General features: G+C 37.1%; 108 protein-coding genes and 8 pseudogenes (1 of these 116 running past the window's edge). 57 read left to right on the top strand and 59 right to left on the bottom strand.

Annotation, left to right across the window (positions count from 1 at the left end):
* From H4J52_RS01925 to H4J52_RS01915, 3 genes and pseudogenes are all read right to left on the bottom strand, one after another.
* Positions 1–231 carry the 5' portion of a Fic family protein gene (locus tag H4J52_RS01925; RefSeq protein ID WP_182178144.1) on the bottom strand. 1,257 nt of this gene lie to the left of the window's left edge, so the window shows 231 of its 1,488 coding nt (coding positions 1–231); it begins with the start codon at positions 229–231; the stop codon falls past the left edge of the window.
* Positions 232–1,081: 850 nt separating this feature from the next.
* Positions 1,082–1,300, bottom strand: coding sequence for a PEP-CTERM sorting domain-containing protein (locus tag H4J52_RS19810; RefSeq protein WP_259367803.1), 219 nt, complete (start codon positions 1,298–1,300; stop codon positions 1,082–1,084).
* Between the two features lie 2,525 nt (positions 1,301–3,825).
* A pseudogene (locus tag H4J52_RS01915) lies at positions 3,826–4,098 on the bottom strand (integrase core domain-containing protein); the annotation flags it as partial.
* A gap of 762 nt (positions 4,099–4,860) precedes the next feature.
* On the opposite strand from H4J52_RS01915, the gene H4J52_RS01910 reads away from it, so the two are divergent.
* From H4J52_RS01910 to H4J52_RS01900, 3 genes are all read left to right on the top strand, one after another.
* Positions 4,861–5,427 (top strand): hypothetical protein, encoded by a 567-nt coding sequence (locus tag H4J52_RS01910; RefSeq protein WP_182178146.1) that lies wholly within the window; start codon positions 4,861–4,863, stop codon positions 5,425–5,427.
* Positions 5,428–5,671: 244 nt separating this feature from the next.
* Positions 5,672–8,485, top strand: a complete 2,814-nt coding sequence (prsT, locus tag H4J52_RS01905; protein WP_182178148.1) for an XrtA/PEP-CTERM system TPR-repeat protein PrsT — start codon at positions 5,672–5,674, stop codon at positions 8,483–8,485.
* A 163-nt stretch (positions 8,486–8,648) separates the two neighbouring features.
* Complete coding sequence (locus H4J52_RS01900; RefSeq protein ID WP_259366576.1) at positions 8,649–9,830, top strand: ice-binding family protein; 1,182 nt, start codon at positions 8,649–8,651, stop codon at positions 9,828–9,830.
* 253 nt (positions 9,831–10,083) lie between these two features.
* Here the strand turns inward: H4J52_RS01900 and H4J52_RS01895 are convergent, their stop codons facing one another.
* The gene (locus H4J52_RS01895; protein WP_259367802.1) at positions 10,084–11,085 is read right to left on the bottom strand and encodes an endonuclease/exonuclease/phosphatase family protein; all 1,002 of its coding nucleotides are present in this window, start codon (positions 11,083–11,085) and stop codon (positions 10,084–10,086) included.
* A 166-nt stretch (positions 11,086–11,251) separates the two neighbouring features.
* Positions 11,252–11,866: a PolC-type DNA polymerase III gene (locus H4J52_RS01890; protein WP_182223220.1), complete on the bottom strand. Its 615-nt coding sequence runs from the start codon at positions 11,864–11,866 to the stop codon at positions 11,252–11,254.
* A gap of 150 nt (positions 11,867–12,016) precedes the next feature.
* Between H4J52_RS01890 and H4J52_RS01885 the strand changes: the two are divergent.
* Together H4J52_RS01885 and H4J52_RS01880 are read left to right on the top strand one after the other, a co-directional pair.
* Positions 12,017–12,430, top strand: a pseudogene (locus tag H4J52_RS01885) (LexA family protein).
* Positions 12,418–12,516, top strand: a pseudogene (locus H4J52_RS01880) (hypothetical protein); the annotation flags it as partial. The pseudogenes H4J52_RS01885 and H4J52_RS01880, both read left to right, overlap by 13 nt.
* 1,731 nt (positions 12,517–14,247) lie before the next feature.
* Here the strand turns inward: H4J52_RS01880 and H4J52_RS01875 are convergent.
* From H4J52_RS01875 to H4J52_RS20360, 5 genes are all read right to left on the bottom strand, one after another.
* A complete protein-coding gene (locus H4J52_RS01875) occupies positions 14,248–14,550 on the bottom strand; it encodes a hypothetical protein (RefSeq protein WP_182224141.1) in 303 nt (100 codons plus the stop codon).
* A 489-nt stretch (positions 14,551–15,039) separates the two neighbouring features.
* A complete protein-coding gene (locus tag H4J52_RS01870; protein WP_182224140.1) occupies positions 15,040–15,678 on the bottom strand; it encodes a TonB-dependent receptor domain-containing protein in 639 nt (212 codons plus the stop codon).
* Positions 15,675–24,692: an Ig-like domain-containing protein gene (locus H4J52_RS01865; RefSeq protein ID WP_182224139.1), complete on the bottom strand. Its 9,018-nt coding sequence runs from the start codon at positions 24,690–24,692 to the stop codon at positions 15,675–15,677. The genes H4J52_RS01870 and H4J52_RS01865 overlap by 4 nt, the downstream gene beginning before the upstream one ends.
* Positions 24,693–25,243: 551 nt before the next feature.
* Positions 25,244–25,441 carry a hypothetical protein gene (locus H4J52_RS01860; protein WP_182224138.1) on the bottom strand — a complete coding sequence of 66 codons (198 nt, stop codon included), beginning with the start codon at positions 25,439–25,441 and terminating at the stop codon, positions 25,244–25,246.
* Positions 25,442–25,443: 2 nt separating this feature from the next.
* Positions 25,444–25,674 (bottom strand): hypothetical protein, encoded by a 231-nt coding sequence (locus H4J52_RS20360; RefSeq protein ID WP_182178162.1) that lies wholly within the window; start codon positions 25,672–25,674, stop codon positions 25,444–25,446.
* Positions 25,675–25,707: 33 nt separating this feature from the next.
* On the opposite strand from H4J52_RS20360, the pseudogene tnpA reads away from it, so the two are divergent.
* Positions 25,708–25,989: pseudogene (gene tnpA, locus H4J52_RS01850) on the top strand (IS200/IS605 family transposase); the annotation flags it as partial.
* Between the two features lie 42 nt (positions 25,990–26,031).
* Here the strand turns inward: tnpA and H4J52_RS01845 are convergent.
* The gene (locus tag H4J52_RS01845) at positions 26,032–27,255 is read right to left on the bottom strand and encodes an EAL and HDOD domain-containing protein (protein ID WP_182224137.1); all 1,224 of its coding nucleotides are present in this window, start codon (positions 27,253–27,255) and stop codon (positions 26,032–26,034) included.
* Between the two features lie 262 nt (positions 27,256–27,517).
* Between H4J52_RS01845 and H4J52_RS01840 the strand changes: the two genes are divergently transcribed.
* A complete protein-coding gene (locus H4J52_RS01840) occupies positions 27,518–29,191 on the top strand; it encodes a DUF342 domain-containing protein (protein ID WP_182224136.1) in 1,674 nt (557 codons plus the stop codon).
* 107 nt (positions 29,192–29,298) lie between these two features.
* Here H4J52_RS01840 and hflX read toward each other — a convergent pair whose 3' ends face one another.
* Entirely contained in the window at positions 29,299–30,651 is a 1,353-nt protein-coding gene (gene hflX, locus H4J52_RS01835) for a GTPase HflX (RefSeq protein WP_182178167.1), read from the bottom strand.
* 368 nt (positions 30,652–31,019) lie between these two features.
* Between hflX and H4J52_RS01830 the strand changes: the two genes are divergently transcribed.
* Positions 31,020–31,748, top strand: coding sequence for an ABC transporter substrate-binding protein (locus H4J52_RS01830; protein ID WP_259367801.1), 729 nt, complete (start codon positions 31,020–31,022; stop codon positions 31,746–31,748).
* A gap of 124 nt (positions 31,749–31,872) precedes the next feature.
* Here H4J52_RS01830 and H4J52_RS01825 read toward each other — a convergent pair whose 3' ends face one another.
* A complete protein-coding gene (locus H4J52_RS01825) occupies positions 31,873–32,469 on the bottom strand; it encodes a DoxX family protein (protein ID WP_182178344.1) in 597 nt (198 codons plus the stop codon).
* Positions 32,470–32,614: 145 nt separating this feature from the next.
* Here H4J52_RS01825 and H4J52_RS01820 point away from each other — a divergent pair, with 145 nt between their 5' ends.
* From H4J52_RS01820 to H4J52_RS01805, 4 genes are read left to right on the top strand one after another with little or no spacing between them, the layout of a single operon-like run.
* Positions 32,615–33,283, top strand: a complete 669-nt coding sequence (locus H4J52_RS01820; protein ID WP_182178169.1) for a sigma-70 family RNA polymerase sigma factor — start codon at positions 32,615–32,617, stop codon at positions 33,281–33,283.
* A gap of 1 nt (position 33,284) precedes the next feature.
* On the top strand, positions 33,285–33,566 hold the full coding sequence (locus tag H4J52_RS01815; RefSeq protein ID WP_182224134.1) for a zf-HC2 domain-containing protein: 282 nt from the start codon (positions 33,285–33,287) through the stop codon (positions 33,564–33,566).
* A 27-nt stretch (positions 33,567–33,593) separates the two neighbouring features.
* On the top strand, positions 33,594–34,178 hold the full coding sequence (locus H4J52_RS01810) for a hypothetical protein (protein ID WP_182178173.1): 585 nt from the start codon (positions 33,594–33,596) through the stop codon (positions 34,176–34,178).
* Complete coding sequence (locus tag H4J52_RS01805; protein ID WP_182178175.1) at positions 34,179–34,934, top strand: NRDE family protein; 756 nt, start codon at positions 34,179–34,181, stop codon at positions 34,932–34,934.
* A gap of 63 nt (positions 34,935–34,997) precedes the next feature.
* Here the strand turns inward: H4J52_RS01805 and H4J52_RS01800 are convergent, their stop codons facing one another.
* The 7 genes and pseudogenes from H4J52_RS01800 to H4J52_RS01775 form a co-directional block, all read right to left on the bottom strand.
* Positions 34,998–36,773, bottom strand: a complete 1,776-nt coding sequence (locus tag H4J52_RS01800; RefSeq protein ID WP_220461057.1) for a lysophospholipid acyltransferase family protein — start codon at positions 36,771–36,773, stop codon at positions 34,998–35,000.
* A gap of 159 nt (positions 36,774–36,932) precedes the next feature.
* The gene (locus H4J52_RS01795; RefSeq protein ID WP_182224133.1) at positions 36,933–37,565 is read right to left on the bottom strand and encodes a fumarylacetoacetate hydrolase family protein; all 633 of its coding nucleotides are present in this window, start codon (positions 37,563–37,565) and stop codon (positions 36,933–36,935) included.
* 1,008 nt (positions 37,566–38,573) lie between these two features.
* Positions 38,574–39,161: a peroxiredoxin family protein gene (locus H4J52_RS01790; protein ID WP_259366579.1), complete on the bottom strand. Its 588-nt coding sequence runs from the start codon at positions 39,159–39,161 to the stop codon at positions 38,574–38,576.
* 105 nt (positions 39,162–39,266) lie between these two features.
* Entirely contained in the window at positions 39,267–40,802 is a 1,536-nt protein-coding gene (locus H4J52_RS01785) for an amidase (RefSeq protein ID WP_182178179.1), read from the bottom strand.
* 475 nt (positions 40,803–41,277) lie between these two features.
* Positions 41,278–41,514, bottom strand: a pseudogene (locus tag H4J52_RS19805) (endonuclease III); the annotation flags it as partial.
* A gap of 74 nt (positions 41,515–41,588) precedes the next feature.
* Positions 41,589–43,370, bottom strand: coding sequence for a hypothetical protein (locus H4J52_RS01780; RefSeq protein WP_182224132.1), 1,782 nt, complete (start codon positions 43,368–43,370; stop codon positions 41,589–41,591).
* A 129-nt stretch (positions 43,371–43,499) separates the two neighbouring features.
* Positions 43,500–43,774: pseudogene (locus tag H4J52_RS01775) on the bottom strand (hypothetical protein); the annotation flags it as partial.
* Between the two features lie 314 nt (positions 43,775–44,088).
* On the opposite strand from H4J52_RS01775, the gene H4J52_RS20220 reads away from it, so the two are divergent.
* Positions 44,089–44,757, top strand: coding sequence for an OmpA family protein (locus H4J52_RS20220; RefSeq protein ID WP_182178183.1), 669 nt, complete (start codon positions 44,089–44,091; stop codon positions 44,755–44,757).
* Between the two features lie 6 nt (positions 44,758–44,763).
* Entirely contained in the window at positions 44,764–45,063 is a 300-nt protein-coding gene (locus H4J52_RS01765; RefSeq protein ID WP_182178185.1) for a hypothetical protein, read from the top strand.
* Between the two features lie 179 nt (positions 45,064–45,242).
* Here H4J52_RS01765 and H4J52_RS01760 read toward each other — a convergent pair whose 3' ends face one another.
* Positions 45,243–46,718, bottom strand: a complete 1,476-nt coding sequence (locus H4J52_RS01760; protein WP_182178187.1) for a carbon starvation protein A — start codon at positions 46,716–46,718, stop codon at positions 45,243–45,245.
* Between the two features lie 382 nt (positions 46,719–47,100).
* Between H4J52_RS01760 and H4J52_RS01755 the strand changes: the two genes are divergently transcribed.
* The 5 genes and pseudogenes from H4J52_RS01755 to H4J52_RS01720 all read left to right on the top strand — a co-directional run bounded on the left by H4J52_RS01755 (position 47,101) and on the right by H4J52_RS01720 (position 49,755).
* On the top strand, positions 47,101–48,000 hold the full coding sequence (locus H4J52_RS01755; RefSeq protein WP_182224131.1) for a prenyltransferase: 900 nt from the start codon (positions 47,101–47,103) through the stop codon (positions 47,998–48,000).
* Positions 48,001–48,118: 118 nt separating this feature from the next.
* Complete coding sequence (locus H4J52_RS01750; protein WP_182224130.1) at positions 48,119–48,382, top strand: glycoside hydrolase family 97 N-terminal domain-containing protein; 264 nt, start codon at positions 48,119–48,121, stop codon at positions 48,380–48,382.
* On the top strand, positions 48,330–48,500 hold the full coding sequence (locus H4J52_RS20355; protein WP_182178193.1) for a hypothetical protein: 171 nt from the start codon (positions 48,330–48,332) through the stop codon (positions 48,498–48,500). The genes H4J52_RS01750 and H4J52_RS20355 overlap by 53 nt, the downstream gene beginning before the upstream one ends.
* A 140-nt stretch (positions 48,501–48,640) precedes the next feature.
* A pseudogene (locus H4J52_RS19795) lies at positions 48,641–49,537 on the top strand (DUF885 domain-containing protein).
* Positions 49,538–49,557: 20 nt separating this feature from the next.
* The gene (locus H4J52_RS01720) at positions 49,558–49,755 is read left to right on the top strand and encodes a DUF885 family protein (protein WP_182178199.1); all 198 of its coding nucleotides are present in this window, start codon (positions 49,558–49,560) and stop codon (positions 49,753–49,755) included.
* A 163-nt stretch (positions 49,756–49,918) separates the two neighbouring features.
* Here H4J52_RS01720 and H4J52_RS01715 read toward each other — a convergent pair whose 3' ends face one another.
* Positions 49,919–50,167: a hypothetical protein gene (locus H4J52_RS01715; RefSeq protein ID WP_182178201.1), complete on the bottom strand. Its 249-nt coding sequence runs from the start codon at positions 50,165–50,167 to the stop codon at positions 49,919–49,921.
* 172 nt (positions 50,168–50,339) lie between these two features.
* Between H4J52_RS01715 and H4J52_RS01710 the strand changes: the two genes are divergently transcribed.
* Positions 50,340–50,513, top strand: a complete 174-nt coding sequence (locus tag H4J52_RS01710) for a DUF3545 family protein (RefSeq protein ID WP_182178203.1) — start codon at positions 50,340–50,342, stop codon at positions 50,511–50,513.
* Positions 50,514–50,564: 51 nt separating this feature from the next.
* Here H4J52_RS01710 and H4J52_RS01705 read toward each other — a convergent pair whose 3' ends face one another.
* Positions 50,565–51,047 carry a GNAT family N-acetyltransferase gene (locus H4J52_RS01705; RefSeq protein WP_182178205.1) on the bottom strand — a complete coding sequence of 161 codons (483 nt, stop codon included), beginning with the start codon at positions 51,045–51,047 and terminating at the stop codon, positions 50,565–50,567.
* A 272-nt stretch (positions 51,048–51,319) separates the two neighbouring features.
* Here H4J52_RS01705 and H4J52_RS01700 point away from each other — a divergent pair, with 272 nt between their 5' ends.
* From H4J52_RS01700 to H4J52_RS01685, 4 genes are all read left to right on the top strand, one after another.
* Entirely contained in the window at positions 51,320–52,831 is a 1,512-nt protein-coding gene (locus tag H4J52_RS01700; protein ID WP_182224129.1) for a dipeptidase, read from the top strand.
* Between the two features lie 35 nt (positions 52,832–52,866).
* Complete coding sequence (locus tag H4J52_RS01695) at positions 52,867–53,604, top strand: SDR family NAD(P)-dependent oxidoreductase (protein ID WP_182178209.1); 738 nt, start codon at positions 52,867–52,869, stop codon at positions 53,602–53,604.
* A 55-nt stretch (positions 53,605–53,659) separates the two neighbouring features.
* A complete protein-coding gene (locus tag H4J52_RS01690) occupies positions 53,660–54,529 on the top strand; it encodes an amidohydrolase (protein WP_182178211.1) in 870 nt (289 codons plus the stop codon).
* Between the two features lie 83 nt (positions 54,530–54,612).
* A complete protein-coding gene (locus H4J52_RS01685) occupies positions 54,613–55,071 on the top strand; it encodes an Lrp/AsnC family transcriptional regulator (protein WP_182178213.1) in 459 nt (152 codons plus the stop codon).
* Between the two features lie 63 nt (positions 55,072–55,134).
* Here the strand turns inward: H4J52_RS01685 and fghA are convergent, their stop codons facing one another.
* The 3 genes from fghA to H4J52_RS01670 form a co-directional block, all read right to left on the bottom strand.
* The gene (fghA, locus tag H4J52_RS01680) at positions 55,135–55,974 is read right to left on the bottom strand and encodes an S-formylglutathione hydrolase (protein ID WP_182178215.1); all 840 of its coding nucleotides are present in this window, start codon (positions 55,972–55,974) and stop codon (positions 55,135–55,137) included.
* Positions 55,975–56,092: 118 nt separating this feature from the next.
* The gene (locus H4J52_RS01675) at positions 56,093–57,223 is read right to left on the bottom strand and encodes an S-(hydroxymethyl)glutathione dehydrogenase/class III alcohol dehydrogenase (protein ID WP_220460001.1); all 1,131 of its coding nucleotides are present in this window, start codon (positions 57,221–57,223) and stop codon (positions 56,093–56,095) included.
* A 186-nt stretch (positions 57,224–57,409) separates the two neighbouring features.
* Positions 57,410–57,736, bottom strand: coding sequence for a multidrug efflux SMR transporter (locus tag H4J52_RS01670; protein WP_182178217.1), 327 nt, complete (start codon positions 57,734–57,736; stop codon positions 57,410–57,412).
* 184 nt (positions 57,737–57,920) lie between these two features.
* Between H4J52_RS01670 and H4J52_RS01665 the strand changes: the two genes are divergently transcribed.
* Positions 57,921–58,787 carry a LysR family transcriptional regulator gene (locus tag H4J52_RS01665; RefSeq protein ID WP_182178219.1) on the top strand — a complete coding sequence of 289 codons (867 nt, stop codon included), beginning with the start codon at positions 57,921–57,923 and terminating at the stop codon, positions 58,785–58,787.
* A gap of 122 nt (positions 58,788–58,909) precedes the next feature.
* On the opposite strand, the gene H4J52_RS01660 is transcribed toward H4J52_RS01665, so the two are convergent.
* The 4 genes from H4J52_RS01660 to H4J52_RS01645 all read right to left on the bottom strand — a co-directional run bounded on the left by H4J52_RS01660 (position 58,910) and on the right by H4J52_RS01645 (position 62,164).
* The gene (locus H4J52_RS01660; protein ID WP_182223213.1) at positions 58,910–59,695 is read right to left on the bottom strand and encodes a S1/P1 nuclease; all 786 of its coding nucleotides are present in this window, start codon (positions 59,693–59,695) and stop codon (positions 58,910–58,912) included.
* Positions 59,696–59,818: 123 nt separating this feature from the next.
* Positions 59,819–61,003, bottom strand: a complete 1,185-nt coding sequence (locus H4J52_RS01655; RefSeq protein WP_182178223.1) for a mandelate racemase/muconate lactonizing enzyme family protein — start codon at positions 61,001–61,003, stop codon at positions 59,819–59,821.
* Positions 61,004–61,089: 86 nt separating this feature from the next.
* Positions 61,090–61,860 carry a class II aldolase/adducin family protein gene (locus tag H4J52_RS01650; protein ID WP_182178224.1) on the bottom strand — a complete coding sequence of 257 codons (771 nt, stop codon included), beginning with the start codon at positions 61,858–61,860 and terminating at the stop codon, positions 61,090–61,092.
* A 130-nt stretch (positions 61,861–61,990) separates the two neighbouring features.
* The gene (locus H4J52_RS01645) at positions 61,991–62,164 is read right to left on the bottom strand and encodes a hypothetical protein (protein ID WP_182178226.1); all 174 of its coding nucleotides are present in this window, start codon (positions 62,162–62,164) and stop codon (positions 61,991–61,993) included.
* Between the two features lie 99 nt (positions 62,165–62,263).
* Here H4J52_RS01645 and H4J52_RS01640 point away from each other — a divergent pair, with 99 nt between their 5' ends.
* The 4 genes from H4J52_RS01640 to H4J52_RS01625 all read left to right on the top strand — a co-directional run bounded on the left by H4J52_RS01640 (position 62,264) and on the right by H4J52_RS01625 (position 66,204).
* Entirely contained in the window at positions 62,264–63,490 is a 1,227-nt protein-coding gene (locus H4J52_RS01640) for a threonine/serine exporter ThrE family protein (RefSeq protein WP_182178228.1), read from the top strand.
* A 13-nt stretch (positions 63,491–63,503) separates the two neighbouring features.
* Positions 63,504–64,118: a TetR/AcrR family transcriptional regulator gene (locus tag H4J52_RS01635; protein ID WP_182178230.1), complete on the top strand. Its 615-nt coding sequence runs from the start codon at positions 63,504–63,506 to the stop codon at positions 64,116–64,118.
* Positions 64,119–64,130: 12 nt separating this feature from the next.
* Positions 64,131–64,739, top strand: a complete 609-nt coding sequence (locus H4J52_RS01630; protein ID WP_182178232.1) for a PilZ domain-containing protein — start codon at positions 64,131–64,133, stop codon at positions 64,737–64,739.
* 169 nt (positions 64,740–64,908) lie between these two features.
* The gene (locus tag H4J52_RS01625; RefSeq protein ID WP_182223212.1) at positions 64,909–66,204 is read left to right on the top strand and encodes a Xaa-Pro peptidase family protein; all 1,296 of its coding nucleotides are present in this window, start codon (positions 64,909–64,911) and stop codon (positions 66,202–66,204) included.
* A gap of 192 nt (positions 66,205–66,396) precedes the next feature.
* On the opposite strand, the gene H4J52_RS01620 is transcribed toward H4J52_RS01625, so the two are convergent.
* Positions 66,397–67,833: a PLP-dependent aminotransferase family protein gene (locus H4J52_RS01620; protein WP_259366580.1), complete on the bottom strand. Its 1,437-nt coding sequence runs from the start codon at positions 67,831–67,833 to the stop codon at positions 66,397–66,399.
* 113 nt (positions 67,834–67,946) lie between these two features.
* On the opposite strand from H4J52_RS01620, the gene ccoG reads away from it, so the two are divergent.
* On the top strand, positions 67,947–69,320 hold the full coding sequence (gene ccoG / locus H4J52_RS01615; RefSeq protein ID WP_182178236.1) for a cytochrome c oxidase accessory protein CcoG: 1,374 nt from the start codon (positions 67,947–67,949) through the stop codon (positions 69,318–69,320).
* 278 nt (positions 69,321–69,598) lie between these two features.
* On the top strand, positions 69,599–70,636 hold the full coding sequence (locus H4J52_RS01610) for a zinc-binding alcohol dehydrogenase family protein (RefSeq protein ID WP_182178238.1): 1,038 nt from the start codon (positions 69,599–69,601) through the stop codon (positions 70,634–70,636).
* Between the two features lie 156 nt (positions 70,637–70,792).
* On the opposite strand, the gene H4J52_RS01605 is transcribed toward H4J52_RS01610, so the two are convergent.
* The 6 genes from H4J52_RS01605 to H4J52_RS01580 all read right to left on the bottom strand — a co-directional run bounded on the left by H4J52_RS01605 (position 70,793) and on the right by H4J52_RS01580 (position 73,595).
* Positions 70,793–71,419 (bottom strand): PEP-CTERM sorting domain-containing protein, encoded by a 627-nt coding sequence (locus H4J52_RS01605; RefSeq protein WP_182178240.1) that lies wholly within the window; start codon positions 71,417–71,419, stop codon positions 70,793–70,795.
* Between the two features lie 6 nt (positions 71,420–71,425).
* A complete protein-coding gene (locus H4J52_RS01600; RefSeq protein ID WP_182178242.1) occupies positions 71,426–71,626 on the bottom strand; it encodes a hypothetical protein in 201 nt (66 codons plus the stop codon).
* 23 nt (positions 71,627–71,649) lie between these two features.
* On the bottom strand, positions 71,650–71,808 hold the full coding sequence (locus H4J52_RS01595; protein ID WP_182178244.1) for a hypothetical protein: 159 nt from the start codon (positions 71,806–71,808) through the stop codon (positions 71,650–71,652).
* A gap of 235 nt (positions 71,809–72,043) precedes the next feature.
* On the bottom strand, positions 72,044–72,634 hold the full coding sequence (locus H4J52_RS01590) for a LysE family translocator (RefSeq protein WP_182178246.1): 591 nt from the start codon (positions 72,632–72,634) through the stop codon (positions 72,044–72,046).
* Between the two features lie 315 nt (positions 72,635–72,949).
* Positions 72,950–73,156, bottom strand: a complete 207-nt coding sequence (locus tag H4J52_RS01585; protein ID WP_081150364.1) for a cold-shock protein — start codon at positions 73,154–73,156, stop codon at positions 72,950–72,952.
* Positions 73,157–73,271: 115 nt separating this feature from the next.
* On the bottom strand, positions 73,272–73,595 hold the full coding sequence (locus tag H4J52_RS01580; RefSeq protein WP_182224128.1) for a hypothetical protein: 324 nt from the start codon (positions 73,593–73,595) through the stop codon (positions 73,272–73,274).
* A gap of 461 nt (positions 73,596–74,056) precedes the next feature.
* Here H4J52_RS01580 and H4J52_RS01575 point away from each other — a divergent pair, with 461 nt between their 5' ends.
* From H4J52_RS01575 to H4J52_RS19785, 3 genes are read left to right on the top strand one after another with little or no spacing between them, the layout of a single operon-like run.
* A complete protein-coding gene (locus H4J52_RS01575) occupies positions 74,057–74,695 on the top strand; it encodes a phospholipid-binding protein MlaC (RefSeq protein ID WP_182178250.1) in 639 nt (212 codons plus the stop codon).
* 27 nt (positions 74,696–74,722) lie between these two features.
* The gene (locus tag H4J52_RS19790) at positions 74,723–75,217 is read left to right on the top strand and encodes a mechanosensitive ion channel family protein (RefSeq protein ID WP_259366581.1); all 495 of its coding nucleotides are present in this window, start codon (positions 74,723–74,725) and stop codon (positions 75,215–75,217) included.
* Positions 75,192–75,518 (top strand): hypothetical protein, encoded by a 327-nt coding sequence (locus tag H4J52_RS19785; RefSeq protein ID WP_259366582.1) that lies wholly within the window; start codon positions 75,192–75,194, stop codon positions 75,516–75,518. The genes H4J52_RS19790 and H4J52_RS19785 overlap by 26 nt, the downstream gene beginning before the upstream one ends.
* A gap of 85 nt (positions 75,519–75,603) precedes the next feature.
* Here the strand turns inward: H4J52_RS19785 and H4J52_RS01565 are convergent, their stop codons facing one another.
* From H4J52_RS01565 to H4J52_RS01535, 7 genes are all read right to left on the bottom strand, one after another.
* A complete protein-coding gene (locus H4J52_RS01565) occupies positions 75,604–76,485 on the bottom strand; it encodes a mechanosensitive ion channel family protein (RefSeq protein ID WP_182178252.1) in 882 nt (293 codons plus the stop codon).
* Between the two features lie 24 nt (positions 76,486–76,509).
* Positions 76,510–76,944, bottom strand: a complete 435-nt coding sequence (locus H4J52_RS01560; RefSeq protein WP_182177748.1) for a RimK/LysX family protein — start codon at positions 76,942–76,944, stop codon at positions 76,510–76,512.
* An 8-nt stretch (positions 76,945–76,952) separates the two neighbouring features.
* The gene (locus H4J52_RS01555; RefSeq protein WP_182177746.1) at positions 76,953–77,978 is read right to left on the bottom strand and encodes a succinylglutamate desuccinylase/aspartoacylase family protein; all 1,026 of its coding nucleotides are present in this window, start codon (positions 77,976–77,978) and stop codon (positions 76,953–76,955) included.
* 14 nt (positions 77,979–77,992) lie between these two features.
* Entirely contained in the window at positions 77,993–78,898 is a 906-nt protein-coding gene (rimK, locus tag H4J52_RS01550) for a 30S ribosomal protein S6--L-glutamate ligase (RefSeq protein ID WP_182178254.1), read from the bottom strand.
* Between the two features lie 567 nt (positions 78,899–79,465).
* Positions 79,466–79,720, bottom strand: coding sequence for a hypothetical protein (locus tag H4J52_RS01545; protein ID WP_182178256.1), 255 nt, complete (start codon positions 79,718–79,720; stop codon positions 79,466–79,468).
* A gap of 26 nt (positions 79,721–79,746) precedes the next feature.
* Entirely contained in the window at positions 79,747–79,965 is a 219-nt protein-coding gene (locus H4J52_RS01540) for a hypothetical protein (RefSeq protein ID WP_182178258.1), read from the bottom strand.
* Between the two features lie 388 nt (positions 79,966–80,353).
* On the bottom strand, positions 80,354–81,700 hold the full coding sequence (locus tag H4J52_RS01535) for a magnesium transporter (RefSeq protein WP_182224127.1): 1,347 nt from the start codon (positions 81,698–81,700) through the stop codon (positions 80,354–80,356).
* 124 nt (positions 81,701–81,824) lie between these two features.
* Here H4J52_RS01535 and H4J52_RS01530 point away from each other — a divergent pair, with 124 nt between their 5' ends.
* Complete coding sequence (locus tag H4J52_RS01530) at positions 81,825–82,313, top strand: DUF1353 domain-containing protein (protein WP_182224126.1); 489 nt, start codon at positions 81,825–81,827, stop codon at positions 82,311–82,313.
* A gap of 178 nt (positions 82,314–82,491) precedes the next feature.
* On the opposite strand, the gene maoP is transcribed toward H4J52_RS01530, so the two are convergent.
* A complete protein-coding gene (gene maoP / locus H4J52_RS01525; protein WP_182224125.1) occupies positions 82,492–82,812 on the bottom strand; it encodes a DUF413 domain-containing protein in 321 nt (106 codons plus the stop codon).
* Between the two features lie 101 nt (positions 82,813–82,913).
* Here maoP and H4J52_RS01520 point away from each other — a divergent pair, with 101 nt between their 5' ends.
* Both H4J52_RS01520 and H4J52_RS01515 read left to right on the top strand, forming a co-directional pair.
* Positions 82,914–83,795, top strand: a complete 882-nt coding sequence (locus tag H4J52_RS01520) for a LysR family transcriptional regulator (RefSeq protein WP_182178266.1) — start codon at positions 82,914–82,916, stop codon at positions 83,793–83,795.
* 150 nt (positions 83,796–83,945) lie between these two features.
* A complete protein-coding gene (locus H4J52_RS01515) occupies positions 83,946–84,188 on the top strand; it encodes a PA3496 family putative envelope integrity protein (protein ID WP_182178268.1) in 243 nt (80 codons plus the stop codon).
* Between the two features lie 105 nt (positions 84,189–84,293).
* Here H4J52_RS01515 and H4J52_RS19780 read toward each other — a convergent pair.
* Positions 84,294–84,513, bottom strand: a pseudogene (locus H4J52_RS19780) (IS30 family transposase); the annotation flags it as partial.
* 168 nt (positions 84,514–84,681) lie between these two features.
* Here H4J52_RS19780 and H4J52_RS01510 point away from each other — a divergent pair.
* A complete protein-coding gene (locus H4J52_RS01510) occupies positions 84,682–85,197 on the top strand; it encodes a thioesterase family protein (RefSeq protein WP_182178270.1) in 516 nt (171 codons plus the stop codon).
* 604 nt (positions 85,198–85,801) lie between these two features.
* On the opposite strand, the gene H4J52_RS01505 is transcribed toward H4J52_RS01510, so the two are convergent.
* Entirely contained in the window at positions 85,802–86,635 is an 834-nt protein-coding gene (locus tag H4J52_RS01505) for a transporter substrate-binding domain-containing protein (protein WP_182223164.1), read from the bottom strand.
* Between the two features lie 622 nt (positions 86,636–87,257).
* Between H4J52_RS01505 and H4J52_RS01500 the strand changes: the two genes are divergently transcribed.
* From H4J52_RS01500 to cobD, 7 genes are all read left to right on the top strand, one after another.
* Positions 87,258–87,686, top strand: coding sequence for a tetratricopeptide repeat protein (locus tag H4J52_RS01500; RefSeq protein ID WP_182178274.1), 429 nt, complete (start codon positions 87,258–87,260; stop codon positions 87,684–87,686).
* A gap of 336 nt (positions 87,687–88,022) precedes the next feature.
* Positions 88,023–88,274, top strand: a complete 252-nt coding sequence (locus H4J52_RS19775) for a PaaI family thioesterase (protein WP_259367800.1) — start codon at positions 88,023–88,025, stop codon at positions 88,272–88,274.
* 192 nt (positions 88,275–88,466) lie between these two features.
* Positions 88,467–89,054 carry a TetR/AcrR family transcriptional regulator gene (locus H4J52_RS01490; RefSeq protein WP_182178276.1) on the top strand — a complete coding sequence of 196 codons (588 nt, stop codon included), beginning with the start codon at positions 88,467–88,469 and terminating at the stop codon, positions 89,052–89,054.
* A gap of 164 nt (positions 89,055–89,218) precedes the next feature.
* Complete coding sequence (locus H4J52_RS01485) at positions 89,219–89,833, top strand: phospholipid-binding protein MlaC (RefSeq protein ID WP_182178278.1); 615 nt, start codon at positions 89,219–89,221, stop codon at positions 89,831–89,833.
* Between the two features lie 289 nt (positions 89,834–90,122).
* A complete protein-coding gene (locus H4J52_RS01480) occupies positions 90,123–90,818 on the top strand; it encodes a histidine phosphatase family protein (protein WP_182178279.1) in 696 nt (231 codons plus the stop codon).
* Positions 90,815–91,765 carry a CobD/CbiB family cobalamin biosynthesis protein gene (locus H4J52_RS01475; RefSeq protein WP_182178281.1) on the top strand — a complete coding sequence of 317 codons (951 nt, stop codon included), beginning with the start codon at positions 90,815–90,817 and terminating at the stop codon, positions 91,763–91,765. Before H4J52_RS01480 ends, H4J52_RS01475 begins: the two co-directional genes overlap by 4 nt.
* Before the next feature lie 11 nt (positions 91,766–91,776).
* The gene (gene cobD / locus H4J52_RS01470) at positions 91,777–92,850 is read left to right on the top strand and encodes a threonine-phosphate decarboxylase CobD (RefSeq protein WP_182224124.1); all 1,074 of its coding nucleotides are present in this window, start codon (positions 91,777–91,779) and stop codon (positions 92,848–92,850) included.
* Here cobD and H4J52_RS01465 read toward each other — a convergent pair.
* Positions 92,824–93,351, bottom strand: a complete 528-nt coding sequence (locus H4J52_RS01465) for an NADPH-dependent FMN reductase (RefSeq protein ID WP_182178285.1) — start codon at positions 93,349–93,351, stop codon at positions 92,824–92,826. The two genes, cobD and H4J52_RS01465, sit on opposite strands and share 27 nt — an antisense overlap.
* A gap of 116 nt (positions 93,352–93,467) precedes the next feature.
* Between H4J52_RS01465 and H4J52_RS01460 the strand changes: the two genes are divergently transcribed.
* A complete protein-coding gene (locus H4J52_RS01460) occupies positions 93,468–94,400 on the top strand; it encodes a LysR family transcriptional regulator (RefSeq protein ID WP_182178287.1) in 933 nt (310 codons plus the stop codon).
* 14 nt (positions 94,401–94,414) lie between these two features.
* Here H4J52_RS01460 and H4J52_RS01455 read toward each other — a convergent pair whose 3' ends face one another.
* Both H4J52_RS01455 and pcaF read right to left on the bottom strand, forming a co-directional pair.
* Positions 94,415–95,122 (bottom strand): lysoplasmalogenase, encoded by a 708-nt coding sequence (locus tag H4J52_RS01455; protein ID WP_182178289.1) that lies wholly within the window; start codon positions 95,120–95,122, stop codon positions 94,415–94,417.
* A gap of 123 nt (positions 95,123–95,245) precedes the next feature.
* Positions 95,246–96,502, bottom strand: a complete 1,257-nt coding sequence (pcaF, locus tag H4J52_RS01450; protein WP_182178291.1) for a 3-oxoadipyl-CoA thiolase — start codon at positions 96,500–96,502, stop codon at positions 95,246–95,248.
* 506 nt (positions 96,503–97,008) lie between these two features.
* Between pcaF and H4J52_RS19770 the strand changes: the two genes are divergently transcribed.
* On the top strand, positions 97,009–97,302 hold the full coding sequence (locus tag H4J52_RS19770) for a LysR family transcriptional regulator (RefSeq protein ID WP_259366628.1): 294 nt from the start codon (positions 97,009–97,011) through the stop codon (positions 97,300–97,302).
* 15 nt (positions 97,303–97,317) lie between these two features.
* Complete coding sequence (locus tag H4J52_RS19765; RefSeq protein ID WP_259367799.1) at positions 97,318–97,851, top strand: LysR family transcriptional regulator substrate-binding protein; 534 nt, start codon at positions 97,318–97,320, stop codon at positions 97,849–97,851.
* A gap of 14 nt (positions 97,852–97,865) precedes the next feature.
* Here H4J52_RS19765 and H4J52_RS01440 read toward each other — a convergent pair whose 3' ends face one another.
* Entirely contained in the window at positions 97,866–98,078 is a 213-nt protein-coding gene (locus H4J52_RS01440; RefSeq protein ID WP_182224123.1) for a hypothetical protein, read from the bottom strand.
* A 116-nt stretch (positions 98,079–98,194) separates the two neighbouring features.
* Positions 98,195–98,536 (bottom strand): ribonuclease E inhibitor RraB, encoded by a 342-nt coding sequence (locus H4J52_RS01435; RefSeq protein ID WP_182178295.1) that lies wholly within the window; start codon positions 98,534–98,536, stop codon positions 98,195–98,197.
* Between the two features lie 137 nt (positions 98,537–98,673).
* Between H4J52_RS01435 and H4J52_RS01430 the strand changes: the two genes are divergently transcribed.
* Positions 98,674–99,534, top strand: a complete 861-nt coding sequence (locus tag H4J52_RS01430; protein ID WP_259366626.1) for an RluA family pseudouridine synthase — start codon at positions 98,674–98,676, stop codon at positions 99,532–99,534.
* A gap of 6 nt (positions 99,535–99,540) precedes the next feature.
* Here H4J52_RS01430 and dapA read toward each other — a convergent pair whose 3' ends face one another.
* The 3 genes from dapA to H4J52_RS01415 all read right to left on the bottom strand — a co-directional run bounded on the left by dapA (position 99,541) and on the right by H4J52_RS01415 (position 101,797).
* The gene (dapA, locus tag H4J52_RS01425) at positions 99,541–100,449 is read right to left on the bottom strand and encodes a 4-hydroxy-tetrahydrodipicolinate synthase (RefSeq protein ID WP_182224122.1); all 909 of its coding nucleotides are present in this window, start codon (positions 100,447–100,449) and stop codon (positions 99,541–99,543) included.
* Positions 100,450–100,510: 61 nt separating this feature from the next.
* A complete protein-coding gene (locus tag H4J52_RS01420) occupies positions 100,511–100,897 on the bottom strand; it encodes a hypothetical protein (protein WP_182178301.1) in 387 nt (128 codons plus the stop codon).
* 129 nt (positions 100,898–101,026) lie between these two features.
* A complete protein-coding gene (locus H4J52_RS01415; protein ID WP_182224121.1) occupies positions 101,027–101,797 on the bottom strand; it encodes a DUF4097 family beta strand repeat-containing protein in 771 nt (256 codons plus the stop codon).
* A 183-nt stretch (positions 101,798–101,980) separates the two neighbouring features.
* Between H4J52_RS01415 and H4J52_RS01410 the strand changes: the two genes are divergently transcribed.
* From H4J52_RS01410 to H4J52_RS01395, 4 genes are all read left to right on the top strand, one after another.
* A complete protein-coding gene (locus H4J52_RS01410; protein WP_182178306.1) occupies positions 101,981–103,255 on the top strand; it encodes a CinA family nicotinamide mononucleotide deamidase-related protein in 1,275 nt (424 codons plus the stop codon).
* Positions 103,256–103,457: 202 nt separating this feature from the next.
* The gene (locus tag H4J52_RS01405; protein ID WP_182178308.1) at positions 103,458–103,784 is read left to right on the top strand and encodes a hypothetical protein; all 327 of its coding nucleotides are present in this window, start codon (positions 103,458–103,460) and stop codon (positions 103,782–103,784) included.
* Between the two features lie 38 nt (positions 103,785–103,822).
* A complete protein-coding gene (locus H4J52_RS01400; protein WP_182178315.1) occupies positions 103,823–105,508 on the top strand; it encodes a DUF342 domain-containing protein in 1,686 nt (561 codons plus the stop codon).
* 57 nt (positions 105,509–105,565) lie between these two features.
* Entirely contained in the window at positions 105,566–106,339 is a 774-nt protein-coding gene (locus tag H4J52_RS01395) for a DUF2884 family protein (protein WP_182178317.1), read from the top strand.
* A gap of 71 nt (positions 106,340–106,410) precedes the next feature.
* Here H4J52_RS01395 and H4J52_RS01390 read toward each other — a convergent pair whose 3' ends face one another.
* Positions 106,411–108,060 (bottom strand): electron transfer flavoprotein-ubiquinone oxidoreductase, encoded by a 1,650-nt coding sequence (locus tag H4J52_RS01390; protein WP_182224120.1) that lies wholly within the window; start codon positions 108,058–108,060, stop codon positions 106,411–106,413.
* Positions 108,061–108,366: 306 nt separating this feature from the next.
* Here H4J52_RS01390 and H4J52_RS01385 point away from each other — a divergent pair, with 306 nt between their 5' ends.
* The 3 genes from H4J52_RS01385 (at position 108,367) to H4J52_RS01375 (ending at position 110,570) form a co-directional block, all read left to right on the top strand.
* Positions 108,367–109,119: an electron transfer flavoprotein subunit beta/FixA family protein gene (locus H4J52_RS01385; RefSeq protein WP_182178320.1), complete on the top strand. Its 753-nt coding sequence runs from the start codon at positions 108,367–108,369 to the stop codon at positions 109,117–109,119.
* Positions 109,116–110,042: an electron transfer flavoprotein subunit alpha/FixB family protein gene (locus tag H4J52_RS01380; RefSeq protein ID WP_182178322.1), complete on the top strand. Its 927-nt coding sequence runs from the start codon at positions 109,116–109,118 to the stop codon at positions 110,040–110,042. The genes H4J52_RS01385 and H4J52_RS01380 overlap by 4 nt, the downstream gene beginning before the upstream one ends.
* A gap of 120 nt (positions 110,043–110,162) precedes the next feature.
* A complete protein-coding gene (locus H4J52_RS01375) occupies positions 110,163–110,570 on the top strand; it encodes a stress response translation initiation inhibitor YciH (RefSeq protein WP_182178324.1) in 408 nt (135 codons plus the stop codon).
* Between the two features lie 19 nt (positions 110,571–110,589).
* Here H4J52_RS01375 and H4J52_RS01370 read toward each other — a convergent pair whose 3' ends face one another.
* A complete protein-coding gene (locus H4J52_RS01370) occupies positions 110,590–112,152 on the bottom strand; it encodes a sigma 54-interacting transcriptional regulator (protein WP_182178326.1) in 1,563 nt (520 codons plus the stop codon).
* Between the two features lie 303 nt (positions 112,153–112,455).
* Here H4J52_RS01370 and megL point away from each other — a divergent pair, with 303 nt between their 5' ends.
* The gene (gene megL, locus H4J52_RS01365; protein WP_182223186.1) at positions 112,456–113,661 is read left to right on the top strand and encodes a methionine gamma-lyase; all 1,206 of its coding nucleotides are present in this window, start codon (positions 112,456–112,458) and stop codon (positions 113,659–113,661) included.
* A 42-nt stretch (positions 113,662–113,703) separates the two neighbouring features.
* Here the strand turns inward: megL and H4J52_RS01360 are convergent, their stop codons facing one another.
* Both H4J52_RS01360 and ylqF read right to left on the bottom strand, forming a co-directional pair.
* The gene (locus H4J52_RS01360) at positions 113,704–114,132 is read right to left on the bottom strand and encodes an HIT domain-containing protein (protein WP_182178330.1); all 429 of its coding nucleotides are present in this window, start codon (positions 114,130–114,132) and stop codon (positions 113,704–113,706) included.
* A 10-nt stretch (positions 114,133–114,142) separates the two neighbouring features.
* A complete protein-coding gene (gene ylqF, locus H4J52_RS01355; protein ID WP_182178332.1) occupies positions 114,143–115,075 on the bottom strand; it encodes a ribosome biogenesis GTPase YlqF in 933 nt (310 codons plus the stop codon).
* Positions 115,076–115,343: the final 268 nt, after the last annotated feature.

Below are 115,343 nucleotides of genomic sequence, written 5' to 3'. Positions count from 1 at the left end.
AATAACGCCATCAACAGGCCTTAATTCATGTGCTGTTCGGTAGGCGGCAATAGCGCTGGGGAATAAGTAATTTACAATCTCATGCCATTTGGAGTATACGATTTTTTCTACATCAGCATAAGAAGCATCAGTGTATATTCCACGATATATTCTGATTAACTCCCCTTTTTTTACTTTGGCGATAAGCGAGCGACTTGTATCATCAGACGTTGAAAAATAGAGTTTGGCCATGGTGCATCCTTATTCAGTGCGCTTTGCTATAATTCAGTAGAGCGACTATTTATTTATATCATTCAAACTTGCAGCCAGAATACACATAACACTCGAATAAGACAATTAATTACGTGTAACTATAAAATAAGACCACTGAATAAACATAACATTAAAACAAAGGGGGGAAAGTAGCAAAGAAAGCATGCAATAATTCATCCGTATAACATTTTGGGCAATTACATAAGTTGTGCCACCTAATTGCACCAGAACTGCCAGTCATTATCATCTAATACTGTCACCTATTAACATTTACTGCGACCACTGAATAGCATTAGCTTTGCCACTAATAAATATGTTCACTTTGTGCGCATTGCTGATGTTAGCAACTGGTTGATCTTTATATCAAAAGATAGCCAAAAGCGGAAGTTAGCTTTTTAGTTATTAACGCCAGTTCAGAGCCTATTGCGGTCATTCTAATTTAAATGCTTTTGTTTATTTGTACCCAAAATCTTACTAAATATTTAGCATCCGATTATGTACACAATCTCAAAAGCGGACATTAGAATCATCTAAGGTCCACATAAAGTAGAGTTGTTAAATCTAAGGCGCTAATGAGATAGTGCTAACCGTCACTATTGCCACTAACCAGTCGTAAGAATCAGCAGGGGTTTGAGATTGCCTGTGGTAGGTTTAGGGCTTATAGTTAACATTACAAAATCACATTCGTCGAATAACGCAGCTTTATGAGCAAAAAAAGCATCAACCTAATTGGCAGATGCTTCTTGATGATTATCGACAACATTGGGTTACATGGGTTTATTCAGGCATACCGTCGTCGATAATCGATTTTGATAGAGAAACTAATTTTTTAAGATTGTTTCTTAAATCGACGTGAAACTAAAGCCATTAAGCCTAATGCAAATATCGCTAGTGTTGAAGGTTCAGGGACCTCGGTTCCCAAAGGCGCGTAAGCCGATATTGTCAACGGACCGGAACCCTCATTAACATCACTATATCCTCTCATCCATATGTTAAAACGTATAGTACCTTGCGCGACTGGGTCCACACCGATATCGTAAGCCATCATGATTGTGCGCCGCTGTTCTATGCCGGTCCCCAATAATCCTAAATCCGTATTCCAGTAAATCATTTGGAATTTCGTTAGAACACCGTTTGCCATAGTATACTCATTCAATTGATACCCATTAAATAAATTTAAACGCTTGTGGCACCCGATAACCAGTCACTGTTATATGTCTCCATCGTAATATTGGAAGCCTGTCCCGTAGTATTGTCCTCAAGTCCGTAAATCTTTCCGGTAGTTGTGCCCAGAACATTATTATACGTGTGAGTAAATGTGTACTGGTATATCAACCCCGCGTGGGCCGACGCTGATGCTGTAAGTAACACGACAACTATAGTCATAAATTTAGACCAAGTGTTTAAAAATTTATACTTCATGTGATTTACCTTTTAATCCCTTCACAACACTGATATGCGAATTGAATTGTTAAAAAGTGACGCGTCATCACTTTATGATTTTTAATCAAAAGCAAAATACATACCAAAAAATTAATATTCTATACTTCAATTAGATACAAAAGATCAATGATATAAGTCAGTTAGAAGTGTAAAATAGCCTGACACTAAAAAAGTTTATGATTTTGTCATTGGCGATGCTCCATGGAGCCTCTGATAAACGGTTCGTTAGATAAGTTTCGGTGTAACAACCATGATGACAATCCTCATTTCATCCACCAAACCCAAAATCGTCTACGCTCACCGAGCAGCAAAACAAAGACCAAACACTATATTTGATTAACCAACTGGAACCGCTCTTGGAGGTTATATCTGAATGCAGTCACTGTTACACTCGCTTGATTAAAGGTTACAGCAGGGAATTAGGTAGGAAATGTTATCACTGTAACCATGATGAAAAAAATTTTCATTAATACACCTTTGATTGATACACCTAACTATATAAGGTCAGCAATACACCCTTTAGCTGACCGTAAAAAAACTGACGCTATCAAATAATTAGTTCCGCTAACGGAGGAGTCTTTACTCTTGAATTCATTAATGTCAGCTATCGTATCAGAGAAGACCTTTTTGGTGCTGATTTAGGGTGTTAGGAAAGGTCTCTATTGTGGCAAAAGTGAGCATTAGAAGTGTTCAATTTATCCAAAGAGACAGCTTTAATAAAGCCAAAAAATTGTGGCATAATTAAATGTAATTGGTTGGCTTAGGTAAATGAAATCAAGTGGCACTGCTGCTAGAGATTTTCCAACATTTGATAAGATGTCACTTATTCCGTTAAATAAGAGCATCAATTATATTTATTTACTTTTTCACAGTGTTCCATAGAATGTTAAAATCAATACCTTAGTTAAGTTCAGCCCCTAGCTTGATACAACTTTAACGTTCAGTGGTAGCGCACCATTTTTGGTTAGCGACAACAGCCCAATGAATAAGTTAATTTCGATTACTTTCAGCATTGATAAAATGACGATTAAATCAGTAATTACCGCTAACCAATCAGCGTCATTAACATTAAAACGTTCAAGTAATTTATTTATTTCGTTTAACTATTTTCAATTTGTCGTGAAGTGAGAACAATTCAACTAAATAGACAGGTTTTACATTCCCCATAATATCAGCCAAGATTACTTGGCAGTGATGGCTTATACAAGACAGATGATTGCTTAACTGCCCAGATAAAAACATCAAATTTACTGACTTTTATCCATAGTAAAAAAATGATGACTTAGTCACAACGTAACACCAGAAGTAACACCAAAGAAAACACAATAAAATAAAAACCATAAATATCAGTAAATTAAACAACAAACAAGGAAGTTCCCGCGTCCACCAAAAAAAGACCTTTTTAATCGATTAGTTATACCTAGTAACTTTTAGATTTGGCGATAAACAAACCACCGTTTATGATAAAAAACCGCTTAATTGCGGTTTTTTTATATCTAAAATTATCCGAACGCTACTTTAATATTTAGCGTCAAAGCCAATTAACGAACAACATCAGTAACTCTCACTCTGTTAATTATCTTTCTCTATAGCTAAAAGCCTAAAGTGTATATAGCTGTCTTTATTCATTATTTTACAAAAGTAACATCTGGGTAGACCATTAAGACCTCTAATGCTCATCTCACCTCCTGCAAATAAACATATTTAAGGTTTTTATTCTCAGCTAAAAATGAAAAATCTAATCATATACATTGCCAAATAAGCAGCTAAGCAAAACGAGAGCCAAATGCACCATATCCACAAAAATTAAGTTCATGGAATCTGAACCAAGAAGTGTTGCGGTGCAAGATAAGTGTGAAATAGATTGGTGATTAAAGCCTAAAGGTCCGATAGAGTTAATAAACCCCGTAACGAATGCGAGACAAACAAACCATATTCTACTCATCAAGTTGATTTTGAAATCACGATAATCCTTAAGCAGTTTCCCATGCTAATGCCAATAGGAAAAACAGTCTACTAAGATGATGAGGAGTGGAATGAAAATAACAAACTTCATTATGAGCTTCCCCCGATAAAAAAGACACCTTTGCTTACACTGCCAGGGCTTAATATTCTATTGACAAACAATCACTACCCCTGAGTACATCCCAAAACGTTGTAGTATTTGTTAATGTAACTGCCAAGTGTTCCGCGCAGTTCTTTATCACTTTGAAATACATTACCACGAATAACCTCAGTCTTCATTGAATGTAAAAATGACTCCATATGCGCATTATCAGTACATTTTCCCGCTCGGCTCAAGCTATGAATTATCCCATGTCGTTTCAATACTCTTTGATAAACGTGTCCACGATATTCTACGCCTCTATCAGTATGGAGCATTAAATCACCGGACGTTTTTCGATGAATCGATATCGGCTTGATGTTCCTCGGCAAGAAACCGTTGCCACTTTTTTAGGAAATACAGCTCCTCCTTGAAATGTTCGCTCATCGGCATTCTTTAATCACTAAAACGCGCACTAACTAAATGATTATTTTGATACTATCAAGTCATTACTTTACAAAAAAGGACTTGATAGTTCATTAAGAAATCACTAACTATTGACTTATTCTTCAACTAAATACTGAAAATCAATGTTTCTATTATACTGAGGTGGCTTCGTTAATAAGGGATGAGGTTCAATGACTCTCCAACTTCATGAACGACTGCGGCAATAGTAAAGTAAAAGCATTAATTAAAGGAAGAAATCTAATATTAAGTAGACAATATATTTTCCATATATCGAAAAATCAGATTATTACTTTGCAATTGCTGTGATTTTATTAATACACTATTTATGTACTAACACCACTCACTAGAGTCAATAGATACTTTAGCCTTTCTTCAATCACAATGAGTAATAAAGCTAGTATGAAAAATATATTTAAGAAAATTATTTTTTGCCTCTTTATTTGTTTATTTTTCATTAGTAAGCTATGTAAACCAACTCACTTTTGTTGCTCAAAAATTGCCACCCTTTCACTTTTTGGGTGTCGATAACAAGCCTACTGGAGTCTTAGTTGAGGTTATTGAAGCATTAAGGGTTCGAGCCAAACTTTCTGGCAGTATTGAATTAATGCCCTTTGCTCGCAGTTATAATCAAACATTAAAGGAAAAACACCTTCATGATTTCTTTAATGAAAAGTACTGACCGCAAAAATAGCTTTCAGTGGATTGGCCAAATGTTTAAAAGCAAAGCTTTCTTAGTTGGGCTCCGTAGCCGTTCAGATATTAATATTAGTGATATTGAAGAAGCAAAGTCGTTTATTGTTGGTACAATTCGTGGTTATCATTCAGAAAAACATCTGAAGAACGCCAGTTTCTTAGTTAAAGACAACCTCTATTTATCAATTAATTATAAATATATGTGTGGGATGTTATTTGAACAAAAAATTGATTTCATTTTAACTAACTTTGTTGTTATTGACAGTAAAATGAAAAGTATTGGATTCAATAAGAAAGATATTAAACCCTTCGTTGAGCTACATAATTTCCCAGGTGATCTATTTATTGCTACTGGACTCAAGACATCAAACACAACAGTTGCTAATTTATCCGACGCATTGCAACAGATTAAAGTCGATGGAACCTATAAAAAATCAGGGATAAATGGGGGATATAAGTTGAACCAATTTTATAAATGCAACCCACTTTTTATATCAAATTCAAACACCCACGCTCGCCTTTACTAAAAATATTGTACTATTTACCATTCAATTAAAAAAAATTGCCAATAATTTTAACGGCTCCATTAAAAATAAACACTATACTTTGGTTAATCATCGCTATTTAGGCTTTATAATTCGAAACCAAAAGCACACAAGATAATTGACCATACATTTGACGAAATACAGCGAACTAATTGCTGGTTATTTTTAAAGCCTAAAGCAAGAGTCTAAATAACGGAAAGACTTACATATATGGGTTATGAGCAATATGGAAAAATTTCGTAAATTAATTATTTCTTTTATTCCAATTATCATAGGGATAATGGTGAGTTTTGCTAATGCTGAAAAAAACCATTATGAAGCAGCACTCCAAGCTTATAATCAGCATGATATTGAAACAGCTTATATTCATTTAAAAAATGCTTTGCAGCAGGGTGAGAGAAATTTACCTGCAAAATTGTTGTTAGCAAAAGTTTTGATAGATAAACATTCATATTCGGCGGCAGAGCAAGAACTAAATGATCTCATTAAGTTAGGTGTCGATAGTAATTTAATTGTTTTTCCACTTGGGGAAAGTATTTTAAATCAAAGTAAATTTAAACAGGCATTAATTTTTGCTGACCAAATGACACTAAAAGAAGAAGGCGCTCTCGCTTATAGCCACATAAAAGCAAGAGCTTACATCAGTTTAAATAACTTGGACAACGCAAAAATAGAATACCAAAGTATGTTAACTCACGATTCCAATAATACAGATGCTCTATTAGGGTTAGCAACAGTTTATATTTATCAAAAAAATAATGTTAAAGCTAAAATGCTACTGACCAAAGCTGAAAAAAAAGATCCTGATAATGGAATATTATGGCAATTAAAAGGTCACCTTGCTCGTAGCAATAGTCAATTTAGTAAAGCTATAAAATACTTAGTCAAAGCGAACAAGCTTGATCCAAACAATATTGAAACATTACGAATTTTAATTAGCTGTTATGTCGATATTGAAAACTTTGATATGGCTGATCAATTTGCGGATCAAGTACTTAACATTGCAAGAAATGACCCGCAAACAACGTTTATGAAAGCCCTTATTTTAAAAGAACTTAACCAGCCAGAATTATCAGAAAAAATACTGGTGGAACTTAGTAATCAATTATCTAAGATTGATGAATCTTACCTATTATCTCAACCACAATTATTATTACTTGATGCGATGAGCAGTTATGCCCAAGAAAATTGGAAGCAAGCTGAAAGTAAATTTAAAAGATACCTAAGTCAAACCACCGCTCAAAGTGAAGTCAGTGAAATAATGCTATTAGCTGATGTTTACCAACAACAACAAGAACCTAAACATGCTTTATTATTATTAGAAAAAAATGAAAAAAAACTCATTTTTAACAAGCAATATGCATTGGTATTAGCAGGCTTATATCTTAAATTTGATCAAAACTATAAAGCTGATTTTCTTTTATCAAAATTACGAGTTGATTATCCTCAAGATGAAGCTGTATTAATTCTATCAGCTAATGTATTAGAAGCCTCTGGCCGAGTTGAACAAGCGTTAGCTTTATTAGAAGAGGCAAAAATAACAGGCAGCGAAAATTATCAATACGCGTTATCACTATTATCATTAAGAATAGGAGCTTTCCAAAAAAGCTTAAATTATATTAAGCCACTAACAAATACTGATCCAAAAAACATTAGCTATCAGCTAGTAACAGCTCAAATATTGATTGAATTACAACGATTTAATCAAGCCCAAGAAATTATAGAAAAGTTGTATATTGCGCAGCCAAAAAATAGTGAAGTTGGCACAAGTTATGCCTTGCTTCAGCTTAATTTAGGCAAGCTAGACATAGCAAAAGAAATATTAACTAACGTTTTAAAGAGCAACAAAAATAATAACCAAAGTGCACTACTTCTTGCAAAAGTAGAGTATCAGCTGGGTAATAAAGCAGCAGCAATTGCAGGGTTTGAGCAACAAGCTAAAGTATCATCAGTAAAAACAGTCGCACTTACTGAATTAGCTAATATCTATATTGCTGAGCAAAAATGGGAAGATGCTCTCTCTGTGATTAACCAAATACTTAGAGATAACCGACTAGATGTTCAGGCACTTTTTAAAAAAGCAGAGGTCTTATTAGCATCAAACCAGCCAAAAAAATCTAAACGTAAATTAAATATACTGGCTGGATTAGTGGGTAAAAACCCCCCTAGATTAATGAAGTTAAGCCAACTACAACTGCAAGTTGAAGACTTTTCTGGCGCAGAATATAGCCGAGAACAAGCATTAAAATGGGCGCCTAACTCATTACCGATCGTTATTGAACTTATTAAAATTAAGATTCAACTCAATAAAATTGATGAAGCTATAAAATTACTTGCTGAGACTCAAAGAAGAATGCCTAAAGAGAATGTTCGTCTTACTATTTTACAGGGAGATATATTTAACGCGAGTAACAAAACGCTTGAAGCTTTTACTGCATATTTAAAGGCAGTAAAACAAGAACATAATAACGTCATAGCACTAAGTAAGCTGTATCAAATCAGCAAAGGAGAATACTTATCAGTAAAGTTTATTACTGAATTAAGCACACTTATAGATAAATACCCTGAACTGTTATTACACCGTCATCTATTAGCTGATCATCTGTTGGAAAATAAACACTTTACACAAGCACAACATCAATATGAAACCCTCTTAAAAAATAACATACCGTCAATAAAAAGAGCCCTAGCGCTCAATAGTTTAGCAACTATTTATATCCGTGATGGTAACTATACCCTAGCAATAAAAACATCAAAGCACGCTTTGATGTTAGACCCTAGCGTGCCAGCTATTATAGACACCGTTGGTTGGGCATTAGTGCTATCAGAAGAGTTAGACCTGGGGTTGTCTTACCTAAGGCAAGCCTTTAGTTTATCGTCGACTAGCCCAGATATTCAGTACCATATTGCTTATACATTGCTAAAACTAAAGCGTGTAGATGAGGCGAAAAAAGTACTAACTAAATTAGTAGCTTTACCGGCTAATTTTGAAGAATATCAACTGGCGAAACAATTGCTGGATAAGTTATTAATTAAATAATTTGTTATTACAACACCTTGTCGATTAATCGTTCGAATTACGAACAATACTCCCTGTATTCTGCTATTATAAAAGAGTGTAACTTAGGGATGAGTTTTTTATCTTATAAGGATTAAGTTTTTTTATATTCTGAAAATATCAGATATACAAAATGGTGTCTAATTTGAAGCTCATATATCCATTCCTATTTATCTCGGTGTTATTTGCAGTGTCTAGCGCACAAGCGAGTTTTCAACCCTTGTTAGATTCGGACCTCAAGAACCAGTCGCTCTATGCCAGCGGTTACATGACAATGGGCGCGCGTACAACGGTTGGTGGTAATGTTCAAAGTGCTACTGCAATAACGCTCGCCGCAGATGCAATTGTGGGTGGCAATGTTGAAGCTGGAACCGCAGTAACCCTTGGTGCTGCTGCTGGTGTCGATGGCTATATTCAAGCGGGAACTACTGCAACACTTGGAGCTGCTTCTGGTGTCAATGGCTATATTCAAGCGGGAACTACTGCAACACTTGGAGCGGATGTAAATGTTGATGGTGACCTGATTGCGGGTACAACAGTAACAATCGACTCAACTGTAGATATTGGAGGTAGTGTTCTGGCTGGAACTACAGTAACCGTAGGTGCTAATTCAATTTTTAGAGAAAATATTGATGCAGGTACAACAGCGACTATTGGCGCTGGTGTTCAAATAGAGGGTGTCCTTACCACTAATTCGTTACAGGTTTTGCCCCCTTCCCCTGTAGTAACAAATCAAGAAAGTCTAATTACGTCAGTACAAGAAACACTAAAAGCATTGGGAACAGGTACTGAGTTAGTTTCTACTACTTTTGGCACAGATAATGAAACTCTCGAAGCCGGTATTTACAGCAGTATAAATTATCTGACGATTGCTATCGGAAAAACCCTCACATTAGATGGCAAAGGTATGGATGGCTCTTGGGTTTTCAACATAGCAAACTATCTTAGCTTTGCTGCCGACTCTAAAGTCGTATTAAAAGATGTAACAGATAACAGCAGTATTATTTGGAATGTTCTAGGCGACAAACTTGGCGCAACTGGCTACACACAACTTGGCGCAGGTGCAGAGGCCAGGGGATATATCCTTGCAAAGGGTTTTGTCCAAACAGGTGCCAACGCTCTTATCACTGGCATAGGGAATGATTGTGGTGGAGCTTATTCAGCAACTAATTTTATTGAATTTGGTGCAGATAGCGTAATAGGGCGAGAAGGTTGTACAAACGGTGAAGTTACGGCCACAACGAGAGTACCCGAGCCCACAACTTTTTGGTTATTAAGTTTAGGGATTATTGGCTTAGTGACTAAAGCTAGACAAAAGAAAGCATAACCTGTAGATATTAATAAAACGACTCTAGATACAGTCGTTTTTATTTTTGATGTCAATTTCTTATTATTACTGCACGAACTCGCTGAAATTAAAGAGTCTGTTTACTTACCAATTTTACCAGTAAGGACTCATGCATAGATCACTAACTACACTCCTCTATTAAAAAATTAGCCGTAGACTTGATCTCAAGCGGTTAAGTTAGTTCGTGAAAAAATGCTATTATTTCATGCACTTTTTAACTGACCTATACCGTTTAAGACCGTAACGTCAATGTTACTAACGCAATACCATGATCGGTACTTTCGCCATCACGCTCAAAAATAGGATTAATTAAATGTCGATCATAAGTATCATATCCGCTAACTTCATAAAGACTGTCGTGATAGCTGGCATCAAATTCACATGACAATAATATATAGTCGAGAACAGAGCTACTCGCACCAAAATAATGTGTTGGTGTACGTGGCATTTTTTCTTCTTTACTCGTTTCATTTGTTATCGAGGCTTGAAATAAATCCCAACCATCTTTTAAACAATATTGAGCAAGATAGGCGTCGCGGTCAATAGACGACACAAAACGTAAGGTGTTTGTCAGTAAGTGACTTAACACACCATCAGTTAAGGTATTATTAAAATCGCCCATTAATACCATAGGATTACTTGTAGTCTCACGACGCTCAATCATATCAATCATTAATAGTGTCGCTTCACTGCCACGTTGTATCGTTGACCCCCAACCACCAGCAACTTGTGCTTTTAGGCTTTCAATAATGGTTTGCTCTGGCGAGCGACTTTTATTTTGCTCATCAAGTTCGATCATTGAACGTTTAGATTTAAAATGCACAACATAACAATCACAGCTCCCCAGATGAGGAACCTTAACCGTTGCTCTTAATACTTTTCGGCTAAAAGAAAAGTGCTGAGTTAAACCTAGTGTTTGTGCCAGTTCAATATTTGGCTTTACTGCTGCAACCTCAATAATCGGATAGCGAGAAGCGATGGCGACAACCGGGCGTTTGTAAATAAAATCATCTATCACTTGGGGGTCATCAACCACGGCAAAATAACGATAGCCCTGCCCCGCAACTAATTGTTTTAACGACTCGGGACTAAAGACTTCTTGAAAGCCAATAATATCAGGTTGATACTCACGTAAATATTCAGCAATCCAATGTTGTTTTTTACGCCACTGCTCAGCACTATAAATACGCTCAAAATCATAGAAAGCATTGGGAGGCTCAAGATAATTGAACAAATTAAAGGTCGCAATTTTAAGCTGTAAATTTGATACGGCTATAGAAGGCAATATCAGATTTATTTCTGTTGGATCTTTTTTCTCTGGGTAATCGATGATGTTAACTCTACTAAACGTTGAACTGTGATTATACCTGAGATAAAAAATTAAAAACCAACAAGATAAATTACCATTTAGCTAACAGCTTATTTACGTCACTTTTTGCTGTCTTTGATAACTTTTGTATTAATGCAAAAGGCACAAACTCGCCGTTAATTTTTTCTTCGATATCATCAAGCATCGATAACCATAATTTTGCGGTCATCTCTGCATCAAATAAAGCCCGGTGAAAGGCTCCATCTGATGGAATGTTTTTATAACGAATAAGTGTCCCTAGTTTATGATTAGGCGCGTCTATATTAATTCTACGTGAAACCAGTAATGAACAAATAAATTGCCCCGAGTATCTTCTAGAAATATTATTAAGCTCGGCGTCCAAGAACTTTTGATCAAAAGAAGCATTGTGCGCAAGTAAATTATCATCGCCAAGAAAATTGGCAAACTCTGCCATCACTTCATCACAAGAACCGACCTCAGCGAGCATCTGATTAGATATTCCAGTGTATTGTTCAATAAAGCTACTAACCCGAAAACCAGGATTCATTAACGATTGAAATTTGCCGGTAACCTTACCGTCTACAATTCTAACCGCCCCTATTTCTATGGCCCTATCACCTTGGGTTGGTGATAGTCCTGTGGTTTCAAAATCAAGAACCACTAACGAATTCGCATTTTCATGCATGTAAATTAACCCTGTAAATTAATGCTAGGCTGATTTTAACGGCTCTGTTTCAAAAGGAAAGTAATCATTACTTGTAAGATATTTAAATTATTCTTTTCAAAAATCAATTTGAAAACTACACTGTATAAAAATACAGTTGAGATTTAAGTGATGAACGTTATTCCTATTTACATTGAAGCAGGTATTTCAGGGTTTTAATCACCCGCAGCCGAATATAAAGAACTGGGGTTATCACTAGATACACTCCTTATTAGACATCCTAACGCTACATTTATTGGTCAAGCATCTGGTGAATTTATGCAGGGAGTAGGCATTTTTGATGGCGACTTACTTATTGTAGACAGATCGCTCACCGCTAGAAATGGCGATGTTATTGTGGCAAATTACAATGGTTGTTTTGTCTGTAAGTTAATTGATAAAAAACAAGCACAGCTATTATCTGCATCTAAAGATTTTGCACCGGTTAGTATTCAGCCCGAAGATGATTTTCAGCTAGAAGGTATAGTCACACGTGCTATTCGTCTTCATCACCCAGCACCTGAATTAACCGCATGTATGCACTAGTTGATGCCGTGTCTTTTTATGCTAGTGCCGAAAAAGTATTCGACCCAAGCATAAGAAATAAGCCCGTCGTTGTTTTAACCAATAACCACCCTAGACTATTTTCACTAAACACCAACCATACACTTTTTACAATGTGAAAATTTAAAGTATTATTGAAAACTATTATATTAATTAATAGGGTTACATTTAAAAAATAAGCAGATTTGAAAAGACTCTTAACGGATGAAATAGCATGTAAAGATAAAACAAAAAATTCAGTTGTTAGAAAATAAATTTGGGTACATTATTTAGATGACCTTCAGTTAGACGATGTAGAAATTGAATTAGCAAAAATTAATGCAAAGAACACTTGGGAACAACTTAAAAGCTACTTACCATTATATGCATTTTTCAATCAGATCGAAAAGTAGTGACAGATATAGTGAAATTCAAAATCCTTTAAAACTTGCAGTTCAAGAAATTTTGTAAGACTAGCGACTGATGGATAGTTTGAATGAAGTGGCTATTGAAGTGGCTATTGAAGTGGCTATTGAAGTTGAAACTAAACTAAATGAGGTAGTAGTAAAGACTTTAGAAAAACTAGACGAAATAAATCCATAAATTTCAGATAGTCTTACCCCTTTAATTCCTAACGCAGACAGCCTCAAATCCGTTGATGTTTTTAAGTCGGTATCTATAACTGGAAATGAAGATATTCCTATTAATAAAAGAGGTCGCTGTGTTGAAAGGCTAGTTCTTTTGAATTTTTTAGATCATAAGCTGAAAGAAAAAAGATGAAAATAATGCCCCCAACATTATTTATGCTATTGAATAGCCTGAAACTTTACAGCAGCCAAGTTATCAAGAAAAATTAATCGAAGCATTTATCGAGCTTTCTAAGAGCCATAATGCACACGTATTACTTACCTCTCATGGTCCATCAATAGTGAAATCACTAGATTTTTACCATCTTAAGTTTATAAAGAAAGAACCAGCTAAAGGCGTTTTAAATGTCAAGAGAAGCGAGTCGCCTTATCCTCGTTCAATGAAGTGATTTTTTTGGCATTTGGCGAATCACATGATGAGTGCCACAATGAGTTATATGTATTTATTGAGAGTGAATAATTATTAACTGAATATAAAGGTGGCAGACCAACTATCAGCTATATAACAATAAAACGAAATGGTGCTCTTTTAGAAGAGAAAAAATTGTCAGTGAGTATATACGTCATGAAATACATCACCCCGAAAACATAAATAATGCACCGTGCTCAGATCAAAAACTTCAAGGTTCAATTAATGATATGAGAATATTTATTCAAGCTCAGATGAATTAATAGGAACCGGTAAGAAATTAAACAGTACAAAAGAGAGCTTTCAGGTCAACATTTGTCATTAACTTAAGTAAACCTAATGTCGGGTATGTGGCTTGAGTAACTTTAGAAAAATGAACACGGGTAGTTTTTCCCTCACCAAAAGCTAACGTCAAAAAAGTGCACAAAGAAGAAGTAAGCTTTTGCCGAGAACAACTGAACATCAGTTAGTTGACCTAAACATGTCGACAGCGGAATTAAGATTATTGGCATACCGGACGTTCCCACAATCGCTTTTGAGACTAACTCCATGCTCAAAAGCGCAAAATACAGTTATAGAACAAGAACAATATCTATGGCTGCTGTAAGCTCGTTGCTGCCTGAGGGGCAAAATCTCTGGATACGATTTTTTCCACAGTGACGAAATTAAACATGTTCATTATGTTTAATATAGAGATTAGATTAAATATTACCTCCTTCTTGTCTTTTAAAACCATCATACAGATTAACTTTTTATTTGATTTTTTATTCATGGTTAATTTTGAATTGAGCAACTAAGGTTTGCATATCTGTTAATAGTTTCGCTAATTCTTGTCTAGCTTTTGAAACGTCAACTATCGCTTGAGAACTCTCTTGGGTTTTGTCATTAATTTTAACAACATTCATATTAATTTCCTCGACAACAGTCTCTTGTTGCTCCAATGCTGTTGCTATTCGTGTACTCATATCATTTATTTGGGTAATAATGTCGGCAATGCTATTTAATGTATCCCCTGTCGATGATACGCTATTTATTACATTGATTACTTGCTCTTCGCTTTTCTTCATTAACGTTAGAGCGGAGGTTGAATTCTTTTTAAGCTGGCGTACCAGAGCGTTTGGTCAACTTTGTTTGGTGTAGCATGGTTCCCCCCCATACCAAGCTGAAAGTATTATCAATATTGACTTTAGACTGTTCGAGTAAGTCAGCGATTAACGTTAGCAGACGTCAAAGCAAACTTCTTTTTAAGTGCATAAAAGCTCGAGTTGATAACTGCGGTTATTGTTAATAGTCAATGATGGTTTTCTATTGCTCTTAGCTACGCGTAATTCTCATGGTTATCTCCTAAATTAAGTCTGGAGATAACATAACGAAGATCAAACGCTAACAACAGGTGCCATTAGCTATTCGCTTACGAAGCTTTTTTCAAAAATCCGTAATTTAGATACGGCTTTCTCATGTCAATGAATGCTCAACTTTATGAAAAATTTGTCTTATAAATCTAACAGTAATGACCGCTATCAATTCAACGGCGCAAGTTGAACTTAATTAAAGCACTAAAAACTATACGCCCCACCCAAATAGATGACATCAACATCATTAGGCTCTAAAGCATAACGCGTAAAACCTAGGCTTAACTGCCATTGCTTGGTTAGTTGATAATGTCCCTCTAGGCCATAGTAAATATCATGATCGTCACGCTTAGTGGTTATTTGCTGTGCTTGATAGGTACTGGTGATGTTTCCTTTCCATGCTATAAGGCCCAGTGATACCGACGTACTTATATCTTCTTGTTGCCATAATTGATAACGCGCTCCAAGCGTAAAACCATCACCTAATACCGGTGATATGTTAGCGACACTATTGTGATATTGTGTTGGTGATAAACTGTCGCCGGTAAGGGTGACATCACCCTCACCCAGCTCAAGATAACTCGCTTCAAGGGTTAAGCCATTGTCTAGCTGATAACCAATACCTAATGACCAACTGATGTCACTGTCGCTCAGATGGGTAACTTCTCCTGACGGTAGCTTTGCAGTGAGGCTTCCTGTGTTAGCTTCGCTTTTTCCGAGCTCTACGCTGACCAACCAGTTGTTGGCGTGGCTCGTTGCACTTAACAGTAACCCCATACCTAGAGTAATTAATTTAGCGATCAAGTTTTTTACCTGGTTATGTTCTATAGGGCTACTTTTCATGAGCGGGCTCCTTGGCTTGTTAGTCTCTGCTGTGACACAGCCCGGCTATTTACCCAAGCAACTCTGCGGCGATAAACAAGTAGGGATACTATCCCCATAAACCACCAAGCTATTACGCCTCCACTACCGCTTTTATTGGTCACTGTAATGGTTTCATAGGCTTTAACGCTAACCGTAATTTGCCCTATCGCTTTGCCACCATTACCATCATCAATCGTATAGGTGACGATGTCGTTGCCGTCAAAGCCTGTTTTAGGGGTGTAGATTAACGTATTGTCAGTGCCTATCGTGACACTACCTTGCTCTGCATCGGCGCTAATAAGCGTTAAGGTATCATCATTACCATCACTGTCGTTTAGCAATGGCGCTATGATAATGGCTGTTCTGTCATCAGTGCTCGCACTGTCATTTTGCGCAACAGGTGCTTGATTTTCAATAATATTAACGGTCACATCAGCATAACTTGTACCGCCGCGACCATCACTTACACCATAGTTAATAGTAGCAACACCAATAAAGCTTATCGGTGGTGTGTAGATAAGTTGCTGGATATTGATAGCAATATCGACAACACCAAAATCAACACTTGCACTGTTAATCGTTAAGACATCGTTATCTTCATCGCTGTCATTAAGTAATACATCAATCGTAATGGGTGTATTTAGTGCAGTGCTTGTTGTTTCAGCTTCTGCAACAGGGAAGTGATTAGTATCTATTAATACGGCCACGCCGCCTGGGTCAACAATACTGCCGTTAGCTGAACCATCGTCATCGTTAGGGCCACCATCTTCAATTGTTAACTGTACACACCAATGGCCTTCGTTTAGTCCTATTGTCCAGCTTGCATCGCCAGGAGGAGGACAAAAGCCAAAGCTTCCTTCGCTTGAAGCAAACTTGTTATTAACATCAACAACAAATTCAACCCAGCCATTTACTGGCGTAAACTTCCGATACAAGGCATCAGCAGGTATGGGTAATCGTTGAGGTAGCACTAGATTGTAGCTTTGTCCTGCTTGAGGTAAACCATAAGCGATAAAGTCGAATATACCTCCTACATTTAGCGTATTTTCATCGTTTTGCACTTCATCAGGCGTCAGTTCAAGGCCACCACTTTGGTTATTCGCTACCGTAGCGCCTTTACGTAAACATACACCTGACTCACCTTCAACAAGGAAGAGTTGTGATTCACTGACTTGCTGTGGCATGACGTTACATGCACTGGGTACATCAAGATAATTAGGAATACCATCAAAATCATCATCACCAAGACCCTCTTCATTGTCAGGAATTAAATCGCCATCACTATCGACATCGGTTAATACGGCTAAGGTATCGGTAATAACAAGATAAATATTGGTTGTTGTTGATAGTGGTGTATCACCATTATCTGTCACCACTAAGTTCAAAGTTTGAATACCGGCTGTTAACCCTGCGGTGTTAAAGGTATAAATGGTTTCATCACTGTCAACATCGACCAATTCACTCTCACTATCTAGCCATTGATACTGGTGTGTATCAAGCGTATTACTATCAAAAACCTCTGTTTGAATAACCACTTGACCCGCATTGCTTTCAATCAATAAACGCTGTTCATTGTCTTGCGTCACACGATAAGTCACTTGTGGTGCAATATTTTGTTCAGTAATCGTTAAGGTATAAGCAGATTTAGCGCCCAGGTTAAGGGTATCATCGAGGGTAATGATTAACGTTTCACTTTCTTCAGCCATATCGTCAGCTAAAACATCAAAACTAATCGTGCCAACCTCTCCAGAGTTAATGACAATCTCACCTGCAATAAGGGTATGGTCGTTAGCATCAGCTGAGCCGCTCACGCTATAACCTACAGTGACAGGGTAAACAGGTGAAGTACCGTTTAAGTAAATCTCCACATCGTGTGAAGTCCCTTCTACTGACGTTTTATTTTGACTCATCGTAATCAGTGGGTACACGACGACAGATTGACTTGCCACACTCTTGAGACCTTGGCTATCTTCTGCTTGCCAATACGCTACGTTGTTACCCGGTCTAAATAACGTGGTGCCATCTACTAAGGAAACAGGCAGTATTTGTCCTGCATTATCCACAGCGGTGGCTACCCCTAAATCAACTTTAGTAAATAACGCCGTTGCATTAGCTATTACGTCTTCAGGTAGTGTAATAATTGGTAATTGTGCGTTGATGCCGCCATCAATAAATAACGTCACGCGTGCCTTTGCAGAGCCATTGTCTTGAGTTTTGTGTCCGTCATTGATAACGTAATCTAGCGAGATAACACCTTGTACACCCTCTTGAGCTTGATAAACTAACTGATTACCATCAATACTGACACTACCAATACTGGCAGAGGCGTTAGTGATAGTTAATTCGTCATTTTCAATGTCACTATCATTACTTAGCACATCAAGGATATAGACCCCAGTTTCATTAAAGGCAAGTGTAATATCATCATCGGTTGCTATAGGGGCATCATTAACAGAAGTGATAGTGAGCGTAACTGTAGCAGGCGCTGAATCTACATCACCATCATTCACCATATAGGTAAAGCTGTCTTCACCCTGATAATCCGCTTCAGGTGTGTATTGCCATTGCGCAGTATTATCTAAAGAAGCCGTTAACTTACCCTGTGAGGGTTCGCTTGCAATAATAAAGGTTAATTCATCTCCTTCATCATTGTCAGTGGCCGTTAAGGTAACAAACGTATCGCTATCTTCTGCTAAGGTTTCACTCACATCAGCAGCAACGGGTGCTTGGTTAATGTCAACCACCTCGAGGTTAAATGCCATTAAACTTGCTGATGCATTGCCACTGTCTGTTACGCTAATAATAATACCTGAGGTAATGCCAATATCACTCTTACTTGGCGTGCCGTTTAATGCGCCTGTTGTGGCGCTAAAGGCTGCCCAACTGGGTTCATTGGTAATACTGAAGGTCTGCGTATCACCTGCATCTGCATCTGTCACACTCGGCGTAAAGCTATAAGCCACATCTTCAGCAATGGTCGTCGCTGGCGTACCCGTGATAACCGGTGCGTCATTGGTATTTGACACCGTGACACTAAAGGCGGTTAAGCTTGCGGTGGCACTGGCACTATCGGTGGCTGTTATCACAATCCCCACCGTCACGCCCACATCATCATTAGTCGGCGTGCCGGTTAATGCGCCTGTTGTGGCACTAAAGGCCGCCCAACTGGGTTTATTGGTGACACTAAAGGTACTAGTATCGCCTGCATCTGCATCACTGACGCTTGGCGTAAAGTTGTAAGCCTCATCTTGCGCCACGGTTATCGCGGGCGTACCGGTGATAACCGGTGCGTCGTTGATATTTAACACCATCACGCTAAAGGCGGTTAAGCTTGCCGTAGCACCGGCGCTATCGGTGGCCGTTATCACAATCCCCGCCGTCACGCCCACATCATCATTAGTCGGCGTGCCGGTTAATGCGCCTGTTGTGGCGCTAAAGCCAGCCCAACTGGGTTTATTGGTGATACTAAAGGTTTGGGTGTCGCCTGTATCGACATCACTGACGCTTGGCGTAAAGCGGTAAGCCTTATCTTGTGCCACTGTTGTGATGGGCGTACCGGTGATAACCGGTGCGTCATTAGTATTTGACACCGTCACGCTAAAGGCGGTTAAGCTGGCGGTAGCACCGGCGCTATCGGTAGCCGTTATCACAATCCCCGCCGTCACGCCCACATCATCATTAGTCGGCGTGCCGGTTATGGCGCCGGTTATGGCGCTAAAGCCAGCCCAACTGGGTTTATTGGTAATACTAAAGGTTTGGGTATCACCTGCATCGACATCCGCCACGCTTGGCGTGAAGCTGTAGCTGCTATCTTGCGCCACGGTTATGATGGGCGTACCGGTGATAACCGGTGCGTCATTGGTATTTGACACAACCACAGTGAAGCTTTGTATAGCCGCGGCGTTTTCATTATCAACCACGCTTAGTACCACGCTATTATTGCCCACATTAGCGTTAGTGGGTAAGCCCGATAACGTGGCGGTGCCATTGCCGTTATCTGCCACAGTCAACCACGTCGGTTGAGTGGTCGCGATAATGGTTAAATTTGTATCATCGCTATCGCTAGCAATTATGTTGTAGTTATAGTTACTGTTTTCAGTCGCGGCAGTTACCCCAGTAGAGGTAAAGTTAGGTAAATCATTGACTGAACTGACTGTCACATTAACTGTAATCGTGTCGTTGACTAGACCATCAGATACATTGACCACAAAACTGTCTGCACCAAAATAGTGGTTAGTGGGTGTATAACTTATCGCTTGACTATTACCTGTACCAGAAGCTGAAGCGCTGCCCTTCGTTGCTTGGCTGCTAATGCTCCACGTCAGTGGGTTACTATTAGCATCAGTGGCATCTAAGGTTAATGAAAACGCAGTAGGTGAGCCGTCTTCGCTCATCACAACCGTCGTATTAGTCCCTTGGGTTATCACAGGTGCAGCGTTAGACGTGGTTACCTCGACATTAAATGATGCTAAATCATTACCCGCGCCGTTTGAGTCTATAACCCGAATAACAATGCCTGACGTGGTTCCAACATGCGCTGGCGTTGGGTTACCACTGAGTTTACCTGTGGCGTCATCAAAAATTGCCCACGTCGGTTGGTTGGTAATAGTAAAGCTAAGCGTCTCGTTTTCAATATCGCTCGCCGTTGGCGTAAAACTATAAGCATTACCATCAACAACACTCGTTGCTGGCGCACCACTGATAGCTGGTGCATCATTAATCGCATTAATGGTGATGGTTTTACTCAATCCAGTGCCCGCTTCAAACCAATCGTTAGACGTGATCGTTAACGTACTTACATCGGTATTGTTTAGTGTCGTTTGAAATTTAATACGGTCACTATCATTAAGGAAGGTATTAATATCAGCACTTAGCCCGGTCAAGGTGATACTGGACGTACCGAATACTTGAGAGCCTGCAATGGTCGTTGATGACACGGTGCTATTGCCATCTTTGGCGAACAATAAACCGTTATCACTACTGAGCGTTACGGTAATCTCGTTACCGTTATCATCAGCAGTAAAAACATCGCTTAAATCTAACGACGTTTTGACATCTTCATCGATATCAAAAGGCCCAACGCTATTGGTAGCCTCGACAATCGTTGGTGACAGGTTGGTATTAACACTATGAACCTCGCCGGTTATATATCCCACAGGGATATTATTGCTTTCATCAACAATATCGGTGCCTGCATTTAAGTCTAAACGGATATCGCCTACTGTGACACCTGTTGTGATAGTTACGGTATAACTTGTTCCTGAGCCGCTTACAGTATTAATGACGGGGACGACATTAGTTGCGCCACTGACGAGAGTCAGTGTGAAGTCATTGATATCTAAGTTAATCACATCATCTGAAAAGACCATGTTATAAGTAATAGTGGATGCAGTTTGCGCTGGTGTACCCGATAAAGTGATGCTGGCGACATTGGGTAATGTATCGAGTGTTGTTAGGTTTAACGCCACCATAGAACCGTCTGCTTGCAGGTTAGTATTCGTGTCTTGAGCAACGATATAAACAGTGTAATTGACCGCATCACTTAAGCCAACAATGTTAGCCGTACCCGTGGTGCTGGTCGTCGCGATGGTACCACTGGCATGAACCGTGGCTCCAGCGTAATTTATCGCTGCTTTGGTTTGAGTAGCCGTTGGCGCGGTATCTGCCTGGTCAACAACAATGTAATAAACATCACCCTGCTCGTCTATATCGACAGCTAACGTTGCCCCCGCGTCAGTAATAGTTGATAAAGTCGGTGTGCTGCTCTCAAAAACTGGTGGCGTAGTATCGTCGTCGTCAGTGATAGTGATGGTTTGCTGCTGGGTTCCATTTTCAACAGCGCTACCGTCAGAGATGGTATCTACATCAATAATAATGGTTTCGTCGCCTTCTTCTACGCTGTCATTAACACTAGTGATCCCTGTTACTGCATCGCCGGACGTGGCGCCGCCCGTAATGGTAATATTAGTACTTGGCATATTGTAATCAGTACCCGCACTGGTGGCTGAACCCGTGTAAGACAAATTAACGGTCACATTTGCATAGGTTGCATTGTTTAATGTAGCCGTGATGCTAGCCATGCCACCGTCTTCATTAATCGTGTTATCACTAACTTGTAACGTCACTACTGGGGTGACCTCATCATCGGTAATGATAATGGTGGGGTCGCCACCATTATCATTACCGATACTTAACACTGATGTATCAATACTCACTACAAAGCTTTCATTGCTGGGCGCATCAAATATCGCATCATCTATACCTGTAGCGGTAATAAAGCCAGAGCTTAGGCCCGCCGTAATTGTGATACTACTACCTGACACACTATAATCATTATTAATACCGCTGTTATTTGTATTATCAAAACTCAGCGGTACGCTTAGATTGACTGGCCATTTGTTATTCAAGCTGCCCGTTATACTAGCTGTAATTATTTCGGTATCACCACTTTCACTTAGGGTGCCATCCGCAGCGCTTAAGGTAAAATCAGGTAAGTTGGCATAAATCGCATCGCTAACTTGACTAATCGCGGTGGTAAATGCGGCATTTGAATTACCCGATGCATCGCTAAGAATAAGACTAACGGGTATATCCGCCCCTGCATCTGCATCGGCCCCACCATCGGTGATGGTAAACGATGCGGTGTAGGTGGTGTCATTGGTCTTACTGAAACTTGCCAAAGTATATCCGCCTACCGTACTAGCCCCTAAGATATAGGTGTCAGTATCTGTGCTAACGGTAATGGTTGCATTAACGGTATCACCCACTTTATGGGGTGAATTTGGAATAACAATGGCGCTTATAACAGGCGCGATTAGATCGACATCGTGGCTTGCCCCTGAAGTATAAGTACTGATATAACCATTGTTATTATTACCATTGGCATCATCGTCAATGATGTTAGTCCCGGCATTTAGGTCTAAACGAATACTCCCCGCACCACTTATATTGCTCACGGTCACATCCACACTGGTACCGCTTGATGCAACAGCCGTAACATCCCCTGTTGCATCTCCTGAAACCGTGGTTACGGTAAAGTCATCCGTGCTGATGGCGTTCGCATTCTCATCAAACGCGACGGTGAATTGCATCGATGTATCGGTATTGTTTGGTGAGTCTTTAACCGTCACCCCTGTTACTATTGGTGGGCTGATGTCTGCTGTGGTAAAGCTCCAATCCGTAGTCGCTGAAATACCCGTATAACTGTTGCCTGAAATATCGTCAATAACAGTGGCATCCATGAGCACATAATACTCAGTGTTGTCCGCTAAATTCGCACTAGGGTTGATCGTTAAAGTATCGTTAGTAATACTTAACTGACCACCATGAGCGGCGACGTTAATGGTGGCCACGGTGCTATTGTTACTGCTCTTATTAATGGTGATATTACCCGTTCCCAGGGCAATATTTTCATTAAAGTCCATGCTGATATTAGCTGAGCTGCTCAAACCCGTGGCATTGTCTGCTGGGCTTAGGATTTGTAATGTTGGGGTGGTTAAATCAATTGCAATTGATAAACCACTCGATGCTGCTCCCACATTACCCAGTGTATCTGTCGCCGTTGCGGTAATACTATGCGTCACATTTGCTGTTAAGGCACTAGTGGTTAAATCCCAAGTTCCACCTGTGGCGGAACCAGAAGCAAGTAATGTTGAGCCTCCCCCTTCCTGATCACTGTATAATTTAATCGTAGTGCCCGATTCAGCAGTACCACTTAACGTCGGTGTAGTATCACTAGTGATATTATCTGAGTCTGAATCGCCCGAGTCTGTTCCTGTTGCTAAGTCTGGAGTGGATGGCGCCACAGGTGCCAATGTATCAACGCTGATAGTAAATGTTTGTATTGACGAAGTATCAACACCACCATTAGCCGACAAACCGTCATCTTGTACTTGTACATTTATTGTTGCTACCCCTTCAACATTACTCGCGGGGGTGTACGTTAAATTACCTGCGTTATTTATATCTACTGCAGAAACAACACTATTTACATCATTGGCTTCACTAATGATAAAGTTACTGATAGCTTGAGTCCCGTCATCACCATCATTAAAAGAACTAGCAAATGTATTAACGGTTTGTGTTACACCGCCTATACCAACGCCGCCTACTGTTTGATTTGCACCTATAGAAACGGTGGGTGCGTCGTTAACGGATGTAACACTGAGGGTACTTGTTCCTGAAGCACCTGAAAGTGCGCCATCATTAGGGGTTACCGTTAACGTGATATCAGTGAGTGAATTATTCGCAGTGGTCACCTCTATTTTATTCACCGTATCAAGATAAGTATGAATATTAGCTATTGACCCTGCAATGGTCATAGACGATGCACCAGAGTTAGCTACGGTGACACTATCAGTAACACCATCTCCATCTATTGAAGCAATAGTGCCGCTATTTACAGCCAAAATGACTGTTAGACTGTCACCTTCAGTATCAGAAAATGTCGCGGCTGATAAGTCAATTGCACTAGCAACATCTTCGGTTACTGTATAAGTGGTTGATAAACTTGTTAAGGTTGGGGCTGTGTTAGTATCAGACAGAGTAAATATTAAATCATCAAAACCAGGAGCAAAATGTCCACCACTATATATAACTTCCATAGTATCAACATTTGTAAGGTTCAAAGTCGCTAATTGACCATGTATACCATTAATATTAGTTGAATCATTGGCATTAATAGTTGTACTTTCACTACTTCCACTCGTAGTATTAGTGAACGTATAGGTACCTGTAGAAAAATCATTTACTTCAAGAAACTGAATAGATGTAATATCAATGATTGTATCAAAAGTAAAAATCACTTTGGTAAGACCATCACCTTGTGTATCAGCTATAATATTACCACTTGCTCCCCCAACAGATGCACTTGCTTGAGTAAATATATTGTTAGCATTTTCAGTAGTAACAGCAATAACGATACTTTGCTCACTGACATTAACCGCAAAATTGCCATTTTGAGTAAAAGTATCAAATGTTATTGTTGATGCCATACAAATATTGCTTATCATAACTGAAACTATAAAAGCAGTTAAAATTGATGGTTTTAGTTTTTTTAAAAATATCATGTTTGAATCCTAACATTTAACTTTATTTAACTTTATTTAACTTTATTTTTATACCAGTTTCACTAATTATCTGTGCATTTTTACTGGTTAAAACAACCAGCTACTGCGTTATTTGATAATTAGAACAACTGGTTATTAAAATAAACGCCTTGTGTTTGGTCATTTTTCCTGCGTATAAAGTAGATCACTTAATTAATGAAATTGGTATTACCTTTGTGTTTTAAATATAAATAAATTACTTTTAGTTATTTAATGCCCCCCAAAACTTGACCTCTTATCTCAAAAAACCACCTGATCACCCATTAAGCTCAGCCATACTTAGTAGCTTATTTGGCATGAGTGGTTTTCGCAAAGCAATATAATAAAAGAGGTCGGTAACATATGAGATTAATTCTCATATGGCCTCTCGGAACATTTTGAATCCAAAGAGCTAGTACACTTTTCGTTAAATCAAGTTGTTATACCAATTACACTAATTAACAACCCAAATTGAGCCAATCTCTAAAACATATATTTTTCACCTGTTCTATATTACTTATAAAGATATGCCATACATGACTACAAGATTCAACAATATCGTCATAATCCTTAGAACATTTATTCGCTAATTCATTCTGTCTTAACCACTGCCATACCTGCTCAACTGGATTCAATTCAGGTGAATAAACTGGCAACTTTATGATGCTAACATTATCAAATTCATCAACAACATTTTCTGTATGCCACCCCGAACATCCATTATGACCACGCTGTGTCTACCTGTTTGGGCTCTGTCAGCTCCGTCTTTGATGTGTGATAAAGCTAATAGACGAATTCGCATTCTACCATTGGTCTCTTGAGCAATAAGTACCTGTAAATTAATAGGCTCTAATTTCTCAGATAATTGTTTTTGAGTAATATATTTCATACCTACAATTAGATTACAAAATTAATGTAATTGGTATTAGTTCAGTCGGTTCCAATGTATAGCATTACGAAACTTGTAACGATGATAAAAAGCTTAACAGCAATAGAAGTTTTCAAAAAATTTACTTATGTTAAAAAACAATTATGGGGTGGAGAATTTTGGTCTGATGGTTATTTTACAAGTACAGTTGGTAAGCATGGCGATGAGTCTATGATCCGAAAGTATGTTAAAAACCAGGTAATAATTACGAACAGTTCCATCAATGTTTTATTAACTGGATACTGGCTGTCCAAAGACTCGTTCAAGGCGAGTTAACATGGCCGGCCTGTCACTCTTAATCATGAAAGGAGCGAAGTCTTAGGCAATGCTCACTCCCCACTTTAATGATTCATAATAACAATTTAAAAGAGTAGCTTGAGAGATCTTATCCGTTGGAACAAAACTTCGCCCATTTTGGCTGTTGGGCACTTCATAATACTTCGCCAACGCTAATAATTCAGATAACTCTCCTTGCTCATTAGTGAGGGCAAATTTAATGTCTTGTGAAAAAATAAAGTCTTTCACTACATCTTTCATTGGTAAGTTTAGTATGGCATCTAAGTTACTTAGTATACCGGTTAAGAAGGCTTTATCTTTGAGATGGTTAAATGGTTTTTCTTCAGCGATTAGCTCCATCATTTTAGCGCGAACTAATGACTCTATAAAAAGCTCTGGTGAACTATCAGATGATAATGTCGACATGGATATTATCGCGACATACTGCTTTATTTTATTTGTACCCAAATAGGTAATAGCTTGTTTAATTGAAGTGATTTCAATATTACCGCACTCTGCTGCACTATTAACCAATTTTAATATTCCGCTCACCAAAGTAACATCACGGCTAATAATTTGAGTTAATTGATCAAAATCTAAATTTGGTTTATAGGCTTCTAAAAATAGTTGAATTAAATTTATTTTCAAAGGTGATACGCAGGTACCTAACTTTATCTCTGGTTTGTGAAAAAAGTATCCTTGGTAGTAGTCAATATCGATTTTTTTCAGCTGCTGGAATTGCTCATTATTTTCAATACGTTCAGCAATTATTTTTATTTGACTTTCAGTAGAAAGTAATCGTTTTTTAAGTTCCTTAATTTGATCATAAGAAACCTCTTCAATATCAATTTTAATAATCGAAATATAAGGGAAAAGGCTATCCCATTTACTTGAAAAGTCATAATCATCCAACGCAACCCTATAGCCTTTTTTATGGAGCTGAGAAACATTAAAAATAAGCTCCTCTGATATATTAATAGTCTCTAAAATTTCAACAACGATATCTCTTGGGTTAAACAACAAGGGGGAGTTTTGAAGTAATGTGAACTCATCAAAATTAATAAAAGCTAACTTACCAAAACAAACATCGGTTAAATTACCCAGAATATGATTTTGAAGTATTACTTTTGAGGTTGCTTTTTCAGGAGATGATTCTTTAAATACATTGTCTAAACTATCTCTAAAAAGAAGTTCATAACCTATCGTTTTAAGATTTATATCTAAGATAGCTTGTCTTGCAATGAATGTGTTGAACGTTCTTTCCATTAATAAAACCTATGAATTATTATTATTAAAGGATAGTTACTATTACCAGAAAATCTACTCTAAATACTTATTAAATAAAATAATATAATATCAACCTATGGTAAGTTGGATGTGCAGTAATATTGAACGAATAAATAACATATTAAAGACTCAAAAAACTTAATAACACCTTTCTTTTACTGTATACATTTATTAAGTAACGATAAGAGAATAAACATAGCTCACCTCATTTATTAATGCGATAAAAGTTGATGAAAAATATATGTGCGATATAACGTTAACCCTTGAAAGTGAAGGTAAAGATTTATTAATGACCATCACTCCTGTTCACGGTCAGCCTAAAGCTAACATCAAAAAACTACAAAGAGCATTTACATTATCAGAGTACTCTGCTTTTTTACTTATCGACGGCGCAATGGCGTTACTGCTGGAAGAAGTGGTGAAGGCCAATGAAAATAATGAGAAAAAAGAGACCTCCAGCACCTCTTTAATTATTGCTCATGCTGTTGATGCGAGTTTAACTGTCACTATAGGCCCTGAAAACATGTCTGTGACCCTAGAACTCACTGCAGGGTACAGCGGCAAACAAATAAAAAACGCAAATGTTATAGAAATATTAAAAGAGAACAATATAACCAAAGGCATTATTAAAGAAAACCTCATTAATATTGTTAGAGATGGCATACAACTTCAACCTGGAAAAAGTATAACGACTGAAATAGCAAAGGGGAAAGCCAGCACGAGTGGAAAAGATGGATATATAAAATATTTAGTGGATGACCCCGCTGACCGTATTATGTGTCCAAAAAAGCTCGATAATGGCAATGTAGACATGCGTGAATTAGGTGATTTAATCCACGTAAAAACAGGTAAAAAGTTAGCTAAGTTAATACCGCCAACCGCCGGTGTTAAAGGCTTTAATGTCATTGGAACTATTACTGATGCTGTATCAGGTGAAACGGCTGTTTTGGAAGAGTCTGACGGCTCATCTTTTTCGGATGAAAACAATAACATTCTCATTGCGACGATTGATGGTATGCCAAAACATTTAGACAATAGTGTCACAGTTAACACATTACTCGAAGTTGAAAACATTGATGTTGGTACAGGTAATATCCGTTTTGATGGTTCAATTTATGTTAAAGGAAATGTTTGCGAAGGCATGGAGTTATCTGTAAGTGAAGACATAGTGATAGGTGGAATAGTTGAATCAGCATCGATCGCTGCTGGTGGTAATATATCGATTGCACTGGGAATTATTGGGCGCCAAGTCTCTGAAGATAACCATTTAGAGAACAACACAGTACTTCAGGCAGAGGGTGATGTTAGTGCGCAGTTTGTGCAATACGCTGATATTTTTGCAAAAAATGATATTAAAGTGACCCAATATATTTCTCATAGCCAAATTATTGTGGCGGGTGATTTATGGGTCGGCAATATTGCCAATGAAAAGGCAGATGGCAAAGTTTTTGGTACTTCCGTGCTTGCCGGTGGCTCAGTTCATGTGGGTACTTTAGGGTCTCGTTGTGGGGCAATGACAAACTTTAATTTAAATTATTGGGTCAATACCACCGAAGAATTAAAAATAAGTGCCCGTGAAAAAGCGGACAAAATAATGAGACGACTACCGAGAATATATCAGTTATTACGCAAGGCTAATAACCTTAACGACAACAATACTCAACAAATAGAACGCATTAATCAAGCACTAAAACAACATTTACACTTGTTAGGTAAACTCAATAAAAACTGGTTAGAAAAAGAGAGTACTATAAATAAACATTTGGAGACTTTTGAACTGTCGGTATACAAGTCAATACATTCCGGGGTAAATATTGAAATATCAAATAAAACGACTGTTTTTAAGCGAGACCATGAAGCAACGCAAGTAAGATGGCTTGAAAATAAAATCAGTGTAGAGCCGATAGTTAATTAACATTCAAACTCTACACGAATAAATCATCCAAACGCTTTATTTAAGTGTATATGAACACTTCTTTATAAATTTCCAATTCAAACCACCAAAATAACATCAGCATTATTTTATAAATTCAGCATGCGCTTTTTTAACCTTGCTAAATCAATCGCATTAGACCTTACTGTTAGCTTAATTTCACTGTAGTCGTAATCTTCTTTTGTAACGCTCATGCTGGATCGAATTTCACCTATAATACCTTTCGCTGTATAAGGAATAACAATTTCTTCTTCAATCATTTCGTTCTCAGCAACGCCAACAATATATTTATGTAGTTTGGCGATATCAAGCGGATTACGGGCTGAGGTCATCATGGCATCAGGAAATTCTTCAATCAGTACTTGTTGTTGCTCAGCACTAAGTTGGTCTGATTTGTTCAGTACCAATAACTTTTTACTGTCTTCAACACCCACCTCTTCCAGTACTTCGTGCACGACATCGAGTTGAGAACGAAAAGAAGGATCTGATGCATCTACTACATATAACAATAATGAAGCGTCATGGGCTTCTGCTAAGGTTGAATGGAATGAAGCAACTAAGTCATGTGGTAACTTTTTAATAAAGCCAACCGTATCTGACACTAATATTCGTGGTTGAGTGGCCGGATACAAGGCACGAACCGTGGTATCAAGTGTTGCAAAAAGCTTGTTCTCACCCGCAACATCACTACCCGTTATCGCTCGCATCATTGAGGACTTACCCGCATTGGTATACCCGACTAAAGCGACACAAAAAAGCTCTGAACGTTGGGTACGTCGTCCTTTCATTTCATGTTGAACACTAACCAATTCACGTTTAAGCTCGGCTAATTGATCGCGCACTGCACGGCGATTTAGTTCTAGCGTCGTTTCGCCAGCGCCTTTACCCATTTGACGTTCTTTATCACCACATGATGTTTCACGAAGTCGTGGCGCCACGTAATTTAAGCGAGCGATTTCAACTTGTAATTTCGCTGTTTTAGTACGGGCATGACGACTAAATATTTCAATGATAATGCCAGTACGATCAAATACTTCTACGCCTAATTGATTCTCAACATTACGTAGCTGAGATGGGCTTAAGTCACAATCAAATACCACGACGTCGGCACAGCCAAATGGGAGGTTTTCTGAGGGGATATCTGCCGGATTAAGGGTAAGTTCTGCTTCGCCTGCTAAATTTTCATCGTCTTCTACGCCTTCGACGGCCCCTTGATTACCAGTAAGATGAGCTATTTCGGCCAGTTTACCTAAACCTAATACATTAACTTTTTTAGTTGAACTCTGCTTTTGCGACTGAGTGCCAACTACTTTAAATCCTAAGGTAGTCACTAAACGTGCAAGTTCTGCAAGTGACTCTGTTGCTTCATCACCCTTAAAATCAGGTGTACAAATAGAAATAAGTAGAGCGTTGGTAAGTGATGCTTTTGCTGTTGGTTGCATAATTTTTTATGTTAGTGCACCTAAGTGCAAACCTAATTTTATATCTAAAGTTGTAATATCCTACGCTGTTATAGGTAAGCTTTATAGAGCAATAACAGACTAAATAGAGAGTTTATTTTTGTTAATGAAAAATAACTGAACTTTGGCGGTATTAAACAACAAATTAAAGACACATAACTCGGCTTAGTACCGTAAACATATCTTAATATTTACCATGGGCTGAAATACCTAAAACTTACTGAATTTTAATAAAAAAAAATCATTTTATCAAGAGTTTTTAGTTTTCTTATTTACAATTATTTGACTACACTTATATTTAATTATTTGTAAGTATTAGTATATAAATGCCAAAGACATTATGTCACCTCATGTTTATCTATTTCCTTGTGTTCTCTACAACGTCAATAGCGCAACAAGTTATAAAAGTCGGTGTGGGTAATTTCCCTCCATTTTTTATTGAAAAAGGTACAAAAGGTTTATTTATTGAGATCATCGATGAAATATTCAAACAACTCCCTCAATACAAAGTGAAATACATATCCATGAGTAATAACCGGATATTGCATGAAATAAACTACGGAAAGTCAATTGATGTTGCTTCGAACGTTTTTCCTAACTCAAAGGTAAATGCCTACTTATCTGAACCTCTATTTCGCTTTAGGGACGTTGCTATATCGAAAAAGTCAAAAAAATTTAAAGTTAATAAAATATCTGATTTACAAGGGAAGTCGATTGCCGCATACCAAGGAGCGACAGAGTTACTCGGTGAGGACTTTAAGCAAATGGCCGCTAAAAATTCAAAATATTCTGAACATGCACACCCTAAAAACACGACTCAGCTCATGCTTTCGGGAATAAAGGATATTAGAGTCGGCGATATCAATATATTTTGGTACGATTTAAGCAACAAGTATTACAATAACAATACAAACGTAGCCCATAAAAACTTCACTGTGCATTATTTATGGCCTTTTACCTACTCACATATGGCTTTTAAAGATCAATCGCTAAAAAATGCAGTGAATGACGTTATAAAAAAGTTGAAAGCCAATGGGACAATAGAAAAAATTTATTCAAAACATCAAATGCAAAAGTAAACTTTTGCATTAACTTATCTACCTAACCCCGATTTTATCAAGAAACCAAGCATAGCTAGGGTAGTCCAAGATAATATTTAAAAGGGGATTTAATCCTAAAATTTCATTCATTATTTGACAACAATTATTCTTTATTTGATGACGATAATGCCCTTTGCTCTTTGTATAAAGCGCGTTCAAGCCAATAATCGACACTTAGATAACGCCCTGCTCCTAAAAAAAGTAATGCGATCAACATAATAAAGTAGGTAACAGAGAACTCAATACCGTTATTTAGCATCACAACACTACCGCTTGACGTTATATAATCGTAGTTAGTGTGTTCTTGCAGTACCTCTTTTACGATGCCCAATTTATTGGATGCTTCAATAACTCTCTCATTAGCAAAAGGAGCGCTTGGATCGGTTATAGCTTGCCAACCATTGTCCCAATGAACGGTACCTGCCGCAACAACCATAGTGAACATTAAAGGTAGTGAAAACCATCTTACTGCAAGGCCAAAAAAAAGGGCTATTGCGCCAAAAAATTCAGTAGCTGTGGCTAAGAACGCCATTAAAAAGGGAAACGGTAGCCCTAAGCCCCATTCAGAGTTACCGAACCACTCGACAATTTCCTCAAAGCCTTCTATTTTTTTAGTACCTGCCATCCAAAATACGGGGACTAAATACATTCTTAATAACAGCGGTGCTAAAAAATCGACTTCTCGTGTTTTATTTAACATTGCGTGGATTTTTATCAATTGTATTTTCAATGTTTGTTCCTTATTAAAAATCACATTAAAGAGAGTGATAAATTAAAGAGTGATTTTCGATTAATTATTCGTTAAGTTACCACTATGATGCTGCCCACTTTAAAAGGTTACAACATTGTTGAAAAAAAAACCTTCTGCAATTTTAAACCAAGATAAAAACAAAGAAAATGAACTGATTGAACGGCTAATAGAAAATAAAGATTTAGCTTACGAAACACTCGTTCGTCAATATAGTGTTCGAATGTATACAACAGCACGTCGTTTTTTTTATACTGATGACGATGCTCAAGAATGTTTGCAAAAAGCATTTATTCAAGTTTTTAAGAATATTTCCTCATTTAAAAAAAATTCACAGCTCTCTACTTGGTTACACCGTATTACCGTTAATGAAGCATTAATGATGCTTAGACAAAAAAAAAGACAAAATACCACGTCATTAGAAGTGTTTTCTCAACGGTACAATGAATACGGTGAACGAACGGTGTTTGCTGATGAGCTAGGTAATAATCTAGAAGATACCTTAAGCAACAACATTGAAGTGCTCTTTGAGAAAAGTGAAGCAAAGTTGTCGCTTAGTGAGATTATTTACCAGCTTCCCGAAAAATATTGTAACGTGATACTGCTTAGAGACATCCAAGAAATGAATACCAAAGAAACTGCCGAAATATTAGCGGTGTCTGAAGCTTCGGTTAAAACACAATTACACCGGGCCAGATTACTTTTAAGAGCTATTTTAGAACAGGAAGACAGAGCAAGCATAGAAAGCAATTGGAAGGTGAACTGACATGCTAATGATTAAACGATTAATGACCCAACATATGCCTGGTATGTTGACCTGTGAAGAGGTTGATGGTTTTTTGTATGATTTTCATGAAGGAAACTTGTCTTACCTTGAAAAGTTTACATTTAAGCTGCACTTAAGCATGTGCCGCGAATGTAGGGGTTATGTAGAGGGCTATGTAAATGCCATTCGAATTTCTCAAGCAGGATTTATTAAAACGAATCAAGCCACCAAGATACCTGAAGATCTTATGCAAGCTATCTTAAAAAGTAGAACATCTAAGTAATTCATTCACAATTGGAAATATAACCGCATGGTCATGGGTCAATTAGGCATTATTGAACAAGCTCAGCAATACCTTAATAAAGTGTCTAAAAAACATTATGCAGAAATTACATCGCCTAACTTTATGAGTTCAGCAGGTGCCCATATGCGGCATATTATTGATCATTATTTAGCGATAATATCAGGTATAGAAAGCAAGTTAATTAATTATGATGTTAGAGTTCGAGGGAGTAAAATAGAGTCATCTCCTGAGCTTGCCGCAGGGAAGTTAACTGAAATAACGGTTTGGATCAAAAACCTTTCTCAGCATGACTTAAGTAAGATAGTTACGTTATCAACAGAAGTGTCAATAGACAATGAAAATATTCAAAAAGTACAAACCACTATTGCTAGAGAATTAGTTTTTGCCGGCAGCCATGCAGTTCACCATTTTGCCATGATTGCTCAAATATCTCTTACTCAAAAAAGTTCGGTACAAACAACAGAGCTACCACATAACTTTGGCTTAGCTCCCGCAACAGCAACTTTTTTAAGAGAAAACAGTGAACGGCCTGTTGATGCCAAAAATAAAGAGACGAACAATCACCAAACGACTATGCCCGTGATGAATTAAATGTGCACTTTAACCTATTTACTTAATCAAAATGGCTATGAATTGTTTTTTAATCGTGACGAACAGCGCACGCGTTTGTTGGCTATCCCCCCTCAACCACATCAAATTGATAATGCTATTTACCCTATAGACCCACAGGGCGGTGGAACTTGGATTGCAGTGACTAAACAAGGAATGTCACTCGCGCTGCTCAACAATTACCAAGCAGTTGTTAATATAAATAAAGATAAAGATAATATAATGAGCCGTGGACAGCTTATTTTTTCTTTATTGCAAAACCAAGAAAGTGTTATTAAGCAATTAAAAGTTATGGATTTAGAGGTGTTTCAACCTTTTCAGCTGTGTGTTTTTCCTGATACTTTATCAAAAGACAACCCAACGATTCATTGTGTAAAATGGGATGGAAGTGAACTTGTTGATGTAAGTGTTGATGTTAAGGCTGACTTACCTATCACCTCATCAAGTATTGACTTTATTGATGTCAGTAAAAAAAGAAAATCTCGTTTTATCGGTACAGTAGATATAAATAACCCCCATTCAAATCAACATAGAGACTTTCATTTTTCAACAGAAAAAAATGGTCAGTATTCTGTAAATATGCAAAGAGAAGATGCGAGAACCGTTAGTATTTCTCATATATCTGTTAACAGTGACTTATCTAAGAAAAATGAAATTTGTTTCGAATATTTTGACAATGTTGTGCAGAAATCTCATACCGTTGCCTGTCTCAAAGAACAGAGACCGGCATTAGCGTAACACTTATTATCACTTTAACCGCACTTGATGAATCATTTACTTTTAGCTTTTAGCTTTTAGCTTTTAGCTTTTAGCATAGTTTAAATACGCCGTTTTAGATGAACCTAGATAAAGTTTTAATAGCTTTTCTGGCGCCTCGGGTAAATTAACACTGAGCAATAAACCTGGCGTATGATTAAAGTTAACATCGATACCGGTGCAATGAAATATAGCCCCTAGTTTATGATACTGCTTCAATAATACAGGAATATCTTTGCTGTCTTCTTCTATTCCTATCACTAATGCCGACAACTGATTTAGCTCGACAGGTGTGGCGCTAATAAAATCTTTTACTTCTGGATGAAGTTGCCCTTTAAATGCTGCTTTAGCGTTAACTCCAGCTTTGTTAGTCACCATAACTTCATCGATTAAAGCAACTGAACGAGGGTCATATAATTTACTTAATGATACCGTACCGTACAATGTTCTATAGTGTGGGTTTTGACAAACAAACGCACCAATACCTTTCCATAATAATAATAAGCCATGAAAACTGTTTTGGTGGGCTGCAATAATAAATGATCGCCCCATTTCTAAACAAGGTTGCTGCTGATTAATAAAACCACCACTAAAGTTAAACATCTGCGAAAGATAAAGTTGTGATACGCCTCCCTCATTCTGTAAAAGGTCAGTCTGCCCAATTCGATACGCACCAATAATCTCTTCATTTTTATGATCGAAAATAAATAAGTGCATATACGTTGCATCAAATTTGTCGGTATCACATGTTTCACCGCTCCCTTCGTCTAACGTTCGAAAGGTTATTTCACGCAACCGAGTGATTTCTTGTACACATAGTGGTATTTGCTTTTGATAGCCATAATAAACAGAGAATGATTTAAAATCTAATAAATGCTGTTCATCAGGCAACTGAGCAAGTTCGCTTTTAATGTTGACTTTATCTGCGGTCGGGATAATATTTTTAAATGCCATAGGGTCGTCATCTTCAAGCCAAGGCGTAAAATAGTTTTCATCATTTAAGTAACATTGTAACCGCACAAAATCATTCATTCTTTTAATACCTTTAAATTCATTAAGTTGCTTAATTGACAGTAAGTTATTGGTTTTTAAATCAATATTATGTGCTTGTAATTTAAACATTTCATGGGCCAACATCAACAGTCGAAAGCGGTAGTAAATTCTGCCCATACGATGGAATAACTGACTATTAGTACCAGAAATAAAAACAGGTAAAATAGGTGCACCTGTTTTTTTGGCAAGTTTAATCACTAAGCGATTCCAGTCACCATCGGTTATTCTTTGTTTGTCTGACTGAAAAAACGAAACCCTTCCCGCTGGAAATAAAACCAATAAACCGTCATTTTCAAGGTGGCTAAAACATTGCTTTATTGCCAGAGTATTTATCTTGGCTTTTGGCTTTAAAGGGTTAGCAAAAATGAAATAATCTTTAATTTCTTTAAATATTTGTAAACCAACATTCGCCATTACCTGGGTGTCTGAACGAAATTCGGTAAGCAAATGAGCGATAATAACGCCCTCAATCATGCCATAAGGGTGATTACAGACAACAACACATCGACCACTTTGTGGTACTTTTTCTAAAACACCGTTAACACCTGACACCTGAACACCTAAGCCATCAAGTAATTTTTGTGAAAACTGTTGCTTGTCTAACCCCGACAATTCACAAGACTCATAAACATTACGCAGTTTATTTATGCCTAATAACTTATCTAAGAAAGGACCAAAAATTTTAATAATTTTACCCATAAACGTATTAGGCGCCATGGCAGCAAATCTCAAATCAGAATAAGGTTTATCTAATGGTTCAATGTTCATAATATCTTCAATTAATAAGGAAAAAGGATAAGCCTAAAGAGGTTATATAACTTCGCTAAATTATTACTGAGTTAATCAACTAGTTAAATACAGCTAAAAAACTCGACTCTACTTTTTGATGTTAGAAGTGATTAACAAGTTACAAATTTTACTCAAATGTCACTGTTTTTCTCTGTACAATGAATCAACACACCACGATTTTTCAATAATAACTTGTTCATTTTTATATATTTTAGCGGTAAATAATTCACCTGAATTTATTACTCCAACACCTTTTGGTGTGCCTGTCATAATGATATCGCCATCTTCAAGTGTTAAAAATGTTTGTATTTCAGCAACTAATATTTCAGGTTTGTTGATCATAAGCTCATAATTGGCTAATTGCTTAAGGTGGTTGTCTATAAATAGTTCCATTTTATAACTTTTATAATCATCACTACATCTTACAAAATCGCTAAACACCGCCGATTTATTAAAAGCTTTAGCTCGCTCCCAAGGTACCCCTTTAGACTTAAGTACTTTTTGTACCGCTCTTTTAGTTAGATCTAGGCCAAAACCAATACCAGAAATTTTATTGTTTTCAATAATAAAACTAATTTCACCCTCATAATGTATTTCTTCATCTTGATTACTTTCAATATGGTCAGAGATAGCGGAATTAGGCTTAATAAAGATCACAGGCTCAGAGGGTGTCTCGTTGTTTAGCTCTTCAATATGTTCTACATAATTTCTGCCGATGCAGACAATCTTAGTTGGCTGAAAGTTTATACCTTCATACTTAACATTGTTCATTTATACTTTTCCTGTATTCGGATGCTTTGGGTTGTTCTGCAAACCAAACAATAGATCTTATTTGATCACTATAATCTACCGTAAAACCCTAAATTTATATAGGAGAAGAAGAGCAATAATTTAACGTTTACTCAGAGTGGTTCAAGCGCTGGGCACGAGGCTATACGCACCAGTAATATTGAAATATTAACTGACTATAAAATCAGGTTATGAAATGTGAGTAAACAATTGATAGGGAAAAAAGTATTGTCACTATGGTGTTGCACTCGTTACAAAAAATTTTAAAGCACGGGGGAAGTTGTTTTAAATTAAACCAAACTCAATGGCATATATTTAGATAAAGCTTTAGGGGTAAACTTCATTGTTATTAAAATCATACCCTCAGCTAATAGTGATTAGTGAGGGTTTATCTTGCTTACTAAGCTTGGTATATCCATTCTAAAAAACATTTAGAATCGGTAATATTGCCAAACTTGATTAACTTTGTACCATTTTGATCGTTAACAACAACATTATGTTTGTTAACTGAAATGGAATTAATAGGTGACTTAATTGAATAAATCATTCCTTTATATGTATAAGACATAATAAAACTCTTTAATTTGCGCATCTGCGCATTAATAATAAAAGCCATATTACTGTGTGAAAACGTTTAGATATTTATAAATATCTGATCAAGAGAATAATGAATCTTGATAACCTCAGACAACAATTTAGGCTTGATAATTTGAGTTATGGCTGACTGTGAAAGGGAAAGACAAAACATTAATCATAACAAATAATAACTACGTGTCATAATTGGTTAAATAAACGAGAGGCGATTAGATAACGGTGTCACTATAAACAGGTTAAAAGATAAAGTAAACTACTATTTAACCTATTTATTTTTTATCAATAAAAAAGTGACAACCTCTATACCCGTCGTATTTTTTATCAAAATTGTCCAAAAGCAGTGATACTTTAGTGCTTTATAAAAACAGCTGTTTTTTAAAGTGGAAATCTAGCTGTTTAATTGCGTGTGCTTAACTGTTCAAATAAATCAGAGAACTTCACACGATTGCGATAACCTTTAAAAAAATATTTATGATCAATGTTTCCATCAGGATTTATAATCACAACACCAGGATAAGGGATACCATAATTATCATCATCTACTTGATAATCTTTATTAAGAATACCATAAGCTTTTACTGTTGCTGCGCCTTGATCTGATAATAAAGGAAAGTCAAGATTGTTTGCTTGAGAGAAGCTATTCAAAATATCAGTATTATCATAAGATATAGCTGCAACGCCATAACCTAAGGCTTTAAATTTATCCGCATATTCATTGAATTCTATTAAATGACGTTTACAAAATGGACACCAGTCAGCTGAACGAAAAAAAAGAATAACCCCCCCTTTTTCAGCCGTAATATCTTTAATGTTAACCGCTGATTTTGTCTCATCTATTACCGTTAACGTGGGGGCTTTATCACCAACAACTGGCCCTACATTTATCGAGACCTGCTGTGAAAATGCCGCTTTAATAAAAATAATCGGCAATAGCAATATGGCAACTACCGACATGAAAAATATAGATTTTGTCTTATGTATCATGGCTTTTATAAACTCTTTTATGAATAATTTTTTGTTATAAACCCTATAGACCGTGCTTTGCCAAGATTTAATTCATCAAGTCTCATCAATTTTATAATATATAAATTACTGCAGTTTTGGTGCAACACGATGTTTAGTTGCTTGTTCATAACCAAAAGCAGCCTCAATCAATGTCCCCTCTTTTAATTTGCCAGAAAACATTGATAAACCAACAGGTAAACCATGAACATACCCCATAGGTATTGTTATATGGGGATAACCTGAAATTGCTGCTGCAGAAGATGCAGCACCTAAGTAATGGTCTCCATTTATCCAATCAGTTTTCCATGCGGGTCCCGTAGTTGGAGCAATTATCATGTCGAGATTGTGCTTTTCAAGCAAAGCATCAATACCTTCCTCTTGTGTTAGTCGCTTCGCTTTTTCGAGTGCTTCCAAATAATTTTTGTCCGTAATACTTCCTTTAGCTTGTGCCATTAAAAATATTTCTTGTCCAAAATACTTCATTTCAACATTAGCATTTTTTGTGTTGAACTCAATCAGTTCACTCAGCGATTTGGGTATCCCGAGTGCAGTTTTGGCCAGATACTTATTAAGTTCATCTTTAAACTCGTAAAGAAGCACTTCAAATTCAGCATCACCCCATTGATCTTTATTTTCAAAGTTAACATTGTCAACGATCAACGCACCTTGCTTTTTAAGGTCTAGAACGGCCTGACTAAACACCTTGTCTAGCCCTTTGTGATAGCCCATTAAATTGCGCGCAATACCGATACGTTTACCTTTTACACCATCAAGCTTTAAGTGCGATAAATAATCTATATTTGAAGACACAACATCTTGATCATCTTTGTCTGCTTTTACCATTGCAGATAAAAGAATAACCGCATCAGTAACGTTTTTAGCCATAGGACCTGCGGTATCTTGACTATGAGCGATAGGGATAATACCGTCACGGCTTACTGTACCTAATGTGGGTTTGATCCCCACAATACCGTTAATGGCAGCAGGACAAGTAACCGAGCCATCAGTTTCAGTACCAATAGACACCGTTGCAAAGTTTGCAGCGGCAGCAATGCCAGAGCCAGAGCTAGATCCACAAGGGCTGGTTGTTATATCGTAAGGGTTTCTACTTTGTCCATATAAGCCGCTCCATCCACTTGACGAAGCTGTTGAACGAAAATTTGCCCATTCACTTAAATTGGTTTTTCCTAAAATAATAGCGCCAGCCTCTTTAAGTTGTTTTACCAAAAAAGCATCATTTTCTGGAAAATTTTTGGCTAAGGCAACTGAACCTGCGGTATTTGCCATACCGTCTGTAGTGTCAATATTGTCTTTAAGGAGAATGGGAATACCGTGCAAACTGCCTTTAAAACCATTTTCAAGAAAATAACGGTCAAGTGCTTTTGCTTGCTGCAGTGCATTTTCATTTAGTTGTACAACTGAATTCAATTTCATGCCTTTATCATCAAAGGCTTCAATACGTTTTAAATAAAATTGAACTAATTGTTCACTGGTTAACTGCTTGCTTTGCATTTGCTGGTGAATATCATTAATGGTAGTGCTTTCATTAATTTCTGCACTAACATCAAAAGTGATGGTGACTAATAAAATGAGTAAAGCTAAGTGTTGAAAAACCTTCATGCGTATTCCTAAAGTATAACGTTGTACGTTTTATAATTGAAACAGGGGGGACTTGTCTATAGGCGGTTAATATTTAAACAAAAATAAAGTGTAATGAGTGTTATCAAATCTATACAAATATGGATCGTCATAAAGAATGAGAAAGGCTTCACGCAATTATAAATTTTAGCATCTTATTTACATGCTAAATTGAACAAAAGGTGATACTCATCTGCAGCTCTAATACTAATAAGTGATTGAGTACTTATGATCATTAATGTCACACTGAAGACCTAAATTAGTATTCAAAATCAGGTGATTTTATGTTTAATTAAATACGAAACAGGATGTTAACCTTGGCTTATCTAATGACAAGTGATCCGAAAACCAGACGTTAAATATTTTCTATCGTTACGTTACTGTTTTTATATCCATAATTAAAACTTTTCTCATTTACTCAGGAAAATGAGCCAATCGCTCAAATAGCAGCCTCAGATTAATCTGTTCTATCTTTAAACTCACACAAACTTTCGATAATACAATAACCACAGCGTAATTTGAGGGTTAAACAAGTATAACGTCCGTGAAAAATCAGCCAGTGATGAACATCCACTTTCAATTCTTTGGGAATCACTTTTAAATGCTTTTATTCTACTTCTTCTACGCCTATACCCATGACAAATTTAGTGCGACTAGATACACGGTAAACTTGGGTATCTGCCGCAATTGTTGGCTAGCCGAAACATAATGAAAGTAGATATCAGCCGTATTTGAATACGGCTGAATTTGCAAAGATGTACGTTTTAGTTAATTGAAGTAGTAGGCATATTTATCTAATATTGACTTAGCGACTTCTTTTAAATTGGTGTTATGACCCGCACTATAGTCGTAGGTATCGAGATCAATATCATAAAGTTGACTTAACCATATAAATTCTGCCAGATCCAGCAATAAACCTTTTCCATGACCGTGACCCTTTTGATCCGAAAAAATAGATGTATTACGGTTGCTACCTATTAACTCTGTAATGCCAGGTAGTTGACCAGCCTCAAACATATGCCATAGCTCAATAGCAGCAAAAGCGTAAGGTAAATTGATTATTTCTGTATTAGGGTAAAGTAACCTAAGCGCATCAATGTCGACTTGTATCTTGCTGCTCAATCCATCAACGATTGTATTCTCATAGGTGGCCACGTCACTATAATCAGCAGGAAAGTCTAACCAAGGTGTTCCAATTACGATTCTAGTATTTGGATTTTTTGACAACGCATAATCTATCCAAAGTGTATAACCCTCCATCGTTGGATTAGCTGTCATGCCAAATAATTCTACTTCTCCTGTATTTAGGATTGCTTGAACTTTATTTCTATGACCTTCGTCTTCCCATAAGGCAATTGGCGTTCCTGACTCACCACCCGACCTTTCAACGTGCTGATTATGATAGTCGTTACCAAGTTGTGTCATATGAGTAGGAATTTGTCTGGCGATAGGGGCAAAAAAACTGTGCCCCATAAATAGAGTGTTGTATCCAGTAACAGGCGTAGAGACTTCCTCATTGACTATGGAAGAGAACTCGGGAAAATAATGCATGATTTGAGCGTCATTTATCCAGCTACCATTTTCATTCTGAAAGTCCCCCCACATATCAACATAACGGGTTATTTTGTCGCTGATGTCTAACTCCACAAAGCGGGCAAGAACTGGCTCTACATAGACAGGATTATGTTGGTCATCATCGTCAAAATCAGGACCGTAGACTAGATAAGTAATGGGGCTATTAATAGTAATCTCGTCCACAGGACTCCACGTACCAACATCTTGCCACGCGCCTCGAGGTAAGGCGTTATACATATAAATCCCTTTGATAGAAGGATGATTGCTGTGAGCTAATTGCCAGCTAATAATAGAGCCGCGAGAGCGCCCACCAACAACAATAAGGTCTGGGTCTAAATTGTATGTATCCGCATTCGCTATTACCCATTGAAACATCACTTGCGCATCAGCTATACCCATGGCTGCTTCATCAGCGCCGCTGATTGTTGCTATTGACTCCCAACTCACGGTTGCATAGCCTTCATTGGCGATTGCATGTAACTCTTTTTCGTCCATACCGTCGGCCGAACCACCATTGCCATGGGCAAAGAGATAAATAGGGGATGGCTTAGATTGGTCATACGCCAAGTGAATATTTAGCCATTGGCGTTCTGGATCGTCCATGCCATAAGGAATGTGATTATGATCCCACCGCCCACTATTTGTCTGAGAGGTTATTTCAACCCCAACGCTCTCGGACTTATCTCCGCCTGAGCCAGAACACGAAAGTATATAAGTTTTATTGCCTATTTCTGATTCTGATATTGTTTCGCTACCAGACGCAGCTTTATCTCCGCTCCAATTTCCAGACGCAGAGCAGGTATCTGCATTAGTTGTAAACCAAGTTAAAGTGAACTCTGAGTTCACTTCAACACTTTCGATAGTTGTTGACAAGGTTACCGTGGGAGAAGGGGAAACAGGAACAGATGATGAATCATTACTACTACCGCCACCACATCCTAATAATCCTGTGAGAAATAATAAACTGCAAATCAACAGAAAACGATTATTGAACATTTGAATCATCTATACGAACCTCAAGTTAAACTAATTCTGTCCCAAAATACCAAAACTCGTTTTATTGTTAAAGCTTATTTACAAATATTTACTTGACCTATCGTTACATCAATAGTGCCTTACTTTTCTGCCAATATTTCCTATAAAGTGTTTGTATTCTGCTTTATCTTTAAAGTCACAAATCTTCAATTATGCAAGAACCACACTTTGGTTTACGTGCAAAATAGGTGTATCGACCATGCAGAATACACCAATGGTGTACATAAACGTTGAATTCTTTAGAGACAACTTTGAGTAGCTTTTTTCAACTCACACTACATTGTTACCCATAGCAAATCTAATTTGGGTTATACACGATCGATGTGGGTGTCGATAGCTAATGTCAGCTTGTGGCTAGCAGTTGCTCTAATGTTCAATTAATACCTAACGTCAGCAATACGCATCAAGAGAGCATTAGCAAGAATAAAAGTTAGTGCCAAAACATAACCGATTAGGGTGTTTAGTTTAATCGTCACTTATACCACTTTGTTGGGCTAAGATATGCTCAGTAATTTTAATCCTTAATAAATCACAGATGAATACGCCTAGACATATACAAGCCTCGGCACTTATAATCACCGCATTGTTACCAAGAGTAACCTTTTTAGTTTAATACACTCAAAGCACAAACAAACAAATCACTCCCCTAAGGAACAAAATGAAAAAATTTACTATCCCTCTAATCGCTTGTCTAGCCTTAAGCGCTTGTGCTACTTTTGACCCATATACGGGTGAGCAAAAAGTTACCAATACCGCGAAAGGCGCGGGTATAGGAGCAGGTGTTGCTGCTGTGGCAGCTTATTTAGCCAATAAAAATGAGGATGATATAAGTAAAAGGAATCGTAGAATATTGAAAGCTGCAACGGGCGGCGCGGCGATTGGTGGTGGTATTGGTTATTATATGGATACACAAGAAGCTGAATTGAGAAAACAATTGCGTAGTTCAGGTGTTAGCGTTGAACGTGAAGGTAATAACATCAACTTAATTATGCCTGGCAACATTACCTTCCCTTCAGGTAATGCCAATATTGATCAACGTTTCTTATCTGTTTTAGATTCGGTTGTTTTAGTATTACAAGAATTCAACAAAACCTTGATAGTCGTTGCAGGTCATACTGACAGCTCTGGCTCTAACGCATTAAACCAGAGTTTATCAGAGCGCCGCGCTCAGTCTGTTTCTACCTACCTTAATAATGCAGGTGTTATTATAGATAGAATTGAAGTGATTGGTTTTGGTGAAACTCAGCCTGTTGCAAGTAATAATACAAAGGCCGGTAAAGAACTTAATAGAAGAGTAGAAATCACTTTGCTTCCAATTACAGAGTAATACCGTATGAAATATTTACTTGCTCTTTTAATTCTCGTAACATTAACAGCATGTCAAACGGCAACAGAGCTACAAAATGCCTCTTCAAAAGGTTTAGCTAATATTTATTCTTGTGGACAAATAAATGCTGCATTTGCTGCCTATGAGGCAGATAAAACTTCTTTCGCAGCACTTGAACAAATTGCGGCGATGTCAGGGTTAGTGATTAAGAAAAGCACAGAAAAAAGTGCTAGTTCATACTACGACAGTATAAAATCAGCGGCCAGTGTTGCGCTGCTTGTTCAGGGTTGTCAACCTAGAGCTTAAAATCATTCAGTTTTAAATACTCCTTAAAAAGCTCCTCATATTCAGGGGCTTTTTTACCATAAAATTTGAGATGAACCGCGATAACTTGTAACTCAAACTGCTCGTTATACTTATCAAAAAAAGCAGTGCTTATTAGCACTGCTTTTTTTATTTAGCATCCCACCTCAACTACCAAAACGCTAAGGTGATACAGAAGCCACCTGACCATGTTTCTTATGTGCCACAATTAAGAGTATAAGTAATATAGCACCCGTTATCGCTCCAATTAACTTGCCATGTTCCATAGGTAAGTTTAGTCCTATTCCTGCGGTCATAATATAAGAGATGCTAACACTCGTGCCAATAATAGCAGGCAAACTTACTATCCAATGGAAAGTACCACGATCAAATAAAAACTTAGTTGCCAGCCACAACACACTGGTAGAAAGTAGCATATTTGAAAAAGCAAAGTAGCGCCAAATTATTGAAAAATCTAGTTTTGTCATGAAATAAGCAATAATAAGAATAGGTACAGCTAACAGTAAGCGATTACGTAAGCTTTGAGGAATATTAAACGCATCGACTAACGTTAAGCGTAATGAACGAAAAGCAGTGTCACCTGAGGTAATAGGGAATATTGCAACGGCAATAATAGCCATAATTCCACCGAGTGCGCCAAGATAACTGTTTGCAATATGGTTAACCACTAAACCCGGGCCACCTTGATCAAGTAATGATTTTAGTTCTGAGTAGCCTTCAGGGAAGGCCGCTATACCAGCCAACGCCCATACACAACCGACAAGACCTTCGCACATCATCGCGCCATAATAAACCGGGCGCACATATTTTTCATTGGTTAAACAACGCGCAATAATTGGCGCTTGTGTTGAATGAAAACCACTAATTGCACCACACGTAATGGTGATAAATAATAATGGCCATACAGGAAGTCCGTCAGCATTAGGCTCTAAGAAATCATGGCTGTAATGATCTGCATTGAAATAGCCCAAAAAATCGCCTGCAACAGGTAAATGCGGGGCATCGATAAGTAATGATACAGCGATAAGCGAAGTCATTACTATCATAAGTAAACCAAACAATGGGTAGAGCTTAGTTATTATTTTATCAATAGGTAATAATGTCGCTAATAAATAATAACCTAAAATAACTAGTACCCAAAAGGTGTTACCCGCTAAAAAAGTGCCCTCAAAGTAACTTAGATTACTTAATAAACCAGCAGGGCTCATAATAAAGACAACGCCAACAAAAAATAGCAGCATTGTGGTAAATATTAGCATGACCCCTTTAAAATAAACGTTGTAATAATGCCCCGCTATTTCAGGTAAACTTTTACCATCTTCTTTAATACTCATTACACCAGAGAAATAATCGTGTACAGCACCGCCTAAAATATTACCTAATACAATCCAAATAAGTGCCACCGGACCATAGAGGGCACCTAGAATTGGACCAAAAATAGGACCTACACCCGCAATATTTAAAAACTGAATAAGAAAGGCTTTAACCGGATGAATAGCAACATAATCAACGCCCTCCTCAAAACGTACTTGAGGTGTTTCAACGTTACAGTCGATACCTGCTTGTTTTTCAATAAAAGGGCTATAAAACTTATAACCCAATATTAATAGAGTGATGCAGATAAAAAAGATAATCATAAGTGTTTATTACTCCGTCCTAATAAATAGATTCAATAAAGGGTACTTGGCAGGTATGTGTGCAATCGTACTTACGTTCAGTATGCCTATATAAATTAAGTATTAAAGGAGAATTTTTATTAAGGAACACTTAATTATCTAACGATAGGTAATTAAGGCTAACTAACTGGAGTGTGTTTACTTATAAACGATTAGTTTCCTATCGTCTAACCATATATTGTGCTCACTAGCGTTATTGAGTTAGCTGAATTTTTCTCTTCAACGAACTCTAATCTCACCCACTTTACACAAACATGAGATTGCAGCTCACTTTAATACACTCATTTTTTGAATAAAAATAATTTTACGCTAATCTTTAGTAAATTAAAAAACATAAGTACGCATGAAACTCGCTACTATTATTCCATCATTTCGCGTACCTTTTTTGGTATTAGCCCCTATTTGTGTATTTCTTGGTGCTAGCATCAGTTACAAAGAGCAAGGTGCTATTGATTTTTGCTTATTAGCCATTGTTATGTTGGGTGGCATTTTGGCACATATTGGCGTTAATACGCTTAATGAATATCAAGATTACCAAAGTGGCTTAGACCTAAAAACAATGCGTACCCCCTTTAGCGGTGGTAGCGGTTTGTTGTGCCGACAGCCTGAATTACTGCCATGGGTAAAAACAGCCGCAATTGTCTCTACCCTTCTGACACTTTTTATTGGCTTTTATTTCATATACCTACATGGTTTAGCCATTATGCCTTTAATACCAATAGGGGTGCTCGGTTTAGCCATTGTTGTCAGTTACACTAAATGGATCAATAAACGGCCACTTATCTGCTTGGTTGCCCCAGGTCTTAGTTTTGGTTTACTAATGGTGGCAGGTACACAACTTGTTTTATCAGGACATTTTTCGTCAACACCTTGGGTAATTGGTGTTATCCCCTTTTTTCTGATCAATAACTTATTATTATTAAATCAATATCCTGATATTGATGCTGATAAATCGATTGGTCGCAACCATTTTCCAATTGCCTTTGGTATAAAGGCCAGTAATAGCATTTTTGCGTTATTTTCCGTGTGCTCAACTTTATTGATTCTTTTCTATATCAGTCAAAACATCTTACCTGCATTGAGTGCTCTTGCGCTTATTCCACAAATGTTGGCTTATATTGCTTTATATGGCGCTATAAAGTTTGGCGCCAGTATTGGTCAACAACCCAAATACCTTGCCTATAATATTGCTTGTACTTTATTAACACCTTTAACTATTGCAATTACGGTTTTTATTAACTAAAACAAGTAATTAATCATATATAAACTAATGAATACGTATGTAGCTTAGCTGTAAATTTATCAAAGGCGCTTTATGCTTGATGTAATAAAATACATTAGGAAACACTCATGAAAAAATAATGCTCTGCCTTATTATACTACTTTCATTCCCAACGTTATTCGCACAAACGGTTAAAGTAAGTTCACCCGATGTAAAAATAGTACTCAGTGTTAACGATAATAGAAAACCAAACTACGCGATTAATTTTATTGGTGGAAGCATTATCAAGCCATCTTGTTGGGGTTTAGCGTTTAAAAATACAATTGCATTTAGCGACGGATTTATCCTTTATGCACACCAAGAAAAATCAGCTAACAAAGTATGGCAACTACCTTGGGGGTGAACGTAAAGATGTTACTGATCATCATAATGAGCTGTTAGTTACTTTTTTAACGAGCAAGAAGATCGAGGGTGAAAAATTCAAAGTACGTTTCCGTCTATTTAATACAAGTCGCGGCTAACGATGAATGAGTGTTACCACTCGCCACCATCGGCAGTGCTGCTATTCACTTTAAAGCTTTATAACGGTAATTTTAACCGTTTTAAGTTGCCTACAATCATTTATAATTAAATCAGCTAAAAGGTAGGTGGAGGTTACTTTATCTACCTTTTCTTACACTCAAACGCTGAGAATAGTCGATGTTACAAAATATCAGCCAATGACAAAGAAAATTATCAACGTAAAGCCGCGGAACTGAACACTCAGAAAGTGATTCCTGAATATCAAAAGTTTTATGCTTTTTTTACTAAAGAATACATGACTAACTGTCGTCAAAATGTTGGTATAAGCCCATTTAAAGGTGGAAAAGAATATTATCAGTACCTTATTGAATTTTACACCACCACATCGATGTTAGCTGAAGAAATTCACCAATGAGGTTTAAATGAAGTAGCACGTATTCGTCAAGAAATGAATGTGATTATTAAAGAGGTTAATTTTAAAGGTGATTTTACCGACTTTATCAGATTCCTGCGCACTGACCCACAATTTTATACCAATGAGCCGCGCGATTTAATTGAAAAAGCGAGTTATATTACGCGCAAAATGGCCGCAAAATTGCCCAAATGGTTTTCAGTATGACCTCGCTCAACCTTCGATATAAAAGCGTCTCCTAATGGTGGTACTTATTATGTCGCGTCAGATGGGAGTGGTACTACCTCAGGCACTTACTTTATCGATACTAAAGACCTAAAAAGTCAGCCTTTATATACCCTAGAAGCCTTAACCTTTCATGAAGCTGAACCTTGCCATCATATGCAAAGTGCTATTCCTTAAGAAGTTAATATGCAAGAGTTTAGAAAAACACTTTACCACGCCACGTTTGGTGAAGGTTGGGGTCTATATTCAGAGCATTTAGCCAAAGAAATGGGGGTTTATCAAGACCCTTATAGCAACGTTGGTCGTTTGACATATGAGCCTTGGCGCGCATGTCGTTTAGTCGTAGACACCGGTATGCATGCTAAAGGTTGGTCTCGCCAGCACGCCATGATTACTTAGCCTAGAACACGGCATTAAGTATGGCAGATGTTACCGCACAAATTGACCGTTACATAAGCTGGCCAGCACAAGCGTTGTCTTATAAAGTGGGTGAAATCAAAATCCTTCAGTTACGTGCGATGGCAGAAGAAAAGTTAGCTGAAAAATTCAACATTAGAACTTTTCATGACCAAATACTTAAAAGTGGTAGTTTACCTATGGCTTTACTAGAAGGTTAACCGTTAACTGGGTTAATCAACAGCTGCAGTAATGATACATAGTGGTCATCAATCACTGATGTAATCACTGAACATATAATTTAAAATGCCGATTGTTTCACAATAATCGGCATTTTATCAGGCGCTAAAAAATTTTATATCAAATAGCGTTAAACTAATAAAATCAACGAGGTGGTCGCTCTTTTTTAAGTTTAATAATCAAATCAATATGAGGAATAAGTTCCTCTATTTCTCGAATATGATCGCGTAAACTTCCCCACTGCGTTAATTCTAATTTACCGGAATCTAATATGGCGAGTTTAAGTTCACTAACCAACGAATTCTCATCGACTTGCTCTATAAATTCATTAATACGTAATAGATTGTCTAACTCTGCTTGAGATATTATTTCTATGTCACTACTTTTTTTCATCGCTAACTCTATAAAAAGACTCTATAAAAACAAGTATAGCCAAGCTTTATTTTTTTGCTCAACATCAATAAAACTCAACGTATTTTAATCGTCATAATTCAGTAAGAAAAAAGTCATATTCAACTTGTAAAGTGCATCATGTTAACTAAATAGAGCTCAATAAGGGATACTCATGGAACATAATAGCGTTGATGAATATGATGAAATTTTTAACCTTTTCGACAGTTTGCTTATCGACAAAAAGGAGTCTCGCTCACGTAAAAGAAAATGGCGAGAAATAGAAACGTATAAAGACAGAAAACGTTTACACCAGGAGCTTCATGACATACAAAACTACGGTTCTTAATCATAAAGTGTTGGAATAAGTTGCACTGACTCTAACGCTAACTCTTTTGTTCTATGGCTGTGCAAAATCAAATAAGGTTTTGCCTGTCATACGATAACCGATCCATTCATCTTTTGATACAGCACCAATGGCTTCGTAAAAGTCACGTGAGGGCTTATTCCAATCTAAACAGCTCCATTCAAAACGTGCACAATCATTATCAATAGCAGTTTTGGCCATCGTTTTTAATAATTTCAAGCCTGCACCTTTCCCTCGATGCTCTGGCGTTACATACAGATCTTCAAGGTATAAACCTGATTTGGCTAACCACGTTGAGTAGTTATAAAAGTAAATGGCGGATCCAATAGCAATACCATCAAGCTCACAAATTAAACCGTGTACTTGTGTATTTTTACAAAACATAGTGTCTTTTATTGTATCAACAGTGGCATACACTTCATGCTCTGCTTTTTCATAAATAGCGAGTTCTTTAATAAAAGTGAACAAAAGTTCTGCGTCATTTAGGGTCGCATCACGTATAATTATTTCAGACATTTTACTTCCTCGTTTTCTTAATTAATTTTTGCTGTACAGCATACCAGTACAAAGATATTTTCTCACGAACTATACAGTAGAACAAAAAATAAAAATGAATATTGAACCCATAAAAAAATTGCGATCTAACAAGGTAAATAACCGCTTTAAACGATACAATTAACCCAATAGAAAAATGGCACAGGTACACTTTTTAAATGATCACTGTTTAAAGATCATTTTATCGCTACAATAAAAAATCAATTATCTCAATTAAAACAAAAGGAAAGTCCGTGTTCAATAAAATAGCTTCACTCGTATTATTCACTTTTATCACTTTGCCAGTATTTTCAGCTGATATCAGCCCAACTGCAAAAAAAACAGCTGAATACGCCGTTCAAACCTATCAAGCCTCTATGGTTGCTAGCCTAACTGAGTTAGTGAAATACAATACATTAGCTGTTGATGGCGTTTCAGCGAATAACAATCCTGAGCATATTGCTTTTAAAGCAGAGCTTAAAAAACAAGCTGAAGATTTAGGCTTTGATTATACTGATGATGGTTATGTCGTTGTTATTGGTCTTGGCGAAAGTAAAGAACGGGTAGGAATAATCACCCACGGCGACATACAACCAGTGAATCCTAAAAAATGGCAGAAGTCGCCGTTTGAACTTGATACCACTTCAGAGCCCGGCAAACTTATCGCCCGTGGTACAGAAGATGACAAAGGCCCAATATCAACAGCGCTCTATGCCATGAAAGCGATTAAAGACAAAAATATAAAACTAAATAAACGTATCGAATTATATGTTTATATGGCAGAAGAATCAGACTGGGGACCGCTTCAAGAGTATATTAAAACGCATACACTGCCACAAACCAATATTACCATTGATGCAGAGTATCCTGTGGTCACCGCAGAAAAAGGCTACGGAACCATAAAAATAGCTTTTAATAAAAATAATTACACAGGTTTTGACGCTTATATCAGTGAATTTAGTGGCGGATTTTTTGGTAGTCAAATACCTGAAGATGCTAAAGCGGTCATTGCAAATGCAGATATGACTTTACTGCAGCAAATGATGGACAAAGCAAGAGACTATCAAGGTGTTAGTTTTGATTTCTTACTCAAAGAGACCCAATTAACGGTAACCGCACTAGGAAAATCAGCTCACTCATCTAAGCCACAAGAAGGCGTGAATGCTATTCCATTCTTAGCTGATTTATTGTCACAAACACGCTGGCCAAGTAACGGTGCAGGTACATTAGTGAACTTTATTAATGACAATATTGGTTTAGGGTTAGAAGGGAAAAAGTTTGGCAACATTGCCTATAGTGATGATTTTATGGGGCCTATGACGGTTTCTCCGACGGTTATTAAACAACTTAAAAACAACATTGAATTGAATATTAATATTCGTCGTCCACGGGGTAAATCAGCGCAACAGCTAACAGAAGAAATTAATCATGTTATCGCAACATGGAAGCTGACGAATATGGCTGACATTACCGAATTAGAGTATTATATTGGCGACCCTTTTGTTCAAAAAGATGCCCCACATATTGAAACATTACTGGCTGTATTTTCACACTTTACCGGAATAAAAGATGCTAAGCCTATCGCTATTGGTGGTGGAACAAATTCACGCTTATTTCCCAATGCCGTAAGCTTTGGTCCATCAATGCCCAATGCCAATTATACCGGACATTCGGAGCATGAATTTATTACCATGAAACAGTTTGTTTTAAATTTAAAAATGTATACAGCAGCTTTAGTTGAAATGGCTGCTGCCAAAGCGCAATAACACATGAGATAAGCCAGTAAGGAATAGGAATACGTATGAAAAAAACATGTATAGTTACCGGTGGTAGTTCGGGAATTGGCCTAAGCATCGTAAAATTATTTACTGACCATGGCTATCAAGTGTTTAATCTAGACTTACAACCCAGTAACCTTACTGTGCTTGGTTCTACTGATGTTTTGTGTGATATAAGTAATGTTGAACAAGTTAGCGATATTATTAGTGATATCGCTAAAACAACGACTATTGATGTTTTAATCTCGAACGCAGGTATTCACTTTTCAGGTAATATTGAGAACACCTCTGAAGCTGATCTCGATAAAGTACTTAATATTAATGTCAAAGGTGCTTATGCAGCAGTAAAAGCGGTATTACCGAATATGAAAGCCAATAAAAATGGCGCGATTATATTAATGGCTTCAGACCAAGCGTTAATTGCCAAGCAAAACTCGTTTGCTTATAACATCAGTAAAGTGGCGCTTGCTTCAATAGCAAAAACTACCGCGCTTGATTATGCTCTTTTTAATATTCGTGCTAATGCTGTATGTCCTGGCACTATTGAAACACCGTTGTATCATCAAGCCATTGATAATTATTGTGATCGCTCGGGTGCAAACAAAGCAGAGATCCATGCTGAAGAAGCGGCTTTACAGCCTTTAGGCCGATTAGGGCAACCCGAAGAAGTCGCTGAACTTGTTTATTTTTTAGCGTCTGATAAAGCTAAATTCATTACAGGCAGTTTACAAGTGATTGATGGCGGTTATACCGCACAGTAACAGTATTGATGGCTTTAGTTTCAATGTTAGTTTTAAACATTTAGAATAAAAATACATGATAAAAATAATCGATCCACACCTGCATTTATTTAACCTTGCGCAAGGCGACTACCAGTGGTTAAAAGCTGATAATCCCCCGTTTTGGCCCGATAAAAAAATAATCGAAAAAAACGTGACGGAAAAAGAGCTACATTTGTCTGCTCCTTTTGAAATGGCTGGCTTTGTACATATTGAAGCCGGCTTTGATAATCAGCAGCCTTGGCGTGAAATTGCTTGGTTAGAAAGTACTTGTTCCCTGCCCTTTAAATCGATTGCTGGTATTAATTTACGTTTACTAACAAATGAATTTCAACAAGCACTAAAAAAGCTTAACGGCTACAAATCTGTTGTTGGTGTGCGCGATATTCTCGATGAAAATGCTTTCGAGTATTTATCAAATCCTCAAGTTCAAAAAAACTTAGCGCAGTTGGCCAAGCAAGAAATGATTTTTGAATGCCAAATGCCTTTATCTGATGTTAAGGCCACCGCTCAATTAATAAAAGTAGTCAATGAACTACCGACGTTAAAATTAGTCATTAATCACGCGGGTTGGCCACCTGAAGACACACGTAGTAACGCATGGATAAATTGGCAACAAAGTGTTCAAGCACTTGGACACTATGACAATATCAACCTTAAATGTTCAGGTTTTGAAATGGCTAATCGGCAATACTCGTTGTTATGGCAACAACAGGTTATCAAACAATGCATAACAAGTTTTGGCGTAAATAAAACCATGCTAGCGAGTAATTTCCCTTTATGTTTATTTAAAGAGAGTTATCAAGAAAACTGGCTCGCTCATCAACAAAACAAGCAACTATCAGTAAACGATCTTGAATTATTATGTTATAAAAATGCGCAAAAATTTTATAAGTTTTCAACATAAAGATTAAACTAAGAAAAAAAAACTACCCACAACACCTCAGATAAAATAGTATTCCATTACATTATATTTTAATGGGTCAATTAATGGATAACTTCGACAGAAAAATTCTAAAAATATTACAAAATGATTGTACACAGCCCATCAGTGAGGTTGCGGCTCAAGTGGGTCTTTCAACAACCCCTTGTTGGCGGCGCATTCAAACCATGGAAAAAAACGGCATTATAAAAGGTCGTGTTGCTTTGGCTGATCCGGAGAAGTTAAATGTTGGCTTAACGGTTTTTGTAATGATAAAAACCAACCAACATAACCCTGACTGGCTTGATGATTTCAGTATCAACTCAAAAAAATTTCCAGAAATCATTGAATTTTATCGGATGAGTGGCGAGGTTGATTACTTACTCCGTGTCGTGGTTTCAGACATGAAGGCCTATGATGCTTTTTATAAGAAACTGATAGGCCAAGCAAGCTTTGCTGATATTAGTTCAAGTTTTGCCATGGAAGAAATTAAATATACTACCGCACTACCGGTTGACTATATGTAATCTAGCTTAGATATCGCTTTCCTCAAGTCATAAAATAGTCTAAAAACCAAGTGTATACTTTAGCTATTGATTTAAGTGTTTCGCATGAAACCGCAAATGTTCTTCAATAAATGATGAGATAAAGTAGTAACTATGATCATAGCCTTCGTGCACAGCAAGTGTTAATGGGTAGCCATTCACTTTGGCTGCTTCTGCTAATGCTTCCGGCATTAATTGCGTTTTCAAAAAATCATCAGCGCCACCTTGGTCAACTTTAGCGGGAATAAACTGCGTTGCTATACGCATCAACTCACTTGCATCATGCCTGCGCCAAATTGCGGTGTCTTTCCCTAAGTAAGTGGTAAAAGCTTTTTTGCCCCATGGCGTTTTTATTGGGTTGCAAACAGGGCTAAATGCTGACATTGAGCTGTAACGTTCAGGGTTTAACAGGCCAATGGTTAACGCGCCATGTCCGCCCATTGAATGTCCGCTAATCGCGCGTTTATTGGATACCGGAAAAGCGTCTTCAATAATGGCGGGTAATTCATTAACAACGTAATCGTACATATGATAGTGACGATTCCAAGGTGCTTGTGTGGCATTAACATAAAACCCTGCACCTTGGCCCAAATCATAACCTTCATCATCGGTAACACCTTCACCACGAGGACTAGTATCAGGAGCAACAATAGCCATGCCTAATTCAGCAGCCATGCGCAATGCCCCCGCTTTTTGCATAAAATTTTCATCGGTACAGGTTAGTCCCGACAGCCAATACAACACAGGCACTTTCTCCCCGCTTGATACTTGCGGTGGCAAGTAAATAGCAAAACGCATTGTGCAATTTAGCGTTTTAGATGGGTGACTATATTGCTTATGCCAGCCGCCAAAGCTTTTATTAACACTGATGTTTTCTATCGTCATGATAAAACTCAAAAAAATGCCACTTTTGTATTTATACGGCTACGCTAAAAGTGGCAAATAAGCGCACTTAACAGCGCTGATGGTGACTGAAAAAATTAGTCATATTATTTATCAAACGTTACTTATCAAAATGAATAACACTGCGAATACTTTCGCCTTTATGCATTAGCTCAAACGCTTCATTAATATCGTCAAGCCCCATAGTATGAGTAATAAAATCACTCAAATTAAATTCACCCGCTAAATAACGTTCTACGTAATCAGGTAACTCAGTACGACCTTTAACACCACCGAACGCAGAGCCTCTCCATACACGCCCAGTCACTAGTTGAAATGGGCGGGTTGATATTTCTTGTCCGGCACCCGCAACACCAATAATCACTGATTCACCCCAGCCTTTATGACAACACTCTAAGGCAGAGCGCATTAGGTTTACATTACCAATACATTCAAATGAGTAATCAACGCCGCCGTCTGTCATTTCAACAATGACGTCTTGAATAGGTTTGTCGTAGTCTTTTGGGTTAATAAAATCGGTAGCACCTAATTTTTTGGCAAGCTCGAATTTACTTTCGTTAATATCAATCGCAATAATACGACTGGCTTTCGCCATAGTTGCACCAATAACCGCTGATAAACCAATACCACCAAGGCCAAAGATAGCCACTGTTGCGCCCTCTTCTACTTTCGCAGTATTCATGACCGCGCCCATGCCCGTGGTCACCCCACAACCTAATAGACAAACTTCTTCTAATGGCGCTTCTTTATTGACTTTTGCTAATGAAATTTCAGGTAATACGGTGTATTCGGAGAATGTTGAACAGCCCATATAATGGAAGATTGGCTGACCGTCTTTATAAAAACGGGTTGTGCCATCAGGCATTAAGCCTTTGCCTTGTGTCTCACGAATTTTTTGACAAAGATTCGTTTTACCCGAGAGGCAGAATTTACACTCGCCACATTCTGGTGTGTATAAAGGAATAACATGGTCGCCTACTTGAACACTGGTAACACCTTCACCAATTTGCTCAACAATACCACCACCTTCGTGACCTAAAACAACAGGGAAAATCCCTTCTGGATCATCCCCAGATAAAGTAAATGCGTCAGTGTGGCATACGCCAGAGGCAATTACTTTTACTAACACCTCACCTTTACGAGGCAGCATAACATCGATTTCTTCGATGGATAATGGTTGCTTAGGGCCCCAAGCAATAGCGGCTTTTGATTTAATAAATTTATCAGTCATCTTGATTCTCACTTTTCAATTAATCGCGTTTCTAAAAGTTTATATTGCAGACGAACTTGCTATATTTGAGCCTAGTCTACGGTGTTTAATGAAAGATGATAATACGTTAAAAACGTAATTCACTTTTACCAGTTGGTAACAATAAAGTGAGTATTGATAAAGTACCATCATCATGAATACATTACTTTAATGGCTGTGGCCTTGTGAAAGATTAATGATGCCGATACCTATAGCGACTAATCCCATACCAAGCCAAGTGGTTAACTCCAGATGTTGACGATACACAACCGTAGATAATAACGTCACGGTTATAATGGCTAACCCTGCCCACAACGCATGCACAATACCCACTGGCATACCTTTCATTGCTTGGCCTAAAAACATGAATGCGGCTAAATGCCCGAGTAAAACTAAAGCACTTGGCACAGGTCGAGTAAAACCATCAGTTTCTTTTAATGCAACATGAGACATTGCTTCAGCAACGACACCTAAAAAAAGGAATAACCAACTCATTTTTACTTCCTATAATGTTATGCAGGCAGTTATTGCCTGAGTAATGCTGCACTTTTTCTGAGTAAGTTACTCATCAAATAACTCAATCACAGCAAGCTTGTCTTGATGGTTGCTATTATATTTACTTCTAAAGAAATGATAATATGCTAATTTAGTAAATAACTTGTACACAGGGGTAACAATCATGCAGTGGGATGGGATCAGCGAATTTGTTTACGTGGCGGAAAATGAGAGCTTTACGCTCGCTTCAAAAAAAATGGCGATATCTACTGCACAAGTGAGTCGCCAGATAAGTGCGTTAGAAAAACGCCTTAATATCAAATTATTTTATCGAACCACACGAAAAGTCTCATTAACTGATGAAGGCCGTGTTTTTTATCAGCACTGTCGCAGCGTTCTCGATGGTTTAGATGCCGCTGAGCGTGCCATCACAAATTTACAATCTAAACCTCAAGGTAAAATTAAACTAACTGCTCCCGTCACCTATGGTGAAAAACAAATATTGCCGCTAGTAAATAACTTTATAAAGCAATATGACGATGTTGAAGTGTTAGCTTATTTAAGCAATCGTCAAATTGACATCGTTGATGAAGGGTATGACTTAGCTATTCGCCTGGGTAAATTAAGTGATTCAACAATGATGGCAAAAAAATTAGGTAAGCGAGCAAACTATGTTTGTGCCTCGCCAAGCTATCTAGAAAAACAGGGTATACCACACTCTATATCAGAGCTTAATAAGCACAGTTGTTTATTGGGAACAAATGATCACTGGCATTTTAGAGAGTCAGGCAGAGAAAAAAGTATCCGAGTAACGGGAAGGTTACGATACAACAATGGTTATAGCTTAACCGATGCAGCACTCAAAGGCTTAGGAATAGTGCAGTTACCTGATTACTATGTTCAACAGCATATTCAACGTGGCGAACTGGTTACCTTGTTAGACAGTTATCGTGCGCCTGACGAAGGTATATGGGCGGTTTATCCTCAAAACCGCCATTTATCACCCAAAATAAGGTTACTCGTTGACTATTTAGCTGAGCAGTTGCTTTGATTTCAAGGGTTATTTAAAGCATTTACAGAGTTAGTCGTTAGCTCAACGTTAAGCAACTCTCGATTGTATAGCAGGGTTTATCGGCACGAACACCGATCCCCCCCCCTCTTATTGGTCTCTTTTTATTCATTTTTAAAAATATTATTTAACATACCTGCAAGTCGAATACCTGCTTTAGCGATTCGTTCATTTAACAGTGGCGTGTTTTTATAAACATATTCATAACCTAATTCTTTATCTTCAGGAAAATCATAAACCCTTTCTCTTTTAGATTTAGACTCTTTCGCCCAGTCAAGATAAACAGCCTTTTGCCATAAAGTAATCGTTTCTGGCGTTTGGTTATTTAAAAAATGAGCATACTCAGTATAAGACAATTGCTGCCTCTCAAGAATCGAGGAATCCCAAACAGCATGAAGTTTTGTGGGTTTTCCAAACCATTTTACCGTTATTGTATTGCCACCAAGATCATCCCTTCGCCCAACATGTAGCGGTTGGTGGATATCGCCAACAAAATGTATATAAAAAGCCAATGCTTGCCACTTTTCTTTTTTTGAGAGGTTTGGATCTCGAAGTTTTTTTTCAAAATCAGATAACGCTTTTAATATATCACCTGCCTTATTCCTCACAAGTCCATTAAATAGTTCGTCATCATCAACAGAGATATAATGCCAAGGTTTAGCATAGTCCCAATTTTTATCTGAACGAATGTTATCAGGCCAATTGGCTAGTTTTGCTAACGGATCACCGTTAGTAATTTGCATAAGGGCTTGTTTAGCAGAAGGGTCGAGATTATCTTCTGCTATTTTAGCCACGATTCGGTGTCCATTGGGACCCAAGGCTAGAGCGGTTTTAATCGGCAAATGGGCGAGTGTAATTATCATAACCGCCAGCAAGCTTTTATTTATCATTTATATAATCCATGTTTTAGCGTTGTATTGTGAGTCTTTAAATCTTATTTTTATCTTATTAAAACATATGCTTTAGCATGAGTCATAAACTGATAACACATGCTAAAGCGAAACGACTCGCGATTACTTCAACGCATTAACCGTAACATTCGGTGAGCGTTTTACCACTTCATCATTTAATTCAATACCTAAACCAGGTACTTCAGTGACTTGGAAGAAACCATTTATCGGTTGTGGGTCTTGTAAACACAATTCACGATTCCAATGCTTGGTCGCATAAGTATGGTGCTCGTGGATTAAAAAGTTAGGGATAGCTGTTTCTAAATGCAAAGATGCAGCTGTTGCTACCGGGCCACCACAAACGTGCGCTTGAATACGAATATCATAAACATCAGCATAGTCACACACTTTTTTAGATTCGGTAAAACCACCACATAAGCCAACATCAGGCTGAAGTACATCAATACTTTGATCTTCAAAGTACTGGCGCACATCCCAGCGGTGATATAAACGCTCGCCACCGGCAATCGGTACATTAACTCGCTCAGCCACTTTTTTATGTACTTTAGCGTTCAAGTAATTAACAGGCTCTTCATACATCATACAGCCGACTTCTTCGACAATTTCGCCCATTTGAATCGCAGAAGCAGCGCCCATTAATGAATGCGATTCAAAAATAATATCAACATCTTCGCCGACCGCATCGCGAATAGCGCGTAATCTGTCGCCGAATAATCGCATTTGTGGTTTGGTGAATAATTTAGTGCGATCAAACGATGAGGTGCCATCAGCGTTATAAACAATAGGGTCTACTTTTACTGCGTCATAACCTTCTGCTACCGCTTTTAATGCCGCTTCAGCATATTCTTGAGGTAAGAATAACTTCTTAACTTCAACATCCCAATCAAACTGTAATTGGCTAGCATAAGTGCGTAACTTATCATTAACTTTACCGCCTAATAATTGATAAACAGGTACTCCCAATGCTTTACCTTTTATATCCCAAAGTGCGGTATCAATTGCGCTCATTGCCGAATATAAAACGGGACCACCACCAAGCCCCCAAAAGCTTTCACGCAACATTCGAGACCATAACAATTCTGTTCTAAACGGGTCAAAGCCAATCAATACCGCTTCGGTAATTTCTTTTATCATCGCCGCTGCAGCGCTATGTCCCCAATCATAAGCAAGCCCTGCTTCACCGACACCAGAAATACCTTCGTCAGTATGAACACGAATAAAAACAGGGTTCCAACCAGCGCGATCTGGACATTCAATATCAAAAATTTCTACGTGAGTTACTTTCATTTTATCTTCTCTAAATAGGTTGAGGTTTGTCGCAGAGAACTTACTTCAATAGCGGCGTACGAGATGCAAATACGGCTTTATTATTGTTAGGTCGCAAAGTTAGGGTCAGCACGATACACTTTTCTGACCATGGCCGGCCAAGACTTTTGCCCACCGGAACTGCCCGTATGAACAATATTAGCTTGTGCTTTAATACCGTCGACAATGCTTTGGTCTACTAAAATGGGGGCCATTGCGGTTGCCATCACTTGCAATTGTACTTGGCAAGCACGCGTTAAGTCGTACATGTGCATAAACGCATCACCGATTGTATCTCCTAACGTTAAGCCACCATGATTTCTCAGCAACATAAAATTTGCCGTGCCTAAGTTATTTTGTAAGCGTAATTTTTCATCAGCGTTTACCGCTAAACCTTCGTAATCATGATAGCTAAGAGAGGCAAGTGCAAACATAGCATATTGACTTAACGGTAATAACCCTTCTTCTAAGCTAGCGACCGCGATAGTTTCATTAGTGTGTAAATGTAAAACACATTGGGCTTCGTGACGTGCTTCATGCACTGCACTATGAATAGTAAAACCTGCAGGGTTAATTTCAAAAGGGCAATCAGGGTCAATAATATTGCCCGCTAAGTCTATTTTCACTAAATTTGATGCGGTTATTTCGTCAAAGGCTAAACCGAAAGCATTAATGAGTAAGTGCTCAGACTCAGGAATACGCGCTGAAATATGCGTGTAAATCAAATCATCCCAGCCATACATGGCGACAAGGCGATAACAAGCCGCTAAATCAATACGTGTTTGCCATTCTAGTGCTGACACTTTATTTTTTAAGTTAATCTGTGGAATAGTTAACATTAAAGTCCTTTAAACAATTGTTATTTTGGTATTTTAAATCATCGATAATACGAATCAAACCACTAGTTTAAGAAATCCCCCTTAAAGTGTAGATAAAAATAAGCTAAGGTAAGTCGTCATTCACATTAGCTTAAATAAACATCTTAATTAAGCTACCAATGAGTAAAATAAACACTAAAATTGGGATAATCTTTGAATACTTAGCTTGTTCCTCATCCCCCATAGGTTTACCAAAACGTTCACCGAATATAACCATTAATGCGATACCAGCAAATACCGCTAATAAAATCATTATTAATGTCATTATTTCTCCAATTATGAGTATCTAAATCAATTGCACATTGCATTAGCTGATTATTCAATTACCATAACAAGATAACACGTAAAATGCGTAAACAATAAAATGACTGCACCGGATAACTTTGCTGAAAAGCGAAGGTTTATTATAAGATTAGGGAAAGCTTTGCATAAGTTTGGTACGCCAGCTTATCGCCTAGAGGCACATCTGCAAGATGTCTCAACATTTCTTGAATTAAAAGCCTGTTTTATCATCACGCCAACAGCGCTAACGTTTGTATTATCTGAAGATGAAGAGAATCAGCAATATAACCATGTTATTCGTGTGAAGCCCGGTGAACTTGATTTAGGATCACTTGCTCGAACCGATGAGTTAGTTGACGAATTAAGTTCTGGACAGCGCACATTAACTGAAGCAATTGAACGACTTGATGAAATCGCCAACAAACCTAACCCTTACGGGCGTTTTCTTACTTTTCTAGCTTTTGGCGCTTCAAGTGGTGCTTTTTCCATGTTGATGCACACCAGTTGGAATGATGTGTTTTGGTCGGTATTGCTCGGTTTTGTTGCTTGCTTATTTACCTTTTGGGCTGAATACTCTCGCCGAATTACCGAGACACTAGAGCCAATTGCAGCCATAACAACCGCGCTATTGGCCTCGGCAATCACCCTTATCGATCCAACAATCAATATGCCATTGGTGATACTTTCTGCCATTATTGCCTTTATACCTGGCTTAGCCTTAACGCTTGGTTTAGCTGAATTAGCCGCTCGACATCTAATGTCAGGAACCGCACGTATTATGGATGCCATAATGATGCTGTTTAAGCTTTATTTTGGCGCAGTCCTAGGTATGGCGTTAGGAAAGTTATTTTGGGGCGAAGTTGTATACGTTACCCCCGGTAATATGCCAATTTGGACCGCATGGGCAGCCGTTACCACGTTATCAATTAGCTTGGTTATTTTATTTCGCGTGCGTAAGAAAGATGCACCTTGGGGAATGATTTCTGGCTATGTGGCTTACGGTGCGAGTATTATTGGTGCCGCTTATCTGGGGCCAGCGCTAGGCGCGTTTGTTGGAGCATTTGTACTGGGGATGTATGCTAATTTATTCTCACGCATTATGAGGTTACCTTCTAGTATTGTTAAATTATTAGGCCTTGTTGTACTTGTGCCAGGGAGTAAAGTTTATATCGGTTTAAACAGTGCGGTATCTGGTGTAAATATGCTCAATACCAATAATATTGGCTCAGAAGCCTTTTTAATTTTTATGTCGTTAGTGGCGGGGCTTATTTTCTCAAATGTTGCCCTACCCTCACGTAAAGCGTTGTAATATAAGTGCCTGAATGAAACAACCCAGTAAAAAAACCGCTTATCATCACGGCGACTTACGCAGTTCACTCGTAGAAACGGGTGCTAAAATGATAAAAGAAGCAGGCATCGAAGGGCTTTCATTACGAAAGCTCGCTGAACGCATTGGTGTTTCTCGTACAGCAACGTATCATCACTTTAACAATAAAAATGATTTACTTTGCGCGATAGCTGCATTAGGTTTTATTCAATGGACAAATATTTCTAATACGATATTTGACGACAAAAACCTTTCAGGGGAAGAAAAGTTTCGTGAATTTGTTTATCAGTACATAACATTTGCAACACAGAACGCTTCAATTTACGAATTGATGTTTGGCAAAACAATTTGGAAAAAAAACAATAGCGATCAAGCACTGCGTGACATCGCTTACCCAAGCTTTAATTATCAACTAGAAATGACCAAAACTTGGCAACAGCAAGGTTTATTGATTGACAACGAAAATAGCTTACGTTTAGCGCAAGTGACTTGGGGAACATTACACGGAATTGTCCGTTTACTTATTGATGGAATTTACCTTGATACCAGCCATATTGATGAAATGTGCGAGTGTGTAGTAAAGGTTTTTATTCAACAACAAAAAATATAACAAGGGTTAAACATGTCTGAAGACAACCAAAATAAAACAGCTCAGTTTGATCAGTTCTTTTCAATCACTTACCCTTTCAATGTGAACGCAACTCTCATTGAAAGTAACACTCCGCCAAGTTACCCCGCATTTATGAACACCATGCCCATGCCGTTTAAGATGGCCTCTGAAATAATCACACTTGACCAAACGGCATTAAGACCTTTGCAAACAATTGGTAGTGTTGCCGGACAGTTAGTCGATTATTTACATCATCAGGCCAAAAAAATTGATTTGCTCGTCAGTTATATTCTGAGTGAACAAGACAATGAAGCACAACGTTACCAAGGCACTGATTTCGGTGGTGGTGGTGTTATTTTTACCAGTAAAACCCCCTTCGCTGTTGGTCAATTTATTGAACTAAAAATATTCCTACTTGACGATAATTGTGCAATTTACTGTTGCGGTGAAATAATTTCAGTCAAGACTGAGAGTGATGAACTTAATAGCTTCAAGGTTATTTATCATCATATTCGTGAAGAAGACCGTGAAATATTAGTGCGTTGTAGCCTTCATCAGCAATCAAAGCAATTACAGATCTTAGCGCAAAAACGTAATGAAGAATCAGCTAAACAAACCTAATACTCTTTTTTATTGCACCTTGTTATTCGTGCAATAAGTCAGTATTACGATTTATGCTGTATTTACTCCTTTAAATCTATCTGATAAACCGCGCACTTTAACGCCTATTCCTTGTTGAATAAAGCAAAAACAGATAGCGTTATTAGATGACAATTTCAGGAACATACCTATGAACATGAATAAAAGAGCTTTTCTAAAAGCGGGTAGTGCAGGTCTTGCCGCATTATCCGTATCAACTGCTGCGTTCGCCTCATCAACTAAAATGGCTGAGTCAAAGCACTCAACACTGAAAAACATTACCCAAAGTGTTTCGGCTATAACTACTAAAGAACGTGAAATTCGCATTAAAAAAGCACAGAAATTAATGCAGCAAATGAATATCTCTGCACTCATTATTGAGCCGGGTGCAGCAATGGATTATTTCTCGGGTATTCAATGGTGGCGCAGCGAACGCCTAACCGCGTTAGTTATTCCGCAACAAGGTAAAGTCGGTATTGTTTGTCCCTTTTTTGAAGAACCCAGCATTCAAGAAAGTTTGGCTATTACTGGTGATATTCGTGTTTGGCAAGAACATGAAAGTCCTTTTGAGCGCATTAAACAAATATTAGTAGACCGGAATATTAGCCTTGCAAAAGGTACTATTGGTTTTGAAAATTCAGTGCGTTACTTTGTTCAACATGGCGTAATGAGTTTACTATCAAATATGCAGCATGTTAGCGCAGAGCCTGTAACTCGTGGTTGCCGTATCATTAAAAGCCACCATGAACTACAACTAATGCATAAAGCGAATGAAGTAACACTATTAGCTTATAGCGAGGTTTACTCAAAATTAGAAGTGGGGATGACATCTTCACACGTTAAAAGCCTGATGAGTAACGCACAATCAATGTTGGGTGGCAATAGCCCATGGAATATGGCATTAATTGATCAAGCAAGTGCTTTCCCACATGGCAGTAAAAAGAAGCATTTGATCCAAGAAGGTTCAATTGTTTTAATGGACTGCGGCTGTAATGTTCATGGTTATCAATCAGATATCAGCCGAACATTTGTTGTAGGTGAGCCATCAAAGCGTCAACGTGATATTTGGCAAACGGTACGTACAGGACAAAAAATAGCGTTTGAGCAAGCCCAAATAGGATCTGCTGCCGGTTTAGTTGACGATGCCGTAAGAAAGCATTATCAAGCACAAGGGTTTGGACCTGATTATAAACTACCCGGTTTATCTCACCGAACGGGGCATGGCATAGGTATGGAAGGCCATGAAAGTGTGAATTTTGTTCATGGTGAACAAGAGAAATTAAGAGCAGGCATGTGCTTTTCTAATGAACCCGGTATTTATATTCCAGGAGAATTTGGTGTTCGCCTTGAAGACTGTATTTACATGACAGATAAGGGCCCGCAGTGGTTTACTGTACCGCCCGACTCTCTAGATTCACCCTTAGGCAAAGTGGCTACATTTACTTAGTTGCCCTTTAGGCTTTATTTATAGACTTTGTTGATGATGATACAAAATATAAACAGGGTCATTTTTTGATATATTGATTATTGGAGTTACCATTGCCGCGCATGTAGTGAACACGCTAACTAACATGCGCGAATTATTTTACGCGGTAAAATAATTCCACTACAAGTTCTAACACTCAAGAATTCAGCACTATTAACCTTCTTTAATTCTCCCCTTTTGTATCACCTTTTCACACAACTCCCCCAACTTTATTAAGGCTTGTAATCTATGCCCTTTCGTTGGGTGTGCAAAGCTTAATCTCAGACAATTTGAGAACTTTTTGACCGATGAAAATAATCGGCCAGGAGTAATAATTATCCCTTGAGCAATCGCATCTTTATAAAGTAAGAATGTATCAATCTCTGTTGGCAACTGCACCCAAATAGCTAGACCACCGTCAGGTACAGTAAATGTTGTCGATATTTTCCAGTTATCTGCAATCGCATCAGTTAACTGATCTCTTTGCTTAAGCAGTACTTTACGGTATTGATGCAAGTGCCGTTCGAAATGCCCTTCGGCCAAAAAACTCGACAAGCCATATTGAATGGCTTGACTCGTCGATAATTGATAAACCAATTTCATGTGGACTATTTTGTTTAAGTGCTTACCCGCTACAATCCACCCAAGTCGTAAATCTCTTGATAATGACTTTGAAAAAGAGCTACATAAGATAAAATTACCCTGCGTATCATAATTTTTAAGCGACTCGACTTTAGAATGAAAGCCAAGGTCGCCATAGATATCGTCTTCTATTATGATGATATTTTTTTCTGTCGCAAGGGCTGCTATTTTACGTTTTTCTTTTGTTGGTATCAGTGCCCCCGTGGGTGTAGCAAAATTTGCGGTTAGCACACAGGCTTTTATATCCCATTTTTTTGTCGCTTCCTCAAGCGAATCAGCGGTTAAACCAATAGTGTAAGAAGTTGGCAGCTCAAGCACTTTTAATTTAAGTTGTTGTAATAACTGTAATACACCATAAAAAGCAGGGCTCTCTATCGCAACAATATCACCGGGTTCGCACGTTGCAGTTAACGCCAAAAACAAACTATTTTGACACCCTGAAGTAATGCATATTTCCTGTTCTGAAATATGAAGATCACGCCTTCTATAATGCTCACTAATTTGATGCCTTAATGGCAAATATCCGGTGGGTTCGCAATAATATAACGCATTATTTTGTGGATTCTTTCGTAACGCACGGCTGATATGTCGGTTCAATAACAATAAATGGTTTGGTGGTTTAGTAATGTCTAAGTTTATTGGCGCTATATCAAAAGCTGCCGTTCTTTCCATAATTTCATAAAAAATTTCAGGTACATCAACCAGTTTGGGTTTGTCGATTTGAGTTAGCCCTTGACTGATCTGTTGTTGAGGTTTAACGGCTGAAACGTAATAACCTGACTTTGTTTTAACAAAAACAATACCTCTTGCTTCTAAGGTGTGAAGGGCTTTTTGAACTGATATTTTTGAAACACTGTAAATACTTGCCAGATCACGAATAGAAGGCAGCTTTTCATTACATCGCCATTTGTTGTCTTCTATTTGCCGCATTAATTTATGAGCTAACTGTTCATATTTAAATTGTCTCATCTTATACCTCAGCCAATCAATCTGTACCTATTGTAATTTATTATACTGTATCTATAAATGACAGATTAACAATTTAAACTTCCCGCAATGTAAATCCTTACTGGGGAAACCAAATGAAATCATCAGACTTATTAGAAAAAAACCTCATTTTTAAAACCTCTGCCGTTGACGATAGAATTTATCTTCGCGAGCAGAAAGGTAAATATCAGCTGATCAGACGTAGTTTAAGCGGAGTCTTAATTTTACTTTTTGCCCTTGTTCCTTTTATTAAATTTAATGGTGTTCAAGCTGTATATTTTGATCTTCAGCAACAACAGGTGCATTTATTTTCACTGACTTTATTTCCACAGGATTTAGTGATTATGAGTTTGTTTTTCATTCTCGCTGCTTTTCTATTATTTTATGTCACACAATTTTATGGGCGCGTATGGTGTGGTTTCACCTGCCCCCAAACGGTTTGGATGCTGTTATTTAATTGGATAGCAAGAAGAGTTGAGGGTACTCATAACCAAAGTAAATCATTAAATGCGCAGCCAATGAGCTTAGCTAAGATTATAAAAAAAAGTATCAAGCATATTCTTTGGGGGAGTATTTCATTATTTACTGCCTTAATTTTTGTGTCATATTTCGTGACTGTTGATCAACTTTACTTCCCGTTCTTTACCTTTAACGCATCAGAAATCACCGTATATTGGGTGGTTTTCTTTGCCGTTTGTACTTATATCAATGCTGGTTGGATAAAAGAAAAGATGTGTCAGCATATGTGTCCTTACTCGCGCATTCAATCGGCGATGTTCGATCAATCAACCAAGATGGTCAGCTACGATAATATACGTGGTGAAAGCCGAGGAGCTAGAAAACGCTCGGAGCCTAAAACTGAGGCTATGGGCGATTGTGTTGACTGTAACCTGTGCGTTCAAGTCTGCCCCGTAGGCATCGACATTAGAGATGGATTGCAATACGAATGTATAAACTGCGGCCTGTGTGTTGATGCTTGTGATATGACCATGGACAAGTTCAATTATCAAAAAGGGCTTATCGCTTTTACTCATGAACAGCCCGCTAAAAACAGTTGGAAACGGCATTTAGGCTATGGCAGTTTTGTGTCAGTAACACTACTAACAATACTGGTATGGACAACAACTTGGCAAAGTTTTGATGTAAACATTATAAGAGATAGGCAATCGCTTTATCGTGTTAATCAGCAAGGTAATAATGAAAATACTTTTCTTTTCAAAATTAGAAATAAATCTACTCAAATAAAAAATTATGAAATTAAAATAAGTGATTTACCAAATGGAAAAATAACAGGTTCATCAAAAGTTAAAGTGCAACCAGGTGAGTTAACGGTATATTCGATTACTGTCGCGGTTGATAAACCATTGCTGAATACCAGAAGTAACGTGAATTTTACGATTATTGATGTCAATAATAACGATAGTATTCGTAAGAAAAGCTCATTTTATAGTGGCAATGAAGGTTGGTAGTAAGCTTAACAATGCACTGATTAGTCTGTAATTAGTGCACTTTTATCTAATAACCCTTTTTATAGTGGCACTTACTGTTACCATGGACATCTTTAAACTCATTGCTGCTTGTCATACTTTTAAACTCGCAACTCTTAAAATAATATGTGAATCGTCCAACAACATATTTTCAAATATTTTTTGATAATGTTTCAATTGTTACGCTGTTTATTTTCGTTAAATCAACGTTTATTATGTCATTTGATCTCTACACACCTGAACCAAATTAAGGAATACACATGAAAGCCATTGGTTATAAAAAATCTTTACCGATTAATGAAGCAGATGCATTAGTTAATATTGAGTTGCCTCAGCCGATAGCATTGGGTCGAGATATTTTAGTAAAAATTAACGCCATTGCGGTTAATCCCGTAGATTATAAAATCAGACAAAATAAGATGCCTGAAAATGGTGAGTATAGCGTTCTGGGTTGGGATGGCGTTGGTGAAGTAGTCGCTCTAGGTGAGAAAGCGACTAAATTTAGATTGGGTGATAAAGTTTATTATGCCGGTGATCTTAACCGTCAAGGAAGCAATGCAGAATACCAGTTAGTTGATGAACGTATCGTTGGGCATAAACCCAAAAGCTTAACTGATGCAGAGGCTGCGGCATTACCTTTAACGGCAATTACTGCATGGGAACTTTTATTTGAGCATTTATCAATTAAAAAGCAGCGTTCAGGCTCAACAGGAAAATCAACAGAAGTTATTTTAGTGGTGGGTGCCGCTGGTGGTGTAGGTTCAATTTTAGTGCAACTAGCAAAAGCCATTACGGGTGCAACCATTATTGCGACGGCATCACGTGAAAGTTCACAAAAATGGGTGAAAGATTTAGGTGCTGATTTTGTTGTTGATCATACAAAAGCGCTACAACCACAAATAAATGAGTTAATTTCCAAAGGAGAAATTAGGCAAGTGACTCATGTTGCTAGTCTAAATAGTACGGATTCATACTTTGATGACTATATTGATTTATTAGTTCCTTTTGGAAAAATAGCGATGATTGATGATCCAAAAAGTATTGATGTTATGAAAATGAAATTTAAAAGCTTGTCTCTACATATTGAATTTATGTTTGCACGGTCAATGTTCAATGCCAAAGACATTGAAGAGCAAAGCCATTTATTAAACACTATTGCCAACTTAATTGATCAAGGTGATATAAAAACAACAATAGGTAAAAATTTAGGTACCATCAATGCTGAGAATTTAAAAGCGGCACATCAAGAGCTTGAATCTGGGCGTTCGATAGGAAAAATAGTTTTAGAAGGTTTTTAACGTTAAGAAATAAACACGGTATAAATAAATTATACCGTGAGTTTTATTATCAGCTACTTCGTTGTTATTACGCGTTTAACGAAGTATTACGTCTGGCAATGAACAAAAAAAATTATTGTGTAGTGCTTAGCGAACTAAACACTTTATATCATTAAATTACTTGCGCTTTAAAAGTCTTTTTCTATTCATGAGTAAAACAGCAAATATAAACAGGATAAAAGAACTTGGCTCGGGTACAGTCGTTGGTTCTTGTGTATTTGATGCAATAAATGGATAAAGAAATTGGCGCGTACCATACTCATCATTCGTTAGCAGATTTGGATTACCTAATGGGTTTCCTACTGAAATCCCCAAGCCATTAGACTCCATAAGCAGATCAACACCTGACACAGGTGTCGCATTCCCTATATTGTATACCGACAATGATGAAGATTTAGGGTCGTACACATCAACCAAACTTGCCCACGAATTATTTAATGTATTTACAGGGTCATTAGGATTAAAGTTATCATCAATAAAAGAACTGCTGATATTACTTTCTGCATCACACAGCCCTAATCCATGTCCAATCTCATGCATAAGTAACCTTGAAAAAACATCTAGGGTATATACCGCATTACTATTGTTATTGAGGTAGATATCAACGCCAGATATAGATTTTGCTTGATAGTTAGTTGTACCTGAGGTGAGCGTAGCTAATGTAAAATTTGTACTTATCCATGTTTCTCCTTGATTACGGTTATTACCTGGATCCCAAAAGTAAACATCGTTTACACCAAACAAATCAATTTATGCACCCACTATATTTGACCCGCCTGCAAGTATCCCTTGAACGTTTGATGAAAAATATGAGACAAACGATAAATCTGAATCTAGCCCAGAAACAGGGTCAACGGATGACCAAACATCAAATGCTCCTTGTACCGCATTAGTGAAATCTTGCTCACTAGGAAGTAAATTCCAAGAAAAAAAATCTCGATAGGCAGACATTGAACCGCCCTGCAACGAGTATATTAAACCACCATCAGAGAACGTTCACCGATGCCCGATATATCAAAATAATCAGCATTCCAACAACTGCCGACATCGAGTGTATGACTACCCGAAATTACGCCCGCATTTACAAATGGCGCAACACCACGAATAATAATGGCTACAAGTTTTTTGGTCATTCCCTTCATTTTTAATTTCTTAATCCATATGAGGAGAACAATAATTTACAAGGTTATATCTACTATAATATTCATCAATACTACGTTGACGATTAATACATCTAATAGTGTTTATTTTAACAAACGACCTTCGTATTAATAGGAGGAGAAGCACTCACTATATCGCTCCAAAAGTGTGTTTACTGAGTATTAACATTTAACGATTATTATATTTCTCAGGCTTTATTTAGCAATATTATATTGCAGGATATAATGACATAACCAATAAGAATGCCATGCTAATATTAAAAACCCTCAATCGCTTTCGATCAGTCAAAAGTACTTGTATTTTTTGCCCTAAAACTACCCAAGAACTTATACACGGTAGGTTTATTAGGCCAAAAACAATGGCCACAAACAACACAGAAAAAAAGCTCTTTGATGGTGCATAAAGGCTTATAGAAGTAAGCGCCATTGTCCATGCTTTGGGGTTAACCCATTGAAATAAAGCGGCCTGAATAAAGGTAAAAGGTGTAGCTCTTGAAGCCCCTTGCTCAAAACTACCTTTTGAACGTGCTATTTTAAAAGCCAGATACAGTAAATAAATAATACTGATGACTTTTAATATTTGATAACTCAATGGAAAGCTGTCAAATAATTTAATAACGCCCAGGCCGACTAAAGTAATCATCAAGGTAAACCCAACACCAACTCCTAGCAGATGAGGGATCGTTTTTTTAAAACCAAAATTTGCGCCTGAATTCATCAGCATCAAGTTATTTGGACCTGGCGTTATAGAAGACACGAACGCAAAAATAGTTAAGGCTGATAATATTTCAAAATTCAAAGTCAGTTTGCTCTTTATTTTTTACAATATGGAATAAAAGTTCAAGCATAAGTCTCATACACTATTTTATGCAGGATTTTTAGGTGTGGTATAACAAGTTGATGCGATGAGCACTCACATAGCTATACATTATTATAGAGGTGATAGCAGTTAAAGACGATTTTTAGGTTATTTAATATTTTATCTTTCAAAAAAGAAAGGGAAGGTAATAAATCATTAATGTTGAAGTAGATACGTAGAGGATTTTATCTATAACGCATAGGTAAGAGAATGTACAAAGTACATTCGACTTACCTATTTGTTATATATTATCGCTTAAACAGCAACAACTTTATTTGCACATGGTCCTTTCTGACCTTGTCCAACTTCAAACTCAACAGCTTGACCGTCAGCCAATGTAGCGTATTCACCGCCAGATTGGATTTCTGAATGATGTACAAACAAATCTTTACTGCCGTCTTCTGGAGTAATAAATCCGAAACCTTTATCTGCATTAAACCACTTAACTATACCTTTACTCATAACACTCTCTTTTCATTGGTGAAAAATATAAACCTAACTCGCTATCACCATGACGAGTTAGAATTTGAATCTTACTGATCCAATCTATATAAATAATTATAGACTGTATTAATAATTAACGATGCATGCCACCTTTCTTTTTCATACTGACTACTTTTCGTGCTATATCAAGTAATTCAGGTGAAACATCATCAGCCCCGTCTTTTATTAACTTACTTACATCACCCGATGAAAAGAATGAACCACGCTCAGCCTTTACGCCCAATGATCTAACAAAATCTTTCGTTTTACCTGTACTACCTGTATCAATATACTTAAAAAGTATTTGTTCATTAAAGCTCTGAGGCTCTTGTTTCAAGGTAGTGATTTTATTGGTAAGTGACTCTATTTCCGACGTTAACATTTCAATTAACTCGTCAATATCTGAATATGGTTTCATTAAATTATTTAACTCTTCTGCTATTATCTGACAATGCCACAAGGCAATCACTTTACGGGAGAAGCAAGTCAGTCATAACTAGCATGCTTAAAAAATTATTATACAGTGAATGAACCCGAGTAAATAGTCTCTATTGTAAAAGGTAAGCGTTAATAGCAAACAATTATGACATTTACGTTTATTGAGTCACCACTAACCACAAATAACACTTAACTAAAGTTTACTTATCTTCATACCGTTTAATAATATAACTTACTGGCTGTAAATAGTTTTATTGAAAATTACCCTCACCATATTTAACAAGTTAAAGCGACGCGCTACTAAAACTTAACGATCAAAGATATTTCTAAAAAGCACAACCTAATCATTTTTTTTGATTAAACTATACAATTTATTGCACTTGATTGTTTATTTCTTAAGCTTATAATTTCAGTAATTATTATAAAACAACCTCAGTAACAATGAAAAAAACAGACCCAAACAATATAAACATCTATCTTTTGATTTTTTTGCTATTAAGCCTATTTATTTCCGCTTTAGTGATTGCATCAACAGCCAACCCAGAAGTGAAAACTAAAGCAGTTTTTGAACAAATAGAATCTGCATTATTAACATTAAAAAGTAAAAATGAGTTTACTAAAAGCAATGTCAAAGGGGTGTTAACTCAATACCTTCTTCCTGAAGTGGATGTTCAATATTTTAGCTATAAAGTGCTTAACCAAAACCTTCCAAAAATATCAGCAGAGCTTAGAACAGAATTTATTACTGAATTATCGAATCAATTAATCAATACGTATAGCAATTTGTTAAGTAAATATAATGGTGAGTCAATCGATATAGGCACAAGTTCGATATCAAAAAGTGGCAAAATATCTATGGTCAACATAACGATTACCGGTGAAAAAAAAGTCAACAAAGCCGTTGTAAAATTACTAATGTCTAAGGAAGGGAATTGGCAATTTTTTGATATTATTATTGAAGGTATTAGCTTGTTAGATGCAAAGCAAAAAGAAATAAATTCAAGCTTTAACAAACTAGGTATTGAAGGTACCTTAGCACATCTAAAAAACATCAATCAAAGAAGTTTTACTTCTTCATAGATAAATCAAAACAGTATAATATTTCAAATGGAATGGTTAAATCAAACGGATAATTTAAAAGCAATTACATTAGTACTTACCAATAAAAAATTTGTTATCGCTTCATTGTTTATTTTCATTTTTTATATGATTAAACACCTCATTGTAAAAATCATAAAAGCAAAATCGACACAAGATAAAAGACTACAGATTAATATCGTCAATAATATATTTACCATATTAATGATCGTAATGGTTTTTAATATATGGTCTGGCGAAATTCAAAAGTTTGCTTTTTCTATTGCCGCTTTTATCGTTGCAATTGTCTTAGCAACCAGAGAATTTATTCAATGTTTTATTGGCTTTGTTTATTTACTCTCTAGTCGACCATTTCGTATTGGTGACTGGGTGCAAGTAGGTAATAACTATGGAGAGGTTCATTCAACAGATTGGGCAAAGCTGACACTTTTAGAAGTTAATATAGATGATTATCAATATTCAGGTAAAACGTTATGCAATGCATCATTTTACCATTGTGCGTGATGACAGTGTTAATCCCTTTAAGTTTATTGATGAACGGTATAAAAATGCCAGCACTTACTGCAATGATTTCAACGAAGTTGCTGTTCGTTATAATCAACTCATTGAAAATCGATTAGATATTCCAATCGCGGGACCTGAGCGACACATTCAAGTAGCAACGTCTGAAATTGGCAACACACAAATATTCTTTACAATATTTTGTCCGACAGAAATAGCACTAGAAATAGAACACAAGCTCACTGCTGACTTTATGAAGTTATGGTTTGAACATAAAACGGTTTCATCGTCAACGTTAACGTAGACTTTAATATTTTTCATAATAAAGTTCACTCAGCAACCAATTGTTGAGTCACTGAGTAAACTTTAATTTATGCTGTTTCAGGAGCTTATGATTTATAATTTTTTTGATCGTTATTCAATAAAGTAATAGTACCATCAAGATGTACATCGCGTTGTGGGAAAGCGACAACAATTCTATGCTCTTCAAATAACTCATCTAATCGAAAACGAATATTACTTCTCGTTACTCTTAAAGCGGCTTCACCACTCGAGTTAATCCAAAAATTGACGTAGAATATTAATGAGTTATCGCCAAAGTCTTCAAAAACCACCACCGGCATAGGGTCAGTTAAAACTTCTTTTTGTGCCAGTGTTGCTTCTAAAATCAAGTCAGCGACGGTTCTAGCACGCGTACCATAAGCAACGCCCACTGATACACTTGTTCTCACTAAACTATCTCGAAGTGTCCAATTAACTACCGTATTTTCAAGTAACTTACTGTTAGGAATAAGTAAATGAACACCGTCTACCCTTCTGATACGTGTTGAACGCGTGTTAATTTCTTCTACAACACCTTTGGCATTTTCTACTTCTAAAAAATCACCTATCTTAATTGGTCGTTCCCACATTAAGATCCAGCCACTTATAAAGTTGTTAATAATGTTTTGTGCGCCAAAACCAAAACCAATCGCAATAGCTCCTGATAAAAAGGCAAAAGCGGTGATAGGTACATTAATCAGATCTAATGTGGTAATTAACATTATAACAATCGCTATAACATAAAAAACACGCTGCAATAAATGTATAATATTAGGATCTGTTTTACTTGTCGTTAAACGCCGCGTTACCGACCTAACGCTCCATTTTGTTAGTGACAAGCCAAGAAAAATAATAAGCGGGATTAATAATAATCCCCCTAATGTAACAGGTTGCTCAGCAACAGTAATAACCGTCGTAGATAAAATCGCTTTTATTTGTGAAAAATCCATAAAATCCCTTAAGTTAGCCAACTTTTATTTTGACCCTAAAAACACTTTAGAAGGGTCAACAAGAAACCGCTTACCAAGTGCTTCACGCCCTAACAACATTAAATAACTCATATCAGAGCGATCCGTTAACGTTATTTCAATTAACCAATTTTCTTCACCTAATACAATAGGCGTTTCAATAACATAACGCTCCTCAGACGTGCCGTTAGACGATTTAACTTTACGCATATCACTAATCGGGGCAGTACATTGCATCATAGTATCAACGTTATGCACATCAGGGTGAAGGTCAAAGATGACACTATGCACACCATCAATAATTGATTTCTTGATATTATCTACATGTAATGAAGAGGTTTTTGCCCCCGTATCTACCCGTACTTGTAAATCGTCAATCGCCAACTCAGGTAAACCGATTGACTCTAAACGCCCAATAATGACTTTACTCCCCTTTTTCATACACGCTCCTAACTCTCGTCGTTTTCAGGTAAAAATTGCTCTTGTACATTTTCGATATGCTCAGCAATTTCTTCGTCGTCTTCGCTGAAATATGCCACATGAAACATCGCTTCACCCTCTTGTACTAAGGGGATATTTTGTTTACCAATCAAAATACCTGAGCGTGTCGCTTTCACCGAGTCAAATATCGCCCCATAAGGGCTACCGATTTCCGCCATCACTTGCCCTTTCGTTATTTGGTCACCCAAGTTCACAATATTATGGACAATACCGCTCGCATTTGCCCGTATCCATTGACTGCCATTGGCAATAAAGGGCACCAGTTTTTTCTTCTTGCTACGGGCAACTTTTCTAATCATGCCTAAATGCTGTAAGACATTTAAAATACCTTTCATGCCCGCTCGAATTGAAAACTCATCAAAACGCAGTGCTTCACCCGCCTCATACAATAATATTTTCGTGTTGTTTTTAACCGCAGATTCTCTTAACGAGCCATCCACCAAAGTGGAATTCAACACCACCGGCACACCAAACACTTCCGCTAACGCTTTTGTGTCGGTATCAGACATATCTGCTCTAATTTGCGGGAGGTTTGAGCGGTGAATTGCCCCCGTGTGTAAATCAATACCGTAATCACAATGCTTGACAATTTCATTAAGAAAAATATGCGCAACACGTCCTGCTAAAGAGCCTTTAGCCGAGCCTGGAAAACAACGGTTTAAATCACGGCGGTCAGGCATATAACGGCTTTGATTCACCACGCCATACACATTAACCATCGGCACAGCAATCAGTGTACCTCGGGTGATTTTCAGTTTATTTTCATGAATTAAACGGCGAATGATTTCTATGCCGTTTAATTCGTCGCCATGTACCGCCGCGCTAATAAAAATAGTCGGTCCTGGCTTTTTAGCGCGAATGATATGAACCGGTAATGAAACATCGGCATCGGTATATAATTTAGCGACCGGTAAGTCTATTTTACGCTGCTCACCGGGTAAGATGTCGAACTCGCCAATACGTAATATGTCCATGAAATTCTCTTTAATTAACCGTTACCACGTGTTTTTGTGCTGTTTGGTTTGGCATGTTTTTCTAAAAACTCAAACACCATGCCAGCTACATTTTTACCTGTCGCCTTTTCAATGCCTTCTAAACCAGGCGATGAATTAACTTCCATCACCATAGGGCCATTTTGCGAGCGCAATAAATCAACACCACACATGTTTAACCCCATCGCTTTTGCAGCACTCACGGCGGTTTCTCGCTCCGCTTTCGATAACTTAACCACTTCAGCAGAGCCACCACGGTGTAAGTTAGAGCGAAATTCACCTTCTGCGCCTTGGCGTTTCATCGCTGCCACCACTTTGCCACCAATCACTAAACAACGAATGTCTGCACCGCCCGCTTCTTTAATAAACTCTTGAACCAAAATGTTTGCATTTAAGCCCATGAACGCTTCAATAATCGCTTCTGCTGATTTAGCCGTATCGGCCAAAACCACGCCAATGCCTTGAGTGCCTTCAAGTAATTTAATAACAACAGGGGCACCCCCTACATTCTTAATCAAATCTTTTGCGTTATCAGGCTTACTCGCAAAACCCGTGCGTGGCAAACCCAAACCTTTGCGTGACAATAATTGTAATGAACGTAATTTGTCGCGTGAACGGCTAATTGCCACTGACTCGTTAATGTTGAACGTACCCATCATTTCAAATTGTCTTGCCACAGCCGTTCCATAAAAGGTCACCGAAGCGCCAATACGCGGGATTATTGCATCATATTTAGGCAGCTCTTTGCCTTTATAACGAACCGTAGAGTGCGTACTCGTAATGTCCATATAGCAATGTAGCGTGTCAATAATATCAACTTGATGCCCCATCGCTTCGCCCGCTTCTTTTAAGCGGCGTGTCGAATAAAGGTTTTTGTTTCTAGACAAAATAGCAACTTTCATAATAAGTCCTTTAGTGTTCACTTTATTTAGTATTGAAAAGTGAGTTAATAAGTAAAATCAAGTGTATAGTCAGTTTATTAAATAATAAAGCGCTATAATTTGATGCGTTCAATGAAAATAAGTGATTGGTTTATTTGTAAAATTTTTATCGTATAATATTTTAGGTCATTATTTGAATAAAGAATGGCTAAAAATATTTTTAAGTTAACACAGACGTTATATTTTATTTTGTTTTCTAGTTGAGAACAGTTTTATGATTTTATCAGTGTAAAGACCGTGCAGAAAATGATGGTAAGCTTGATTTATTGTCTAGTTATTTAACTATATTAGTAGTATTTAAAGGTAAAAAAGATAGCTATTTAATAAACCTGAGAATTGAGTCTTGTTTACACAATAAAACCAAATAAAATTTTTGATTGCAAAAGAATATGAGACCCATGTAAAGTCAGATTATTTTATTTCTAGCGAGTTGTTAAATAAAATGAGTAGCTCAAATTAAAAAACCACTAATTATATAAGGGGCTAATTAATTTGAGTTACTTAGGCAGACATATAATAAAGTTACTGTTATTCGCCTTTAGGTAGTACTTTGATTGGCTTGTAGTACCCTTCTTTTAGTTCGTCATTCACGCAATCTAATAGATACGTTTTCATATCGCCTTCAGCGACTTCATCTTCAACGGCATATTCTTTACATTGAATTAAAAGACTCGCTACATAGTCATTAGGCGCATCCATTAAAGCCATTTCAGTTTCTTCGCTGTGCGCTGATAAACTTGACATTAAGGTTAATAAGGCGACAGCTAAAATTATTTTTTTCATAAATGTTCTCATTACATTAAAATTACTTACATATCCCAATAGTCACTTAATGAATTAAGCTGACGGTCAAGAAACCTTTTTTCATTTAAGAGATCTAATTTTTCTTTAATTAAATATTTTTGTTTCGCTATGTTACTTATCTCTTTCTTGTTAGCAGAGCCATTCGATATTTCAAAACCAGTGATGCTAGTATTGAAATTCGAGTTACTACCTATGCCCGCATTCTCACATGTATCAATATTCATTTTTCACCTTCAAAAAAATCATAATTAGATTCTGACTGGATAATGTTCCACAATTTAAAATTTGAAAAGCAAAATATTTTCGTTTAACTAATCAATTTTTTTTATCAAACAATCAGGATAGACAACACTTTAAATAAATATCGAAAGGAATAAGGAGAAAACAATAAATTAAGAGCGGACAATAAAAATAAAGTATTTAAAAACATAATGATAAATATATAAGGAGCAATTTAACTTCTTATATCAAATACATCAGTCCCCCCAGCAACGGCAAAAAATTAAAATGAGAAGACAATAAGTACAAACATCATTCTTCTTAGCACCGGGGGAGTTCTCTATATTTATATCTAAAAAAGTGTAAAGATTTTTTATTAAAGCACATAACGTTTTACAGCAGTAATAACGTACCACAACCAAGAAAGGCTATGAAACCAAATATATCAGTTACTGTTGTTAAAATTACAGCGCCAGATAATGCAGGGTCGATATTAAATTTATTTAATATCCAAGGGATCCATACCCCCGATAACGAAGCAACCAGAATATTGCCTAAAATAGCGATACAAATCGTGACAGATAACATTGGATTATTAAACCAGTAAAAAGTAATGATACCTATTACAGTTGCCCATAACATACCGTTAATGGCTCCAACCTTAAGTTCTTTTTTAACAATAGCTCGTCTATTAGCATCACTGATTTGGCCTAATGCAAGTCCTCTTATTATCAGCGTTAATGTCTGACTTCCAGAAATTCCTCCCATTGATGCAACAACAGGCATAAGCACAGCAAGTGCAACTACTTGCTGTAAAGTCGCTTCAAACAACCCAATAAACCAAGAAGCTAAAAAGGCGGTAACCAAATTAATCCCTAGCCAAATTGCTCGGTTTTTACTACTTAACCAGACACTGGCAAATAAATCTTCTTCATCACTCAAGCCTGCAGATTGCATTAACTGATTATCTTTTTGCTGATCTTTGTATTTATAAGCAGAATGTAAATCTAAACGCCCTGTTAAACAGCCGTTTTCGTCAACAATAGGAAGCGCCGACTTCCCTGACAAAATAACTTCATCTATCGATTCGTCTAAGCCTTTACTGGCTTCTATACATTGAACGTCTTGATAGAGGACATCTGACAATGGCAGTTCATCATCTAAAAGTAGCAGTTTATTAATAGGGATTTCACCCAATAATTTCGCATTATGATCAACAACGTAAATAACGTCAGTTAACGGTAATAGTTTTTTTGAACACACTTTTTTCGCTGCAGCTACTTTTAATTTTTGTGAAATTCTTTTTTCATCAAAACTTTGCCAGCGCCCTACTTCATCTTCAGAATAATCTTGAGCCTTTTTTAAGTACTCTCTTTGTTTAGCTGTCATTTTTGTAACAGCGTATTCAATAAAACGGTCGCTTAAGTCTTCAGTAAGTTCTAATAAACTATTGGCATCTAATTTATCAAAGAGTGGAAAACATGCATCATCGTCCATGACATTCAAAATCATTTGACGAGATTCATTTTTCATTTCTAGAAAAATGTTTTGCTGGTAATCAGCGCTAAAAAGATCCCAAAGACTTAACCGTGGTTTAATGGGGAAAGCTTCCAGAAGAATAGCGACATGCTCTGGCATTAACGTGCTTTCAATTTCGACAGCTAATTCATTTAAGCGTTGTTCATCCGCTAATAATGCTTCAATTTTTTCAATATAAATAGGTAGTAGTTCTAGCGACATTTTATCTCCAAATAAAAACATCAACAAATTTTTTGAATTAAACCAAATAAAATTTTGCGTTTTATTTTATAGGTTACTTAACTGTAGAATCGCATTATTCTCTAATCATTAAACTAGAAAACTGATGAAAATGCCAAAATTACAGCCTTTTGCTATAAAGACGCAAAAGTTTTCATTTTATTCTAAATTGTGGCGATTACTGTTTAAAAAGCGCCAATGGCAGCTTATAGAAGATTGGCATTATAACTTACCTAACAAGAGAATCATTATTATTCCTAAGGGATTTATTTTTGATGGAAGTTCGTACCCAGCGATAGTCTGGCTATTTTTCTCACCTACAGGATTATTATTAATCTCTGTTATCTTGCACGACTTTTGCTTTGAGTATGATTATTTTTGGGCTAAGCAAGATGATAAAGTATTTAAATTTAAAGAAGGTTATGGTTTTTTAAAATGGTCGAAACTAATACGTAATGTTGGTATAGAAAGAAACGAATTACTGCTCATTGATTACTTGATATGGATTGTATGTATGGCGTTCGGTTGGATGAATTGGCTAACATTTCAGCGTAAAGATAGGCAAGTGTTATTCCCCAAAAAAAATAACCATTGATGTATTTCACTGGCTATATCAGTACTTATTTTTACTCGATAGGGGTGGGGTAAATGAAGATACTGACATTATGTTTTATGCTTTATGCTTTATGCATGGCGTCATGTAAGTATGAACGTAAGCATAAACCTGTAACAGATTTATGCTTACGTTCCGGTCACATTCATTAATTTATAGGCTAAATAACGGCACTTTGCACGAATATACTACCATTGACGCAGTGAAATGACTTATGTCGGGTTAATTTTATGTATTTTTTCCATAGGAGTTCAACTTTAGTTTGGCCTTCAAGCTGTGCTGTACACATTTTAACAAATTGCTTTTCTACTTGATTTTCTGGTGAACAAATAGCTTGCTCTAGTATTAATAAACGTTTACCTACCTGCGTTAATAATTCAGCTTCGGCAATATTGAAATCTCCAGATTTTCTGAAACCACGTGGAAAGTGTAAGTCGTCGTAAAAGTGTGCTGCAGCTGTAAATCCATGTATTAAAGTCATTTGAGCCTCTATTGACTGGGTTTAGGTTTTAGCGGATTATGCGGCTAAAGGACGGGGCTGTAAAACAAATTATAATTATCGTAAAGATAAGAGATTGCAGTATGGATATTGAGTTAATTAAAACATTTTTAGAGGTTAAAGATTGTCGGCACTTTGGTAAAGCGGCTGAGAATTTATACCTTACTCAAGCAGCGGTTAGTGCCCGAGTTCGTCAATTAGAAAGATACTTCAGCGTTAGTTTGTTTCACCGCACTAGAAATAATATTCAATTAACACCCGCAGGAGAAAAGCTTGTTCCATACGCTGAAAGTCTGCTCAACACCCTAAGAATGGCAAAACAAGATGTGACTTTAACCACGGAGAAAGTAGCGCATATATCTATTGCCGGATCACCAAACACTTGGGATGTTTATATACATGACGCCATTTCAAAAATATATATGAGTCAACCTCATATTAGTTTGATCGCAGAAATATTATCGCGAGAACAACTTACCCGGCAACTCCTTGAGCGCAATTTAGATGTCGCTATTTTATTTGATCCCCCCAAGGTGGATGAGTTAAAAATAGAGTTATTGCATATGTTTAATTTAGTTCCCGTAACGACTTTTAAAAATAAAATAACAACCCCCTCAGAAGTTCAACGTTATATTATGATTGACTGGGGTACGAGCTTTATTCATTGGCATGCAAAAGAAGTCTTTGGCATAACAGTGCCTGTAATTAGAACGAGTACTGCCCGCATTGCACTTGATCTCATGCTGCAATGTGGCGGCAGTGCCTACCTCCCCGATATGCTAGCAAAACCCTTTATAGAACAAGGTAAGTTATTTAACATAAACAACCTGCCAATTTTTGAGCGTGAATTATTTATCGCATTCCATAAAGAAAATGAAAATGAAGAGCGCATTATCGACATTAAAAATATGCTGAGAAAAGAGGCGCCTGAAGCGCCAGTAATCATGAAGCCTACAGTAGTATAAAAGGTTACTGTAAGCATAAAATTAACGTAGTAAATTTAAATAATAATAAGTAAAAATAATTTATCATTAACATAAAAATTTTTTACTTTTATTGGCAGTCAAAAACATAGATTATCATTTTTTATTTCATTATTTTTGGGTAATATAACGATGACTATCAATACTAATTATGAATTATCTGCTTCTGATGACGTTAGTTTTGACGATGACCAGTCTTCAAATGAATTCGATAATGATATTGCTGAATTTGAGCCACATGCCAACACTAACAATGTTAAAAAATCAAAAAACAGTAAAAAATTTAATTTTATTGCAAGAAGAAAGATTGAACAGTTGCATGAGGATCGCCAACTGAGAAAACTCGATCTAAATTACTATGATGAATGGAGCTAATTTAAACAACATTATTTTCACTCACGCGTTAATATTCACGCAAATCAATCATCAATTAATTCGCGTTTAACTCCTTAATATCAATTTTGAAGTGCGATAAAGTTATTATTGGTTAAAACATTCCTCTGGTGTTTTATAGCCAAGTCGCTTTCTTGGTCTTGTATTTAATTTAATAGCGATAATATTTCATCGTTACTAAATTCCCCCCTTTCATTGATGTTCCTTTAACCAAATATTTTCTTATGAAACCGTTTCTATTTTTATTCGTTCCGCGATCCCAAGAGTGATGTGAGTTAACGAAGTAATAAGGGCAGTTCATCGTTTTTATTCAATTGGGTGTCGCATTTAGTCTATGAATTTGGCTTTAATAAAAACTTAAAGTTGACTTGGTAACCATTTATTTTAAATGGTATATATAACACGTCTTGATAAATGACAGAAAATTACTCAGTATGACTTACTGATTATTATCACTAAAGCATAAGGGATTACAATGGTTTTAAGATTTCGCTTTTTATTTTTATTGTTTACTCATTTTTTCAAAAAATTTATTGGAGTCATGGATGAGAACACTTTGGATTTTCGTGTTTTATTTAATGATGTTGATATTAAGAGGATGAGCAGTGATCGATATCTACCCATTATGGACCTTGGTCGAATTAACATTATCCTTCAAGCAGGACTCCTTAAAAAATTCATAAAAAACAAGTGGGTACCAGTGTCTAGGGTGGCAATTATACGTTACAAGTATCCTCTTAAGCTTTTTCAGCAATACACATTAAAATCAAAAATCATATATTGGGATGATGACTGGGTTTGGACTGAACATCGATTTCAAAGAAATGGAAGAACAACGACTATGGGGATAAGCAAAACCACCTTTTTGGGACCTAACGGAATAGTTCCTATATCTGAGGTTATAGAAGCCTATGGGCATCCTGTATCAAAAATTGAAATGCCAACAATTGTAGAGGAACTCATCAATGTTGAGTTAAGTATGAATGTTTAGTCAAAAAACAATGATTAACTTTTACTTTTAAAGAATAGAAGTCACCCGCTAATTATGAATTATACTGTCCTGCTTGGCCGCATTGTTGAAAGTAGCGTTTGTTTTCTAACGTCTGTTCTAAGACTTAAAGCGGTCGTTAACATTAATAGTTCCAAATCATCATATTGATATGCATTTGTATTGGCAAACACAAATCTGGTAATTAATTAAATTTAAATGATTTTTTTGTAGCTAAAAATATTATGACACTGAACGGTCAACAGTTACCGTTCATGAACCAAAATAGCCGATAATACAAGGTAGATAATTGCGTTTCGTAACTGTCAGCTTAAATGGTCCGCTTTCATATCAAAGTGCTCTGTAGAATTGATACTTTTGGTTCATAAAAGTGGTACATCTGTCTTTTCGATGTTTCCAAACAAGTCATCTTTTAAAGTAAAAAACAACTTTAAATTCCCATAAATCCTAAAATGACATATCAACTTTTATATTCTAAAAACTGACAAGAGTATTGATTTCATGTTTTATAGCAAATGGAAAGATAAAGTCATAATCATTGATAAATTTAATGCCCCTTAAAACATACTTAACACCAAACCCGTGTCTAATTAATTTTACTTTTAATCAGCGGATTTTTGAGTTCAAAACTTGTTCTGTCAGATAAATGTAGACGGCTATATAAATGACCGAAGTGTTGGTCAAACATAACCTTTAAGGTGCCATTTTTAATGATTAGCTCTAGTCCTGTATTTAGGTGTTTCGCGAGTTCAGGATTGTTGGGGTTCACATAATAAACCACAGGAAAATTATAACGGAGCATTAATGTCGGCGCTATAGTTAAATCCAATTTTTCCAAATTAGCTTGTTGATATACTTGTTCAATTTCATTGGCTCCTAGAGCTAAATAGTCAAAGTCATTATTCACTAAATATTGAAAAATAGTTTCAAAATCACCAAGCTCAATAGTGTGATATTGATTTGCTTTAAATAAAGCAACATCTGCCCAGCCAGTAGGAATACCTGAACGCATTTTTTTCATCTCATCGTTCTGCTTTATTGCACTAAAACGTGCTAAATCTGTTTTGCGGATGATCAATAGTCGCTGGCCAAGCAAGCCCTGCATTATGGGTTTAGCTATTAAAATCTTGTTTTCTGCATTGAGTTTAGGGTTGCCTTGTACCGTGGCAAAAACATCAAATAATTGCTTGCTAAAAACGCTTGCTTCTTCACTAATTGATAGCTTACGTTCATCGATATCAATACTTGTCTTTACCCCTGCAGCGCTGAGGGCAGCTTGTAGCACTTGTTTTTCGTAAAGTTGTCTTGAGGGGGTTTTATTGCCGTTCCAGAATGATATTTGAAGAGCCTGCGCCGATATGGGTAACAGGAGAGTAAGACAAATCAAGTAATGACGAGTCAAAAAAAATAATTTTTTCAAAGGTAAACCTCTTAAAAATGAATGGAACAATGAAGGACGAGTCAAAGTAGGTATGAACAATGCCCAATGCAGATTAATTTCTTACATCATAATAAATTACTTTGCTTTTTAAAGATAACATATAAGCGTTAACTTTTAATATTAGGCGAACCTGACGATTCCCACTTTAGCTTTTTCAGACGGGGAAGTTTTATCAAAAATACATGCTTAAAAATGACTAATTCCTTACCAAAGTTCTAATTTCTATTGCTCAGAAGTGTGATTACACTTAAAAACTGTCATAAAGTAGATTCAGCACTACCGTTATTTGAATTATTGAAACATAAAAGAGCTGAGGTTGTAATAGACACGTAAATAAATGAAAGAATAATTTTACAACAAGATAAATATCTTTTTTTAGAAAATTTGTTGAGTGTTTACAAGGTTTATACTATCCAGAAAAACGTCAATTTTCGATCCTAAACTAGTCTAAAGTCATAACTGGTGTTAAAATGCAGAATAGTAAGTTCAGCTTTAAACCGCGACAAATAAAGGCATTAACATCAAAAAGCATATTTCAACAAAAAAAACTGTAAATCAAATGCTAACATCTAAATTCCAGACAACTAAAGAGTACTAACCCATGAATACAAAAATATACAAACGCGTACTTATATTGGCTGGAGATTTAATGCACGCAGCTCAGCGAAAAAATCAAACTCGCTTTGATAATTTATATAGTGAATTAAAGCAAGTTTGTGATGATAATGAAAATACAGATAAAGACCATCCTGTGCAATGGGAGACTCTCGCTGATTTTACCGACGATTACACCCTAGCTATTGCTATTTACGAAAAAGCATTAGCTAAAGCTGAAGAAATTAATTCAAAGGATTTTCGTTCATCTATCGGTTTTTCAGTAGCATCACTGCAGGTCGAATTAGGTGAAGAAGAAAATGCTATTGAACATTTAGAGAAAGCTAAAGTCAGCTGTAATAAAATAGCGGATAAAGAACTAAAAGATGAAATTCATGCTTTGTTAGAAGCGTTAAAAAATGCTCAAGAACAATAAGTATAATCTTTGAGTCAGCCCTAGTAAATAAGCATTACCCGCTTTAGAAAGATAGTATCATCCATGTACCTGCCTTAGTTGCATGGATGATTATAAAGACTGTAATGCTACCCTCAATTGGATTAAGTCTTATTGGACTGACATTCAGAGAAAATCCAATAATATATTTACTTTTTTGGAGAAAAATGTCCGCAATAAAATTAAAAGTTTCATGAAAAATGAATTTCCATAGGCTAAGTGTATTGTCGAAGCCATTGGAAAAAAACTGCAATAGTAAGACATACAGTAGGGTTTGATGAATTAAGACCCGGTGGAACAATATCTAGCCCCCTTTAAATGACCGTTGCTGACTGTCCTTTATATGTCGCGATTATAGGTGAGATAGGTATAGCTTCATTGGCAGTAACAACAAGTTTGACGATAAATTTTCTGCGGAAACCTTCAGCAACTAAAGACATTATTGGTAAATTTACTTTGCTAAAAATAGGGAAATCACTCGTTGTTGGTGAAGTTTCTTTATATTCTAAAGGCGATGACAAAGCTGTTGCCTATGTCGTTGGAACATATTCAATACTCTCCCTAAAATAACGCTATTACTGTTAAATAAGAAATATGCCAACATTCATTGTAACGGCCCGTTTAAGGGCACTTCAACTTCAGTAAAAGCGATTTCATAAAATATGGGAATAATCTGTAATGGTCTGCCCCCTAAAAGCTTAGTTTACAACCTACCCACCGGTCGGTTAGAATGAATAACACCTAATAATTAAAAGCATTAATATGAGAGACGCCGAACTAACTCGTCAGAAAATACTTGAGATAAGTGCTGATGAAATTCATAAAAAGGGTTTCATCGCAACCAGCTTGTCTTGTATTTTAGTACGCTGTGAGGTTTCAAAAGGTGCTTTATACCATCATTTTAAAAATAAAATGGAGTTGGGTTACGCTGTTTTTGAAGAAATTTATACCCCCATGTTTTTAGAGTTATGGCAACCATCCGTAGAAGTAGATGACCCTATTGAAGGGTTGTGTGCCTTTTTTACCGCTATGTATAAAGAGTCGAGCTGCGACGAAATCGTTTGTGGTTGCCCTTTAAACAACCTTTGCCAAGAAATGTCTGCTGTAGATGAAGGGTTTCGTTTACGTATTTTAAATATGCAACAACAACTTAATCAGCTTATTGCGATTAACTTACAGCGTGTCGCTAGCCAGCTTCGTGACGATATCGATTTTAGCCAAGTCGCTTATTTCATTGTTTCAACTTTTCATGGTTCTTCTAGCTTAAGTAAAAGTTCCAAAAATAAAGATCTCTTTGAGAAAGTGATAAAAGAACTCTGCAGCTATATCAAAAACCTTCGCAAACACTAAGTTACTTATTTCATTTTTTTATGACTACTTTCTATAGATATAGCAAATAGTCATAAAAAATATCAATTGATTATTTACATACCGCATGGTCGGTATGTATAATACCAACATAAATAAAGAATGACCTCAGCAATGACTAAACACTCTCTTAAACGGACAGAAAAATGAAACACATATTTGTATTTATCACTATATTATTTACTACTTTGCTAATGAGCTTTTCTAGCAATGCATACAGTATTGAAAACTCCCCATACACCGTCATTGCTGAAACAGGACAACGATTATTTTCACGTATTGAGAAAGATCAAGAGTCGCTTAAAAAATTTCCTGAACTCATGCGTAATATTGTTGAAGAAGAATTAATGCCATCAATAGACTACAAATACGCAGCCTTTAAAGTTTTAGGAAAAAATTTAAGAAAGATGACAAGTGATCAGCGTGAAAAATTTGTCGTTTCTATGCGCAGTTATTTAGTAAGAACTTATGCTATAGCGTTGAAACAATATAAAGATCAGGACGTTTCTTTCGAGTCACATAAACCAACAAATGGGGCGAGAATTGTCGGCGTGAATTCAATTATTAGCGATACTAATGCGCCTGAAATTAACATTACTTTCCAAATGCGCCAAGATAGGAACACCAGCCAATGGAAAGCATATGACATGATCATCGAAGGTATTTCGCTGCTAAGCAGTAAGGAAGCTGAAATTAGTCAACGAATCCAGAAGAGCGGAATAGACCAAGTGACTTTAGAGCTTGCTTCTTTTAATCATTAACTAAAGTCTCTTATTCTGTCATCAAGCGATGCTAAAACATTCAATATTATTATCGATGTATATACCCATTCAACTTGAAGATAATAGTTATTCTATTGTCGAAATCAATAACGTGGTATAAAGCGTTTGTAAACCAGCCCCTTGGGGGGGAACTGAACAAAACATACTCGTCGTTACATTTTGTTAAGGGAATAACCCTTAACAAAAAAGTGAGTCTTGATTATGATTCGCTCAATTTCCCTTAAACGAGGATCATCGAGTGGAACGGGTACAAGTAATTTTAGTATAAATGACGGTCATAAATTTTTTTCTTACGCGCCACGGCGAAACACAGTGGAATAAAGTAGGTAAGTTTCAAGGACAATTTGATAGCCCATTAACAGAAAAAGGCTATCGGCAAGCGCGTGCTATAGCTGCACAACTCAATACTCATAATGTAGGACATATTGTCAGCTCTTCATTGCCAAGAGCAGAGAAAACCGCTGAAATTTGTCAAGCCATACTGAACACATCACTTACCCGAACATCCGCATTAATAGAGCGTAACTTTGGTGATTGGCAAGGCAAGCATATTAGCGAAGTAAAACCAGACAAAAATTTCCAAGCTATCTTTCATCAAGTAAACACTGTTGCGCCCCCTAATGGTGAATCAGGTATCGACTGCGCGAGACGATTTCAGCAGGCTTTAATTGATATTTCAAATACGGTTCAAGCTGACAATAATTTTCAAAAAATTGGAATGAAAAATCTCGCTAGCACAGCTATTGATAATATTTTAATCGTTAGCCATGGTGATATATTACGTTGTTTTTTATCCTTAATGGTTGATGATTTTTCTGATGAACACGCGATAAACACACATAAAAAAGCGTTTGATAACGGTTGTATTTTTCAGATAACTTACCAGAGTAAAAAGCAAGTTTTTACACTTGTTTCTACACTCGATATTACTCAACTCCCCGCCGTAGCGATACCCACTACATGATGACTTCACTCATCATGATAACCGCTTACTTGCTTGATTATTGGCTCGGTGAAGTTAAGCGCTTTCATCCATTAGTTGGCTTTGGCTGGTTAACCTCAACAATAGAAAAAAAGGTTAATTCTTATCAAAACACTGATAAAAAAGTAAAACAGTGGTTACCTCGAATACTGGGTATATTCTCTTGGTTAATACTCTGTTTACCCTTACCTATTATTTATTATTATTTTCATCAGAGCAATGTGTGGTTCTGGTGTTTAGATGCCATAGTGCTTTATTTTGCTATCGGTTTAAAAAGCCTAAGATTGCATGCTTTACAAATACGTAAACCTCTAGAGAAAGATGACTTAGCAACTGCTCGACATTTCTGTGGTTATTTAGTTAGTCGTAATACTGACCATTTATCAGCGCAAGAGATTTCACGTGCCACTGTAGAATCTGTACTTGAAAATGGTCATGACGCCGCAGTCGCCAGCTTCTTTTGGTTTATAGTCGGCGGTATTCCACTTGTTGTACTGCACCGACTTGCCAATACATTGGATGCAATGTGGGGCTATAAAAATCCACAATTCATTAATTTTGGATGGTGTGCTGCACGTATGGACGATTTACTTGGCTGGCCTAGTGCCAAGATTACCGCCCTGCTTTATGCTTGCCAAACGAAGCTCTCTTTCTCAAAAACGATTAATGCCCTAAAAAATGGTTATCAGCAAAGTCAGCATTACAAAAGCTTGAATGGTGGCTGGGTAATGGCGACAGGTGCCAGTGTACTTAATTTCACCCTGGGCGGTTCGGCGATATATCATGGTAAAGCTGTGACTTCTGTTCGATTAGGTTGCGGTAAGCTTGTCACCCAAAGTGATATTCTTCGTAGCATAAACCTTGTGAACAACTCGGTGGTTATTTTTATCTTTACTTGTTTTTTCTATGAATTTTTTTATGATTTATAGAAGGGGAACTTATGATGAGTCAGCATGATAATAAAAACACGACAGCACTCGTTCACGGTGGGCAGCTCAACAAAATGGTTGAGCGCTACAAAATCCCTTTAGAACAGTGGCTAGACTTATCCACGGGCATCAGCCCGAACAGTTACCCTATTCCTGCTATTCCTCAATATATTTGGCAGCAATTACCGCAAAAAAGTGAAGGGTTACTCGCTGCAGCTAAACATTATTATGGTACGCAAAGTATAAGTACAACCAGTGGTAGCCAGGCAGTTATTGCACGTTTACCCGCGCTATATCTCAATCATATAAAAAAGCCATCAAGCCATATAGAGGTGTGGTTACCTGAAGTTGGTTATAAAGAGCACGAAAGAGCTTGGCATGATGCTGGTTTTACTGTTAAACATTATCAGCATTTACCAAAGTATGAAGACTTAGCATTAAACGCGATTGTTGTGGTAATTAACCCTAATAATCCAACAGGTGAATTACAGCAACAGCAAAAATTAACAGCACTGTTAACAACCCTTGAATCACTCTCGGGTTGGTTAATTATTGACGAGGCTTTTATGGATGTTATTGCACCGAGTCAATCGCTTATTCACTTAACGCTAAATAAACATCTTTTTGTATTGCGTTCAGTCGGTAAATTTTTTGGCTTAGCGGGTATTAGAATAGGTTTTTTAAGTGCTCATCCATTTTGGATAAATAAACTTAACCAGTTATCTTCACCATGGGAAGTTAATGGCCCAGCCCAATTTATTGCTGAGCAGGCGTTAAACGATCATGCTTGGCAATTGGCACAGCGACAAAAATTAACCGACTTATCCATAAAACTCGAACAACTATTAACAAAAACGTTTTTACATCACCCTACTAAAAGCGATGGCCCAAGCATAACGATTAAGGGGTGTGGTTTATTTAAAACAATCGTTTATCCTCAAGCAACAGAACTTTATCAAAAACTCTGTCGCCAAGGGCTCTACGTGCGTTTGTGCGACGAAAATAATGCTTTACGTTTTGGTATACCTGATCAAGCACAATACCTGAGATTAGAAAGGTTACTGGCTGAGCATTGCCATAGCTAAAGCGAGCTTTTCAGCTAACTCGGCATTAGTTAACTGTCCTTTTTCGACATCAAAATTATCATAAAAGCTTGGAATTGATAAATGAGCTTTTACCTCGCCATCAAAAAAAGGGGCCGAGCCTACAGCTGCGGCAAGTACGGTTGCGGCTCCACCTGGGCCTGGTGATGTTGCCAGTAAAACAAGCGGCTTATGCTGATACACTTTTTGTAAAGCACGAGAACTCCAATCAAATAAGTTTTTATAAGCAGCCGTATAAGAGCCATTGTGCTCAGCAAAACCAATAACCAAAGCGTCTGCACCGGCTATTTTATCGAGAAAGTCTTGTGCTAATTGTGGTTTACCCAGCTCTGCTTCTCTATCAGCACTATATAAGGGCATTTCATAATCGTTAATATCAAGTACTTCAACTTGAGCGTTTTCAACAAGGCTAGCGGCATAGCTCACTAACTGTTTATTAATTGATTGACGGCTACTACTGGCGGCAAAAGCGATAATTTTCATATAAACTCCAAAGTTATAACGATAAGTATGAGGTAACAATAGGTATTGCAATGAAAATAGTGTAATTTATTTCCTATGTAAGATTAATAACCTAATTACAGATACATTATTTCCATATGAAAGCTAATACACTATTTTCTTCTTCACAAAGTAAAAGTAACTTACTTGATGGTATCGCTGTTTTTGTACAAGTGGTGCAAAGTAAAAGTTTTGTCAATGCTGCTGAAAAAATGAAGCACTCTACCTCTTATATCAGCAAAGAAGTCAGTAAGCTAGAAACTCGTTTAGGGGTCCGCTTATTGCACCGAACGACCCGAACCTTAAGCTTAACATCCGAAGGCGAAGTCTATTATCAACAATGCCAACAGATCATTGAAGATGCTTTACACGTTGAAAATAGCCTTTTGGGACGCCAGCAAATACCACAAGGTCGTTTAAAGTTGAGCTGTCCTATTGGTATAGGTGTTTCTCGTATTAGGCCCATACTCGCTGAATTTATGGCTAAGTATCCGAAAATCACTTTAGACATCGAATTAAACGATCATAAAGTAGATTTAATTTCCGATGGCTTTGATATTGTCATCAGAGCAGCGGCTCAGCTTGAAGACTCAAGCCTAATTAGCCGACGTTTTATGAACTCGACCAGTTTAACGCTCGCGTCTCCCCAATACTTACAAGAGTATGGTATACCTAAACATCCCGATGAATTGATTGATCATCAGATGATCAGTTACCGTAATCTAAAAACCCCTGAAACTTGGTATTACACCGCTAAAAATGGGCAAAAAACTCAAACACATGTTATCAGTCGAGTATCATGCAATAATTCAGAAATGATGGTTTCGTTATGCTTAGCCGGACAAGGTATTATACGTATGCCGTTATTTAATTTGCGGGATGAAGTGACTACGGGGAAGTTAGTGCCACTGTTTGAAGATTTTATACCAATAAGTATTGGTGTTTACCTGGTTTATCCTAGCCGAAAAAACATGCCGGCGAAGGTAAAGTGCTTTATCGACTTTATTGTCGATAAGCTAGGTGATAGTTAGATGAAGGTTGACCACTACGCCAGCTTATTGTCTTGGGTAAACATACCTTTCACTAATGCCAGTTGAGCGAAATAATAGCTACTCATGATCCAAACACTTTCATAAGGTATTGGATGATAAAACTGATTAAGCCCTATTAATGAGTCTGAAAGAATAAAGCTGAGCCCGCCAATAATTAACCAAGCATTCACTTTTTGTGAAAGTAAGGTAGTTATCCCCATTAACAGTAATATTGTCATATAAACCAATACAGGTATAAATAACTCACCTAAGCCGGCATATATTAACGAAAACATGCCAACGCCATAGCCAAAATAGAGCGTAATAATCGGTAAACGTTTGCTGACGATTTTTTTGGGTACGAGTGGTTTTAGACTAAAAATGTAAAATAGATGAGCGACTAAGAAAGCCCCTAAACCGAATACAAACCAATTAACCCTGTCATAATCTAAAAAGAAATCGCCAAAAGCTGAGAAAACTAAGCCGATCATAAATAACTTATGCGCGCGTTCTTTAGTTTCAAAGCTTCTTTGCCAAGAAAAATGCAGTAAAACGAATATTGGTAAAATTTTTATTGCCCAGCTCAGCGGATAGGGCTTAAAAAAAAGACTGACCATAAAGCCACAAACACAGAGTAAAAATAAAAGTAAATGGGATCGGGTCATTGCTGTCATCTCTTTGCTGTAAGCCTTAGCACAAGGTACTAATCTACTGAATAACAAGTTAAAAGTCACCCTATAGGTTTACAATATACAGAGTCAATTGAGTGTTCGCTATTTACCATTAAGCATAAGAAAGGGAGTAACACATCACTCACTCTCTTACTTATCCGGTTTTAAAATGCCTTAAACTCTTTCAATAATTAAAGCTATTCCCTGCCCAACACCAATGCACATAGTACACAACGCATAACGCTTGTTGGTACGTTGCAATTGGCGAGCTGCTGACGTTATTAAGCGCGCACCACTCATTCCCAAAGGATGTCCTAATGCGATAGCGCCACCTTGCGGGTTAATACGAAGATCGTCATCTTGCAAACCTAACTCGCGAATACAAGCTAAAGCTTGTGCAGCAAAAGCTTCGTTCAGTTCAATAATGTCGATATCTTCAAGTGATAAATTCAAACGTTTTAGCAATTTTTTTGTTGCTGGAACCGGACCAATCCCCATAATACGTGGTGGTACACCAGCAACTGCCGTACCTAGCACCTTGGCAATAGGTGCTAAGTTGTTTTTTTGCACCGATTGACTTGACGCCAATAATATTGCCGCAGCGCCATCATTAATTCCCGAGGCATTACCGGCGGTAATAGTACCTTTGGCATGAACAAAAGGCTTGAGTGCCATCATTTTATCTAAACTTGTTAAACGAATATGCTCATCTTGAGAGAAAATAATAGGGTCGTTTTTACCTTGTGAAATACTAACGGGTAGTATTTCTTCTGCAAAAAATCCTGCTTGTTGGGCTTTAGCTGCTTTTTGCTGGCTAGCAAAAGCAAACTTGTCTTGGTCTGCCCGGCTAATGTTAAACTCTTGTGCAAGATTTTCTGCTGTTTGTGGCATGCTTTCAGTGCCGTACGCACTATCGAGTGCTTTGTTAATAAAGCGCCAGCCCGTCGTTGTATCGAAAATTTCTTGAGTACGCGAAAAATTACTTTCTGCTTTGCCCATCACAAAAGGTGCGCGAGTCATGCTTTCAACACCGCCAGCAATAATCATTTCAGCTTCACCTGACTTAATCGCCTGCATCGCAATACCGACAGCATTTAAGCCAGAGCCACATAAACGGTTCAAGGTTGTTGCAGGGACTTGATAAGGTAAGCCCGCTAATAACGTGGCTACACGAGCAATATTACGGTTATCTTCTCCTGCTTGGTTAGCACAACCTAAAATAACATCGTCTACTTGGCTAAAATCGAGTGTTGGGTTTCGTGCCATTAGTGCTGCTAAGGGTAATGCGGCTAGGTCATCAGCACGAATGGTCGCTAGCGAGCCAGCATAACGGCCAATAGGTGTTCTAATGGCATCACAAATGAAAACTTCATTTTGTTCAAGACTTCTATTTTGTCCGGTACTTTCAGTTTTAGTTGAAAAAGCACTCATGCATATATTCTCTTTTGAGTTTGTTTGAACTTAGCGTTAACTTCGTTTTAGTCAGGGATATTACTCAATAACTGTTTCAAAACCTGAGTTAAATGCGTTACTAAAATCATATTTTTTTTCTGTTATCACCGATGATAACATTATCAAACAAATATTGATCATCATCAGTCCTTGTTCAAATAAATGTCTCAGTAATACCTTCTGTTCCATTTTCGTTAGCATACACTTGGCGATAATTTTTCGGTGCATGTTATGAGACTAAAACACAGTTTTTGGCTCATAACAAAGCTCTGTACCTATATTCACCTAGAGAAATTCAGCATGACGATTTCAAGTGCTTGTTCATTATTTAAAGAACAACCCACCTTACGGGTGCCTATAAACTTGAAAAATATCATTTTTTATCAAAGGTATAGATAAAAACTATAATTAATTCTGCTAATCATTATTAAAGGTTATAGTAATGGGAACAAACTTCATTTTATCAACAACGATTGGAAATAACGATGGAACTTCGATCACTAAAGTATTTTCAATCTGTCTATGAGCAAGGCAGTATTAGTGGCGCTGCTCGCGTTTGCTTTGTTTCTCAGCCTTCAATCACCACGGCGATTCAGCAGCTAGAATCAGATTTAAATATCACTTTGTTTTTTCGTCATGCACGCGGTGTATTGCCCACAGATGCGGCAGATAAACTCTACCCTAAAGCAAAAGAAATGACTGACAATGCAAAGTCTATCAGTCATCTTTTTTCTGAAAACCCAAAACCCGTGTTACTCAGGCTAGGTATTATGCGCTGATTGGGAGCGCAACGAATGAGTCACTTATTGAAGAAAATAACAGAAAAAATTGATCATATAGAATTAACGTTAGTTGACCCTCAAGAACCTTGCGATGCGCGCGTTGTGTCTGCTAACTCTGTTGCCTATAACGAAAGCTTTATTCCTATTTGGCAAGACAACTATCAAATAGCGGTGCCAAAAAGCTGGCCTATTGCTCAACAGTCGTCTATTAACATTATTCAATTGCAAGATATGCCTTTTATCAATAGAGCACCTTGTGACGCCCTCGACACCTTAAAAGTGGTCATGGCTGATGCTTCTATTAGGTTTCAACCCCGCGCTAATATTAAAACCATCGAATATGCTTGGCAATTAGTCTGCGCAGGGATTGGCGCGGCTTTACTGCCTGATTGGCAAGAAATTCTAGAGGCTGAAGCGTTAGTATTAATGCCAGTCGAAGATAATAGGTTAATAAAAGACATTGGATTGGCATTTAACCGTAATAAAGAGAATTCATTCATTATTAGCGCGGTAAAAGAAGTTTGTCGCTCAGTCCGTGTCAGTTAAATCACTGTTGATGTTTACGTAAAATCTAAACAAATATCGGTACAGCCTTTACCGCAATAAACACCGGGTGTGCTTTTGTCTTCTGGTACAACTAAGCGCAGAATAGTGCCACAAGTTTCACATTTTATTTGACGACCAGCCATTACTTTTTTAATCAAGGCTTTTTGATCATTAAATGACTTGGCACTGGTTTTTTTTAACTGGTCAAATTGGCTTATATCAAGCATAAAACTCTCTTAATGATGCTGAAATACTTCAGCATAAGAATAATAGTAAAGGTTAGCCATCATATGTTATTTACATTATAGATGAACCTAACCCCTTTATAAGTATTAGAATATACTTAAACTGCAGCGCAATAAAACCCATCATACTGTCCACCTAGTGGCTCTGCGCTTGAAATCAATAAATTTTGATACGAACTAATGTTTTCATAACTGGCACCAACAAAGGGATAAGCCGTAATTTCCCAAGGAAAGTCATCATTACCCTCATAAGGACAAAATGATAATTTTTGGTTGTTTTCTAAAAGTAACTGACCAAACTTCAAAGCAGCTTCTTCGTTAGGAAAAATGACTGAAAACTCAATTTCACGGGCTTGACTTAAATCATCGCCATCAATCATCATTTGCCACAAAGCGTTGCCAACATTATCTTCTGGAAATAGGGCTAAATCACGGTTCATTATTATTCATCTTATTGTTAACTAAATTATTTCGCTATTTTATCTGATGAAAAACAGAATACCAATTTTGTTCGGCATTATTTTTGGTAAACTAACGTCATTAATGACAACAACGGTCTTTAACCTTGAGTATAGCCTTGAATAAATTTGAGCTTCACCTTGATATCAATACAGAAAACAGCACCATTATCACAGAGCTTAACAAGCAGTGCGCATTAAGTAATGCGCAATTAAAACAAGCTATTCAGCAAGGAGCGTTATGGTTAACGCGCGGAAAAAGCACACAACGCTTGCGACGGATTAAAAAACCATTAAAAATAACCGATACCTTGCACTTTTATTATGACGAAAAAGTATTAAACCAGCAGCCTAATGAAGCCTTGTTAGTGGCTGATTGTGTTGATTACAGTGTTTGGTATAAGCCTTACGGCATGTTATCTCAAGGTTCGAAGTGGAGTGATCATTGTACTATCGCTCGTTGGGCACAAACACACCTAAAACCTGAACGCGCAGTATTCATCGTTCATCGCTTAGATAGAGCTGCAACGGGGTTGATTTTAATTGCGCATAGCAAAAAAGCAGTTCAAGCATTAAGTGCTATGTTTGAAAAGCATAATTTAGAAAAAATATATCATATTATCATTCATGGTGATCATCGTTTGCGCCCGCAACCTGATACCTTAACAAATGATGTTGACGGTAAAAAAGCGAGTAGTCATTTTACTCATCTTGCGTACGATGAAAAAAATAATACATCCTTAGTACAAGTAAAAATAGATACCGGTAGAAAACATCAAATAAGAAGCCATGCAGCAAGTATTAATATGCCCGTGGTTGGCGATAGGTTACACGGGAAAGTTGTTGAGGGTACTAATGAAGAAAGTATTAACTTACAACTTTGCGCCGTTGCACTTAATTTTATTTGCCCGCTTAGCGACGAGCAAAGATCATTTAAACTACCAGAGCATTTAATGCCATCATTAAATGCTCTGGCGTGAACGCATTTATGAGCAGTAATTAAAGTCGCTATCTTTAAGAAGTGCTAATTTGTCACCAACAAGTTCTGCCGTTTCAATTTTCGCTAAAAGGTCAAAACCGACCTGACGTTGCTCTAGTGTCAATGCTAGATAAGGCAATCTAAAGTTAGCTTCAACGGCACCTGTCATCATCAAGGTCGTATTTACTGCAATAGGGTTTGGCTCACAAAACAACCATTTCATGAGGCCTTGTAAGCGTTCATTTAGCTCGCTGTCTCGAGTATCCATTAAGGTTCTCATTAAGCCTGGAATAACATTTGATGTTACTGAAATAACACCATGAGAGCCAAATTGATGGCGACCGACATAACTTTCATCGTCGTTGCCTGACCAACAAGCAATCCCTTGTTTTTCATAATACGCGATACGCTCGTTACCACCACATTCTTTCACACCAATAAAGTTTTTATGCTTTGACAACGGCTCGATCAAATCAGGGGTAAGATCCTGACCCGTTCGACCCGGCACGTTATAAATAAACGCAGGTCCAATATCTAATACTTTATTAAAATGTGCCGCAACACCCGCCATTGACGTTCTACCGTAATAAGGATTAATTTGCAATGCTGCATCCATTCCCATAGCAAAACCATTTTGTGTCGCTTTAATCGCTTCACGGGTATTATTACTACCGGTATTACCAACAATAATAAGTTTGTCGCTATATTGATGAACGGTATGGGCGATTAACATTAAGTGCTCTTCCCAACTTAATAAGTGTCCTTCACCGGTAGTTCCACCGACAACAATACCGTCAACGCCAGCAGCAATTTGCTTTGCAACAAGTTGGTCATAAGTAACAAGGTCAATTTCACCCTGTGCGTTATAAGGGGTTTTTATCGCAGTAATTAAACTTGCTGCTTTTATATTTTTCATTTTTTCTCTACTACTTATTAAGTAAATGGGGAATTTTATTATTTGTGAAGAATAACTTAATTTAACAGTGTCCGATTTTATCAACAACTCGGCGCAGGATAAACACTTCATTACTCACAATATGCTGGTATTTAAACACTTGGCTGTCTAATGCTAAAATTTTGTAGGCCTGATAGTTATTTTCATTATGTAAATCTGCACAATAATGCTCATTGTCTACAACTTCTTCTTGCGTAATAGTAAAGTGTATATCACCCACTAATCCCCAATCGCCTAGCTCAACATTTTGGCTAATAATTTCGCCTTGAGAGGTTTGTTCGACAAAAGAAAACTCAAAGCTACCATCAAGGCAAAGCTCAGCATACTCAACAAGTTGGTGACCTGTGTTATTCATTTCCATACGATACCAACGCCCCGCTAATAATGCTCGGTTATATTGCTCACTCACTTAAAATACGCCTTAATAACTCTGTCAAATATATGCGCTATTGTGCCTTATTTTTACCAACAACCAAATAAAAAAAACCACAACAGAAATGTTGTAGTAAAGTATATTTTTGTAAACCATTGTTACAAATTAATTTTTCATCACAGTGATGCTGCCATTAACACTTTCTAAATTAATATTAATATCACCGCTGCCAACAGTTCCAGATAAATGACGACCGCTAAACATTTTTTTATCACTTGAAAGTCCAAACTCAGTAGCAATACTGCCATGCATGGTTTCAGCATTAATTACAGCACTCAAATCACTTGGCATATAAAGTTTAATGCTACCATTTACGGTTGTTAATTCGATATTATCTACGTTTTTATCTATGCGCTGGTATGACGCTTTAATACTGCCATTGGCACAATTTAGCTCAAGATCATCAGCTGAGTCTTGCACATTAATAGACCCATTTACTGTGTTAGCTTTTATTTCACCTTTTACTTGCTCAATAACCAAAGAACCGTTAACTAACTCAATATTGGTTAACGCAGCGCCAAAGGGTACCATTACGCTATAGTCAACTTTTCCTGAGTTGCTATTGCGCCCCCAAGATGCTTGTTTGGTGTACTGTGTTTCAACACTCACGTCACTTGAGCGTTCAGAAAACTCAATATTAATACGCTCTCTATCTTCTTGATTATCTGCAGTGATCATTGCCGTTATTTTTATTTCACTTTTATCCCAGCCTTTAATCTCAACGCCACCATTAACATTAGCTAAACGTAAAGTTGCTGATGAACTAACAGAAAATGATTTTTCAATAGTCTCTTTAACTTCAGCGTATACTGATGTGATCGTTGATAGTGATAAAATAGTGGCTAACGTAAGTTGTTTTTTTAATGCATTTTTCATAAATGTTCCTTTAAAATTTTATTAATAGTTTTTGTTTTAATAATCATTAGTCACTCATCTTATAAAAAAGGTTTAAATTTATTTGATTGGTATAAATTTTTTATTTACTGATACTTACTAACAATAATTCGACTTATAAAGTAATCTAACGCTATTATTTTATTTGGTTTTTGAGTTGCAAAAATGACTATCGCTAAAGTACACCTTCTCCTTACTGGTAATGAGTTAATGACTGGAGATATTGTTGACAGTAACTCCGCAATGATCGCCCAACAATGCAAAACCATTGGCATAAAAATTAGCCGTAAAGTCACTTTAGCTGACGACCTAAAGTTACTTTCCAAGGAAATAATAACGTTAACAAAAGACGCTGACGTATTAATTATCAATGGGGGGCTTGGACCAACAACCGACGATTTAACCGCACAAGCGTTAGCAAATGCCAGTAACCTTCCTTTAGAGCAACACCCTATTGCGTTGGCACATTTACAAGCATGGTGTGAACAACGTAATGCGCACTTAGGCGCCGCAAATTTAAAACAAGCGATATTGCCAAAAGATTGCAATATTATTATCAACCGAGTGGGCAGCGCTGTTGGGTTTTCAATGAGATTAAATGACTGCCAAGTTTTCTGCACTCCGGGTGTCCCCAGTGAACTAAAAATAATGCTTAATGAAGAAATTATTCCGGTACTAGCGTTACAATCAAAATTCACCGCGGAAATGGACATTACCCGTTTACAATTATTTGGTATTGGCGAGTCATCATTACAATCAATGCTAATTAAAGAGTTTCCTTATTGGCCTAAAGAAGTTGAATTAGGTTTTCGCGCGAGCTCTCCATTAATAGAATTAAAATTAACCGTTGAAAAAAATGAATATTTACCCGTAAAAATTAATCTCATTGAGAAAATAAAAACGTTATTAAATGATCACATTATTGAGGAAATTAAAGAAAACCCTCATACCTTAGCAGAATTAGTCTTGCAATTATGCCAACAAAAAAATCTTAAGATAACTACAGCAGAATCTTGTACTGGGGGTTTAATCGCGAGTGAGTTAACAAAAGTATCAGGATCATCGGCTTCATTTGAAGCAGGCTTTGTAACTTATTCAAATGGTATGAAAAGCAAATTACTTAATGTTAATGAAAATATAATAAAGCAACACGGCGCAGTGAGTGAGGAAACGGTGAGAGCGATGGCTAAAGGAGCATTGGCTATTGCAGATGCAGATTTAGTTATTGCTGTTTCAGGCATCGCTGGCCCTGATGGTGGCACAAAAGAGAAACCAGTGGGCTCAGTTTGGGTTGCCTGGGGGAATAAAGACAAAATAGACAGTAAATATTTTTGTATAAGAGCAAATAGGGTCTACTTTCAGCAAATGGTAGCCGCACGATCGCTTGATATGATCCGACGTTTATTAATTGAAAGCACTCAAACACCACTTTATTTCTAATATATAGCTTTAAAATGTTGTATGCATGTTAACGTAGCGTATTAACTTTAATAATATTAAAAGAAACGTCATTTTTATTGCGCCATAAATCAAAACTTTATATATTTACAGGGATAATAAACTAGAATAATAGTATTGTAGGGTATTAGTCATTAATGTGATTAATATCACTGTACATATTAGTAAAATATAGGAGCATGTTTTGATAGAAAAAAACTTCATCACGAGTGGTCGCAATACCATTATTCATAAGATGAGAAAATTTGATTTATTGATTATCAATGGCGGTCACCCTGTTGTTATTGTAAGTAACCGTGGAATAGGTATTTATAAAGGTGAAGTGCCCAGTAAAAAGGCTGATGCTAAAAAAGCATATCAAGATGTAGTTGATGTAAGTGCTACCGATGTATTTGGTGAATCTAAAACACTGATATTTATACAGGCACTTGATAATAAAGAATATAAAATAGATTACTCGAAAATAAACACCAGTTCTTTCATTAAAATTCATCAAGAAAACTACATTTAATATTTTATTTTAAGTGGTAATAGTGGAGTAAATCTCGCGTGACTCAAGCAAGTTTAGTAGCAAATAAAAAAAACAATATTGACCTTGTTTTGCAACCGTTTAAAGATGACTCGCAAATCACAGAAGCGAGTATCCATGAAATTATTGAGAATTCTGAATATAAAGGCTTATATGTTGATAACGGCAATATTAAAAATGCGATTGCCGAACTCAATAGTGTTCTAAAACCCCTTCAGGCTAATAAATCTGGCCGAGAAATAAGTTATCAAGTACTTGAGCGTCGAGATGCGACTATTTCAATTTCTATTGATAAAGATGAAATGTCTGCAAGCGCAGAAATTTCAACGGCACTTGGTGGCAAACATTTAACTGCTAAAGCTATTTTAAATTCGGCGCAACAATCGGGTGTTACCAAAGGTTTTACCAAAGAGCAGTTGTTAAAACTTGCTCATCAAGCGGCTAAAGAACCTGCTGGTTCTATTGTTAATGGTGAAATTGCTCATGGTAAAGAAGCCATTAATGGTAAAGATTCAAAAATAAAATGGTTAGTACAGAGCGCTCAAGACAGAATTTTACGTCCTAAAGCACGCGAAGATGGTAGTGTCGACATGCGTGATTTAGGCGATATAATTTGTGTAAAAGTCGGTGACCCACTCGCAAAAAAAATTATGCTAACCGAAGGTGTTAAGGGCTTTACAGTCAACGGTTCTCCTTTAGAACCGGTTCCAGGAGAAGATATTACGCTGCAAGCAGGTGAAGGTACAACAATCAGTCCTAAAAATGATCAAATATTAATTTCAACACTGATAGGCTTGCCAAGGATCATTGATAACGGCATGGAAGTTGACAGTGTCTATCGTATAAAGAATGTTGATATTAGTACTGGCCACATTAAATTTGAAGGTAGTGTTATTATCGATGGTGATATTTGTGAAGGCATGAAAGTAACGGCTACAGGTGATATAACAATTGGTGGCTTTGTTGAGTCTGCAAGTCTAGAAGCTGGTGGAGACATAACTATTGGTAGTGGTATTATTGGCAGAAAACAAGATACTGAAGAACTTTCTCTTGATGACATAAAAATGAGTGTTTGTATTCGTGCTAAAGGTAAAGTATTTGCAAAGTACTGTCAATATGCTGAAATATCATGTCATTCCTTACGTATTGAAAATCAAATGATGCACAGTATTATTGATGTTGAAGAAATTCTGTGGCTGGGCTCAGATGAAAAAGCTAACGGTAAACTTATTGCGGGTTACATAAAAGCAGGGAAATCTGTTCATGCTGGAATAGTAGGTGCTACCGCAGGAAGTACAACAATAATTAACTTTTCTAAAAAAGTTAATTTAATTAAAGAACACTTGGAAGATATTGAAGCTAGATTAAAAATTGATTCTGATAAGTCTACTGAATTACAAGTAGCAGTTAATAAATTGAAAAAATTACCAACCGATAAAGTAAATCCTGAAATGCTTAGCAAACTGATATCTACTTACAAATATCACACTCATCGTATGGGTGAAATTCTAAATGAGAAAGAGGTGTTTGAAGAGAAGCTTCAAGCATATATGACGAGTGTTTTTGTTGAAGCAACAGAAAAATTATATCATAGTGTACAAGTAATTGTTGGCGATTTCCAAGACAAAACGCGCCGTGAATATGGCCCAACGAAGGTGAATTATAAAGAAAGAAAAGTTCATTTTAACCCTATCGTTAATACCTAGTGAATTGCTGTGTAGTTCACTATCACTAAACACCCTTTTCGTTACCTTGGATAAGCGATGAACTCTTTTACTCTTCCTTTACTTGCTATAGGTATGCTTATTAGCAGTGCCTCAGCTCAGCAATGCGATATTAATTTTAACCACGGCGTGGTAATCAACCCTTCTCATGTGCGTATTTTAAAAGAAAGCCAAACCTATGTACAAATCAATAACGACCAACAGTTATTTATTCGTGGACGAGAAATCAACCTTAATGAAGAGCAAAGGCAATTATTAACGCAATACAGCCAAGGTATTCGTAAGCAAATCCCTGAAATAGTTGCCATAGCAATTGAAGGGGTTGATATAGATTTAAAAGCGGTAAATAAAGTTATCGCAGGCTTAACAGGCGAAAATAGCGCTTCACATCAGAAGATACAAGAGCGCTTTGATGAAATGCAATATCGTTTAAGAGAGCGTTTTAACCACAGCGATACTAACTATTATATTGCGTCACAAGATTTTGCTGATTTTGATGAAATTTTTGCTGGTGCCTTTGAACAAGAAATTGAAAGTATTGTTACTGAATCAATTGGTACTATTTTGATGGCTGTTGATGAAGCAATGGCAACCAATGAGGAAAGTAGTAGTGAACAACGGGTAGAAACATTTGACCAGCGTATAAAAGGTATGGAAAAAGATCTACAGCTTGAAATTGAACCTCGTGCCCAAGAAGTGCAATTAAAAGCGGCCCAGTTTTGTAAAAGCTTAAAGAAGTTAGACCAACTTGAGGCTAAGTTACAGCAAAGTATTACAGCACTGGGTGAATTTGATTTAATTCAAACAAAATAATCACTGTACCCTTCATCCTGAACATAAAAAACCTGCATCAGCAGGTTTTTTATAATCAAACAAACCGTGAATTACATATTAGGGTAATTCGGTCCACCCGTACCTTCAGGTGTCACCCAAGTAATATTCTGACTTGGGTCTTTAATATCACAGGTTTTGCAATGAATACAGTTTTGCGCATTAATCACTAATTTATCACCTTGCTCTGTCGATTCAATTTCGTAAACACCTGCGGGACAATAACGCTGAGCGGGTTCAGCGTATTTAGCTAAGTTAACCGAAATAGGAATAACTACATCTGCAAGTTTCAAGTGACAAGGTTGCTCTTCTTCATGATTAGTATTAGACAAAAACACTGAAGTTAACTTATCAAAACTTAACTTATTATCAGGTTTTGGATAATTAATAACCGCTACTTCTGATGCCAATTCAAGTTGGTCGTGATCGAGCGTATCGTCTTTAAAGTTGAACGGTAACTTACCATTAAAGAAGTTCTGATCTAAGGTGTTATAGGCTCCGCCTAATGTCATACCAAACTTATGCATCGCAGGACCAAAGTTACGAGAACTGTATAATTCTTCGTATAACCAAGAGTCTTTAAACCTTTCTGTATAATCAGCTAGGTCTTTACCGCCCTCATCACCTGATGCTATTGCATGAAAAATACTTTCAGCCGCTAACATACCAGATTTCATTGCGGTGTGATTACCTTTGATTTTGGCAAAGTTAATCGTTCCTGCATCACAACCGACGATAATACCACCGGGCATTGTCATTTTAGGTAATGAATTGAAACCACCTTTTGCCATCGCTCGTGCTCCATAAGAAACACGTTTTCCACCTTCAAGGTACTGACTAATTTTTGGGTGATGTTTATAGCGTTGAAATTCATCAAACGGACTTAAGTGCGGATTGCTATAATTTAAGTCAACAATTAGCCCTACAAATACTTGATTATTTTCTGCATGGTAGAGATAACCGCCACCTGTCGCGCCTTGGTCTAATGGCCAACCTGCCGTATGAACAACAAGACCTTCTTGGTGCTTAGCGGGGTCAATGTCCCAAATTTCTTTAAAGCCTAAACCATAGTGTTGTGGAGACTTACCTTCATCTAGGCTAAATTTACTGATTAACTCTTTTCCTAAATGGCCACGACAGCCTTCAGCAAATACCGTGTATTTAGCACGAAGCTCCATACCTGGTACGAACGAATCTTTTTCCTTACCATTAACGTCTAAGCCCATGTCTCCGGTAAGAATACCCGCAACACTACCGTCATCGTTATAAAGTACTTCATGTGCAGGGAAGCCAGGAAAAATTTCAACACCTAACTCTTCAGCTTGCTCAGCTAACCAACGACAAACATTGCCCATACTAGCAATATAATTCCCTTCATTGTGCATCGTTTTAGGTACAGAGAAGTTAGGTAACTTTATAGCGTTACTTTCACTATTGAGCAAATAAATGTCATCACCGGTCACTTTTGTCTTTAGTGGTGCGCCTTTATCTTGCCAATCTGGGAATAATTCATTGAGCGCTCTAGGCTCAAAAACCGCTCCAGATAGAATATGTGCTCCAACTTCTGAGCCTTTTTCAACAACGCAGACCAGAAGTTCTTGATCTTTTTCTTTTGCTAACTGCATCAAACGACAAGCAGTCGCTAGGCCAGACGGTCCAGCACCCACTATAACAACGTCAAAATCCATCGATTCGCGTTCCATAAATTTCCCCAAAAAATATTCATTCAAATAAAATCAAACACTCGTTTGATTTTCAAACACCTGTTTGATAATATCACTTATTATAGATATTTTGTTGATAAATACTATCTTCTATTGAAAGATATTACGACAAAAGCTATTTAAGCTCAATTTATCGAGACAACTGCGGTATTACGTTGACGTTCACGTAGTCTAGTATTAGTCTGTCGAGCAATAATTAGAAATACTTGTTAATGTTAGTTTAATAAAACAAACGTTAGCTTTACACTATAAATATAAACACAACAAACGCAATCAGAGGCAACGATGAAAGTATTAGTACCTATCAAACGTGTTATTGACTATAACGTCAAAGTTCGCGTAAAAGCAGACAATTCAAATGTTGATCTTGCTAATGTAAAAATGGCAATTAACCCTTTTTGTGAAATTGCTGTAGAAGAAGCGGTTCGTTTAAAAGAAGCGGGTATCGCCACTGAAGTTATTGCGGTATCTGTTGGCGATAAGTCTTGCCAAGAGCAACTAAGAACAGCGTTAGCTTTAGGTGCAGATCGCGCCATTCAAATCGAAACTGATGAGAAATTAGACGCACTAAATATTGCTAAGCTTTTACAAAAAATTGTTGACGAAGAGCAGCCTCAATTAGTTATCTTAGGCAAGCAGTCTATCGACAGCGATAACAATCAAACAGGGCAAATGCTTGCAGCATTAACGGGTATGGCGCAGGGTACATTCGCATCAGAAGTAAAAGTTGAAGGTGATAAAGTTAATGTAACACGTGAAGTTGATAGTGGTTTACAAACTATCGCACTTAACTTACCCGCGATTGTTACCACTGATTTACGCTTAAATGAACCACGTTATGCTTCATTACCTAATATTATGAAAGCAAAGCGCAAGCCTTTGGTTGTTATGCCTGCCGCTGATTTTGGTATTGATTTAAGCCCACGTTCAAAATTAATAAAAGTAACGCCTCCTGCGACACGTAAAGCCGGCATTATTGTTGATAGTGTTGATACATTAATTGAGAAATTGAAAAATGAAGCGAAGGTGATTTCATGAGTATTTTAGTATTTGCTGAACATGATAACAGTACATTAAAAGCAGACACCCTTAAAACAGTTGCTGCAGCGCAAGCAATTGGTGGCGACATTCATATATTGGTTGCTGGTAGCGATTGTCAAAGTGTTGCTCAAGAAGCGGCAAAAGTTAACGGTGTAAGTAAGGTAATTGTTGCAGATAGCCCAGCTTATGAGCATCAACTAGCTGAGAATATTAGCTTGTTGGTAACAGAACTTGCCGCTGACTACGAACATATCTTAGCGACAGCATTAACGACAGGTAAGAACTTCATGCCTCGCGTTGCCGCTTTATTAGATGTTGCACAAATTTCAGATATTATTGCTGTAGAAAGTAGCGACACTTTTGTTCGTCCTATTTACGCAGGTAATGCTATAGCAACAGTGCAGAGCTTAGATAGCAAAAAAGTGATCACGGTTCGTCCTACGGGTTTTGACCCAGTAGCTACAGACGGTAGCGCTGAAGTTGTTGCCATAGACTCAGTAACTGATGCCGGAATTTCATCGCATGTAAGTGACCAGTTATCAGTATCAGAACGTCCCGATTTAGGCGCAGCGAGTATCGTAATTTCAGGTGGTCGTGGTATGCAAAATGGCGATAACTTCAAATTACTTGAAGGTATTGCAGACAAACTTGGCGCTGCTATCGGTGCTTCACGTGCTGCTGTTGATGCTGGCTTTGTACCTAACGATATGCAAGTAGGCCAAACAGGTAAAATTGTTGCCCCTGATTTATATATTGCTGTAGGTATTAGTGGTGCCATTCAACATCTAGCGGGTATGAAAGACTCAAAAATCATTGTTGCTATCAACAAAGATGCCGAAGCACCTATTTTCCAAGTTGCTGATTACGGTATTGTTGGTGATTTATTTGATGTATTACCTGAGCTTGAAGGTAAACTGTAAACTATACGTTATTAGACTTATTTTCTAGAGCATTCTAGGTATAATAAAGCCACTTCAATAGTGGCTTTATTTTTGTCTAAAATTTAGCGAGTGCTTTAATTAAACTTGGGTATCAATATAATGAATAATAAACTTTCTAGCCTCAGCGATCTTGCCAGTGCGTTTGGTAGAGAGGCAACTACACCTGATAATTCAGCAAAGCAACAACCTTCCGACACTTCATTAGTTTACTCAACAGACAGTGGTCGTATTAAACAAGAAAGTGCCACTCAAGCAATAACAGCCAGTGATGGTTATGCTAAAGTTAGACGTGAAACTAAAGGCAGAAAAGGTAAAGGCGTTGTTACCATTACCGGTTTAGGCATAGATGCTAAAGCGCTTAAAGAGCTCGCTAAAAAATTAAAAAAAACCTGTGGCTCCGGTGGGAGCGTTGTTGGTGACATCATCGAAGTACAAGGAGATAAAAGAGAGCAAATAAAACAAGTACTTGAAAGCAATGGTTATAAAGTAAAGTTTATTGGCGGGTAATAACTAAACCTATAGCTTGCTAATTTATATCGTACTTCCGCAATTTAATTGCTATTTTATTGTGTGATACGTTTAAACGATCTGCCAGTTTCCTTGTTGTTGGGTATAGTGGATATAGCGCTTTAAGTAAATTATGTTCAAACGCTTCTTGAGCACTACGCCAATCGGAGCATTTATACTGCTCTGCTAAATTTCTAGCCTCCTTTACTGACAATTCAGTCTCCTGGCTTATCGGTAAGTCAGTAACAGTAAACTGAGATAAAGCACCATCAATATCTGATTTTTCAATAATTCCCGTATCATTAAGTGCTACCGCCCTAAAAAGAATATTTTGTAACTGGCGAATATTACCCGGCCATTGACAGTTTTTTAGCGCAACTAACGCTTGTTCCGTTAAAGTAGGAACCTTTCGTGCCACCTGTAGCGCTGCCATTTCAATAAAGTGTGAAGCCAATAATATAATATCATCAGGGCGATCACGTAGTGGGGGTATCGACAAACTCAAGACATTTAGACGATAGAACAAGTCTTCTCTAAATAATTGTCTTTCAATCTGTTGAGGTAGGTTTTGATGGCTGGCGCTAATAATGCGGACATTAGCGGTTAACTCTTTTGTTCCACCGAGTCGTCTATACTTATAGTCTTGTAAAAATCTTAATAACTTAGCTTGCAGATAAACAGACATTTCTGCTATTTCATCTAGGAAGATAGTGCCTGTTTCTGCTAATTCAAACAAGCCTGGCTTGCCTCCTTTTTGAGCGCCTGTAAAAGCACCCGGTGCATAGCCAAACAATTCACTTTCCAGTAGGTTTTCTGGTAATGCCGCACAGTTTAGTGCTAAGAAAGGTGCATCAGCTCTTCGGCTCGCATTATGTAAGGCGCGAGCTAAAAGCTCTTTTCCTGTACCTGTTTCGCCGCTAATAAGCACTGGTAACTCTAGTTCTGAGAAACGAAGTGTTTGAGATTTCAACAAACAAATAGCTGAATTTTCACCAATAATATTATCAAACTCGGCTTGTTCTTTACTCTGTATTAACGCGATATGCTGACCAACACGGTTCATCGAGCGTAATGTTAGAATAACACCTGATACACTATGTTCTGAAAATATAGGCGTAATATCAGCTAAATAGGAATGTTCAAGAAAAGCGAGTGAAAAATTACTCAATGATGAACTGAGCATTTCCTGAAAAGATTGATCAATATATTGATCAATATGCTGGCCTTCAATTGTCAAACCTAATTCTTTTATTAGCGACTGAGCCGCAGTATTAATGATAACAATAATGCCATTTTGATCTATATCGAGTATTGGATCAGGAATAGTATCTAATAAGGTTGTTAAATGGGCTTCACGCCTCTGTGTCGGTAGCAAGTCAACAGATAAACAATGCACAATATCATCCCGATGCGAGAGGGAATATTGGACTTCAGATAATGTTATATTATTCGACATAAAGTCCACGTAGATAAAATGACTCACGACTTCCAAAGAACATATATTCCAACGATTTTCGGCAAAAATGGCCAGAACTTCTTGGCTTATACCAATACGATCTTTTACTTTTATTTCAATTCTCACTGGCTAATCTCAATGTTTTGGCAAGATGTTGTAATATTAACATTACAATGTCTTAATTATATTACAGAATAGCTGATAAGCAGAGCTTTTGTAATATTTAAATTACAAGTGATTAAATAAACACTTATAAAAAACCATAAGCAACTGAAAATATTACAATAAAATATAATGGCGCTAATTTTGCTATGTCTACTTCAAGACTATATATGATCAGTAGAAGACTGATTAACGGCGCACCTACAATTAATAACAAATGCGTCTTTAATTTGTCTCATCGCAACAACTTAAAAGTAGAGCCATATTATGAAAAATAGTAAACATATTGAAACACAAGCGATCCATTCAGGCCGCATTAACGATGAACAGTTTGGCTCTTTGGCGACTCCTCTCTACCAAACTTCTACCTTTATTTTTGAAAACGCTAAACAAGGAGCCGATCGGTTTGCCGGAGAGGCTGAAGGTTATATCTACGGTAGATTAGGCAACCCCACTGTAAGGCAATTAGAGATGCGTGTTGCTGCAATGGAAGAAATGGAAGATGCCGCAGCAACAGCAACCGGAATGGCTGCAGTATCTGGCGCTTTATTAGCTAATTTGCAGTGTGGTGATCATATTATTTCATCTAGTGCGTTATATGGTTGCTCATATGCGCTAATTAGCCATATGTTAACAAAATTTGGTATTGAAGTTTCATTTGTTGATATGCAAGAGCCTGAAAATATAGAAAAAGCGATAAAACCTAATACAAAGGTTATATTCTTAGAAACACCTATAAATCCCAACTTAGTTGTTCTAGATTTAGCGAGCATTTTAGCGATATCAAAACATCATAATATTCTCTCAATTGTGGACAATACTTTTCTTACCCCTGTTTTACAGCAACCCGGTAAATTTGGTGCAGACATAGTGGTTCATAGCGCGACAAAATATCTAAATGGTCACGGTGATGTCGTAGCCGGTATTATATGCAGTAATGCCGAAATGATAGAACACATCAAATTAACGGCACTTAAAGATATTGGCGCAACAATGAGCCCTCATGATGCCTGGTTAATTATGAGAGGATTAAAAACCTTACCATTGCGTATGGAACGCCACTGTTCAAATGCACAATTAATAGCTGAGTTTTTAGAGAGTCATCCAATGATAGCTAAAGTGTATTACCCTGGACTAAAATCTCATGATGGCTATAAATTTATTGGCACACAAATGAAAGCTGCCGGTGGTGTTATCGCTTTTGAATTAAATGCAGATCTAAAAGGTGGTGAAGACTTCATTAATCGGATGAGTTTATTTTCAATCGCAGTAAGTCTAGGTGATGCAGAATCCCTTATTCAGCACCCAGCTTCAATGACCCATTCTCCTTATACACCAGAAGAAAGAGTAGCTGCAGGCATCAGTGATAGTTTAATTCGTATCTCTGTTGGTCTAGAACACGTAAGTGATTTACTTGACGATCTAAAACAATCTTTAGATCAAATAGAAAACCGCCAAGAGCAAGTTGCTTAACTTAGCGGTTTATAACGAGTAAGTATAATTACCCGTAAAGTATTAATCCTGCGTTATAATTTTAGTTAGCGCAGGCATTACTTTTTCTTTTAACAAGGTTAATTCACTGTCTGTGTAAGCCTTCATTGCAAACTCACCCCAAACAGGCTTCGGCCAAGCAATATCATCCGCAAAGCGAACAATGTGATGGACATGCAGTTGCGGACAAATATTACCTAATGCCGCTACATTCATTTTTGTGCCATTAAATAACTGCATTAATATTTCACTTAACAAGCTTGATTCATTGAGAAACTGCTGTTGTTGTTGCCAATCAAGTTGATAGATATCTTGAACATCATCGACCCTAGGTACTAAAACAAACCACGGATAATTACTATCATTCATCAGTAATAGTGTCGACAGTGGCAGCTCGAGTAATTCAATCGCGTCTCGCTTTAATAGCGCGTGAAGTTGGAATGTATTAGACATGTAAGCTCCCTTAACGTTTATTTTTACGACCACGACCACGAGCCGTTTTCTTTGCTTCTCTCGCTGCCACTTTTTTAGCTTCTTGCTCAATAAAATAAAGTGTTTCAACTTCTATCATATCGGGGGTTTCAAAAGTAATTTCCCCGAGGGTTTTATCCCTTATTTCATTAATTAGGATTGCTGCCGCTTTATGTAAATCAATACGTCCGCCAGATCTAACACATCCGCGTCGTCGACCTATTTCTTCAAGCAACTCAACTTCTGTTTCAGGTAACTCTTTTAGTTGGTAACGTTCCTGCAATCGATCAGGGTAATTTGCTAATAAGTATTCACCGGCAAAAGCAGCAATATCTTCATGATCAAAGGCGGTGTCTTTAACGGCACTTGTTATAGCAAGGCGATAGCCACTATTTTCGTTAATAATTTTGGGCCACAACATACCTGGAGTGTCATATAAATAAAGTCCTTCATCCAAACGAATACGTTGCTGACCTTTAGTTACTGCCGGCTCGTTACCTACTTTAGCTTTTGCTTTACCGACAAGGGTGTTTAACAAAGTAGATTTACCTACATTAGGGATCCCCATAATCACAACATTTATTTGCTTACCTGTTTCATTTTTACTAGGAACAAGTTTACGAATAAGACTAGGGAGTGTTTTAGCCACTGAGGGATTATCTGTTGTTAACGCGATTGCTTTTACGTTTTTCTGAGACTCTAAATATTCCAACCAGAGTTGTGTTTTAGCAGGATCAGCAAGATCAGATTTATTGAGTATCTTAATGAGTGGAATATCACCTCTAATCTCAGTGATCATCGGATTCTCACTACTAAAGGGTAATCGTGCATCACACACTTCTATCACAACATCTATTTGTGGAAGAATTTCTTTTATTTCTTTTTGGGCTTTATGCATATGCCCAGGGAACCAATTAATAGCCATAACAACACTAAGTAATTTATTAATGTGTAGATTTTAGCAAGTTACGCATTGATACACACGTTACATTGAAAATAAATGTGATATTGCAAGCTATCCCTTTTTTATCTGTAATACTGACAAGTTTAAAATAAAGAAATTTACAGAAATGCCAGACAGCAAAAAGCCCGACTCTTTCGAATCGGGCTTCTCTTAATAGGCGCCTAGCAATGTCCTACTCTCACATGGGAACTCCCACACTACCATCGGCGCTACTGCGTTTCACTTCTGA

The organism is Colwellia sp. MB02u-14 (genome assembly GCF_014076915.1).
In the GTDB taxonomy this organism is placed as follows: Bacteria; Pseudomonadota; Gammaproteobacteria; order Enterobacterales; family Alteromonadaceae; genus Colwellia_A.
Note: the sequence above shows the minus strand (reverse complement) of the source record. Positions and strands in the feature narration are given on the sequence as shown.

Excerpts from the sequence above, each read along its gene's own strand:
- H4J52_RS01830 (WP_259367801.1), top strand. The coding sequence starts at position 31,020 with ATGTTTATCTATTTCCTTGTGTTCTCTACAACGTCAATAGCGCAACAA.
- fghA (WP_182178215.1), bottom strand. The coding sequence starts at position 55,974 with ATGACGATAGAAAACATCAGTGTTAATAAAAGCTTTGGCGGCTGGCAT.
- H4J52_RS01875 (WP_182224141.1), bottom strand. The coding sequence starts at position 14,550 with ATGAAGAAAAGCGAAGAGCAAGTAATCAATGTAATAAATAGCGTATCA.
- H4J52_RS01660 (WP_182223213.1), bottom strand. The coding sequence starts at position 59,695 with ATGATAAATAAAAGCTTGCTGGCGGTTATGATAATTACACTCGCCCAT.
- ylqF (WP_182178332.1), bottom strand. The coding sequence starts at position 115,075 with ATGGCTATTAATTGGTTCCCTGGGCATATGCATAAAGCCCAAAAAGAA.
- H4J52_RS01845 (WP_182224137.1), bottom strand. The coding sequence starts at position 27,255 with ATGGAAAGAACGTTCAACACATTCATTGCAAGACAAGCTATCTTAGAT.
- H4J52_RS01685 (WP_182178213.1), top strand. The coding sequence starts at position 54,613 with ATGGATAACTTCGACAGAAAAATTCTAAAAATATTACAAAATGATTGT.
- H4J52_RS01465 (WP_182178285.1), bottom strand. The coding sequence starts at position 93,351 with ATGAAAATTATCGCTTTTGCCGCCAGTAGTAGCCGTCAATCAATTAAT.
- H4J52_RS01755 (WP_182224131.1), top strand. The coding sequence starts at position 47,101 with ATGAAACTCGCTACTATTATTCCATCATTTCGCGTACCTTTTTTGGTA.
- H4J52_RS01460 (WP_182178287.1), top strand. The coding sequence starts at position 93,468 with ATGAAAGCTAATACACTATTTTCTTCTTCACAAAGTAAAAGTAACTTA.
- H4J52_RS01575 (WP_182178250.1), top strand. The coding sequence starts at position 74,057 with ATGAAAAAAACAGACCCAAACAATATAAACATCTATCTTTTGATTTTT.
- H4J52_RS01500 (WP_182178274.1), top strand. The coding sequence starts at position 87,258 with ATGAATACAAAAATATACAAACGCGTACTTATATTGGCTGGAGATTTA.
- H4J52_RS01910 (WP_182178146.1), top strand. The coding sequence starts at position 4,861 with ATGATTTCTTTAATGAAAAGTACTGACCGCAAAAATAGCTTTCAGTGG.
- H4J52_RS01560 (WP_182177748.1), bottom strand. The coding sequence starts at position 76,944 with ATGAAAAAGGGGAGTAAAGTCATTATTGGGCGTTTAGAGTCAATCGGT.
- rimK (WP_182178254.1), bottom strand. The coding sequence starts at position 78,898 with ATGAAAGTTGCTATTTTGTCTAGAAACAAAAACCTTTATTCGACACGC.
- H4J52_RS01690 (WP_182178211.1), top strand. The coding sequence starts at position 53,660 with ATGATAAAAATAATCGATCCACACCTGCATTTATTTAACCTTGCGCAA.
- H4J52_RS01375 (WP_182178324.1), top strand. The coding sequence starts at position 110,163 with ATGAATAATAAACTTTCTAGCCTCAGCGATCTTGCCAGTGCGTTTGGT.
- H4J52_RS20355 (WP_182178193.1), top strand. The coding sequence starts at position 48,330 with ATGCACACCAAGAAAAATCAGCTAACAAAGTATGGCAACTACCTTGGG.
- H4J52_RS20220 (WP_182178183.1), top strand. The coding sequence starts at position 44,089 with ATGAAAAAATTTACTATCCCTCTAATCGCTTGTCTAGCCTTAAGCGCT.
- H4J52_RS01610 (WP_182178238.1), top strand. The coding sequence starts at position 69,599 with ATGAAAGCCATTGGTTATAAAAAATCTTTACCGATTAATGAAGCAGAT.
- H4J52_RS01395 (WP_182178317.1), top strand. The coding sequence starts at position 105,566 with ATGAACTCTTTTACTCTTCCTTTACTTGCTATAGGTATGCTTATTAGC.
- H4J52_RS01870 (WP_182224140.1), bottom strand. The coding sequence starts at position 15,678 with ATGAAAAGTAGCCCTATAGAACATAACCAGGTAAAAAACTTGATCGCT.
- H4J52_RS01565 (WP_182178252.1), bottom strand. The coding sequence starts at position 76,485 with ATGGATTTTTCACAAATAAAAGCGATTTTATCTACGACGGTTATTACT.
- ccoG (WP_182178236.1), top strand. The coding sequence starts at position 67,947 with ATGAAATCATCAGACTTATTAGAAAAAAACCTCATTTTTAAAACCTCT.
- H4J52_RS01825 (WP_182178344.1), bottom strand. The coding sequence starts at position 32,469 with ATGTTAAATAAAACACGAGAAGTCGATTTTTTAGCACCGCTGTTATTA.
- H4J52_RS01585 (WP_081150364.1), bottom strand. The coding sequence starts at position 73,156 with ATGAGTAAAGGTATAGTTAAGTGGTTTAATGCAGATAAAGGTTTCGGA.
- H4J52_RS19785 (WP_259366582.1), top strand. The coding sequence starts at position 75,192 with ATGCATCATTTTACCATTGTGCGTGATGACAGTGTTAATCCCTTTAAG.
- maoP (WP_182224125.1), bottom strand. The coding sequence starts at position 82,812 with ATGACTTTAATACATGGATTTACAGCTGCAGCACACTTTTACGACGAC.
- H4J52_RS01485 (WP_182178278.1), top strand. The coding sequence starts at position 89,219 with ATGAAACACATATTTGTATTTATCACTATATTATTTACTACTTTGCTA.
- H4J52_RS01630 (WP_182178232.1), top strand. The coding sequence starts at position 64,131 with ATGTCTGAAGACAACCAAAATAAAACAGCTCAGTTTGATCAGTTCTTT.
- H4J52_RS01675 (WP_220460001.1), bottom strand. The coding sequence starts at position 57,223 with ATGACTGATAAATTTATTAAATCAAAAGCCGCTATTGCTTGGGGCCCT.
- H4J52_RS19775 (WP_259367800.1), top strand. The coding sequence starts at position 88,023 with ATGACCGTTGCTGACTGTCCTTTATATGTCGCGATTATAGGTGAGATA.
- H4J52_RS01380 (WP_182178322.1), top strand. The coding sequence starts at position 109,116 with ATGAGTATTTTAGTATTTGCTGAACATGATAACAGTACATTAAAAGCA.
- H4J52_RS01490 (WP_182178276.1), top strand. The coding sequence starts at position 88,467 with ATGAGAGACGCCGAACTAACTCGTCAGAAAATACTTGAGATAAGTGCT.
- H4J52_RS01535 (WP_182224127.1), bottom strand. The coding sequence starts at position 81,700 with ATGTCGCTAGAACTACTACCTATTTATATTGAAAAAATTGAAGCATTA.
- H4J52_RS01840 (WP_182224136.1), top strand. The coding sequence starts at position 27,518 with ATGTGCGATATAACGTTAACCCTTGAAAGTGAAGGTAAAGATTTATTA.
- megL (WP_182223186.1), top strand. The coding sequence starts at position 112,456 with ATGAAAAATAGTAAACATATTGAAACACAAGCGATCCATTCAGGCCGC.
- H4J52_RS01480 (WP_182178279.1), top strand. The coding sequence starts at position 90,123 with ATGACGGTCATAAATTTTTTTCTTACGCGCCACGGCGAAACACAGTGG.
- H4J52_RS01635 (WP_182178230.1), top strand. The coding sequence starts at position 63,504 with ATGAAACAACCCAGTAAAAAAACCGCTTATCATCACGGCGACTTACGC.
- H4J52_RS01515 (WP_182178268.1), top strand. The coding sequence starts at position 83,946 with ATGACTATCAATACTAATTATGAATTATCTGCTTCTGATGACGTTAGT.
- H4J52_RS01785 (WP_182178179.1), bottom strand. The coding sequence starts at position 40,802 with ATGAAGGTTTTTCAACACTTAGCTTTACTCATTTTATTAGTCACCATC.
- H4J52_RS20360 (WP_182178162.1), bottom strand. The coding sequence starts at position 25,674 with ATGAAATATATTACTCAAAAACAATTATCTGAGAAATTAGAGCCTATT.
- H4J52_RS01415 (WP_182224121.1), bottom strand. The coding sequence starts at position 101,797 with ATGAAAAATGCATTAAAAAAACAACTTACGTTAGCCACTATTTTATCA.
- H4J52_RS01865 (WP_182224139.1), bottom strand. The coding sequence starts at position 24,692 with ATGGCATCAACAATAACATTTGATACTTTTACTCAAAATGGCAATTTT.
- prsT (WP_182178148.1), top strand. The coding sequence starts at position 5,672 with ATGGAAAAATTTCGTAAATTAATTATTTCTTTTATTCCAATTATCATA.
- H4J52_RS01670 (WP_182178217.1), bottom strand. The coding sequence starts at position 57,736 with ATGAGTTGGTTATTCCTTTTTTTAGGTGTCGTTGCTGAAGCAATGTCT.
- H4J52_RS01410 (WP_182178306.1), top strand. The coding sequence starts at position 101,981 with ATGACTATCGCTAAAGTACACCTTCTCCTTACTGGTAATGAGTTAATG.
- H4J52_RS01720 (WP_182178199.1), top strand. The coding sequence starts at position 49,558 with ATGGCAGATGTTACCGCACAAATTGACCGTTACATAAGCTGGCCAGCA.
- H4J52_RS01595 (WP_182178244.1), bottom strand. The coding sequence starts at position 71,808 with ATGACCAAAAAACTTGTAGCCATTATTATTCGTGGTGTTGCGCCATTT.
- H4J52_RS01810 (WP_182178173.1), top strand. The coding sequence starts at position 33,594 with ATGGTCATGGGTCAATTAGGCATTATTGAACAAGCTCAGCAATACCTT.
- H4J52_RS01390 (WP_182224120.1), bottom strand. The coding sequence starts at position 108,060 with ATGGAACGCGAATCGATGGATTTTGACGTTGTTATAGTGGGTGCTGGA.
- H4J52_RS01540 (WP_182178258.1), bottom strand. The coding sequence starts at position 79,965 with ATGAATATTGATACATGTGAGAATGCGGGCATAGGTAGTAACTCGAAT.
- H4J52_RS01800 (WP_220461057.1), bottom strand. The coding sequence starts at position 36,773 with ATGAACATTGAACCATTAGATAAACCTTATTCTGATTTGAGATTTGCT.
- H4J52_RS01435 (WP_182178295.1), bottom strand. The coding sequence starts at position 98,536 with ATGAACCGTGATTTAGCCCTATTTCCAGAAGATAATGTTGGCAACGCT.
- H4J52_RS01795 (WP_182224133.1), bottom strand. The coding sequence starts at position 37,565 with ATGAACAATGTTAAGTATGAAGGTATAAACTTTCAGCCAACTAAGATT.
- dapA (WP_182224122.1), bottom strand. The coding sequence starts at position 100,449 with ATGAAAAATATAAAAGCAGCAAGTTTAATTACTGCGATAAAAACCCCT.
- H4J52_RS01620 (WP_259366580.1), bottom strand. The coding sequence starts at position 67,833 with ATGAGACAATTTAAATATGAACAGTTAGCTCATAAATTAATGCGGCAA.
- H4J52_RS19790 (WP_259366581.1), top strand. The coding sequence starts at position 74,723 with ATGGAATGGTTAAATCAAACGGATAATTTAAAAGCAATTACATTAGTA.
- H4J52_RS01655 (WP_182178223.1), bottom strand. The coding sequence starts at position 61,003 with ATGAAAGTAACTCACGTAGAAATTTTTGATATTGAATGTCCAGATCGC.
- H4J52_RS01520 (WP_182178266.1), top strand. The coding sequence starts at position 82,914 with ATGGATATTGAGTTAATTAAAACATTTTTAGAGGTTAAAGATTGTCGG.
- H4J52_RS01625 (WP_182223212.1), top strand. The coding sequence starts at position 64,909 with ATGAACATGAATAAAAGAGCTTTTCTAAAAGCGGGTAGTGCAGGTCTT.
- H4J52_RS01440 (WP_182224123.1), bottom strand. The coding sequence starts at position 98,078 with ATGCTTGATATAAGCCAATTTGACCAGTTAAAAAAAACCAGTGCCAAG.
- H4J52_RS01360 (WP_182178330.1), bottom strand. The coding sequence starts at position 114,132 with ATGTCTAATACATTCCAACTTCACGCGCTATTAAAGCGAGACGCGATT.
- H4J52_RS01760 (WP_182178187.1), bottom strand. The coding sequence starts at position 46,718 with ATGATTATCTTTTTTATCTGCATCACTCTATTAATATTGGGTTATAAG.
- H4J52_RS01665 (WP_182178219.1), top strand. The coding sequence starts at position 57,921 with ATGCAGTGGGATGGGATCAGCGAATTTGTTTACGTGGCGGAAAATGAG.
- H4J52_RS01555 (WP_182177746.1), bottom strand. The coding sequence starts at position 77,978 with ATGGACATATTACGTATTGGCGAGTTCGACATCTTACCCGGTGAGCAG.
- cobD (WP_182224124.1), top strand. The coding sequence starts at position 91,777 with ATGATGAGTCAGCATGATAATAAAAACACGACAGCACTCGTTCACGGT.
- H4J52_RS01705 (WP_182178205.1), bottom strand. The coding sequence starts at position 51,047 with ATGTCTGAAATAATTATACGTGATGCGACCCTAAATGACGCAGAACTT.
- H4J52_RS01815 (WP_182224134.1), top strand. The coding sequence starts at position 33,285 with ATGCTAATGATTAAACGATTAATGACCCAACATATGCCTGGTATGTTG.
- H4J52_RS01530 (WP_182224126.1), top strand. The coding sequence starts at position 81,825 with ATGAAAATGCCAAAATTACAGCCTTTTGCTATAAAGACGCAAAAGTTT.
- H4J52_RS01650 (WP_182178224.1), bottom strand. The coding sequence starts at position 61,860 with ATGTTAACTATTCCACAGATTAACTTAAAAAATAAAGTGTCAGCACTA.
- H4J52_RS01385 (WP_182178320.1), top strand. The coding sequence starts at position 108,367 with ATGAAAGTATTAGTACCTATCAAACGTGTTATTGACTATAACGTCAAA.
- pcaF (WP_182178291.1), bottom strand. The coding sequence starts at position 96,502 with ATGAGTGCTTTTTCAACTAAAACTGAAAGTACCGGACAAAATAGAAGT.
- H4J52_RS01695 (WP_182178209.1), top strand. The coding sequence starts at position 52,867 with ATGAAAAAAACATGTATAGTTACCGGTGGTAGTTCGGGAATTGGCCTA.
- H4J52_RS01640 (WP_182178228.1), top strand. The coding sequence starts at position 62,264 with ATGACTGCACCGGATAACTTTGCTGAAAAGCGAAGGTTTATTATAAGA.
- H4J52_RS01750 (WP_182224130.1), top strand. The coding sequence starts at position 48,119 with ATGCTCTGCCTTATTATACTACTTTCATTCCCAACGTTATTCGCACAA.
- H4J52_RS01765 (WP_182178185.1), top strand. The coding sequence starts at position 44,764 with ATGAAATATTTACTTGCTCTTTTAATTCTCGTAACATTAACAGCATGT.
- H4J52_RS01580 (WP_182224128.1), bottom strand. The coding sequence starts at position 73,595 with ATGAAACCATATTCAGATATTGACGAGTTAATTGAAATGTTAACGTCG.
- H4J52_RS01545 (WP_182178256.1), bottom strand. The coding sequence starts at position 79,720 with ATGAAAAAAATAATTTTAGCTGTCGCCTTATTAACCTTAATGTCAAGT.
- H4J52_RS19810 (WP_259367803.1), bottom strand. The coding sequence starts at position 1,300 with ATGATGGCTTACGATATCGGTGTGGACCCAGTCGCGCAAGGTACTATA.
- H4J52_RS01710 (WP_182178203.1), top strand. The coding sequence starts at position 50,340 with ATGGAACATAATAGCGTTGATGAATATGATGAAATTTTTAACCTTTTC.
- H4J52_RS01790 (WP_259366579.1), bottom strand. The coding sequence starts at position 39,161 with ATGATACATAAGACAAAATCTATATTTTTCATGTCGGTAGTTGCCATA.
- H4J52_RS19765 (WP_259367799.1), top strand. The coding sequence starts at position 97,318 with ATGAGTCACTTATTGAAGAAAATAACAGAAAAAATTGATCATATAGAA.
- H4J52_RS01475 (WP_182178281.1), top strand. The coding sequence starts at position 90,815 with ATGATGACTTCACTCATCATGATAACCGCTTACTTGCTTGATTATTGG.
- H4J52_RS01600 (WP_182178242.1), bottom strand. The coding sequence starts at position 71,626 with ATGTCTGCCTATCGAGATTTTTTTTCTTGGAATTTACTTCCTAGTGAG.
- H4J52_RS01715 (WP_182178201.1), bottom strand. The coding sequence starts at position 50,167 with ATGAAAAAAAGTAGTGACATAGAAATAATATCTCAAGCAGAGTTAGAC.
- H4J52_RS01805 (WP_182178175.1), top strand. The coding sequence starts at position 34,179 with ATGTGCACTTTAACCTATTTACTTAATCAAAATGGCTATGAATTGTTT.
- hflX (WP_182178167.1), bottom strand. The coding sequence starts at position 30,651 with ATGCAACCAACAGCAAAAGCATCACTTACCAACGCTCTACTTATTTCT.
- H4J52_RS01510 (WP_182178270.1), top strand. The coding sequence starts at position 84,682 with ATGGTTTTAAGATTTCGCTTTTTATTTTTATTGTTTACTCATTTTTTC.
- H4J52_RS19770 (WP_259366628.1), top strand. The coding sequence starts at position 97,009 with ATGGAACTTCGATCACTAAAGTATTTTCAATCTGTCTATGAGCAAGGC.
- H4J52_RS01645 (WP_182178226.1), bottom strand. The coding sequence starts at position 62,164 with ATGACATTAATAATGATTTTATTAGCGGTATTTGCTGGTATCGCATTA.
- H4J52_RS01890 (WP_182223220.1), bottom strand. The coding sequence starts at position 11,866 with ATGCATGAAAATGCGAATTCGTTAGTGGTTCTTGATTTTGAAACCACA.